The sequence below is a fragment of the Enterobacter cloacae complex sp. IR5402 genome (genome assembly GCF_049238125.1).
In the GTDB taxonomy this organism is placed as follows: Bacteria; Pseudomonadota; Gammaproteobacteria; order Enterobacterales; family Enterobacteriaceae; genus Enterobacter; species Enterobacter hormaechei_C.
This window is the reverse complement of sequence record NZ_JBMKHO010000004.1, coordinates 56,381-171,723: the sequence shown is the minus strand read 5'-3', so window position 1 is coordinate 171,723 and position 115,343 is coordinate 56,381. Positions and strand designations below refer to the sequence as shown.

General features: G+C 55.8%; 104 protein-coding genes, 3 tRNA genes, 4 pseudogenes and 1 other annotated feature (1 of these 112 cut by a window edge). Of the genes and pseudogenes, 55 read left to right on the top strand and 56 right to left on the bottom strand.

Features of this window, described 5'->3' with window-relative positions; translation table 11 throughout:
- Nucleotides 1–204: 204 nt before the first annotated feature.
- Together ACOTXL_RS09645 and araC are read right to left on the bottom strand one after the other, a co-directional pair.
- Nucleotides 205–972, bottom strand: a complete 768-nt coding sequence (locus tag ACOTXL_RS09645; protein WP_017383796.1) for a DedA family protein — start codon at nucleotides 970–972, stop codon at nucleotides 205–207.
- A 118-nt stretch (nucleotides 973–1,090) separates the two neighbouring features.
- Nucleotides 1,091–1,936 carry an arabinose operon transcriptional regulator AraC gene (gene araC / locus ACOTXL_RS09640; RefSeq protein ID WP_003856402.1) on the bottom strand — a complete coding sequence of 282 codons (846 nt, stop codon included), beginning with the start codon at nucleotides 1,934–1,936 and terminating at the stop codon, nucleotides 1,091–1,093.
- A 337-nt stretch (nucleotides 1,937–2,273) separates the two neighbouring features.
- Between araC and araB the strand changes: the two genes are divergently transcribed.
- From araB to rluA, 6 genes are all read left to right on the top strand, one after another.
- Nucleotides 2,274–3,983, top strand: coding sequence for a ribulokinase (araB, locus tag ACOTXL_RS09635; RefSeq protein ID WP_045350419.1), 1,710 nt, complete (start codon nucleotides 2,274–2,276; stop codon nucleotides 3,981–3,983).
- Nucleotides 3,984–3,993: 10 nt separating this feature from the next.
- Nucleotides 3,994–5,496, top strand: coding sequence for an L-arabinose isomerase (gene araA / locus ACOTXL_RS09630; protein WP_003856405.1), 1,503 nt, complete (start codon nucleotides 3,994–3,996; stop codon nucleotides 5,494–5,496).
- 86 nt (nucleotides 5,497–5,582) lie between these two features.
- The gene (gene araD / locus ACOTXL_RS09625; RefSeq protein WP_023324144.1) at nucleotides 5,583–6,278 is read left to right on the top strand and encodes an L-ribulose-5-phosphate 4-epimerase; all 696 of its coding nucleotides are present in this window, start codon (nucleotides 5,583–5,585) and stop codon (nucleotides 6,276–6,278) included.
- 156 nt (nucleotides 6,279–6,434) lie between these two features.
- Nucleotides 6,435–8,792 carry a DNA polymerase II gene (gene polB / locus ACOTXL_RS09620; protein WP_045350420.1) on the top strand — a complete coding sequence of 786 codons (2,358 nt, stop codon included), beginning with the start codon at nucleotides 6,435–6,437 and terminating at the stop codon, nucleotides 8,790–8,792.
- Between the two features lie 127 nt (nucleotides 8,793–8,919).
- On the top strand, nucleotides 8,920–11,826 hold the full coding sequence (gene rapA, locus ACOTXL_RS09615; protein WP_045335539.1) for an RNA polymerase-associated protein RapA: 2,907 nt from the start codon (nucleotides 8,920–8,922) through the stop codon (nucleotides 11,824–11,826).
- Nucleotides 11,827–11,838: 12 nt separating this feature from the next.
- On the top strand, nucleotides 11,839–12,498 hold the full coding sequence (rluA, locus tag ACOTXL_RS09610) for a bifunctional tRNA pseudouridine(32) synthase/23S rRNA pseudouridine(746) synthase RluA (protein WP_003856412.1): 660 nt from the start codon (nucleotides 11,839–11,841) through the stop codon (nucleotides 12,496–12,498).
- 30 nt (nucleotides 12,499–12,528) lie between these two features.
- Here rluA and djlA read toward each other — a convergent pair whose 3' ends face one another.
- Nucleotides 12,529–13,344 carry a co-chaperone DjlA gene (gene djlA, locus ACOTXL_RS09605; RefSeq protein WP_023315375.1) on the bottom strand — a complete coding sequence of 272 codons (816 nt, stop codon included), beginning with the start codon at nucleotides 13,342–13,344 and terminating at the stop codon, nucleotides 12,529–12,531.
- 239 nt (nucleotides 13,345–13,583) lie between these two features.
- On the opposite strand from djlA, the gene lptD reads away from it, so the two are divergent.
- From lptD to apaH, 6 genes are read left to right on the top strand one after another with little or no spacing between them, the layout of a single operon-like run.
- Nucleotides 13,584–15,935 (top strand): LPS assembly protein LptD, encoded by a 2,352-nt coding sequence (lptD, locus tag ACOTXL_RS09600; RefSeq protein WP_006810140.1) that lies wholly within the window; start codon nucleotides 13,584–13,586, stop codon nucleotides 15,933–15,935.
- A 53-nt stretch (nucleotides 15,936–15,988) separates the two neighbouring features.
- The gene (surA, locus tag ACOTXL_RS09595; protein ID WP_003856417.1) at nucleotides 15,989–17,275 is read left to right on the top strand and encodes a peptidylprolyl isomerase SurA; all 1,287 of its coding nucleotides are present in this window, start codon (nucleotides 15,989–15,991) and stop codon (nucleotides 17,273–17,275) included.
- Nucleotides 17,275–18,261 (top strand): 4-hydroxythreonine-4-phosphate dehydrogenase PdxA, encoded by a 987-nt coding sequence (gene pdxA, locus ACOTXL_RS09590; RefSeq protein WP_003856419.1) that lies wholly within the window; start codon nucleotides 17,275–17,277, stop codon nucleotides 18,259–18,261. Before surA ends, pdxA begins: the two co-directional genes overlap by 1 nt.
- Nucleotides 18,258–19,079: a 16S rRNA (adenine(1518)-N(6)/adenine(1519)-N(6))-dimethyltransferase RsmA gene (gene rsmA / locus ACOTXL_RS09585; RefSeq protein WP_003856423.1), complete on the top strand. Its 822-nt coding sequence runs from the start codon at nucleotides 18,258–18,260 to the stop codon at nucleotides 19,077–19,079. The genes pdxA and rsmA overlap by 4 nt, the downstream gene beginning before the upstream one ends.
- Before the next feature lie 3 nt (nucleotides 19,080–19,082).
- Nucleotides 19,083–19,460, top strand: coding sequence for a Co2+/Mg2+ efflux protein ApaG (gene apaG / locus ACOTXL_RS09580; RefSeq protein ID WP_003856425.1), 378 nt, complete (start codon nucleotides 19,083–19,085; stop codon nucleotides 19,458–19,460).
- Nucleotides 19,461–19,464: 4 nt separating this feature from the next.
- Entirely contained in the window at nucleotides 19,465–20,313 is an 849-nt protein-coding gene (apaH, locus tag ACOTXL_RS09575; protein ID WP_410031823.1) for a bis(5'-nucleosyl)-tetraphosphatase (symmetrical) ApaH, read from the top strand.
- A gap of 39 nt (nucleotides 20,314–20,352) precedes the next feature.
- Here the strand turns inward: apaH and folA are convergent, their stop codons facing one another.
- From folA to kefF, 3 genes are all read right to left on the bottom strand, one after another.
- A complete protein-coding gene (folA, locus tag ACOTXL_RS09570) occupies nucleotides 20,353–20,832 on the bottom strand; it encodes a type 3 dihydrofolate reductase (protein ID WP_003856431.1) in 480 nt (159 codons plus the stop codon).
- Between the two features lie 114 nt (nucleotides 20,833–20,946).
- Nucleotides 20,947–22,812 (bottom strand): glutathione-regulated potassium-efflux system protein KefC, encoded by a 1,866-nt coding sequence (gene kefC, locus ACOTXL_RS09565; RefSeq protein ID WP_003856433.1) that lies wholly within the window; start codon nucleotides 22,810–22,812, stop codon nucleotides 20,947–20,949.
- Nucleotides 22,805–23,335 carry a glutathione-regulated potassium-efflux system oxidoreductase KefF gene (gene kefF, locus ACOTXL_RS09560; RefSeq protein ID WP_003856435.1) on the bottom strand — a complete coding sequence of 177 codons (531 nt, stop codon included), beginning with the start codon at nucleotides 23,333–23,335 and terminating at the stop codon, nucleotides 22,805–22,807. The genes kefC and kefF overlap by 8 nt, the downstream gene beginning before the upstream one ends.
- 374 nt (nucleotides 23,336–23,709) lie before the next feature.
- On the opposite strand from kefF, the gene ACOTXL_RS09555 reads away from it, so the two are divergent.
- Complete coding sequence (locus ACOTXL_RS09555) at nucleotides 23,710–26,631, top strand: autotransporter outer membrane beta-barrel domain-containing protein (RefSeq protein ID WP_080338184.1); 2,922 nt, start codon at nucleotides 23,710–23,712, stop codon at nucleotides 26,629–26,631.
- Nucleotides 26,632–26,679: 48 nt separating this feature from the next.
- Here ACOTXL_RS09555 and ACOTXL_RS09550 read toward each other — a convergent pair whose 3' ends face one another.
- From ACOTXL_RS09550 to ACOTXL_RS09505, 10 genes and pseudogenes are all read right to left on the bottom strand, one after another.
- Entirely contained in the window at nucleotides 26,680–26,913 is a 234-nt protein-coding gene (locus tag ACOTXL_RS09550; protein ID WP_003856439.1) for a YgdI/YgdR family lipoprotein, read from the bottom strand.
- A 140-nt stretch (nucleotides 26,914–27,053) separates the two neighbouring features.
- Nucleotides 27,054–30,278 carry a carbamoyl-phosphate synthase large subunit gene (carB, locus tag ACOTXL_RS09545; protein ID WP_023315370.1) on the bottom strand — a complete coding sequence of 1,075 codons (3,225 nt, stop codon included), beginning with the start codon at nucleotides 30,276–30,278 and terminating at the stop codon, nucleotides 27,054–27,056.
- Between the two features lie 18 nt (nucleotides 30,279–30,296).
- Nucleotides 30,297–31,445, bottom strand: a complete 1,149-nt coding sequence (carA, locus tag ACOTXL_RS09540; protein ID WP_045350422.1) for a glutamine-hydrolyzing carbamoyl-phosphate synthase small subunit — start codon at nucleotides 31,443–31,445, stop codon at nucleotides 30,297–30,299.
- A 454-nt stretch (nucleotides 31,446–31,899) separates the two neighbouring features.
- Complete coding sequence (gene dapB, locus ACOTXL_RS09535) at nucleotides 31,900–32,721, bottom strand: 4-hydroxy-tetrahydrodipicolinate reductase (RefSeq protein WP_032608474.1); 822 nt, start codon at nucleotides 32,719–32,721, stop codon at nucleotides 31,900–31,902.
- Between the two features lie 205 nt (nucleotides 32,722–32,926).
- Complete coding sequence (ispH, locus tag ACOTXL_RS09530) at nucleotides 32,927–33,877, bottom strand: 4-hydroxy-3-methylbut-2-enyl diphosphate reductase (RefSeq protein WP_003856448.1); 951 nt, start codon at nucleotides 33,875–33,877, stop codon at nucleotides 32,927–32,929.
- 1 nt (nucleotide 33,878) lies between these two features.
- Nucleotides 33,879–34,328, bottom strand: coding sequence for an FKBP-type peptidyl-prolyl cis-trans isomerase (fkpB, locus tag ACOTXL_RS09525; RefSeq protein ID WP_003856450.1), 450 nt, complete (start codon nucleotides 34,326–34,328; stop codon nucleotides 33,879–33,881).
- 116 nt (nucleotides 34,329–34,444) lie between these two features.
- Nucleotides 34,445–34,945: a signal peptidase II gene (gene lspA / locus ACOTXL_RS09520; RefSeq protein ID WP_003856452.1), complete on the bottom strand. Its 501-nt coding sequence runs from the start codon at nucleotides 34,943–34,945 to the stop codon at nucleotides 34,445–34,447.
- Entirely contained in the window at nucleotides 34,945–37,761 is a 2,817-nt protein-coding gene (gene ileS / locus ACOTXL_RS09515) for an isoleucine--tRNA ligase (protein ID WP_045350423.1), read from the bottom strand. The genes lspA and ileS overlap by 1 nt, the downstream gene beginning before the upstream one ends.
- 45 nt (nucleotides 37,762–37,806) lie before the next feature.
- Entirely contained in the window at nucleotides 37,807–38,733 is a 927-nt protein-coding gene (ribF, locus tag ACOTXL_RS09510) for a bifunctional riboflavin kinase/FAD synthetase (protein ID WP_003856456.1), read from the bottom strand.
- A gap of 7 nt (nucleotides 38,734–38,740) precedes the next feature.
- A pseudogene (locus ACOTXL_RS09505) lies at nucleotides 38,741–38,946 on the bottom strand (DUF2575 domain-containing protein); the annotation flags it as partial.
- Nucleotides 38,947–39,061: 115 nt separating this feature from the next.
- Here ACOTXL_RS09505 and rpsT point away from each other — a divergent pair.
- Nucleotides 39,062–39,325 carry a 30S ribosomal protein S20 gene (gene rpsT, locus ACOTXL_RS09500; RefSeq protein ID WP_003856458.1) on the top strand — a complete coding sequence of 88 codons (264 nt, stop codon included), beginning with the start codon at nucleotides 39,062–39,064 and terminating at the stop codon, nucleotides 39,323–39,325.
- 58 nt (nucleotides 39,326–39,383) lie between these two features.
- On the opposite strand, the gene nhaR is transcribed toward rpsT, so the two are convergent.
- From nhaR to dnaK, 4 genes are all read right to left on the bottom strand, one after another.
- Nucleotides 39,384–40,283, bottom strand: a complete 900-nt coding sequence (gene nhaR, locus ACOTXL_RS09495) for a transcriptional activator NhaR (RefSeq protein ID WP_003856462.1) — start codon at nucleotides 40,281–40,283, stop codon at nucleotides 39,384–39,386.
- A 58-nt stretch (nucleotides 40,284–40,341) separates the two neighbouring features.
- Nucleotides 40,342–41,517: a Na+/H+ antiporter NhaA gene (gene nhaA / locus ACOTXL_RS09490; RefSeq protein WP_022650383.1), complete on the bottom strand. Its 1,176-nt coding sequence runs from the start codon at nucleotides 41,515–41,517 to the stop codon at nucleotides 40,342–40,344.
- A 173-nt stretch (nucleotides 41,518–41,690) separates the two neighbouring features.
- On the bottom strand, nucleotides 41,691–42,836 hold the full coding sequence (dnaJ, locus tag ACOTXL_RS09485) for a molecular chaperone DnaJ (RefSeq protein ID WP_008502040.1): 1,146 nt from the start codon (nucleotides 42,834–42,836) through the stop codon (nucleotides 41,691–41,693).
- Nucleotides 42,837–42,923: 87 nt separating this feature from the next.
- Nucleotides 42,924–44,837, bottom strand: coding sequence for a molecular chaperone DnaK (dnaK, locus tag ACOTXL_RS09480; protein ID WP_003856470.1), 1,914 nt, complete (start codon nucleotides 44,835–44,837; stop codon nucleotides 42,924–42,926).
- A 295-nt stretch (nucleotides 44,838–45,132) separates the two neighbouring features.
- Between dnaK and satP the strand changes: the two genes are divergently transcribed.
- Nucleotides 45,133–45,699, top strand: coding sequence for an acetate uptake transporter (satP, locus tag ACOTXL_RS09475; protein WP_003856474.1), 567 nt, complete (start codon nucleotides 45,133–45,135; stop codon nucleotides 45,697–45,699).
- Here satP and ACOTXL_RS09470 read toward each other — a convergent pair.
- The 3 genes from ACOTXL_RS09470 to tal all read right to left on the bottom strand — a co-directional run bounded on the left by ACOTXL_RS09470 (nucleotide 45,676) and on the right by tal (nucleotide 48,772).
- Complete coding sequence (locus ACOTXL_RS09470; RefSeq protein WP_032608470.1) at nucleotides 45,676–46,998, bottom strand: MFS transporter; 1,323 nt, start codon at nucleotides 46,996–46,998, stop codon at nucleotides 45,676–45,678. The two genes, satP and ACOTXL_RS09470, sit on opposite strands and share 24 nt — an antisense overlap.
- 122 nt (nucleotides 46,999–47,120) lie before the next feature.
- A complete protein-coding gene (mog, locus tag ACOTXL_RS09465; RefSeq protein ID WP_003856479.1) occupies nucleotides 47,121–47,708 on the bottom strand; it encodes a molybdopterin adenylyltransferase in 588 nt (195 codons plus the stop codon).
- Between the two features lie 110 nt (nucleotides 47,709–47,818).
- Nucleotides 47,819–48,772 (bottom strand): transaldolase, encoded by a 954-nt coding sequence (tal, locus tag ACOTXL_RS09460; RefSeq protein ID WP_003856481.1) that lies wholly within the window; start codon nucleotides 48,770–48,772, stop codon nucleotides 47,819–47,821.
- Between the two features lie 262 nt (nucleotides 48,773–49,034).
- On the opposite strand from tal, the gene ACOTXL_RS09455 reads away from it, so the two are divergent.
- Together ACOTXL_RS09455 and yaaA are read left to right on the top strand one after the other, a co-directional pair.
- Nucleotides 49,035–50,468 (top strand): alanine/glycine:cation symporter family protein, encoded by a 1,434-nt coding sequence (locus ACOTXL_RS09455; RefSeq protein WP_022650382.1) that lies wholly within the window; start codon nucleotides 49,035–49,037, stop codon nucleotides 50,466–50,468.
- A gap of 66 nt (nucleotides 50,469–50,534) precedes the next feature.
- Entirely contained in the window at nucleotides 50,535–51,308 is a 774-nt protein-coding gene (gene yaaA, locus ACOTXL_RS09450) for a peroxide stress protein YaaA (RefSeq protein ID WP_022650381.1), read from the top strand.
- Between the two features lie 31 nt (nucleotides 51,309–51,339).
- On the opposite strand, the gene ACOTXL_RS09445 is transcribed toward yaaA, so the two are convergent.
- From ACOTXL_RS09445 to yjjY, 7 genes are all read right to left on the bottom strand, one after another.
- A complete protein-coding gene (locus tag ACOTXL_RS09445; RefSeq protein ID WP_032608469.1) occupies nucleotides 51,340–51,621 on the bottom strand; it encodes a DUF2502 domain-containing protein in 282 nt (93 codons plus the stop codon).
- A gap of 246 nt (nucleotides 51,622–51,867) precedes the next feature.
- Nucleotides 51,868–53,154, bottom strand: a complete 1,287-nt coding sequence (gene thrC, locus ACOTXL_RS09440) for a threonine synthase (protein WP_003856490.1) — start codon at nucleotides 53,152–53,154, stop codon at nucleotides 51,868–51,870.
- A gap of 3 nt (nucleotides 53,155–53,157) precedes the next feature.
- Nucleotides 53,158–54,087 carry a homoserine kinase gene (gene thrB, locus ACOTXL_RS09435; protein ID WP_003856492.1) on the bottom strand — a complete coding sequence of 310 codons (930 nt, stop codon included), beginning with the start codon at nucleotides 54,085–54,087 and terminating at the stop codon, nucleotides 53,158–53,160.
- Nucleotide 54,088: 1 nt separating this feature from the next.
- The gene (thrA, locus tag ACOTXL_RS09430) at nucleotides 54,089–56,551 is read right to left on the bottom strand and encodes a bifunctional aspartate kinase/homoserine dehydrogenase I (protein ID WP_045350424.1); all 2,463 of its coding nucleotides are present in this window, start codon (nucleotides 56,549–56,551) and stop codon (nucleotides 54,089–54,091) included.
- 24 nt (nucleotides 56,552–56,575) lie between these two features.
- Nucleotides 56,576–56,693 (bottom strand) — a sequence feature (Thr leader region).
- The gene (thrL, locus tag ACOTXL_RS09425; RefSeq protein WP_015572623.1) at nucleotides 56,632–56,700 is read right to left on the bottom strand and encodes a thr operon leader peptide; all 69 of its coding nucleotides are present in this window, start codon (nucleotides 56,698–56,700) and stop codon (nucleotides 56,632–56,634) included. It overlaps the preceding feature by 62 nt.
- A gap of 211 nt (nucleotides 56,701–56,911) precedes the next feature.
- Nucleotides 56,912–57,598, bottom strand: coding sequence for a tRNA/rRNA methyltransferase (locus tag ACOTXL_RS09420; protein WP_003856496.1), 687 nt, complete (start codon nucleotides 57,596–57,598; stop codon nucleotides 56,912–56,914).
- A gap of 399 nt (nucleotides 57,599–57,997) precedes the next feature.
- Complete coding sequence (gene yjjY / locus ACOTXL_RS09415; RefSeq protein WP_001541509.1) at nucleotides 57,998–58,138, bottom strand: protein YjjY; 141 nt, start codon at nucleotides 58,136–58,138, stop codon at nucleotides 57,998–58,000.
- A gap of 95 nt (nucleotides 58,139–58,233) precedes the next feature.
- On the opposite strand from yjjY, the gene arcA reads away from it, so the two are divergent.
- Nucleotides 58,234–58,950, top strand: coding sequence for a two-component system response regulator ArcA (arcA, locus tag ACOTXL_RS09410; RefSeq protein WP_003856501.1), 717 nt, complete (start codon nucleotides 58,234–58,236; stop codon nucleotides 58,948–58,950).
- A 48-nt stretch (nucleotides 58,951–58,998) separates the two neighbouring features.
- On the opposite strand, the gene creA is transcribed toward arcA, so the two are convergent.
- A complete protein-coding gene (gene creA, locus ACOTXL_RS09405) occupies nucleotides 58,999–59,469 on the bottom strand; it encodes a protein CreA (protein ID WP_003856503.1) in 471 nt (156 codons plus the stop codon).
- A gap of 215 nt (nucleotides 59,470–59,684) precedes the next feature.
- Between creA and robA the strand changes: the two genes are divergently transcribed.
- Nucleotides 59,685–60,554: an MDR efflux pump AcrAB transcriptional activator RobA gene (robA, locus tag ACOTXL_RS09400; protein WP_003856504.1), complete on the top strand. Its 870-nt coding sequence runs from the start codon at nucleotides 59,685–59,687 to the stop codon at nucleotides 60,552–60,554.
- Here the strand turns inward: robA and gpmB are convergent.
- The gene (gpmB, locus tag ACOTXL_RS09395) at nucleotides 60,551–61,198 is read right to left on the bottom strand and encodes a 2,3-diphosphoglycerate-dependent phosphoglycerate mutase GpmB (protein WP_006810187.1); all 648 of its coding nucleotides are present in this window, start codon (nucleotides 61,196–61,198) and stop codon (nucleotides 60,551–60,553) included. The two genes, robA and gpmB, sit on opposite strands and share 4 nt — an antisense overlap.
- Nucleotides 61,199–61,246: 48 nt before the next feature.
- On the opposite strand from gpmB, the gene yjjX reads away from it, so the two are divergent.
- Nucleotides 61,247–61,762, top strand: a complete 516-nt coding sequence (gene yjjX, locus ACOTXL_RS09390; protein WP_045350425.1) for an inosine/xanthosine triphosphatase — start codon at nucleotides 61,247–61,249, stop codon at nucleotides 61,760–61,762.
- Here yjjX and trpR read toward each other — a convergent pair.
- Nucleotides 61,759–62,085, bottom strand: a complete 327-nt coding sequence (gene trpR / locus ACOTXL_RS09385) for a trp operon repressor (protein WP_021240574.1) — start codon at nucleotides 62,083–62,085, stop codon at nucleotides 61,759–61,761. The genes yjjX and trpR overlap by 4 nt on opposite strands.
- A 55-nt stretch (nucleotides 62,086–62,140) precedes the next feature.
- A complete protein-coding gene (gene sltY / locus ACOTXL_RS09380; RefSeq protein ID WP_045350426.1) occupies nucleotides 62,141–64,078 on the bottom strand; it encodes a murein transglycosylase in 1,938 nt (645 codons plus the stop codon).
- Nucleotides 64,079–64,304: 226 nt separating this feature from the next.
- Between sltY and ettA the strand changes: the two genes are divergently transcribed.
- Nucleotides 64,305–65,972: an energy-dependent translational throttle protein EttA gene (gene ettA, locus ACOTXL_RS09375; RefSeq protein ID WP_045350427.1), complete on the top strand. Its 1,668-nt coding sequence runs from the start codon at nucleotides 64,305–64,307 to the stop codon at nucleotides 65,970–65,972.
- Nucleotides 65,973–66,063: 91 nt separating this feature from the next.
- On the opposite strand, the gene ACOTXL_RS09370 is transcribed toward ettA, so the two are convergent.
- Complete coding sequence (locus ACOTXL_RS09370) at nucleotides 66,064–66,963, bottom strand: LysR family transcriptional regulator (protein ID WP_022650376.1); 900 nt, start codon at nucleotides 66,961–66,963, stop codon at nucleotides 66,064–66,066.
- A 108-nt stretch (nucleotides 66,964–67,071) separates the two neighbouring features.
- Here ACOTXL_RS09370 and ACOTXL_RS09365 point away from each other — a divergent pair, with 108 nt between their 5' ends.
- Complete coding sequence (locus ACOTXL_RS09365; protein ID WP_022650375.1) at nucleotides 67,072–68,073, top strand: zinc-binding alcohol dehydrogenase family protein; 1,002 nt, start codon at nucleotides 67,072–67,074, stop codon at nucleotides 68,071–68,073.
- A gap of 97 nt (nucleotides 68,074–68,170) precedes the next feature.
- Here the strand turns inward: ACOTXL_RS09365 and nadR are convergent, their stop codons facing one another.
- Genes nadR through serB form a run of 3 tightly spaced genes read right to left on the bottom strand, consistent with a single transcriptional unit; the run spans nucleotide 68,171 to nucleotide 71,804 of the window.
- Nucleotides 68,171–69,403 carry a multifunctional transcriptional regulator/nicotinamide-nucleotide adenylyltransferase/ribosylnicotinamide kinase NadR gene (nadR, locus tag ACOTXL_RS09360; RefSeq protein ID WP_003856522.1) on the bottom strand — a complete coding sequence of 411 codons (1,233 nt, stop codon included), beginning with the start codon at nucleotides 69,401–69,403 and terminating at the stop codon, nucleotides 68,171–68,173.
- Between the two features lie 35 nt (nucleotides 69,404–69,438).
- The gene (gene radA / locus ACOTXL_RS09355) at nucleotides 69,439–70,824 is read right to left on the bottom strand and encodes a DNA repair protein RadA (protein WP_003856523.1); all 1,386 of its coding nucleotides are present in this window, start codon (nucleotides 70,822–70,824) and stop codon (nucleotides 69,439–69,441) included.
- An 11-nt stretch (nucleotides 70,825–70,835) separates the two neighbouring features.
- The gene (gene serB, locus ACOTXL_RS09350; RefSeq protein WP_045350428.1) at nucleotides 70,836–71,804 is read right to left on the bottom strand and encodes a phosphoserine phosphatase; all 969 of its coding nucleotides are present in this window, start codon (nucleotides 71,802–71,804) and stop codon (nucleotides 70,836–70,838) included.
- A gap of 117 nt (nucleotides 71,805–71,921) precedes the next feature.
- On the opposite strand from serB, the gene ACOTXL_RS09345 reads away from it, so the two are divergent.
- The 7 genes and pseudogenes from ACOTXL_RS09345 to ACOTXL_RS09315 all read left to right on the top strand — a co-directional run.
- The gene (locus tag ACOTXL_RS09345; protein ID WP_022650374.1) at nucleotides 71,922–72,566 is read left to right on the top strand and encodes a YtjB family periplasmic protein; all 645 of its coding nucleotides are present in this window, start codon (nucleotides 71,922–71,924) and stop codon (nucleotides 72,564–72,566) included.
- A gap of 39 nt (nucleotides 72,567–72,605) precedes the next feature.
- Entirely contained in the window at nucleotides 72,606–73,622 is a 1,017-nt protein-coding gene (gene lplA / locus ACOTXL_RS09340; RefSeq protein ID WP_023324128.1) for a lipoate--protein ligase LplA, read from the top strand.
- A 237-nt stretch (nucleotides 73,623–73,859) separates the two neighbouring features.
- Entirely contained in the window at nucleotides 73,860–74,546 is a 687-nt protein-coding gene (locus ACOTXL_RS09335; protein WP_003856530.1) for a DUF1120 domain-containing protein, read from the top strand.
- Nucleotides 74,547–74,603: 57 nt separating this feature from the next.
- A complete protein-coding gene (locus tag ACOTXL_RS09330) occupies nucleotides 74,604–75,293 on the top strand; it encodes a DUF1120 domain-containing protein (RefSeq protein WP_045350429.1) in 690 nt (229 codons plus the stop codon).
- Nucleotides 75,294–75,370: 77 nt separating this feature from the next.
- Nucleotides 75,371–75,604, top strand: a complete 234-nt coding sequence (locus ACOTXL_RS09325; protein ID WP_003856533.1) for a hypothetical protein — start codon at nucleotides 75,371–75,373, stop codon at nucleotides 75,602–75,604.
- A 59-nt stretch (nucleotides 75,605–75,663) separates the two neighbouring features.
- Nucleotides 75,664–76,002, top strand: a pseudogene (locus tag ACOTXL_RS09320) (FimD/PapC C-terminal domain-containing protein); the annotation flags it as partial.
- A gap of 86 nt (nucleotides 76,003–76,088) precedes the next feature.
- Nucleotides 76,089–76,187: pseudogene (locus tag ACOTXL_RS09315) on the top strand (hypothetical protein); the annotation flags it as partial.
- Nucleotides 76,188–76,228: 41 nt separating this feature from the next.
- On the opposite strand, the gene deoD reads toward ACOTXL_RS09315, so the two are convergent.
- The 4 genes from deoD to deoC all read right to left on the bottom strand — a co-directional run bounded on the left by deoD (nucleotide 76,229) and on the right by deoC (nucleotide 80,552).
- Nucleotides 76,229–76,948, bottom strand: coding sequence for a purine-nucleoside phosphorylase (gene deoD, locus ACOTXL_RS09310; protein ID WP_022650368.1), 720 nt, complete (start codon nucleotides 76,946–76,948; stop codon nucleotides 76,229–76,231).
- 125 nt (nucleotides 76,949–77,073) lie between these two features.
- Complete coding sequence (deoB, locus tag ACOTXL_RS09305) at nucleotides 77,074–78,297, bottom strand: phosphopentomutase (RefSeq protein WP_003856540.1); 1,224 nt, start codon at nucleotides 78,295–78,297, stop codon at nucleotides 77,074–77,076.
- 53 nt (nucleotides 78,298–78,350) lie between these two features.
- Nucleotides 78,351–79,673 carry a thymidine phosphorylase gene (gene deoA, locus ACOTXL_RS09300; protein WP_045345982.1) on the bottom strand — a complete coding sequence of 441 codons (1,323 nt, stop codon included), beginning with the start codon at nucleotides 79,671–79,673 and terminating at the stop codon, nucleotides 78,351–78,353.
- Between the two features lie 99 nt (nucleotides 79,674–79,772).
- Nucleotides 79,773–80,552 (bottom strand): deoxyribose-phosphate aldolase, encoded by a 780-nt coding sequence (gene deoC / locus ACOTXL_RS09295; RefSeq protein ID WP_003856543.1) that lies wholly within the window; start codon nucleotides 80,550–80,552, stop codon nucleotides 79,773–79,775.
- Between the two features lie 262 nt (nucleotides 80,553–80,814).
- On the opposite strand from deoC, the gene ACOTXL_RS09290 reads away from it, so the two are divergent.
- Nucleotides 80,815–82,350, top strand: a complete 1,536-nt coding sequence (locus ACOTXL_RS09290) for a YjjI family glycine radical enzyme (protein WP_045350430.1) — start codon at nucleotides 80,815–80,817, stop codon at nucleotides 82,348–82,350.
- A complete protein-coding gene (locus ACOTXL_RS09285; protein WP_045342576.1) occupies nucleotides 82,325–83,185 on the top strand; it encodes a YjjW family glycine radical enzyme activase in 861 nt (286 codons plus the stop codon). Before ACOTXL_RS09290 ends, ACOTXL_RS09285 begins: the two co-directional genes overlap by 26 nt.
- Here ACOTXL_RS09285 and ACOTXL_RS09280 read toward each other — a convergent pair.
- The 8 genes from ACOTXL_RS09280 to ACOTXL_RS09245 form a co-directional block, all read right to left on the bottom strand.
- Nucleotides 83,180–83,962, bottom strand: a complete 783-nt coding sequence (locus ACOTXL_RS09280) for a TatD family hydrolase (protein WP_045342575.1) — start codon at nucleotides 83,960–83,962, stop codon at nucleotides 83,180–83,182. The genes ACOTXL_RS09285 and ACOTXL_RS09280 overlap by 6 nt on opposite strands.
- A complete protein-coding gene (locus tag ACOTXL_RS09275; RefSeq protein WP_003856550.1) occupies nucleotides 83,959–85,011 on the bottom strand; it encodes a patatin-like phospholipase family protein in 1,053 nt (350 codons plus the stop codon). Before ACOTXL_RS09275 ends, ACOTXL_RS09280 begins: the two co-directional genes overlap by 4 nt.
- Before the next feature lie 122 nt (nucleotides 85,012–85,133).
- On the bottom strand, nucleotides 85,134–85,295 hold the full coding sequence (locus ACOTXL_RS09270; RefSeq protein ID WP_003856556.1) for a DUF1328 domain-containing protein: 162 nt from the start codon (nucleotides 85,293–85,295) through the stop codon (nucleotides 85,134–85,136).
- Nucleotides 85,296–85,420: 125 nt separating this feature from the next.
- Nucleotides 85,421–86,038, bottom strand: coding sequence for a molecular chaperone OsmY (gene osmY, locus ACOTXL_RS09265; RefSeq protein WP_045350431.1), 618 nt, complete (start codon nucleotides 86,036–86,038; stop codon nucleotides 85,421–85,423).
- A 304-nt stretch (nucleotides 86,039–86,342) separates the two neighbouring features.
- On the bottom strand, nucleotides 86,343–87,932 hold the full coding sequence (prfC, locus tag ACOTXL_RS09260) for a peptide chain release factor 3 (RefSeq protein WP_003856562.1): 1,590 nt from the start codon (nucleotides 87,930–87,932) through the stop codon (nucleotides 86,343–86,345).
- 92 nt (nucleotides 87,933–88,024) lie between these two features.
- Nucleotides 88,025–88,702 (bottom strand): pyrimidine 5'-nucleotidase, encoded by a 678-nt coding sequence (gene yjjG / locus ACOTXL_RS09255; protein ID WP_045350432.1) that lies wholly within the window; start codon nucleotides 88,700–88,702, stop codon nucleotides 88,025–88,027.
- 19 nt (nucleotides 88,703–88,721) lie between these two features.
- Nucleotides 88,722–89,165, bottom strand: a complete 444-nt coding sequence (rimI, locus tag ACOTXL_RS09250) for a ribosomal protein S18-alanine N-acetyltransferase (RefSeq protein ID WP_003856565.1) — start codon at nucleotides 89,163–89,165, stop codon at nucleotides 88,722–88,724.
- Nucleotides 89,134–89,547: a DNA polymerase III subunit psi gene (locus ACOTXL_RS09245; protein ID WP_003856566.1), complete on the bottom strand. Its 414-nt coding sequence runs from the start codon at nucleotides 89,545–89,547 to the stop codon at nucleotides 89,134–89,136. The genes rimI and ACOTXL_RS09245 overlap by 32 nt, the downstream gene beginning before the upstream one ends.
- A 102-nt stretch (nucleotides 89,548–89,649) precedes the next feature.
- On the opposite strand from ACOTXL_RS09245, the gene rsmC reads away from it, so the two are divergent.
- The 4 genes from rsmC (at nucleotide 89,650) to ACOTXL_RS09225 (ending at nucleotide 91,142) form a co-directional block, all read left to right on the top strand.
- Nucleotides 89,650–90,678, top strand: coding sequence for a 16S rRNA (guanine(1207)-N(2))-methyltransferase RsmC (gene rsmC / locus ACOTXL_RS09240; protein ID WP_023324121.1), 1,029 nt, complete (start codon nucleotides 89,650–89,652; stop codon nucleotides 90,676–90,678).
- A gap of 144 nt (nucleotides 90,679–90,822) precedes the next feature.
- Nucleotides 90,823–90,909, top strand: a tRNA-Leu gene (locus ACOTXL_RS09235).
- Nucleotides 90,910–90,937: 28 nt separating this feature from the next.
- Nucleotides 90,938–91,023 (top strand) — tRNA-Leu (locus ACOTXL_RS09230).
- Between the two features lie 32 nt (nucleotides 91,024–91,055).
- Nucleotides 91,056–91,142, top strand: a tRNA-Leu gene (locus ACOTXL_RS09225).
- A 42-nt stretch (nucleotides 91,143–91,184) separates the two neighbouring features.
- On the opposite strand, the gene ACOTXL_RS09220 is transcribed toward ACOTXL_RS09225, so the two are convergent.
- A complete protein-coding gene (locus ACOTXL_RS09220) occupies nucleotides 91,185–91,454 on the bottom strand; it encodes a DUF1435 domain-containing protein (protein ID WP_032628028.1) in 270 nt (89 codons plus the stop codon).
- Between the two features lie 216 nt (nucleotides 91,455–91,670).
- Between ACOTXL_RS09220 and ACOTXL_RS09215 the strand changes: the two genes are divergently transcribed.
- Both ACOTXL_RS09215 and fhuF read left to right on the top strand, forming a co-directional pair.
- Nucleotides 91,671–92,735: a GGDEF domain-containing protein gene (locus ACOTXL_RS09215; RefSeq protein ID WP_045345979.1), complete on the top strand. Its 1,065-nt coding sequence runs from the start codon at nucleotides 91,671–91,673 to the stop codon at nucleotides 92,733–92,735.
- Nucleotides 92,736–92,830: 95 nt separating this feature from the next.
- On the top strand, nucleotides 92,831–93,619 hold the full coding sequence (gene fhuF, locus ACOTXL_RS09210) for a siderophore-iron reductase FhuF (protein ID WP_003856570.1): 789 nt from the start codon (nucleotides 92,831–92,833) through the stop codon (nucleotides 93,617–93,619).
- 77 nt (nucleotides 93,620–93,696) lie between these two features.
- Here fhuF and ACOTXL_RS09205 read toward each other — a convergent pair whose 3' ends face one another.
- On the bottom strand, nucleotides 93,697–95,043 hold the full coding sequence (locus ACOTXL_RS09205) for a PTS cellobiose transporter subunit IIC (protein ID WP_003856571.1): 1,347 nt from the start codon (nucleotides 95,041–95,043) through the stop codon (nucleotides 93,697–93,699).
- Nucleotides 95,044–95,371: 328 nt separating this feature from the next.
- Here ACOTXL_RS09205 and ACOTXL_RS09200 point away from each other — a divergent pair, with 328 nt between their 5' ends.
- Nucleotides 95,372–95,830, top strand: coding sequence for a YbaK/EbsC family protein (locus ACOTXL_RS09200; protein ID WP_003856572.1), 459 nt, complete (start codon nucleotides 95,372–95,374; stop codon nucleotides 95,828–95,830).
- A 37-nt stretch (nucleotides 95,831–95,867) separates the two neighbouring features.
- Here ACOTXL_RS09200 and bglJ read toward each other — a convergent pair whose 3' ends face one another.
- Nucleotides 95,868–96,500, bottom strand: coding sequence for a DNA-binding transcriptional activator BglJ (gene bglJ, locus ACOTXL_RS09195; RefSeq protein ID WP_003856573.1), 633 nt, complete (start codon nucleotides 96,498–96,500; stop codon nucleotides 95,868–95,870).
- Nucleotides 96,497–97,234 carry a helix-turn-helix transcriptional regulator gene (locus tag ACOTXL_RS09190; protein WP_003856574.1) on the bottom strand — a complete coding sequence of 246 codons (738 nt, stop codon included), beginning with the start codon at nucleotides 97,232–97,234 and terminating at the stop codon, nucleotides 96,497–96,499. Before ACOTXL_RS09190 ends, bglJ begins: the two co-directional genes overlap by 4 nt.
- 390 nt (nucleotides 97,235–97,624) lie before the next feature.
- Between ACOTXL_RS09190 and ACOTXL_RS09185 the strand changes: the two genes are divergently transcribed.
- The 9 genes from ACOTXL_RS09185 (at nucleotide 97,625) to ACOTXL_RS09145 (ending at nucleotide 104,918) form a co-directional block, all read left to right on the top strand.
- Nucleotides 97,625–98,401 carry a threonine/serine ThrE exporter family protein gene (locus ACOTXL_RS09185; protein WP_003856575.1) on the top strand — a complete coding sequence of 259 codons (777 nt, stop codon included), beginning with the start codon at nucleotides 97,625–97,627 and terminating at the stop codon, nucleotides 98,399–98,401.
- Complete coding sequence (locus tag ACOTXL_RS09180; RefSeq protein WP_003856576.1) at nucleotides 98,392–98,865, top strand: threonine/serine exporter; 474 nt, start codon at nucleotides 98,392–98,394, stop codon at nucleotides 98,863–98,865. The genes ACOTXL_RS09185 and ACOTXL_RS09180 overlap by 10 nt, the downstream gene beginning before the upstream one ends.
- 44 nt (nucleotides 98,866–98,909) lie before the next feature.
- The gene (locus ACOTXL_RS09175; RefSeq protein ID WP_032608457.1) at nucleotides 98,910–99,362 is read left to right on the top strand and encodes a MarR family winged helix-turn-helix transcriptional regulator; all 453 of its coding nucleotides are present in this window, start codon (nucleotides 98,910–98,912) and stop codon (nucleotides 99,360–99,362) included.
- 84 nt (nucleotides 99,363–99,446) lie between these two features.
- Complete coding sequence (locus ACOTXL_RS09170; RefSeq protein WP_003856578.1) at nucleotides 99,447–99,875, top strand: organic hydroperoxide resistance protein; 429 nt, start codon at nucleotides 99,447–99,449, stop codon at nucleotides 99,873–99,875.
- Between the two features lie 124 nt (nucleotides 99,876–99,999).
- A complete protein-coding gene (dnaT, locus tag ACOTXL_RS09165) occupies nucleotides 100,000–100,545 on the top strand; it encodes a primosomal protein DnaT (protein ID WP_003856579.1) in 546 nt (181 codons plus the stop codon).
- A complete protein-coding gene (gene dnaC / locus ACOTXL_RS09160; protein ID WP_003856580.1) occupies nucleotides 100,542–101,279 on the top strand; it encodes a DNA replication protein DnaC in 738 nt (245 codons plus the stop codon). Before dnaT ends, dnaC begins: the two co-directional genes overlap by 4 nt.
- A gap of 84 nt (nucleotides 101,280–101,363) precedes the next feature.
- A complete protein-coding gene (locus tag ACOTXL_RS09155; RefSeq protein WP_015572603.1) occupies nucleotides 101,364–101,846 on the top strand; it encodes a DUF2501 domain-containing protein in 483 nt (160 codons plus the stop codon).
- A gap of 283 nt (nucleotides 101,847–102,129) precedes the next feature.
- Nucleotides 102,130–104,409, top strand: coding sequence for a phosphatidylglycerol--membrane-oligosaccharide glycerophosphotransferase (gene opgB / locus ACOTXL_RS09150; protein ID WP_045350433.1), 2,280 nt, complete (start codon nucleotides 102,130–102,132; stop codon nucleotides 104,407–104,409).
- Complete coding sequence (locus tag ACOTXL_RS09145; RefSeq protein ID WP_032608453.1) at nucleotides 104,409–104,918, top strand: GNAT family N-acetyltransferase; 510 nt, start codon at nucleotides 104,409–104,411, stop codon at nucleotides 104,916–104,918. Before opgB ends, ACOTXL_RS09145 begins: the two co-directional genes overlap by 1 nt.
- Nucleotides 104,919–105,010: 92 nt before the next feature.
- Here ACOTXL_RS09145 and tsr read toward each other — a convergent pair whose 3' ends face one another.
- Nucleotides 105,011–106,675, bottom strand: a complete 1,665-nt coding sequence (tsr, locus tag ACOTXL_RS09140; RefSeq protein WP_003856589.1) for a methyl-accepting chemotaxis protein — start codon at nucleotides 106,673–106,675, stop codon at nucleotides 105,011–105,013.
- An 83-nt stretch (nucleotides 106,676–106,758) separates the two neighbouring features.
- Nucleotides 106,759–107,199 (bottom strand): homoprotocatechuate degradation operon regulator HpaR, encoded by a 441-nt coding sequence (hpaR, locus tag ACOTXL_RS09135; protein WP_003856591.1) that lies wholly within the window; start codon nucleotides 107,197–107,199, stop codon nucleotides 106,759–106,761.
- A gap of 268 nt (nucleotides 107,200–107,467) precedes the next feature.
- Here hpaR and hpaG point away from each other — a divergent pair, with 268 nt between their 5' ends.
- The 8 genes and pseudogenes from hpaG to hpaA form a co-directional block, all read left to right on the top strand.
- Nucleotides 107,468–108,745: a 4-hydroxyphenylacetate degradation bifunctional isomerase/decarboxylase gene (gene hpaG, locus ACOTXL_RS09130; RefSeq protein WP_045350434.1), complete on the top strand. Its 1,278-nt coding sequence runs from the start codon at nucleotides 107,468–107,470 to the stop codon at nucleotides 108,743–108,745.
- On the top strand, nucleotides 108,742–110,208 hold the full coding sequence (hpaE, locus tag ACOTXL_RS09125) for a 5-carboxymethyl-2-hydroxymuconate semialdehyde dehydrogenase (RefSeq protein WP_003856594.1): 1,467 nt from the start codon (nucleotides 108,742–108,744) through the stop codon (nucleotides 110,206–110,208). Before hpaG ends, hpaE begins: the two co-directional genes overlap by 4 nt.
- 2 nt (nucleotides 110,209–110,210) lie before the next feature.
- Complete coding sequence (gene hpaD / locus ACOTXL_RS09120; protein WP_045350435.1) at nucleotides 110,211–111,062, top strand: 3,4-dihydroxyphenylacetate 2,3-dioxygenase; 852 nt, start codon at nucleotides 110,211–110,213, stop codon at nucleotides 111,060–111,062.
- A 9-nt stretch (nucleotides 111,063–111,071) separates the two neighbouring features.
- Nucleotides 111,072–111,452, top strand: a complete 381-nt coding sequence (locus ACOTXL_RS09115) for a 5-carboxymethyl-2-hydroxymuconate Delta-isomerase (RefSeq protein WP_003856599.1) — start codon at nucleotides 111,072–111,074, stop codon at nucleotides 111,450–111,452.
- Nucleotides 111,453–111,517: 65 nt separating this feature from the next.
- Nucleotides 111,518–112,321: a 2-oxo-hept-4-ene-1,7-dioate hydratase gene (gene hpaH / locus ACOTXL_RS09110; protein ID WP_015572593.1), complete on the top strand. Its 804-nt coding sequence runs from the start codon at nucleotides 111,518–111,520 to the stop codon at nucleotides 112,319–112,321.
- Nucleotides 112,322–112,331: 10 nt separating this feature from the next.
- The gene (hpaI, locus tag ACOTXL_RS09105; protein WP_022650349.1) at nucleotides 112,332–113,126 is read left to right on the top strand and encodes a 4-hydroxy-2-oxoheptanedioate aldolase; all 795 of its coding nucleotides are present in this window, start codon (nucleotides 112,332–112,334) and stop codon (nucleotides 113,124–113,126) included.
- A 21-nt stretch (nucleotides 113,127–113,147) separates the two neighbouring features.
- The gene (gene hpaX / locus ACOTXL_RS09100) at nucleotides 113,148–114,491 is read left to right on the top strand and encodes a 4-hydroxyphenylacetate permease (protein ID WP_045350436.1); all 1,344 of its coding nucleotides are present in this window, start codon (nucleotides 113,148–113,150) and stop codon (nucleotides 114,489–114,491) included.
- 9 nt (nucleotides 114,492–114,500) lie between these two features.
- Nucleotides 114,501–115,343, top strand: a pseudogene (gene hpaA, locus ACOTXL_RS09095) (4-hydroxyphenylacetate catabolism regulatory protein HpaA) (its annotated part continues 45 nt past the right edge of the window); the annotation flags it as partial.

The following is a 115,343-nucleotide window of genomic DNA, read 5'->3' as shown; positions in this document are numbered from 1 at the left end:
GGGAGCCCGGGTCGCCAGGGTGGTGGCGACTGAGCCACCCTGGCACGTTCACCGGCCATGTCGTGACAGAGTAGCAAGGAACATATAGTGAACGGAATGACCACCAGAGCCGTATGTTCCCCCTCTCCCTCAAGGGAGAGGGGGCCGTCTGTGCAGGCATTATTTTGTGGGGAACCCTCAGCCCACAGGGAGAGGGAAAACACCTTAACGGCTCACCACCTTTAACAGGATCTCACCGTACACCGGCATCAGCGGGTGACGAATCAGCGCGACCAGCGCGACCACTGCCACGCCGAGCGTCAGCGGGGCCAGCCAGAGCAGGCGAGTGCGCGGAAGATAGCGCGTCAGACGATCAACACTGGCTTTCGCGCTGCGCCACAGGCGCCAGCAGAGCCAGACCGCCAGCCACAGCAGCACCGCCGTGCCCAGCAGCAGCCATTTAAACTCACCGCTTTGCATACCGTCAGGAATATCAATCGCCGCGCCCGCCAGGATACCCGGCAGGAAGTAGAACGGCGGCCAGAAGACGCAGCCGATGATATTCGGCACCACAAACTTCGCGACGGGCAGATCCAGCATCCCGGCCACCATCGGCACCAGCGGACGCGTTGGGCCAACGAAGCGCCCCACGAGGATGGTGAACATGCTGTGCTGGTGCAGCGCATGCTCGGTTTTATCCAGCAGCGCTTTGTTTTTTTTCATGAACGACCAGCGGTGCAGCGGCTTCTTAAAGCGCCAGCCCAGCCAGAAGGAGATCCAGTCCCCCAGCAAACAGCCGATAATACCGGCCATCCACGCCTGCCAGAAATTGACCTCGCCGCTGCCGATAAGCGCCCCAAGCCCCGCCATCATCACGGTGCCGGGCAGGATCAGCCCGACCAGCGCCAGCGACTCCAGAAACGCCACCAGCGCCACAGCGATGAGCGAATACATAACGGACTGGGTAATAAAATGTTCCAGCAATGCCTGCATAACTATTCCGGTCAGAAAACGAATCAGCGATTCTGCTTAGCGCCCTGCACCGCGTCAAGGCATCAATTGTCTGAATAGTTTACAAGATGCGCCTGAAGTTCACCTGAATGTTTACCGATTATTCACATCCCGCACGGAATTCGCTCGGGCTGGCACCGGTGCACTTCTTAAACACGCGAGAGAAATAGAGCTGATCTTCAAAGCCGACGTTACGCCCGACGGTGGCGATAGGCATTCGGGTGGTGCTGAGCAGCAGTTTCGCCTGGCTGATGCGCTGATCCTCGCGCCAGCTGAGTACGCTCACGCCAAGCTGCTGGCGGAACAGATGCGACAGCCGTGACGGCGACAGGCACACATGCTGGGCGACGCTGGCAATATCAAACTGGCTGTCGGCAAGGTGGTCGCTGATGTACTGGCAGGCGTCGCGGACGCGGTTGTCCAGCGGCGGATTAAGCGACTCGTTGATGGCCTCCATGCGGCGCAGCAGCACCTGTTCAAGCAGGTTGATGGCCAGCAGTTCGGCGTAGCGCCCGCCCGCCTGCCCTGCCTCAATAATCTGTGCGAACAGCTCACGGAACTGCGCCAGATGCGCCTCATCCGGGCGATATAAACCGGTATGGGCGAAAATGGCCGGCCACGAGAGCCACTCCTGCCAGTAGGCGCGCGGACGGAAATAGACCCACTGGTGATACCACTCTTTGGCATCCGGGTGGCGCCCGTAGTGATGGATCTCCCCCGGCGGGAACAGCAGCATATCACCGGGGCGGCAGATAAACTGTTGATCCCCATTTTTGACGACGCCTTCTCCGCGTACGGTCAGGTTCAGGATATATCCCTTCATGCCAAGAGGGCGATCGACGTAAAAATCGAGATATCCCTCGGCCTCAATTGGCGTCAGTCCCGCCACCAGATGGGCGTTAAATGAGTAGCCCGGCAGTAAGGGATCGTTTTGCGGTTCGGCCATAGATTCAGTTCTCCCAAGGGTCCTGAAGGAAACCAATTGTCCATATCGATAAAAGCAGTATAAAAATGGCCCGCGAAAAGATCCAAAAAGCATCACGCCTCTTTTACGTCCGCCATGTTTCAGCCTTTCCCCCTGATTTCTCCGCCAGCACGGGCGGATAAGCAGTAACAAAAGTGTCTATAAGTGCGGCAGAAATGTCCACATAGAATATTTGCACGGCGTCACACTTTGCGTGGCTACAGCAATTTAGTCCATAAGATTAGCGGATCCTGCCTGACGATTTTTGTCCCTAGTCTCTAATGTTCTTCCATACCTGTTTTTTGGATGGAGCAACATCATGGCAATTGCAATTGGCCTCGATTTTGGCAGCGACTCAGTTCGCGCGCTGGCAGTGGACTGTACGACTGGCCAGGAGATAGCAACCAGCGTTGAGTGGTATCCGCGCTGGCAAGAGGGGCGCTACTGCGATGCGCCAAACAACCAGTTCCGTCACCACCCGCGGGACTACATCGAGTCGATGGAAGCGGCGATCAAAACCGTTCTGGCGGAGTTGACCGACGCCCAGCGGGCCGATGTCGTGGGGATTGGCGTCGACAGCACCGGCTCAACGCCTGCCCCTGTCGATGCCGAAGGCCGCGTACTGGCGCTGCGACCGGAGTTTGCCGACAACCCGAACGCCATGTTTGTGCTGTGGAAAGACCATACCGCCGTGGAAGAGGCGGAAGCCATCACCCGCTTATGCCATCAGCCGGGCAAAAATGACTACTCCCGCTACATCGGCGGGATTTACTCCAGCGAGTGGTTCTGGGCCAAGATCCTGCACGTTACCCGCGCGGACGCGTCGGTCGCACAGGCAGCGGCGTCATGGATTGAGCTGTGCGACTGGGTTCCCGCCCTGCTCTCCGGCACCACGCGTCCGCAGGATATTCGCCGCGGCCGTTGCAGCGCCGGGCATAAATCGCTGTGGCATGAAAGCTGGGGTGGTCTGCCTCCGGCAGCGTTCTTCGATGAACTCGACCCGATCATCAACAAAAACCTGACATACCCGCTGTTCACCGACACCTTCACCGCCGATATTCCGGTCGGCACGCTCTGCGAAGAGTGGGCGAAACGCCTAGGTCTGCCGCAAAACGTGACCATTTCCGGCGGCGCGTTCGACTGCCATATGGGGGCCGTGGGCGCGGGTGCGCAGCCCAACACGCTGGTGAAAGTTATCGGCACCTCCACCTGTGACATTCTGACGGCAGATAAAGCCAGCGTCGGCGACCGCGCGGTGAAAGGCATCTGCGGCCAGGTTGACGGCAGCGTGGTGCCTGATTTTATCGGCCTTGAAGCGGGCCAGTCCGCCTTCGGTGATATCTATGCCTGGTTTGGCCGCGTGCTCGGCTGGCCGCTGGATCAGCTGGCTGCCGCGCATCCTGAACTGAAAACGCAGATTACGGCGAGCAAAAAACAGCTCCTGCCGCAGCTCACCGACGCCTGGGCAAAAAATCCGTCTCTCGACCACCTGCCGGTGGTGCTGGACTGGTTCAACGGCCGTCGTACGCCGTTTGCCAACCAGCGTCTGAAAGGAGTGATTACCGATCTCAACCTCGCGACCGACGCGCCCGCGCTGTTTGGCGGCCTGATCGCCGCCACCGCGTTCGGCGCGCGCGCCATCATGGAGTGCTTCATCGACCAGGGCATTGACGTGAACAACGTGATGGCGCTGGGCGGGATCGCCCGTAAAAATCCGGTGATTATGCAGGCCTGCTGCGACGTGCTGAACCGGCCGCTGCAAATTGTGGCCTCCGATCAGTGCTGTGCGCTGGGTGCCGCGATTTTCGCTGCCGTGGCCGCAGGCGTCCATGCGGATATCCCGACCGCGCAACAGCATATGGCGAGCGCCGTCGAAAATACGCTCCATCCGCAGACTCAGCAGGCACAACGCTTTGAACAGCTTTATCAGCGCTACCAGCAATGGGCAAAAAGCGCCGAACTTCACTATCTCCCTGTCGCCGCCCCGGCCAAAAGCACCGCGGACACTACGGCAACCCTGACACATTAAGGACACGATAATGACCATTTTTAATAATTATGAAGTGTGGTTTGTGATTGGCAGCCAGCATTTGTACGGACCGGAAGCGTTGCAGCAGGTGACGAAACACGCGGAGCACGTTGTGAATGCGCTGAACGCGGAAGCCAAACTGCCGTGCAAACTGGTGCTGAAGCCGCTGGGGACTACCCCGGACGAAATCACCAACATTTGCCGCGATGCCAATTACGATGACAAATGCGCTGGCCTGGTGGTGTGGCTGCACACCTTCTCACCAGCCAAAATGTGGATCAACGGCCTGGCTATCCTCAACAAACCGCTGTTGCAATTCCACACGCAGTTCAACGCCTCCCTGCCGTGGGACAGCATCGACATGGACTTCATGAACCTGAACCAGACCGCGCACGGCGGCCGCGAGTTCGGCTTCATCGGCGCGCGCATGCGTCAACAGCATGCCGTGGTGACCGGCCACTGGCAGGATGGCCAGGCACAAAAACGCATTGGCTCCTGGATGCGTCAGGCGGTATCTAAGCAGGATACCCGTCACCTGAAAGTGGTGCGTTTCGGCGACAACATGCGCGAAGTGGCGGTCACCGACGGTGATAAAGTGGCCGCGCAGATTAAATTTGGCTTTTCCGTCAACACCTGGGCGGTGGGCGACCTGGTGCAGGTGGTGAATGACATCAGCGATGGCGACGTTAACGCGCTGGTGGACGAGTACGAAAGCAGCTACCGTCTGACGCCTGCGGCACAAATCAACGGCGACAAGCGCCAGAATGTGCTGGACGCGGCGCGCATTGAGCTGGGCATGAAGCGCTTCCTGGAACAGGGCGGCTTCCACGCTTTTACCACCACCTTTGAAGATCTCCACGGCCTGAAACAGCTCCCGGGTCTGGCGGTACAACGTCTGATGCAGCAGGGCTACGGCTTTGCGGGCGAAGGCGACTGGAAAACTGCCGCTCTGCTTCGCATCATGAAGGTGATGTCAACCGGTCTACAGGGCGGCACCTCTTTTATGGAGGACTACACCTACCACTTCGAGAACGGCAACGATCTGGTGCTCGGCTCGCACATGCTGGAAGTGTGTCCATCCATCGCGGTTGAAGAGAAACCGATCCTCGACGTGCAGTACCTCGGCATTGGCGGCAAAGCGGATCCGGCCCGTCTGATCTTCAACACCCGTACCGGCCCGGCCATTAACGCCAGCCTGATCGACCTCGGCGACCGTTTCCGCCTGCTGGTGAACTGCGTCGATGCGGTGGAAACTCCGCATTCTCTGCCGAAACTGCCGGTCGCCAACGCCTTGTGGAAAGCGCAGCCTGACCTGCCAACCGCGTCGGAAGCCTGGATCCTGGCCGGCGGCGCGCACCACACCGTATTCAGCCACGCGCTTGACCTGAACGATATGCGTCAGTTTGCCGAGCTGCACGACATCGAACTGACCGTGATTGATAACGATACCCGTCTGCCAGCCTTTAAAGACGCGCTGCGCTGGAACGAAGTCTATTACGGTTCAAAACGCTAAGCCCTGAATGCCCGGTGGCACTTCGTTTACCGGGCCTACGGTTCTGTAGGCCGGATAAGCGAAGCGCCATCCGGCAGGAGACGACAATGTTAGAAGATCTCAAACGTCAGGTACTCGAAGCCAACCTGGCGCTGCCAAAACATAACCTGGTGACCCTGACCTGGGGCAACGTCAGCGCCGTTGACCGGGAAAAAGGGGTGTTCGTGATCAAGCCTTCCGGCGTGGATTACACGGTAATGACCGCAGAAGACATGGTGGTGGTCAGCATCGAAACGGGTGAAGTGGTTGAAGGCAAAAAAAAGCCCTCCTCCGATACGCCGACTCACCGCCTGCTGTATCAGGCCTTCCCGACCATCGGTGGGATTGTGCATACCCATTCGCGTCACGCGACCATCTGGGCGCAGGCGGGCCAGCCTATTCCGGCGACCGGCACCACCCACGCGGACTACTTTTACGGCACCATTCCCTGCACGCGTCTGATGACCGATGCGGAGATCAACGGTGAGTACGAATGGGAAACCGGGAACGTGATCGTCGAAACCTTCGAAAAACAGGGAATCGACGCGGCGCAAATGCCCGGCGTGCTGGTGCACTCCCACGGCCCGTTTGCCTGGGGTAAAAACGCGGAGGACGCGGTGCACAACGCGATCGTGCTGGAGGAAGTCGCCTATATGGGGATCTTCTGCCGCCAGCTGGCACCGCAGCTGCCGGATATGCAGCAAACCCTGCTGGATAAGCATTACCTGCGTAAGCACGGTGCGAAAGCCTACTACGGGCAGTAAACCTTTGCCCGGTGTCGCTGCGCTTACCGTGACTGCGGAACCTGTAGGCCGGATAAGCGCAGCGCCATCCGACTGAACAGGCACTGTATAAAACCCCAGCAAACACCCCTCAACCAGGCTATAATCAGGCCTGGTTTTGTTTTATGGGATAACGCCGTGACGCAGGCGCAAGAAGGCTTTTTACTGACCAGACACTGGCGGGATACCCCTCAGGGTACTGAGGTTGAATTCTGGCTGGCAACGGACAACGGCCCGCTAAACGTTACGCTCCCGCCGCAGGAGTCCGTGGCCTTTATTCCTGAAGCTCACGTCGAAAAAGTGAAACAGCTGCTGCGCGGAGAAAACGGCTGGCGCATAACCCCGCTTGAACTGAAAGATTTCCACCGCCAGCCGGTTTACGGCCTCTATTGCCGCGCCCATCGCCAGTTAATGCGCTATGAAAAACTGCTCCGTGAAGCGGGCGTGACGCTATACGAGGCCGACATTCGCCCGCCTGAACGCTTTCTGATGGAGCGGTTTATCACCGCCCCCGTCTGGGTAGATGGCACCGCGCAAAATGGCAGGATCGTTAACGCGCGCCTCAAGCCTAGCCCGAATTATCGCCCCCCGCTCAAGTGGGTCTCGCTGGATATCGAAACCACCCGCCACGGCGAACTGTACTGCATTGGTCTGGAAGGCTGTGGGCAGCGGGTTGTCTATATGCTCGGGCCGCCAAACGGCGATGCGTCCGCGCTGGATTTTAATCTGGAGTACGTCAACAGCCGCCCGCAACTGCTGGAGAAGCTTAACCAGTGGTTTGCCGAGCACGATCCGGATGTTCTGATCGGCTGGAACGTCGTGCAGTTTGACCTGCGCGTGCTGCAAAAACATGCCGAGCGTTACCGTATCCCGCTGATTCTGGGGCGCGGCAACAGCGAGCTGGAGTGGCGTGAGCATGGTTTTAAGAACGGTGTTTTCTTCGCGCAGGCTAACGGTCGCCTGATTATCGACGGCATCGAGGCGCTGAAATCCGCCTTCTGGAACTTCTCTTCCTTCTCGCTGGAAGCGGTCGCCCAGGAACTGCTCGGCGAAGGTAAATCCATCGACAATCCCTGGGACCGAATGGACGAGATCGACCGGCGCTTTAATGAAGATAAACCCGCGCTCGCCACCTATAACCTGAAAGATTGCGAGCTGGTGACGCAGATCTTCCACAAAACCGAGATCATGCCCTTCCTGCTGGAGCGGGCGACGGTGAACGGCCTTGCGGTCGACAGGCACGGCGGCTCGGTAGCGGCCTTCAGCCACCTCTATTTCCCGCGGATGCACCGGGCGGGCTATGTCGCCCCTAACCTCGGCGACGTGCCGCCGCAGGCCAGCCCCGGCGGTTACGTGATGGATTCACGGCCCGGGCTGTATGACTCGGTGCTGGTGCTGGATTATAAAAGCCTGTATCCATCCATTATCCGCACGTTTCTGATTGATCCGGTGGGGCTGGTGGAGGGGATGGCGCAGCCAGACGATGCGCACAGCACCGAAGGTTTTCTTGGAGCACGCTTCTCGCGGGAAAAACACTGCCTGCCCGAAATTGTGGGAAACATCTGGCACGGCCGCGATGAGGCCAAGCGCCACGGCAACAAGCCGCTCTCACAGGCGCTGAAAATCATTATGAACGCCTTTTACGGCGTGCTGGGTACCAGTGCCTGCCGCTTCTTTGATCCCCGTCTGGCGTCGTCCATCACCATGCGCGGGCACGAGATTATGCGCCAGACCAAAGCGCTGATTGAATCCCGGGGCTATGATGTGATTTATGGCGATACAGACTCCACCTTTGTCTGGCTGAAAGCCGCCCATTCGGAAGACGACGCCGCACAAATCGGCAAAGATCTGGTCGCCTTTGTGAACGACTGGTGGCGCGAAAGTTTGCAAAAAGAGCGGTTAACCAGCGCGTTAGAGCTGGAGTTTGAAACCCATTTTGCCCGCTTTTTAATGCCGACCATTCGCGGAACCGACCAGGGCAGCAAGAAGCGCTACGCCGGGCTGATTCAGGAAGGTGACACGCAGCGGATGGTGTTTAAAGGGCTGGAGACAGTGCGCACCGACTGGACGCCGCTGGCACAGCAGTTCCAGCAGACGCTCTACCTGCGGGTGTTCCGCAATGAGCCTTATCAGGATTATGTGCGCGACACCATCGCCAGCCTGATGGCGGGTGAACTGGATGACCAGCTGGTGTATCGCAAGCGCCTGCGCCGCCCGCTGGCCGAATATCAACGTAACGTTCCTCCCCACGTACGCGCCGCGCGGCTGGCGGATGAAGAGAACGTTCGCCGGGGCCGTGCGCCGCAGTATCAGAACCGGGGAACGATCAAATACGTCTGGACCACTAACGGCCCGGAACCCGTTGATTACCAGCAGTCTCCGCTTGATTACGATCACTACCTGACCCGCCAGCTTCAGCCGGTTGCGGAGGGAATTTTACCGTTCATCAATGACGACTTTGCTACACTAGTGACAGGACAACTTGGGCTATTTTGACGCGTGACGAAACCGTTGCCATCCAGTACCATAGCGCCCTTTCCATTCCCGGACCCATTTTTCGATGACCGTCTTTTTTGACGGGGTCGAACTATTGCCTGCAATTAAAGATTAGAGCCGAACAACTATGCCTTTTACACTTGGTCAACGCTGGATCAGCGATACAGAAAGCGAACTTGGATTAGGAACCGTCGTTGCCGTCGATGCGCGCATGGTTACCCTCCTTTTCCCTGCTACCGGTGAAAACCGCCTGTACGCTCGCAATGACTCCCCTGTTACCCGCGTAATGTTCAATCCGGGCGACACCGTGACCAGCCACGAAGGCTGGCAGCTGAAGGTTGAAGACGTAAAAGAAGAGAATGGACTGCTCGCCTACATCGGTACGCGTCTTGATACCGACGAGACGAATGTTATCCTGCGTGAAGTGCTGCTCGACAGCAAACTGGTTTTCAGCAAGCCGCAGGACCGTCTGTTTGCCGGGCAAATCGACCGAATGGATCGCTTCTCTCTGCGCTACCGCGCGCGTAAGTTCCAGAGTGAACAGTACCGCATGCCGTGGAGCGGCCTGCGCGGCCAGCGTACCAGCCTTATTCCCCATCAGCTGAATATCGCCCATGACGTGGGCCGTCGCCATGCGCCTCGCGTGCTGCTGGCTGACGAAGTGGGCCTGGGTAAAACCATCGAAGCAGGCATGATCCTGCACCAGCAGCTGCTCTCTGGCGCTGCCGAGCGCGTGCTGATTGTGGTGCCGGAAACGCTGCAACACCAGTGGCTGGTCGAGATGCTGCGCCGCTTTAACCTGCGCTTCTCCCTGTTCGACGACGAGCGCTATGCCGAAGCCCAGCACGACGCGGACAACCCGTTTGAAACCGAACAGTTGGTCATTTGTTCCCTGGACTTCGTGCGCCGCAGCAAGCAACGCCTGGAGCATCTGTGCGACGCTGAATGGGATCTGATGGTCGTCGACGAAGCACACCACCTCGTCTGGAGCGAGGACGCGCCAAGCCGCGAATACATGGCGATTGAGCAGCTTGCCGAGCGCGTACCAGGCGTTCTGCTTCTGACCGCCACCCCGGAGCAGCTGGGTCTTGAGAGCCACTTCGCCCGTCTGCGCCTGCTCGATCCGAACCGTTTCCACGATTTTGAGCAGTTTGTTGAAGAGCAGAAAAACTATCGTCCGGTGGCGGACGCCGTCGCGCTGCTGCTGGCCGGTAATCGTCTCTCTAATGATGAACTTAACATCCTCAGCGATCTTATCGGCGAGCAGGATATTGAGCCGCTGCTTCAGGCCGCGAACAGCGACAGCGATAATGCGGGATCTGCGCGTAAAGAGCTGATCGACATGCTGATGGACCGCCACGGCACCAGCCGCGTGCTGTTCCGTAACACCCGTAACGGTGTAAAAGGCTTCCCGAAACGCGAACTGCACACCATCAAATTGCCGCTGCCGACCCAGTACCAGACGGCGATCAAAGTCTCCGGCATTATGGGCACCCGTAAATCTGCGGAAGATCGCGCGCGCGACATGCTCTATCCGGAGCAGATTTATCAGGAATTTGAAGGCGACACTGGCACCTGGTGGAACTTCGATCCGCGCGTGGAGTGGTTGATGGGTTATCTGACCGCGCACCGTTCCCGGAAGGTGCTGGTGATCTGCGCCAAGGCAGCCACCGCCCTGCAACTTGAACAAGTGCTGCGCGAGCGCGAAGGTATTCGCGCCGCCGTGTTCCATGAAGGCATGTCTATTATCGAGCGCGACCGCGCTGCGGCGTGGTTTAGTGAAGAGGACAGCGGCGCGCAGGTTCTGCTGTGCTCCGAAATCGGTTCTGAAGGCCGTAACTTCCAGTTCGCCAGCAATCTGGTGATGTTCGATCTGCCGTTTAATCCGGATCTGCTTGAGCAGCGTATCGGCCGTCTGGATCGTATCGGTCAGGCGCACGATATTCAGATCCACGTTCCGTATCTGGAGAAAACCGCCCAGTCCGTTCTGGTTCGCTGGTACCACGAAGGCCTGGATGCGTTTGAACATACCTGCCCGACCGGCCGCACCATTTACGATCAGGTGCATGCAGACCTGATCGGTTACCTTGCGGCGCCGGAAAACACCGAGGGCTTTGATGAGCTGATCAAATCCTGTCGAGAGAAGCACGACGCGCTGAAAGCCCAGCTGGAGCAGGGGCGCGATCGCCTGCTGGAGATCCACTCCAACGGCGGTGAAAAAGCGCAGCAGCTGGCCGAAAGTATTGAAGAACAGGACGATGACACCAGCCTGATTAGCTTCTCCATGAACCTGTTCGACATCGTCGGCATTAACCAGGACGATCGCGGCGAGAACATGATCGTGCTGACCCCGTCCGATCATATGCTGGTGCCGGATTTCCCGGGCCTGCCGGAAGACGGCTGCACCATCACCTTTGAGCGTGATGTGGCGCTGTCCCGCGAAGATGCACAGTTCATCACCTGGGAGCACCCGCTCATCCGCAATGGCCTGGATCTGATCCTCTCAGGCGATACCGGCAGCAGCACCATCTCCCTGTTGAAGAACAAAGCCTTACCTGTGGGCACGTTGCTGGTGGAGCTGATCTACGTTGTGGAAGCGCAGGCGCCGAAACAGCTTCAGCTTAACCGCTTCCTGCCGCCAACCCCGGTGCGTCTGCTGCTGGATAAAAACGGTACGAACCTGGCCGGTCAGGTGGAGTTTGAAAGCTTCAACCGTCAGCTGAGCGCGGTGAACCGCCATACCGGCAGCAAGCTGGTGAATGCGGTGCAGCAGGACGTGCATGCCATTCTGCAACTGGGTGAAGCCCAGGCCGAAAAAGCGGCCAGAGAACTGATCGATGCGGCGCGTAGCGAAGCCGATGAGAAGCTTTCTGCCGAGCTGTCGCGCCTGGAAGCGTTGAAAGCGGTGAACCCGAACATTCGTGACGATGAGCTGGCCGCTATTGAGAGCAATCGCCAGCAGGTGCTGGAAAGCCTGAATCAGGCGGGGTGGCGTCTCGACGCCCTGCGTCTTATCGTTGTGACGCATCAGTAAGCGGAGCGCAAGATGGTAATGGAGCCCTACAATCCCCCGATGGATCCGTGGCTGGTCATTCTGTATCAGGATGAGCACATTATGGTGGTTAACAAGCCGAGCGGCTTGTTATCCGTGCCGGGGCGTCTGGAAGAGCATAAAGACAGCGTGATGACGCGTATCCAGCGTGATTATCCCCAGGCCGAGTCTGTCCATCGTCTGGATATGGCGACCAGCGGCGTGATTGTGGTGGCTCTGAATAAAGCGGCAGAACGCGAGCTGAAGCGTCAGTTCCGCGAGCGCGAGCCGAAGAAGCAGTATGTCGCGCGCGTCTGGGGTCATCCGGCGCAGGCGGAAGGGCTGGTGGATTTACCGCTGATTTGCGACTGGCCGAACCGGCCAAAGCAGAAGGTGTGTTATGAAACCGGCAAGGCCGCGCAAACCGAGTATGAAGTGCTGGAGTACGCGCCGGATAACACCGCGCGCGTCCTGCTAAAGCCGATTACCGGGCGCTCCCACCAGCTGCGTGTGCATATGCTTGCGATGGGTCACCCGATTCTGGGGGACAGATTCTATGCGCCGCCAGAAGCGCTGGCCTTAGCCCCGCGCCTGCAACTGCATGCGCAGACGCTCACCATTACCCACCCTGCTTTCGGCAACGCCATGACGTTCAAAGCCCCGGTGGACTTCTGAAAAAATGGCCCGACAGTGTCGGGCCATTTTTTATTTAAAACCTTTCTGCTCTTTAATCAGCTCGTAGGCTTTCTGAATTTCCTGCGCTTTTTGCTTCGCCATCTCCATCATCTCTGGCGGCAGGCCTTTCGCCACCAGCTTATCCGGATGGTGCTCGCTCATCAGCTTACGATAGGCGCGTTTGATGGTCGTGACATCGTCAGACGGCTTCACGCCGAGGACGTTGCAGGCATCTTCAAGCGTAGGGCCACGCTGCGCCTGCTGCCAGCCGCCGGAGGAGTGCTGTTGCTGATAACCACCGCCAAACTGCGCGCCGCCCTGCATCATACGCAGGAACTGGTCGAACTGCATGCGGGAAATGCCCAGCTCTTCGGCAATCACATATAAAACGTCCCGTTCATTCGGATGCAGAGAACCATCCGCGAAGGCGGCCTGGATTTGAATTTCCAGAAACATCCGAATTAAATCAAAACGCCCGAAACAGATGCTACGGAACTGCCGCATTTTTTCACGCAGCGGGTAGTTATCTGATTTACCAATCCGGAACGCATTCTGCGCCGCGATACGGGATTCGCCGTGCAGATTCATGCGATCCATAAAGACGCTGGCCACCTGAATATCGGCTTCCGTTACGCGCCCTTTTGATTTGGTTAAGTGCCCCATCACCTCGAAGGTGGTGGAGAAGAAGAGTGACTGGCGCTCGCGCTGGTTGGCAAACCAGGCCATTTTGCGGCTGCGTGCTTTATCAAACATATGGCCGATAATGAGGCCAAGAACGACACCCCAGAATCCGGCACCCATAATAATTGCGAACGCAACGCCGATTATTTTACCCCAATACTGCATATACTCCCCGAATGGTCATGTTCCTGGCCGACGCAACGCCATCATTACAGTGGTCGCGCCACGGTCAATTGAGGGACATCGCCTATAATTTGCATTATCATACTCGTCATTCGATAGCGAGCCTAACACTCTGGCGCGCAAACGGGCAGGATTAACGCTGGTACTGCGCTGATGAGTAAGATAGTCTCTGAGCGTTTGTAAGCCGTAGCCACTGATGACGGAACAATAAAATACAACGTATGAAAAAACGTATCCCCACCCTTCTGGCCACAATGATTGGCACCGCCCTGTATAGCCAACAGGGGCTCGCAGCCGATCTCGCCTCGCAGTGTATGCTTGGCGTCCCAAGTTACAATCGCCCACTGGTGAAAGGCGATACGAATGACTTACCCGTCACCATTAATGCCGACAGCGCAAAAGGTAATTATCCTGACAATGCAACCTTTACGGGCAATGTCGATATTAACCAGGGCAACAGTCGCCTGCTTGCTGACGAAGTGCAATTGCACCAGAAGCAACCGGAAGGTGCTCAGGCGCCTGTCCGTACGGTGGATGCGCTGGGTAATGTGCACTATGACGACAATCAGGTCATCCTGAAAGGTCCGAAAGCCTGGTCGAATCTGAATACCAAAGACACCAACGTCTGGGAAGGTGATTACCAGATGGTCGGTCGTCAGGGGCGCGGTACCGCGGACCTGATGAAGCAGCGCGGCGAAAACCGCTACACCATTCTCGAAAACGGCACGTTTACCTCCTGTTTGCCAGGGTCAAATACCTGGAGCGTTGTGGGCAGTGAAGTGATCCACGACCGTGAAGAACAGGTTGCAGAGATCTGGAACGCTCGTTTTAAACTCGGCCCGGTGCCCATTTTCTATAGTCCTTACCTGCAACTGCCCGTGGGTGACAAACGTCGTTCAGGTTTCCTGATCCCGAACGCCAAGTACAGCACATCGAACTACTTTGAGTTCTACCTGCCGTACTACTGGAACATTGCGCCTAACATGGACGCCACGATCACGCCGCACTATATCCATAAGCGCGGCAACATCATGTGGGAGAACGAATTCCGCTATCTGACCAAGGCGGGCGCGGGTCTGATGGAATTTGATTATCTGCCATCAGATAAGGTCTTCCAGGACGAGCATCCGAGCGAAGGTGATAAGCACCGCTGGATGTACTACTGGAAGCACGCCGGGGTATTGGATCAGGTGTGGCGCTTCAACATCGACTACACCAAAGTCAGCGATCCGTATTACTTCAACGACTTTGATTCTAAATACGGCTCCAGTACCGACGGTTACGCCACGCAGAAATTCAGCGTGGGCTACGCCATTGAGAACTTTGACGCGACGGTGTCGACCAAACAGTTCCAGGTGTTTGATACGCAATCGCGTAGTACCTATGGTGCCGAGCCGCAGCTGGACGTGAACTGGTATCAGAACGATGTTGGTCCTTTCGACACGCGCGTTTACGCTCAGGCGGTCCATTTCGTCAACACCAACTCGGATATGCCGGAATCAACGCGTCTGCATATCGAGCCGACGATCAACCTGCCGTGGTCAAACGACTGGGCGAGTCTGAATACCGAAGCCAAAGTGATGGCCACCCACTACCAACAGAAGAATCTGGACTGGTATAACAAACGTTATGGCACCGATCTTGAAGAATCGGTAAACCGTACGCTTCCGCAATTCAAAATGGACGGGAAGCTGATTTTCGAACGTGATATGGCTCTTCTCGCGGATGGATACACCCAGACGCTTGAGCCACGTATGCAGTATCTTTATGTGCCTTATCGCGATCAGAGCAAAATTCAAAACTATGACTCGTCCTTCCTGCAATCAGACTACAGCGGCCTGTTCCGTGACCGTACCTACGGCGGCCTTGACCGTATTGCGTCTGCTAACCAGTTAACGACCGGCGTCACAACGCGCGTATATGATGATGCTGCCGTTGAACGTTTTAACGTTTCTGTTGGTCAAATCTACTATTTCACCGAGTCTCGCACCGGTGATGACGACATTAACTGGGAGAAAGACAACAAAACGGGCTCACTGGTATGGGCAGGCGACACCTACTGGCGCATGACGGATCGTTGGGGTCTGCGCGGTGGTGTTCAATACGATACACGACTGGACAATATCGCGACGGGCAGCGCTGCCATCGAATATCGTCGTGATGAAGACCGCATGTTGCAGTTAACGTACCGTTACGCCAGCCCGGAGTATATCCAGGCGACACTGCCAAACTATGCGAATACAGACCAATACAAAGACGGTATTTCACAGGTGGGTACCGCCGCGAGCTGGCCGATTGCCGATCGTTGGTCAGTCGTCGGGGCCTACTACTATGACACGAATGCCCAAAAACCTGCTGACCAGATGCTGGGTCTGCAATATAACTCCTGCTGTTACGCAATACGTGTCGGTTACGAACGCAAACTTAACGGTTGGGATACGCAAAACAGTCAGGGTAAATACGATAACGTGATTGGCTTTAATATCGAGTTGCGCGGCCTGAGTTCTAACTACGGTCTGGGCACGCAGCAGATGCTGCGCTCGAACATTCTGCCGTATCGTAGTTCATTGTAATATGCTTGATTTACAACGTAATCCGCTTTGCGGTTAATTGAAATGGAAAAAGTATGAAGAACTGGAAAACGCTGCTACTCGGTGTCGCTATGGTTGCGAATACCAGCTTCGCGGCCCCACAGGTTGTCGATAAAGTCGCGGCTGTGGTTAACAACGGCGTCGTGCTTGAAAGTGACGTTGACGGTTTGATGAAATCTGTAAAGCTCAACTCGGGCCAGGCAGGTCAACAACTTCCGGATGACGCTACGCTGCGCCACCAGATCCTGGAACGTCTGATCATGGATCAGATTGTCCTGCAAATGGGCCAGAAAATGGGTGTGAAGATCTCTGACGAGCAGCTCGATCAGGCGATCGCCAACATTGCAAAGCAGAACAACATTACCCCGGACCAGATGCGTAGCCGCCTCGCCTATGACGGCATCAGCTACGCCACCTACCGCAATCAGATCCGTAAAGAGATGCTGATTTCAGAAGTGCGTAATAATGAAGTCCGTCGCCGCGTCACCATCCTGCCGCAGGAAGTGGATGCCCTGGCCAAACAGGTGGGGAATCAGAATGATGCCAGCACAGAGCTTAACCTGAGCCACATCCTGATCCCACTGCCGGAAAACCCAACCTCCGATCAGGCGGCAGAGGCGGAAAGCCAGGCGCGCGCTATCGTTGAGCAGGCGCGTAATGGCGATGACTTCGGCAAGCTGGCGATCACCTATTCCGCTGACCAGCAGGCGCTGAAAGGCGGCCAGATGGGCTGGGGGCGTATTCAGGAGCTGCCATCCCTGTTTGCCCAGGCGCTGAGCACCGCGAAGAAAGGCGATATCGTCGGTCCAATCCGTTCCGGTGTGGGCTTCCACATTCTGAAAGTGAACGACCTGCGCGGCCAGAGCCAGAACATTTCGGTTACTGAAGTTCACGCGCGTCATATCCTGCTTAAGCCGTCTCCGATCATGACTGACGATCAGGCCCGTGCGAAGCTGGAACAGATCGCCGCAGACATCAAGAGCGGTAAAACCACCTTCGATAAAGCAGCAAAAGAGTTCTCTCAGGATCCTGGCTCTGCAAACCAGGGCGGTGACCTGGGTTGGGCGGCCGCTGATATTTACGATCCGGCTTTCCGCGATGCGTTAATGAAGCTGAATAAAGGCCAGATGAGCGCGCCGGTACACTCCTCCTTCGGCTGGCATCTGATCCAGCTGATGGACACGCGCAACGTGGATAAAACCGACGCGGCGCAGAAAGACCGCGCGTATCGCATGCTGTTTAACCGTAAGTTCTCTGAAGAAGCCGCAACCTGGATGCAGGAACAACGCGCCAGCGCTTACGTGAAAGTGTTGAGCAACTGATGAAACCGCATCGTGTTGTGATCACCCCCGGCGAACCCGCCGGGATTGGGCCTGACCTGGTGGTTCAGCTCGCCCAGCGCAGCTGGCCGGTAGAGTTGGTTGTCTGTGCAGATGCAACACTGTTACAAGACCGGGCAGCTTTGCTCGGTCTGCCTTTAACGCTCCTCCCTTACGTTGAAGGCCAACAGCCCGCACCGCAGCAGTCTGGTACTCTCACCCTGCTTTCTGTTCCGCTCCGTGCGCCTGTTGTCCCCGGCGAGTTACACACCGAAAACGGCCACTACGTTGTCGAGACGCTGGCGCGCGCCTGTGACGGTTGCCTTCAGGGCGAATTTGCCGCCCTGATCACCGGTCCGGTGCATAAAGGCGTGATCAATGACGCGGGCATTCCGTTTACCGGGCATACCGAATTTTTCGAAGAGCGTTCGCACAGCCCGAAAGTGGTGATGATGCTGGCAACCGAAGCAATGCGCGTTGCGCTGGTAACAACGCACCTGCCGATCAAAGCCATTCCGGATGCCATTACGCCTGAACTCCTGCGTGAGATCATTGGCATTTTGCATCACGATCTGCAAACCAAATTCGGCATTCCGCAGCCGCATGTGCTGGTTTGCGGCCTGAATCCGCACGCGGGTGAAGGCGGACATATGGGCACCGAAGAGATAGACACCATCATTCCGGTGCTTGAGGAGATGCGGGCGAAGGGGATGAACCTCAGCGGGCCTCTGCCTGCCGACACCCTTTTCCAGCCCAAATACCTGGATAATGCCGACGCCGTACTCGCGATGTACCACGATCAGGGTCTGCCCGTGCTAAAATACCAGGGCTTTGGCCGCGGGGTGAATATCACCCTCGGTTTACCCTTTATTCGAACGTCCGTTGACCACGGTACTGCGCTGGATCTGGCAGGCCAGGGAAAAGCGGATGTCGGCAGTTTTATTACGGCGCTTAATCTCGCCATCAAAATGATTGTTAATACTCAATGACTAATCGAGTCCATCAGGGCCACTTAGCCCGTAAACGCTTCGGGCAAAACTTCCTCAACGATCAGTTTGTGATCGACAGTATCGTTTCTGCCATTAATCCGCAGAAAGGTCAGGCCATGGTCGAAATCGGCCCGGGACTTGCCGCGCTGACCGAGCCGGTAGGCGAACGCCTCGACGAACTGACCGTTATCGAACTCGACCGCGATCTGGCCGCGCGTCTGCAAACGCACCCGTTCCTCGGGCCGAAGCTGACGATTTATCAGCAGGATGCGATGACCATGAACTTTGGCGAACTGTCAGAAAAAATGGGACAGCCGCTGCGCGTGTTCGGTAACCTGCCGTACAACATCTCCACCCCGCTGATGTTCCATCTGTTTAGCTATACTGATGCCATTGCCGACATGCACTTCATGTTGCAAAAAGAGGTCGTTAACCGTCTGGTTGCAGGGCCGAACAGTAAAGCGTATGGTCGTTTAAGCGTGATGGCGCAATATTACTGCAACGTGATCCCGGTATTAGAAGTACCGCCTTCCGCATTCACGCCACCGCCAAAGGTAGATTCTGCGGTTGTGCGCCTGGTGCCACATAAAACGATGCCGTACCCGGTCAAAGACCTGCGCGTGCTGAGCCGTATCACGACAGAAGCCTTTAACCAGCGCCGTAAAACGATTCGTAACAGCCTTGGCAATCTGTTTACCGTTGACGTATTAGCTGAGTTGGGCATCGACCCGGCAATGCGTGCGGAAAATATTTCCGTAGAGCAGTACTGCAAGCTGGCTAATTACATCAGCGACAATGCGCCGCCGAAGGAGAGCTAAGCCATGATTGATTCGCCCCGCGTCTGTGTTCAGGTTCAAAGCGTCTACATTGAGTCCCAATCCACACCGGATGAAGAACGTTTTGTCTTTGCTTATACCGTAACCATTCGCAATCTGGGGCGGATGCCTGTGCAACTGCTCGGGCGCTACTGGCTTATCACCAACGGCAATGGCCGTGAAATTGAAGTCCAGGGCGAAGGTGTGGTCGGTGAACAACCCCATATCGCCCCTGGCGAAGAGTATCAGTACACCAGCGGCGCGGTAATTGAAACGCCGCTGGGTACCATGCAGGGCCATTACGAAATGGTCGATGCCGACGGTAATGCTTTCCGCATTGCTATTCCCGTATTCCGTCTCGCCGTACCTACACTTATTCATTAATCTAATGTCTACATATCTGATTGGCGACGTTCACGGTTGCTACGATGAACTGACCGCATTATTAAAACAGGTCGACTTCACCCCCGGGCAGGATACGCTCTGGCTGACGGGCGACTTAGTGGCGCGCGGTCCCGGTTCCCTGGACGTTCTCCGCTATGTCAAATCGCTGGGCGACAGCGTGCGCATGGTGCTGGGCAACCACGATCTGCATCTGCTGGCCGTATACGCCGGGATCAGCCGTAATAAGCCGAAAGATCGCATTACCCCCCTGCTGGAAGCGCCGGATGCCGATGAGTTGCTCAACTGGCTGCGTCGCCAGCCGCTGCTACAGATTGACGAAGAGAAAAAACTGGTGATGGCGCATGCCGGCATCACGCCTCAGTGGGATCTTGAGACGGCAAAAACCTGCGCGCGCGACACCGAAGCGGTGCTGGCGAGCGACTCCTACCCGTTCTTCCTCGATGCGATGTACGGCGACATGCCAAATAACTGGAGTGATGATCTCAGCGGCCTGGCGCGACTGCGTTTTATCACCAATGCCTTTACGCGCATGCGCTACTGCTTCCCGAACGGACAGCTGGATATGTATTGCAAAGATACGCCGGAAAATGCGCCTGCGCCGCTTAAGCCGTGGTTTGCCATTCCGGGCCCCGTGACAAACGAATATAGCGTGGTATTTGGGCACTGGGCATCGCTGGAAGGAAAAGGCACCCCGGAAAATATCTACGCGCTGGATACCGGATGCTGCTGGGGCGGGGATTTAACCTGCTTACGCTGGGAAGATAAGACCTACTTTGTGCAGCCATCCAACCGACAGCTGGACTTAGGCGAAGGTGAGGCGGTCGCCTCCTGAAGATGTTTATCCTCTCCCTTCGAGGAGAGGATAAAACCGTTAACGACGTTCCAGAATTTCGAAGCAGTAGCTGTGCGAGTTTTGCGCATCCGCATCGTGAAACTCACTGAATACAGACTCCCACTCGTCCGGATCGTAATCCGGGAAATGGGTATCCCCTTCCACTTCCGCATCAATGTGCGTCAGATACAGTTTCTGCGCTTTTGGCAGGAACTGCTCATACACACGCCCGCCGCCGATCACCATGATCTCTTCGGCATCGCCGCAGGCGGCAATGGCTTCATCAACGGACTTAACCCACTGCACGCGATCGTCAGTGCCCGGCTGGCTACTGATCACAATATTCTTACGACCCGGCAATGGACGACCAATCGACTCCCAGGTCAGGCGGCCCATCACTACCGGCTTGTTTAACGTAGTACGTTTAAACCATGCGAGATCGGCAGGCAGGTTCCACGGCATGGCGTTTTCCATGCCGATAACGCGGTCTACCGCCAGCGCTGCAATCAGACTGATCATTGAAAATTTCCCGGATGCAAAAAATTGCCGCCACTATACGGAAAGCTTAATCTTTCGTCGACTGGCGGCAGGGTAAAGAATTAGAAATTTTTTAATATTGCTGGCAACTCCACTTCACGCAGAGGGTTTACTCTCCGGTTCATCCTCAGGATCACCGGTATGCTTGCCCTCTTCCGTTCCTTGCCAGCCGTGGCGCTGAACCAGCGACAGGTGATTACGATCCTCGTTGATGATCTCCGTCAGCATGGTGCTGGTGCGTTTAAACACCGCAGCGCGTTCGGTTGCCGTACTGCTCGCCATCGCCACCATCTCTTCCACCATCTCATGGTTAAAACGGCGGAATAAATCGGCACGCTCACGCGCTTCATACGCGCCAAGTCCCAGGCTTTCCAGCGCCATGCGGCCAGATTTGAGCGCCCCTTCGAAGGTTTCACGTTCAGGGGCTGCCACACCCGCCTGACGGAGCTGGATGTAATGATCCACATCGCGCGCACGAGAGATAATGGTCAGATGCGGAAAATGCTCTTTGACCAGCTCAACCATCTGCATACTGGTCTCTGGATCGTCGATGGCGTTAATCAGCACCTCGGCCTTCGCCGCGCCGGCGGATTCCAGAAGATCAACCCGGGTCGCATCACCGTAAAATACTTTCATATCGAATTTACGCAGCGTATCCACATGGTCAGGATCGTGATCGAGGATAACCATTTTGACTCCGCTGGAGAGCAGTAAACGGCCGGTAATCTGCCCGAAGCGGCCAAATCCGGCGATGATCACCCGCGGCTGCTCCTCGTCGATCTCATCGGCTTCTCGTTCCTGTTCGCTTCCCGTTTTTTCCAGACGCGTCAGCAACACCAGCAGGATCGGCGTTGCGGCCATCGACAGCGCAACCGCCAGCGTCAGCGCTTTTGCCCATTCCGGATCGAGTACATTTGCCATCTGCGCTGCGCCAAAGACCACGAAAGCAAACTCACTCCCCTGCCCCAGCAGCACGGCAAACCAGCGGCGCTGCGGTTTTGGCACGTTTAACGGGCGGGCGATCAGCCACAGCATCGCCATTTTAATGACCAGGAAACCTACCAGCAGAATGATGATGCGCAGCGGATGGGTCACCAGCGTCCCGAAGTCGATAGACATCCCGACGCCGATGAAAAACAGCCCCAGCAGCAATCCTTTAAACGGCTCGATATCGCTTTCCAGCGCGTGACGGTATTCGGAGCTAGCCAGTAAGACCCCCGCGAGGAAGGCGCCCATTGCCATCGACAGCCCGGCCTCTTCAAGCAGCAATCCAAAACCAAACACCAGGAATAACGCAACGGCGCTGAAGACTTCGCGCAGGCCAGAGCGAGCAACAAAGCGCAGCAGCGGACGCGTTACGTAGCGACCAAGCAGAACAACCAGCGCCAGCGCACCAACAACCTTCAGCGCTGATAAGGCAAATGCCCCCAGCGTCGTTGATGCGCCGCTGGTTGCCAGCAGCGGGATCATCGCCACCAGCGGGATGGCAGCAATATCCTGGAACAACAGTACGGAGAAGGTGCTGCGCCCCATTTGCGACACCGTCAGGTTACGCTCGTTCATAGCCTGCATGGCAATAGCCGTCGAGGAGAGCGCCAGCGTCATGCCGATCAACTCCGCGACTTTCCACTCCATCCCGAGCAGAATGCAGAACCCGCCCAACAGCAGACCGCAGGCCAGCATTTGCAGAGCGCCTCCGCCAAACACCGAGGCGCGCAGTTTCCACAGCCGCTGCGGATCCAGCTCCAGGCCAATCACGAACAGCATAAGCACCACGCCGATCTCCGCAAAATGCAGGATCGACTCGGCATCCGTCACCAGCCGAAAACCCCAGGGGCCAATTACACACCCGGCAATCAGATAGCCGAGCACCGAGCCCAGCCCCAGACGAACCGCCACGGGCACAATTAATGCCGCCGCGCCAAGATAAATCAGCGCCTGTATCAGCGTATGGCTATCCATTGTGCGTCTCCTGCCACTCAAGTAAGCGTTGTTTGTAGTGACGAGCCTGCGCCTGCAAGGTTTCATCGTCGCAGACAAAGGTACAGTGCATCGCAAAAGGCGGAAGCCAGTTCAGACCGCAGTAAAGGGCAGTAGCCTGGAGCGGCTGCGCCAGCACGTCAAATCCGGGGAAGGCGCCAATCTCAAAATGGCTTTCCCCCCCGCCGGTGGTAACAGCCCACATCAGGCTTTTGCCATGAAGCGCGTTGCCGTTGTGTCCGTATGCCCAACCGTGGGAGAAAACTTTGTCGATCCACAATTTCAGCAGCGGAGGGGTGCTGTACCACTGCATCGGATGCTGCCAGACGATCAAATCGGCACGAGAGAGCGCCTCCTGTTCGGCGGCGACATCGATATTAAAATCAGGATAGAGTTGATAGAGGGAACGTATCTCTACGTTTTCGAGCGTCCTTGCCTGCTCAAGCATCCGCTTATTCGCATGCGAATGCTGCGGATAGGGGTGCGCATAAATTATCAGAACCATGAATATGCCTGTCTTCTGCTTTTCTTGTAGCAATGAGTGTAGACAGTTCCCCCCCCAACTGAAAGAGGCTAACGACCGCTTCAAAGCAAATCGCAAGGATTGGCAACCTTTGTCGCCATACAAACGCGACTGACGCGAAAGAAGGAGCACCACGCTAGCGACGAATTAACCCTGCAAAATGATTATGCAGACTCATATTTTTAACGAATATTTTTAGATTATCTTAAGTCATATTTTAATAAATCAACCTGTACATAACTCATTGAAAAAATAATAATTTTATGCTTTTTTGTTTTGAGCTCAACCTTAAAGATAGTCAATATACGTTTTACACACGTTATCTGATGTTCCTTCTCACTCAAATGGATGTGTACATGAGCAAAAAATTCTTCAAATTAAATAATACAACCAAAACTCTAGGGAAGATATTTCCTGCTTTGTTGATATGCACCCCCGCGGTTGCATTTTCTGCAATCATTGATCAATCAACCTCAGTCCCTCAAGATTTTTCAGCCGATGCTGAATATGTTATTAATAAAGACGTGACGATATCCTCCGCGGGTAGTGAAGCGGCGGTGTCTGTCACTGGGTTTACTACCACTACTACCACTAATTATGGCAATATTTCTGGCACGGGAAATGGCCTGGATATTAATACTGGTGAACAGCGCATTTTAATTAATAACGACATCGGTGCAACCATTTCCTCCACCACCGCGAATGCTGTTAATATTCAGTCAATGCTCGGTGATTTTAATAACAGTGGAAATATTATCGGTGCGGAAAATGGCATGTTTGTCGGCGAAAACTCTTCCGCAGTAAACATTATCAATACCAGCACCGGAATGATAAAAGGAAAAACGGGTCTAAGTACTCGGTATGGTATTGGCATTAATAACAGTGGCGCAATTATCGGTACAAATGGTGATGCTATTACGGCAACTAATGGCAACACCAAGCTTACTAACAGTGCCCTTGTGCAGGGAACCGAGAACGGTATCAATGTAAAAGATACTGCAAAATTGGATATCAAGAATAGCGGAACGATTAGTGGTAATACAGCCGCTATTATTTTTGCCAGCAATAAAAATAACACGCTGGTGCTTGATACGGGTTCCGTCCTTGTCGGTGACGTTATTTCCACCAATTCCACGGGAAACACCCTCACTCTGATCGGCACCGGTACAGAAGACAGCAATTTTGTGGGTCTGAATGAAGGGGACGGTTTTGCCAGCGTCACAATGAACGGCGAAAACTGGGCGCTGTCGGGCGATATTGACATTATTGGCTCTGGCGACTCCTTGATGATAGACAAGGGCGCGTTAACCCTGGCGGGCGAAGTATCCAACACCGGTAATACGCGGGTGGCCAAAGACGCCTCGCTGCAACTGGGCGATGGCGAAAAAACTGCGACGCTCAGCGGTGGGATCACCAACAACGGTACCGTCATTTTCAATCAGGGTAGCGATTTCACTTTCGCCACCGACATGACCGGTAGCGGTAACGTCGAAAAAGTAGACTCCAACACCCTGACCCTGACGGGCAAAAATAGCTACACAGGGGATACGGTTCTGCACGGCGGCACCACGCTGGTCTCCACCGGCGCAACGCTCGGCGTCAAGGACAGTAACGCCACTGTTACCGTTGAAAATGGCGCGACCTTTGCCACCGCAGGCGAAGTGAACAACAACATCGCGGTTCTTAGCGGCGGTACGCTGGCGGCATGGAATGCCGTCCAGGGTAACTCCACGCTCAGCGCTTCCGGCGTCGATACCATCAACGGCAACGTGACTAATGGTGGTACGCTGTTACTCAGTGCGGCTGATAATAGCGTTGGCAATAATTTTACGATTAATGGCGACTACACCGGCTCTGACGGTAGCCAGATTGTGATGAACAGCACCCTGGGTGAAGATAATTCACCAACTGACCACCTCACTATTACGGGCAGCAGCTTCGGTCAGTCCGGCGTCAGCATTACCAACATTGGCGGCGCAGGCGCGCAAACCATTAACGGTATGGAAATTGTCAGCATCGGCGGCAGTTCCGAAGCCCAACTGACGCTGGCAAAACCGGTCGTCGCAGGCGCCTGGGAATATAACCTCTACCAGCACAGTGACGGCAACTGGTATCTGGAATCAAAGGCGACGCCTTCTGATGATCCTTCTGACGACACCGATGACGGTGGAAATACCGATGATGGCGGCAACACCGATAACGGCGGCAACACCGATAACGGCGGTAACACCGATAACGGCGGTAACACCGACAACGGCGGTAACACCGACAACGGCGGTAACACTGACAACGGCGGCAACACCGACAACGGCGGTAGCACTGACAACGGCGGTAACAATGCGCCGGAAGTCATGGCGCCTGAAGTGGGTGCTTACTTAGGCAACTACCTTGCCGCACAGGGCATGTTCCTGCATAAACGTGACGATCGCGACCAGATCACCTTCCGCAATGAAGACGACCTGAACACCTGGATGTACGTTAAGGGTCGCTATCACGAGAACGATGCGGGTGGCGATAAAGTCAGCTATGACACCACCACGACCGTACTGCAAGTCGGCAGCGATTTCATGAGCAAGCCAATGGATAACGGTATCCTGCGTGCTGGCGGGATGTTCGGTGCAGGCCAGGCGAAGACCCACTCTGATGCGAAACACAACGTGCGTGACGCTCAGGGTAAGGTTGATGGTTTCAATGTTGGGCTTTACGCCACCTGGCAGGAAGATCAGAAATTACGTCTGGGCAGCTACGTTGATACCTGGGCCGCATACAGCTGGTATAACAACAAAGTCACCAGCAACCGCAACGACGAAGACTACGATAGCGAAGGTTTCGCCGCGTCTGTTGAAGTCGGCCACGCGTGGGTTATCCAGTCTGAAAATGAACGTACCTGGAAGATCGAGCCGCAGGCGCAGGTGATCTACAGCTATCTCGATCAGGAAAATCATACCGATCGCGACGGCGTACGCGTCACTACCCTGGACAACGACAGCGTCTTTGGTCGTCTCGGCGTTAAAGCAAGCTACTTCCAGCAGAAGGACGTCAAGGCCTGGCAGCCGTACGTCGCGGTTAACTGGTTGAAAGGTGCTGGTCAAAACGATCTGGCATTCAACGACGAGACCGTCAGCAACGATACGCCGGAAGATCGTGGTCAGTTAGAGCTGGGCGTAACCGGCAACCTGAACGAAACCACGACAATCTCCCTGCGAGCCAGCGGCGAATGGGGTGAAAACAGCTATGCCGCATACGGCGGTCATATTTTGTTAAACCATCGGTGGTAATCGATCATTCTGAAGCAAAAAAGCAGTGGCATGTGCCACTGCTTTTTTTTAGTTATCCAGCTCACCCATTGATTTAACCTGGTCACGGTTAATCTGTTCAGTTTGACCGGTTTCGGCGTTTTTGTACGATACGAGACCGGTATCGTCATCCACCTGCGGTTTCCCGTCAGTAACAATCGTTTTGCCATCGGTGGTTTTTACGGCCTGATTGGACGAACAGCCCGCCACGGTGAACATTGCGGTGGCAGCCAGAACGGAAGCGATCAGTAGTTTATTTTGCATGGTGTTTTCCCCTGCTCTCAGTTGAATTTTCGTTATCGACCTAACTATTTTAGGCTAACTGACTGAAAGCGGATGAAAAACCAGAAGGTTCTTAAGATGGGAAAATTGCCCGGTAACCGAACGGTACCGGGCAATGGGGGTTACTTGCTAATCTGCGCGTGCATTTCCTGCACCGAAATCACCTTCTCGGTGGCATCCGCATTCAGCGCCATCGCTGTTGCGAAACCGCCGTTCAGGGTGGTGTCGTAGTGCACTTTGTATTGCAGCGCGCTGCGGCGAATCAGCTTGGAGTCTTCAATCGCCTGGCGTCCTGCGGTGGTGTTGATGATGTAGGTATATTCGCCATTCTTGATACGATCCTGAATGTGCGGACGACCTTCATGCACTTTGTTCACCAGACGCGGGTTGATACCCGCTTCACCCAACACAATCGCCGTACCGTGAGTGGCGTCCAGCTCGAAGCCCTGTTTCAGCAGCTTGGCGGCCAGGTCAACCACGCGCTCTTTATCGCCTTCGCGAACGGAGAGCAGCGCACGGCCAGATTTTCTCATGGTGGAGCTACTGCCCAGCTGCGCTTTCGCAAACGCTTCTGCGAAGGTGCGGCCCACGCCCATTACTTCCCCGGTAGAGCGCATCTCTGGCCCTAACAGCGGGTCAACGCCCGGGAATTTGTTGAACGGCAGCACCACCTCTTTCACCGAGTAGTACGGCGGGATGATTTCTTTCGTGACGCCCTGCTGAGCCAGCGTCTGGCCAGCCATCACGCGCGCCGCCACTTTCGCCAGCGGAATACCGGTCGCTTTAGAGACAAACGGTACGGTACGCGCCGCACGCGGGTTGACTTCAATCAGATAGACTTCGTTGTCTTTTACCGCGAACTGAACGTTCATCAGGCCGCGAACCTGAAGCTCGAAGGCCAGCTTCTGCACCTGCTGGCGCATCACGTCCTGAATCTCCTGGCTCAGGGTATACGCTGGCAGAGAACAGGCGGAGTCACCCGAGTGCACGCCCGCCTGCTCGATGTGCTCCATGATGCCGCCAATCAGCACCATTTCGCCGTCGCAGATGGCATCCACGTCGACTTCAACCGCGTCGTCGAGGAAGCGGTCGAGCAGCACTGGCGCATCGTTGGAAACGCTCACCGCCGTCTGGAAGTAGCGACGCAGGTCCGCTTCGTCGTAGACGATTTCCATCGCGCGGCCGCCCAGTACGTAGGATGGACGCACCACCAGCGGGTAGCCGATCTCTTTCGCTTTCTCAACGGCCATTTCAATCGCGGTCACGGTGGCGTTCGCCGGCTGTTTCAGCTTGAGACGGTCAACCGCCTGCTGGAAACGCTCGCGGTCTTCCGCACGGTCAATCGCATCCGGGCTGGTGCCGATAACCGGTACACCTGCTGCTTCCAGCGCGCGCGCCAGCTTCAGCGGAGTCTGGCCGCCGTACTGCACGATCACGCCTTTTGGCTTCTCGATGCGCACGATTTCCAGCACGTCTTCCAGGGTAACCGGCTCGAAGTAGAGGCGGTCGGAGGTATCGTAGTCGGTCGAGACGGTTTCCGGGTTACAGTTGACCATGATGGTCTCGTAACCGTCTTCGCGCAGCGCCAGAGAGGCGTGTACGCAGCAGTAGTCAAACTCGATGCCCTGGCCGATACGGTTTGGGCCGCCGCCCAGCACCATAATCTTGTCGCGGTCGACGGACGGGTTCGCTTCGCACTCGTCTTCATAGGTGGAGTACATGTACGCGGTATCGGTCGAGAACTCTGCCGCACAGGTGTCCACGCGCTTGTAAACCGGATGCAGGTCATACTGGTCGCGCAGCTTGCGGATCTCCGCTTCGCGCACGCCCGCCAGTTTAGCCAGACGCGCATCGGCGAAGCCTTTACGCTTCAGCATACGCAGGAAGTCAGCGTCCAGGCCGTTGATGCCCAGCTCCGCCACTTTCTCTTCCAGACGCACCAGCTCTTCAATCTGCACCAGGAACCAGCGGTCAATGTTAGTCAGGTTAAATACACCGTCGACGGACAGGCCCGCGCGGAAGGCATCGGCGATGTACCAGATACGCTCTGCGCCCGCGTCTTTCAGCTCACGGCGGATTTTGGTCAGCGCTTCCGGGTCGTCCAGGCTGACTTTCGGGTCAAAGCCGGTCGCGCCCACTTCCAGGCCACGCAGCGCTTTTTGCAGGGATTCCTGCTGCGTGCGGCCAATCGCCATGACTTCACCAACAGATTTCATCTGGGTGGTCAGACGGTCGTTGGCGCCGGCGAATTTCTCGAAGTTAAAGCGAGGAATTTTAGTCACAACGTAGTCGATGGACGGTTCGAAGGACGCAGGGGTGCGGCCACCGGTGATGTCGTTCATCAGCTCGTCAAGGGTGTAACCCACCGCCAGTTTCGCCGCCACCTTCGCAATCGGGAAGCCGGTGGCTTTGGAGGCCAGCGCGGAGGAACGGGACACGCGCGGGTTCATTTCGATAACAATCAGACGGCCGGTTTTCGGGTTCACCGAGAACTGCACGTTAGAGCCGCCGGTTTCCACGCCGATTTCACGCAGTACCGCCATCGAGGCGTTACGCATGATTTGGTACTCTTTGTCGGTCAGCGTCTGAGCTGGCGCAACGGTGATAGAGTCGCCGGTGTGGATCCCCATCGCGTCAAAGTTTTCGATGGAGCAGACGATGATGCAGTTGTCGTTTTTATCACGCACCACTTCCATCTCGTACTCTTTCCAGCCAATCAGCGATTCATCAATCAGCAGCTCTTTGGTTGGGGAGAGATCCAGGCCGCGCTCACAAATCTCTTCAAACTCTTCGCGGTTGTAGGCAATGCCGCCGCCGGTGCCGCCCATGGTGAACGATGGACGGATGATGCACGGATAGCCCACTTCAGCCGCAACGGCCAGCGCTTCTTCCATATTGTGCGCGATACCGGAACGCGCGGTATCAAGGCCAATTTTTTTCATTGCCACGTCGAAGCGGCGACGGTCTTCTGCTTTATCAATCGCGTCGGCGGTCGCACCGATCATGGTCACGCCGAACTCTTCCAGCACGCCCTGACGCTCCAGCTCCAGCGCACAGTTCAGCGCCGTCTGGCCGCCCATGGTCGGCAGCACCGCGTCCGGACGCTCTTTCTCGATAATTTTGCGTACCACTTCCCAGTGAATTGGCTCGATGTAGGTCGCATCCGCCATTTCCGGGTCGGTCATGATGGTGGCCGGGTTAGAGTTCACCAGAATGACGCGGTAACCCTCTTCACGCAGGGCTTTACACGCCTGCGCGCCAGAGTAGTCAAATTCACAGGCCTGGCCGATGACAATCGGGCCAGCGCCAAGGATCAGGATGCTTTTTATGTCTGTACGTTTTGGCATGGTCTTCTCAGCTCCTGATTATTTAGCGATCTTACGGTATTGCTCAATAAGTTCGATGAAGTGATCGAACAGCGGTGCGGCATCGTGTGGGCCCGGGCTGGCTTCAGGGTGGCCCTGGAAGCTGAACGCAGGCTTATCGGTACGATGGATACCCTGCAAGGTACCATCGAACAGTGATTTGTGCGTCACGCGCAGGTTAGCCGGCATCGTCGCTTCATCCACAGCGAAGCCGTGGTTCTGCGCGGTGATCATCACCGTGTTGTTGTCGATATCTTTCACCGGGTGGTTACCACCGTGGTGGCCGAACTTCATCTTGACGGTGTTCGCTCCGCTCGCCAGCGCCAGCAGCTGATGGCCGAGACAGATGCCGAATACCGGGATATCGGTTTCAAGGAAGGACTTGATGGCGTCGATAGCGTAGTCGCACGGCGCCGGGTCGCCAGGACCGTTAGAGAGGAAGATGCCGTCCGGGTTCATCTTCAGAACATCTTCCGCAGACGTTTGTGCCGGGACGACCGTCAGGCGGCAGCCACGGTCAACCAGCATACGCAGGATGTTGCGCTTGGCGCCAAAATCGTAGGCCACCACGTGGAACGGCAGCTCGCTTTCCGGTTTCGCTTCCGGCAGGTCGCCTTCCAGCGTCCAGCTACCCTGCGTCCAGCTGTAGGCTTCCGCCGTGGTCACTTCTTTCGCCAGGTCCATACCGTTCAGACCCGGGAAGGCTTTCGCTTTTTCCAGCGCCAGCGTCGCATCGAGGTTATCCCCTGCGATGACACAACCGTTTTGTGCGCCCTTCTCGCGCAGCAGACGCGTCAGCTTACGGGTATCGATATCGGCAATCGCCACAATGTTATGGCGCTTCAGGTAAGAAGAGAGGTCTTCGGTGTTGCGGAAGTTGCTGGCAATCAACGGCAGGTCGCGAATGACCAGGCCTTGCGCATGTACCTGAGAGGATTCTTCGTCAGCCGCATTGGTGCCGACATTGCCGATATGAGGATAAGTAAGAGTAACGATTTGGCGAGAATAGGAAGGATCAGTGAGGATTTCTTGATAACCGGTCATTGAAGTATTGAAAACGACTTCCCCAACCGCCGAACCCGTTGCCCCTATGGCCCGACCGATAAACTGGGTTCCGTCTTCCAGAACCAATAGCGCTGACTTAATCAAAACACCCTCCAGAGAATATTCACTCACTTTATTTGCATATTAATTCATAACCATGTCATGGATCAATGCAAATGTGTTGCCAGCGGATTTTTGGCAAACGGCGGCATTCTGGGGATTTGCCATGTAAAAGTCAACTTAAAACGGGAGTTTTGTTTATTCTTTTGCAAGTCTGGCATCTGGAATGGGATTTAATGGGCAAAAAGATCAGGTAAATCATTCCGGAAAACGCTTGCGCGACAGGTTTGTTAGAATTTTAAGGAGGTGGATGACAAAAAGTGGACCAGATGGTCAAAATTTACATATATTTCACAGAAAAATGGCATATCAATAAGATTTATACCGCCTAAGCGTTATTTTTAATCTAAAACGGATAAAATAAGAGGGCAATAAATTATTGCCCCATGCAATCAAGTAATTACGACTGCAATAACCACATCACGATGGGTAATATCGCTTACAAATTATTGAGATCAAGCACATCTCGCATATCAAAAAGACCCTTTTCCTTCGCGTTAAGCCACAAAGCGGCGCGAACTGCACCATTCGCAAACGTCATGCGGCTTGACGCTTTGTGGGTAATCTCAACACGTTCGCCAATATCGGCGAACATCGCCGTATGTTCACCGACGATATCGCCTGCACGAACGGTTGCGAAACCAATTGTCCCGGGCACGCGTTCGCCGGTATGTCCTTCACGGGTATAGACCGCGCACTCTTTTAAATCTTTATCAAGTGCATGAGCAATCGCTTCGCCCATCGCCAGCGCCGTGCCTGATGGAGCATCAACTTTATAGCGGTGGTGTGCTTCAACAATCTCAATGTCGGTATAATTTCCCATCACCTTCGCTGCCTTTTCCAGCAGTTTCAGCATGACGTTAACGCCGACGCTAAAGTTCGCAGCGAAGACAATCGCAATGTCGGTGGCTGCGTCCTGAATGGCCTGTTTACCGGCATCATCGAAACCAGTGGTACCAATCACCATCCCTTTACCGTGCTGACGGCAAAACGCCAGATGAGCCAGCGTGCCTTCCGGACGGGTAAAGTCGATGAACACATCAAAGTCTTCTTTCACTGCCTCAAGGCTGCTCTGTACGGTTACGCCTGTCTTGCCCGCGCCCGCCAGTTCGCCTGCATCGGCTCCCAGCAGGGATGAACCCTCACGCTCCAGCGCCGCGCCGAGTGCCACGCCATCCATCTGTAGTGCCGCCTGAATCAGCTGGCGACCCATACGTCCACCCGCGCCCGCAATAGCAACGCGGATCTGTGCATCATGCATAGTTATTCTCTTACGTTAAAATGATGTAAACCGTTTTCAGATTAACCAGCCTTGGCAAAGCCTGCCAACTGAAAACACCGATAATTAGAATTTAACGTGAAACCGACTTAAATATCAGTAAAAGACATGATTTTGTCGTCACGATAAAGTTTGGGGCAAAAAAAAGGCCAGCACAGGAGGTGCTGGCCTTTCATCAGATAAAGAACTATTCCACTTCTCGCGCGTCAATACGCAACTCTTTCGGCACTTCAAAAACAATGTTCTCTTCGCGGCCTTCCAGCGGCACCGCTTCGCCACCGCCCAGCTCTTGCAGGCGGGCAATGACGTTCTGCACCAGAATATCCGGCGCTGAAGCGCCTGCGGTAACACCGACGCAGACCGCGTTTTTCACCCACGCTTCCTGAATGTCCGTTGCGTCGTCGATTAAAAACGCCGCTTTCCCCATACGCTGCGCCAGTTCGGCCAGACGGTTAGAGTTAGAGGAGTTTTTCGAGCCGACCACTAGCACCACGTCCGCCTGTTCAGCCAGCGCGCGCACGGCTTCCTGACGGTTGGTGGTTGCGTAGCAGATATCATCTTTGCGCGGCCCGACGATTTTCGGGAAGCGCTGGCGCAGGGCGTCAATCACGTCTGAGGTGTCGTCCACGGAAAGCGTCGTCTGGGTCATAAACGACAGTCGGGCTTCGTTTTTCACATTCAGCGTAAAGACGTCTTCCGGTGACTCAACCAGATACATGCCCCCTTCCGGGTTGCTGTACTGGCCCATGGTGCCTTCCACTTCCGGGTGACCGGCGTGACCAATCAGAATTGACTCTTCACCGCGACGGCTGGCGCGCGCCACTTCCATATGCACTTTGGTCACCAGCGGACAGGTGGCATCGAAAACGGTCAGATCGCGGTTTTTCGCCTCGTTGCGTACCGCCTGCGAGACGCCGTGCGCGGAGAAGATGAGAATTGCGCCGTCCGGTACTTCGCTGATCTGCTCGATAAAAATCGCACCGCGCTCGCGCAGGCTGTCGACCACGTAGCGGTTGTGCACCACTTCGTGACGCACGTAAATCGGCGCGCCGTAAATCTCCAGCGCGTTTTCAACAATGCTGATAGCGCGGTCTACACCGGCGCAAAAACCGCGCGGGTTAGCCAACAGGATCTGCATTTCAGGCCTCCAGTGCCGGATCGATCTCCAGCACTTCTACATCAAAATGGACAGTGCGCCCGGCAAGCGGATGGTTGAAGTCAACGGTAATCGAGTCGCCGTTGATTTCGCGGATCACGCCAGGCATTTCGCTGCCGTCCATAGCGGTAAAGAGCATAATTGCCCCGATCTCCGGTTCACCCGCGTCCATAAACTCACGACGGGAGAAGTACTGGATCAGATCCGGGCTTGGCACGCCAAACGCGGCATCCGGCTCCAGCGAAAAGGCTTTTTTCTCACCCTCTTTCAGACCGAGAAGCTGCTGCTCAAGACCTTCAGACAGGGAGGTATCGCCAAGACGAAACAGGGCTGGTTTGCCGTTGTTGCGGGTGGATTCGGCCGTAGAGCCGTCATCCAGCTTCAGCGTAAAGTGAACGAGAACCGCGCTGTTGCTCTGTACGGATTTAGACATGCAAATTGCTCGCTTGTTTTGGGTCACCTGTTGCCCGGTGGCGCTACGCTTACCGGGCCTACGGGGGCCACAAATTCTGTAGGCCGGGATCGCTACGCGTCACCCGGCTGGTTTTGTTACGCCTGCTCTTTCGCTGCCGGTTTAGGCAAGAAGCCTTCCAGCACGATTAACGCCGCACCAACGCATATTGCGCTATCGGCGAGGTTAAAGGTCGCGAAGTGCCAGTCGCCGACGTAGAAGTCGATCATATCGACCACAAAGCCGTGCCACAGGCGGTCAAACAGGTTACCCAGCGCGCCGCCAATGATCAGCGCGTAGGCGATGTTATTCAGCTTTTGCGTGGCCTTCGAGCGGTACATCAGCACCGCCAGCACGACGCAGATACCGATAGCGATACCCGCGAAGAACCAGCGCTGCCAGCCACCGCTGTCGGCAAGGAAACTAAACGCCGCACCGTAGTTGCGGGCGTAGTGCAGGTTAAGCGACGGAAACAGCGGGACCGTATCCCCCAGAGCGAAATTCTGGAGGATCAGGAACTTGCTGCCCAAATCAATAATCAGCACCACCACCACCAGCCACAGCCAGCGCAGTCCTGTTGAACAGAGAGTTTTACTCATCAGGCAAACTTACGTTTTTCGCCGTCACCGGCGACGTTGCTTACACAGCGTCCGCAGATGTCTGCGTGTTCCGCCACCTGACCGACATCAGTGGTGTAATGCCAGCAACGCGGGCATTTTTCACCGTCGGCTTTGCTCAGCGCGACCTTCAGTCCTTTGAGCAGTTCGCTCTGCTGAGCATCAGCAGACGCCTCGGCATAATCCGCAACTTTCGCACCAGAGGTCAACAGGACAAATCGTAATTCATCGCCCAGCGCGGTCAGCTTCGCGGCCAGCTCAGGCTCTGCGTACACGGTCACCGTCGCTTCCAGAGAGCCACCGACTTTCTTGTCAGCGCGCGCCTGCTCGATAACCTTGTTCACTTCGCCACGCACTTTCAGCAGCTCGTCCCAATAGGCATCGTTCATCGCTTCGGTGCTGGAGAGATCGAACAGACCTTCATACCACTCGCCGGTGAAGACATACTTCTCACGGTCGCCCGGCAGGTAACCCCAGATTTCATCCGCGGTGAAGGACATGATCGGCGCCATCCAGCGCACCAGCGCTTCTGCGATGTGGTACAGCGCAGACTGACAGCTGCGGCGCGCCACGCTGTCCGCTTTCGCGGTGTACTGACGGTCTTTAATGATGTCGAGGTAGAACGAGCCCATCTCGACGGAGCAGAAGCGCATCAGGCGCTGCACCACTTCGTGGAAATCGTAAGACTCATACGCTTTCAGGATATCTTCCTGCGCCGCTTTCGCGCAGCCTACCGCCCAGCGATCGAGCACGACCATCTCTTCCGGCTTCACCATATCTTTTACCGGATCGAACCCGTTCAGGTTCGCCAGCAGGAAGCGCGCGGTGTTACGGATACGACGATAGCTGTCGGCAGCACGCTTCAGGATCTCGTCAGACACCGCCATTTCGCCGGTGTAGTCGGTAGAGGCTACCCACAGACGCAGGATGTCCGCGCCCAGCTTGTTCATTACGTCCTGCGGCGAAACGGTGTTACCGATGGACTTGGACATCTTACGGCCCTGACCATCCACGGTGAAGCCGTGAGTCAGTACCTGACGGTAAGGTGCTTTGCCCTTCATGGCGGTGGAGATCATCAGGGATGACATGAACCAGCCGCGGTGTTGGTCGGAGCCTTCGAGATACATGTCGGCAGCGTGACCGGCGAACTCAGGGCGCACGTCAACCACAGAGGCATGGGTTGAACCGGAGTCGAACCACACGTCCAGGGTATCCGGCACTTTCTCGTAGTTGTCCGCGTCCGCGCCCAGGATGTCGCGGGCGTCGAGATCCCACCACGCCTGAATGCCGTCAACTTCAACGCGTTTCGCCACTTCTTCCATCAGTTCCAGGGTGTTCGGATGCAGTTCCTGCGTCTCTTTGTGCACGAACAGCGACATCGGCACGCCCCAGGTGCGCTGACGGGAGATACACCAGTCAGGACGGTTAGCCACCATGGATTCGATACGCGCCTGGCCCCAGTCCGGGATCCACTGCACGCCTTTGATCTCTTTCAGAGACTGCTCGCGCAGGCCCTTCTGATCCATGCTGACGAACCACTGCGGGGTCGCACGGAAGATGATTGGCGTCTTGTGACGCCAGCAGCACGGATAGCTGTGCTGCATTTTTTCAACGTGCAGCAGCGCGCCGCTGGTGCGCAGCATGTCGACAATAATGTCGTTCGCTTTGAAGACGTTGATGCCGTCCAGCGCCGGGTAGGTGCCAGGCAGGTAAGAGCCGTCCGGCCCAACCGGGTTGGCGATTTCCAGACCGTACTTCAGGCTGATGTTGTAGTCGTCAGGGCCGTGGCCACCGGCGGTATGTACCGCACCGGTACCCGCGTCCAGCGTTACGTGGTCGCCCAGAATCGCCGGAACGTCGAAGTCCAGGAACGGGTGTTTGAAGCGCATCAGTTCCAGCGCGTCGCCTTTTACGGTGCCCAGCACGGTGTAATCGGTGATGTTCGCGCGTTTCAGTACGCTTTCGACCAGGTCTTTCGCCAGGATAACCGCACGGCCATCAATCTGCACCAGCGCATACTCAAACTCGCCAGAGAGGGAGATCGCGCGGTTAGCAGGCAGCGTCCACGGGGTGGTTGTCCAGATAACCAGCGAGACTGGACCGCTTACCCCAGGCAGACCAAATTTAGCTTTGATCGCATCCTGATCGACCGCTTCGAACGCCACGTCGATAGAAGGCGAGGTTTTGTCGTAATACTCTACTTCCGCTTCGGCCAGCGCAGAACGGCAGTCCACGCACCAGTGCACCGGCTTCGCGCCTTTGTGCAGGTGGCCGTTACCGATGATTTTGCCCAGCGCACGGATGATGTTGGCTTCGGTTTTGAAATCCATGGTCAGGTACGGATGCGACCAGTCGCCCAGCACGCCCAGACGGATAAAGTCAGCGCGCTGACCGTCAACCTGGGTGGCTGCGTATTCGCGGCACTTCGCGCGGAATTCTGCGGCGGTGAACTTCTCACCCGGCTTACCGTACTCTTGCTCTACTTTCAGCTCGATTGGCAGACCATGGCAGTCCCAGCCCGGAACGTAAGGCGAGTCATATCCCGCGAGTCCTTTGGACTTCACGATAATGTCTTTCAGAATCTTGTTTACAGAGTGACCAATATGAATGCTGCCATTCGCATATGGAGGGCCATCATGCAGAATGAAGGTTTTTTTGCCTTTTTTGGCTGCACGAATGATGCCGTACAGGTCATCATCGGTCCAACGCGCCAGCATTCCCGGTTCACGCTTGGCGAGATCGCCGCGCATCGGGAACCCTGTTTCCGGCAAATTCAGGGTTGATTTATAGTCACTCATCAGATTCTCGGTTCCGTATTTATCACGTAGGCAGTTAAGCCGGTTCTAAAGCCCAAAAAACTCGCGGGCCGTTAATTCATCTCGCGCGATTTGCGCCTTAAGTTCATCCAGCGAAGCGAATCGCTGTTCATTGCGTATTTTTTTACGCAGTATCACATCTATATGGCGACCATACAGGTCCATTACAACGTCCAGCAGGTGTACTTCTAACTGTTGACGCACACCGGCAACCGTTGGACGTGTGCCAATGTTGGCGACGCCGTAGAAAGGCTTCTCGCCCAGTCCTGCCACTTCCACCGCATAGACCCCTTTAACCGGGGAGACCTGACGACGCAGCGGTATATTCGCCGTCGGGAAACCTATCGTGCGGCCCAGCGCATCGCCATGGACCACGCGACCTGAAATCGTGAACGGGTGACCCAGCAGCGTTTCTGCCGTGTCCAGTTCATCGTTCGCCAGCGCCTGACGTACCGCCGTGCTGCTGACGCGCACGCCGCCCTCGCAGAAGGTCATTGTACTGGTGACGTCAAACCCGTACTCCAGGCCAGCCTTCTGTAATAACAAGAAATCGCCCTGACGACCAGCGCCAAAGCGGAAATCATCGCCCACGGCGAGAAACTGCACGCCAAGCTGCCTGACCAACAGGTCGCTGACAAAATTTTGTGCGGTCAGCGCGGCAAAACGACGGTCGAACCGTACACACAGGACGTAGTCCACCCCTGACTCCGCCAGGTAGCGTAACTTCTCACGCAGACGCGTCAGCCGCGCGGGGGATTTCTCGCCTGCAAACAGCTCCAGCGGCTGAGGCTCGAAAATCATCACCACGACGGGCAGGCCTCGCGCCTCGCCTTCTTTACGCAATCCCTGCAACAGCGCCTGATGCCCACGATGCACGCCGTCGAAATTACCAATGGTCAGCACGCACCCGTGCGGGGCTTGACTGAGATTATGTATGCCGCGTATCAGCTTCATGACTGGCTCAAAACAGTGAAAATCGCCAAAGTATACCTTGTACAGCGGTTAAGGTTAACCGGCGATTGTTCACGCTAAACAGAAAGCCGTATGATTTCATCACGCTGACCTTTCACAGCAAAAAAATCTGCCCGCGAACTGCGATTTTTACGCCGAAAAGCTGTATTCACGAACGACAAGCTGGTAGAATCCTGCGCCATCACTACGTAACGTAGCGTCGCCACATTAACGGCGCTTATTTGCACAAATCCATTGACAAAAGAAGGTGTAGAGGGCATATTCCTCGGCCTTTGAATTGTCCACATAGATCATATTTGGGAGTTGGACCTTGGCTAATATCAAATCAGCTAAGAAACGTGCCGTTCAGTCTGAAAAGGCTCGTAAGCACAATGCAAGCCGTCGCTCTATGATGCGTACTTTCATCAAGAAAGTATACGCAGCAATCGAAGCTGGCGACAAAGCTGCAGCGCAGAACGCATTTAACGAAATGCAACCAATCGTGGATCGTCAGGCTGCTAAAGGTCTGATCCACAAAAACAAAGCAGCGCGTCATAAAGCAAACCTGACCGCGCAGATCAACAAACTGGCTTAATCGCCACTTGTTGTTGCTTGTTTGAAAGAACCCGCTTAACGCGGGTTTTTTTATGCCTTCAGATTGCCGGCGGCGTAAACAGCGCCGAGTAGTCCCGGTTGCAGATTCGCTGCACCGCCGGATGCTGAATCATCCTTTCGGCGAATATGGCGTGATACTCTTCCATCACGTTATCCACCCTGCCAATCTCGGTAATCTTGTCGTCTGAATAGAGATCGTGCGCATACAGCGTCGGGGCAACGAAGATAGCGTTGTGCGCCTCGCCAAAGGCTTTCATCAGCGCCGCATCGTCGAACTCACCGAGAATTTCTACGTTTAGCCCCTGCGAGTTAAACCAGTTCAGCAGCTTACGTCCGAGCATGGACCGCCTCCCCGGAACCAGCAAGCGGCGCTCTTCCAGGCAAGCCGGAAACGGTTTTTCCGGCGGTGGATTGATGCACCAGAAACTGACACCGCATTCGCCAATTTTCACCGAGAACAAGCCTTCCTGCTGCGTGGAATCGATAGGACAATCCGAAATAATCATATCCAGCTTATGCTGGCTCAGCTGTTCCAGCAGCATCTCGTGAGTGGACTCAAAGCAGCGTAAATGTATCTGTTCATCTTCCACCACCGCCGCATCCAGCACACCGCTTACCAGCCGTTTGGACAACGCATCCGCCACGCCCACGTCAAAGAGCAGGTTCGACTCTTTGCGATAGTTAACGATATCCAGCATCTCCTGGCTCAGGGTGAACATCTTGTCCGCATAGCGGAATACCAGTTCACCCAGCTCGCTCGGCTCAATGCCACGCCCTTTCCGCTTAAAAAGCTTTCCCTGCAAGCGCTCTTCCAGGGCTTTGATTTGCCCGGTGATAGTCTGTGGCGTCAGGTAGAGCGCCTCTGCGGCACCCACGACCGAGCCCTGCTTGTAGACATGCCAGAAGTAATAGAGATGGTTATAGTTCAAATGAGACATCACGTTTTCACTCCCTGATAGTTTATCGGGAGAAGGCTTCCCTTCTCCCGGTTTCCTGTTATGCCTGGACAGCCTGTCCGGACAACTTCACCTTCAACAAGGTGTAACCCATAACCGCGGCCAGGAACGACCCGATAAGAATGCCGAGTTTCGCCCAGACGATAAGCTCAGGCGCGCTTGCGCCAAACGCCAGCGTCGAGATAAAGATCGACATGGTGAATCCAATACCGCACAGCACGCCAACGGCCATAATCTGGCTAAAGGTGGTTCCGTTTGGCAATGACGCCAGCTTCAGCTTCAGCGCCAGCCAGCAGAACAGGCTGATGCCCAGCGGCTTACCAATAAACAGACCGGCGATGATACCCAGCGGCAGCACAGAGGTGAGTCCGTCCAGGGTAACCCCGGCCAGGGAAACACCCGCGTTGGCAAACGCAAACAGCGGCAGGATCATAAAACCCACCCACGGATGAAGCACATGCTCCAGCTGTCTGGCAGGCGATTTGCCGTCCTGTTCCTTCAGCGGAATAAAGAAGCCAACGATGACGCCCGCCAGCGTGGCATGCACGCCAGACTTCAGCACCGCCGTCCACAGCACCATCCCCACCAGAATATAAATCCCCGTGCGTCGGACGTTGAAGACGTTCAGCAACGCCAGCACCGCAATAGCCACGGCCGCCACGCTCAGAGACAGAACGGACAGATCGCTGGTGTAGAACAGCGCGATAATCACGATAGCGCCCAGATCATCGATAATCGCCAGCGCCATCAGGAAAATTTTCAGTGCTACCGGGACGCGGCTACCGAGCAAGGCTAAGACCCCGAGCGCAAACGCGATATCCGTTGCGGCCGGGATCGCCCAGCCGTCACGAGCAACCGGATCCTGCCACGCAAATGCGAGAAAGAGCAACGCCGGAACGATCATCCCGCCAATCGCCGCGATCACCGGAAACGCCGCACGCTGACGGCTGGCAAGCGAACCGCTCACCAGCTCACGTTTAACCTCCAGGCCCACCAGCAGGAAGAACACCGCCATCAGCGCATCGTTGATCCACAGCAGCATGTTCTTATTAATTTCCAGCGCCCCGACCTTCAGCTCGACGGGCGTTTCCAGAAATGCGTGATAGAGATCGCGTGTCATGCCCATATTGGCGAGCAGCATGGCAGCCGCAGCAGCAATAATCAGGATGACGCCGCCGGATGCCTCACTGCTAAAGAAACGGTGTAGTAATTTCACGTTTAAACTCTCTTTTACAACAATACCTCGGTAAAACCATAATATCAGCGCAAACAGATCGGTAAAAACAGATTAATATTGGTTATAGATTCAGTTTAACCGAGGTATAACGCTATAAAGCAAAAAGCCCGGAATCGCTTCCGGGCTTTAAATGATAGTAACCAGCTGGCGGGTTAGCGGGTTAAATCGTCGAAGAATTTTTTGACGCCATCGAAGAAGCTTTTGGAGCGCGGGCTGTTTTTCTCACCTGTCGGGCCACCAAAGCTTTCCTGAAGCTCTTTCAGCAGCTGTTTCTGCTTATCGTTCAGGCCGACCGGCGTTTCCACGACCACGCGGCATAACAGGTCACCCTGCGCGCCACCGCGAACGGATTTAACGCCTTTGCCGCGCATGCGGAACAGTTTCCCGGTCTGGGTTTCGCCAGGGATTTTCAGGTTAACGCGACCGTCCAGCGTCGGCACTTCGATTTCGCCGCCCAGCGCCGCCATCGCAAAGTTGATCGGCACTTCACAGTACAGGTTGTTACCTTCACGCTCGAAGATGGCGTGCTGCTTCACCTGAACCTGAACGTACAGATCGCCTGCCGGTGCGCCGTGCTCGCCGGCTTCACCCTCACCTGCCAGACGGATGCGGTCGCCCGTATCGACGCCTGCCGGGATCTTAACGGACAGCGTTTTGGTTTTCTCCACGCGACCGTGACCATGACATTTGGTGCACGGATCTTTAATCAGCGTACCGCGACCATGACAGTGCGGACAGGCCTGCTGCACCGCGAAGAAGCCCTGGCGCATCTGCACCTGACCGGAACCGTGACAGGTTGGGCAGGTCTGTGGCTGAGTCCCCGCTTTCGCACCGCTGCCGTGGCAAACGTCACACTCTTCCAGCGTCGGAATACGGATCTCTTTGGTGACGCCGCGAACCGCTTCTTCCAGCGTCAGGTCCATGTTGTAGCGCAGGTCTGCGCCGCGCGCCGCGCGCTGACGGCCACGCCCGCCACCGAAGATATCGCCAAATACATCACCAAAGATATCGCTGAAATCAGCGCCGCCGCCGAAGCCGCCGCCGCCAAATCCACCGCCGCCCATGCCGCCCTGTTCAAAGGCCGCGTGTCCGTACTGATCATAGGCCGCACGTTTTTGTGCATCGGTCAGGACTTCGTAGGCTTCTTTAATCTCTTTAAATTTGGCTTCAGCCTCTTTGTCACCCTGATTACGGTCAGGGTGGAATTTCATGGCCAGGCGCTTATACGCCTTTTTGATTTCACGCTCTTCCGCAGTTTTCGGAACGCCTAAAATCTCGTAATAGTCTTGCTTTGCCATTGGTTTTTTTAAGCCCCTTAACATGCGAGCACGGGCGTGGAGAATTCTCCTACGCCCGTGCCGATTACTTACCCTGCATCAGGGCGATTATTTTTTGTCTTTCACTTCTTCGAACTCAGCGTCGACAACATCGTCGTCTTTCGCGTTGTTCGCCGAAGCATCAGCGCCCGCCTGCTGCTGTGCGTGCTGCTGCTGAGCGATTTCCATCAGCTTCTGAGAAACCTGTGCCAGCTCCTGCATCTTCGCTTCGATGTCCGCTTTGTCTTCGCCTTTCAGAGACGTTTCCAGCGCGCTCAGTGCAGTTTCGATTGCAGTTTTGTCTTCCGCTGGCAGTTTATCGCCCGCTTCTTCAACCTGCTTACGGGTGCTGTGCAGCAGATGGTCACCCTGGTTACGGGTCTGAACCAGCTCTTCAAACTTACGGTCGGATTCCGCGTTAGCTTCGGCATCACGAACCATTTTTTCGATTTCCGCTTCGTTCAGGCCAGAAGATGCCTTGATGGTAATCTTCTGCTCTTTACCGCTGTTTTTGTCTTTCGCAGACACGTGCAGGATACCGTCAGCATCGATGTCGAAGGTGACTTCGATCTGTGGCATGCCGCGTGGTGCCGGGTTAATACCGTCCAGGTTGAACTGACCCAGAGATTTGTTATCCGCCGCGCGCTTACGCTCACCCTGAATCACATGGATGGTTACCGCAGACTGGTTGTCTTCAGCGGTAGAGAACACCTGGCTGTGTTTCGTCGGGATAGTGGTGTTTTTGTTGATGAGCGGAGTCATCACGCCACCCATGGTTTCGATACCCAGAGACAGCGGGGTAACGTCCAGCAGCAGTACGTCTTTCACTTCACCGGTCAGTACACCACCCTGAACCGCAGCACCGATAGCAACCGCTTCGTCCGGGTTCACGTCTTTACGTGGCTCTTTACCAAAGAATTCAGCCACTTTCTTCTGAACCATTGGCATACGAGTCTGACCACCTACCAGGATAACGTCCTGAATGTCAGACACGGACAGGCCAGCGTCCTGCAATGCAACTTTCAGTGGCTCGATAGAACGGTTCACGAGGTCTTCTACCAGGCTTTCCAGTTTCGCACGGGTCACTTTGATGTTCATGTGTTTTGGACCGGTCGCGTCTGCGGTGATGTACGGCAGGTTCACGTCGGTCTGCTGAGCGGAAGACAGCTCGATCTTCGCTTTCTCAGCGGCTTCTTTCAGGCGCTGCATAGCCAGCGGGTCGTTACGCAGGTCAATGCCCTGATCTTTCTTGAACTCGTCAACGAGGTAGTTGATCAGACGGGTATCGAAGTCTTCACCACCCAGGTGGGTATCACCGTTGGTTGCCAGAACTTCGAAGGTTTTTTCGCCGTCAACATCGTCGATTTCGATAATAGAAATATCGAAGGTACCACCACCCAGGTCGTAAACCGCGATAGTACGGTTGCCAACTTCTTTATCCAGACCGTAAGCCAGTGCTGCTGCGGTTGGTTCGTTGATGATACGTTTTACTTCCAGGCCTGCGATACGGCCAGCATCTTTGGTTGCCTGACGCTGAGCATCGTTGAAGTAAGCAGGTACGGTGATAACAGCTTCAGTTACCGGTTCACCCAGGTAATCTTCCGCAGTTTTCTTCATTTTCTTCAGCACTTCAGCAGAGATCTGCGGAGGTGCAGTTTTGGTGCCTTTCACATCAAGCCATGCATCGCCGTTATCGGCTGCGATGATTTTGTAAGGCATGATGGAAACGTCACGCTGAACTTCTTCGTCCTGGAAGCGGCGGCCAATCAGGCGTTTGATCGCAAACAGGGTGTTTTGCGGGTTTGTCACTGCCTGACGTTTAGCCGGCTGACCAACCAGAGTTTCACCATCCTGGGTATAAGCAATGATAGAAGGCGTGGTGCGATCGCCCTCGGCGTTCTCCAGCACACGTGCAGTAGTGCCATCCATAATCGCTACACAAGAGTTGGTAGTACCCAGGTCGATACCAATAATTTTACCCATCTAAACGTCTCCACTAAAAATTCAGTCAACATGTGGTTGTGTACCTGTAATAAGGGCAGAACGTGCTTTTTCAACTGCCCAGATTTGATTTTTTTCAGGTCCACACACTGCGGTTGCTTACAAGATGGGGTCACAACGGCATCCATCAAGGGGGAAGGATAAAAAATTTTTTAATTTCACCCCGGTGAGATCATAGACGGCGTCGATGCCGCCCATTATGATGCCGCGCCCCGTCAGGGAGAACTGGCGCGGGTTTAACCATTTCACCATATTAATGATGATTTTTTGAGGACTTATGGGCAACACTAAGTTGGCTAATCCGGCTCCGCTGGGCCTGATGGGTTTTGGCATGACCACCATTCTGCTGAACCTGCACAATATCGGGATGTTCCCGATGGACGGCATTATCCTGGCGATGGGCATTTTTTACGGCGGTATCGCACAAATCTTTGCGGGCCTGCTGGAATATAAGAAAGGCAACACCTTCGGCTTAACCGCCTTTACCTCTTACGGTTCTTTCTGGCTGACTCTGGTCGCGATTCTGCTGATGCCTAAAATGGGCCTGGCGGAGGCGGCAAACGCCCATTTCCTGGGCGTGTACCTGGGACTGTGGGGCGTGTTCACCCTGTTCATGTTCTTTGGCACCCTCAAGGCGAACCGCGCGCTGCAATTCGTCTTCCTGAGCCTGACCGTCCTGTTCGCCCTGCTGGCCATCGGTCACCTGGCGGATAACGAAGGCATCGTTCACGTTGCCGGCTGGGTCGGTCTGGTTTGCGGCGCAAGCGCAATCTACCTGGCCATGGGTGAAGTGCTGAACGAGCAGTTCGACCGCACCATTCTACCGATTGGTGAAAAACACTGATCCCTCTGTCGTGCCCGCGTCGCGGGCACGACGTCCCTCTGACTGGCGAAGCCACACCCCCAATACCAGCCCCATCAGCGATAACGCCAGCACGTACCACGCAGGTGCAAAGGGCGACAGCCCCATCAACACCGTCACCACAATCGGGGTCAGCCCGCCGAAAATGGCATACGAGACGTTATAAGAGAAAGAGATTCCGGTGAAGCGTACCTCCGGCGGGAAGGCGCGGACCATCACGTACGGTACGGCGCCAACGACGCCCACACACAGCCCGACGACACCGTACAGCAGGAACAGCTGTTCAGGATGGGTGCCCGCAAGATGATAGAATGCCCAGCTCGACGCGGCCAGCAGCAGGCTGCCGACAATAAAGGTCACGCTGGCGCCGAAACGATCCGCCGCCAGCCCGGCGGCCAGACAGCCAAAGCAGAGCATAATTGTCGCGATACTGTTCGCCTGTAACGTCACGGCAGGCGCAAAACCGTACTGTTTTTGCAGCCAGACCGGCGACATCAAAATGACCACCACGATACCCGCAGACAGCAGCCAGGTCAGAAGCATCGACACGACTACCGCTTTTTTATGCCGCACTACTACGGTTTTCACCGGCAGTTCTTGCGCCAGCGCCTTCCGCTGCTGCATTTCCAGAAATATTGGCGTCTCCTGCAACCAGCGTCGCAGGTACATTGCCACCAGCCCAAACGCCCCGCCCAGCAGGAACGGTATACGCCAGCCCCAGTCGTGAAGGGCCTGTTGTGTCATGCTGGTATTGATGATGGTTGCAACTACGGAGCCAAGCAGGATCCCGATCGTCAGCCCCGCGGTCAGCGTTCCGCACGCAATGCCGATGCGGCGCACCGGGACGTGCTCAGCGACAAACACCCACGCGCCAGGCACTTCCCCGCCGATGGCCGCGCCCTGGAGAATACGCATCAGCAGCAGCAATAACGGGGCGATAATGCCCATCGACTCATAGGTAGGCAAAAGGCCAATCGCCAGCGTCGGCACGGCCATAAGCAGGATGCTGAGGGTAAACATCTTCTTGCGCCCAACCAGATCGCCAAAGTGCGCCATGACAATGCCGCCCAGCGGACGCGCCAGATAGCCGGCAGCGAAAATGCCGAAGGTTTGTACCTGACGCAGCCATTCAGGAATATCCGCCGGGAAAAACAGCGCCCCCACAACGGCGGCGAAGAAGACAAAGATGATGAAATCGTAAAACTCCAGCGCGCCGCCCAGGGCAGCGAGCGTGAGGGTTTTGTAGTCCTGTCGATTCAGAGGTCGGGGATTATGTGACATAGCGAACCATTGTGCATGTGTTGTGGATTATTTTTTACAGCAATCGTAAAGAAAAAATTACTATATCGTAAATCCATTTACACGCTACTGCGGCTGGCGCTTATGTCACATTTTAATCATTTTCAGGAGATTGTTTCGCGGCGAGCGCTTTTAGGGCGAAATGCTGCTACCACGTTGCCGTCAGTTTCCACGTACGGACCGTCAAGCAGTTGTATACAATACGGTACACTTGCAAAGATACCGTGGACGATAACGCTGCCGTCCTCGGCTTTTACCCCTTCCAGCGTCTCTTTTATCGACTTCGGCTGCCCCGGCAGGTTCAGGATCAGCGCCTGTTTGCGGATCACCCCGACCTGACGGGAAAGAATGGCCGTCGGGACAAAGTGTAGACTGATCTGGCGCATCTGTTCACCGAAGCCCGGCATTTCACGATCGGCGATAGCCAGCGTCGCGTCCGGCGTCACATCGCGGCGCGCGGGGCCGGTGCCGCCCGTCGTCAGCACAAGGTGGCAGCTCATCTCATCCACCAGCTCACACAGGGTTTGCTCAATGATCGGCTGCTCATCCGGGATCAGGCGAGTCTGGATCTCAAACGGGGTAGTGAGCGCGCTGCCCAGCCACGCTTCCAGAGCAGGGATGCCTTTATCCTGATAAACACCGCTGGAGGCGCGGTCAGAAATCGACACTAAGCCGATGCGTAAGGTATTCATATCCATTCCATTCAAAAAGTACTGATTAAAGGGAATGATACACGCAGAGAGAAAATTCAGACAGAGGCGGGGGAAAGACGCGTGACCGGGAGCCCGGTCACGCAGAATGATTACAGCAGGTCGCCGATCATTTTTTCCAGTTTTTCCTGGTCGATAGCAAACTTACGGATACCGTCCGCCAGTTTATCTACGGCCATTGGATCCTGGTTGTGCTGCCACAGGAACTCGGACTCGGTGATGCGCTCAGGGCGCGCTTTCACTTCGCCAGTGTAAGACAGTTTACGCTCGATAGCACCTTCGCTTTCTGCCAGCTCTTTCAGCAGCGCAGGGGCGATGGTCAGGCGGTCACAGCCAGCCAGCTCGATGATTTCGCCGACGTTACGGAAGCTTGCGCCCATAACAACGGTCTCATAGCCGTGCTGTTTGTAGTATTCGTAGATTTCAGTCACAGAAATCACGCCTGGATCTTCAGACGCCGCGTACTCTTTCTTGTCGGTGTTGGCTTTGTACCAGTCCAGAATACGGCCCACGAACGGAGAAATCAGGTATACGCCAGCTTCGGCACATGCACGCGCCTGTGCGAAGGAGAACAGCAGAGTCAGGTTACAGTTGATGCCTTCTTTTTCCAGCTGCTCAGCGGCGCGGATGCCCTGCCAGGTAGAGGCCAGTTTGATCAGGATACGGTCGTTGCTGATGCCCGCATCGTTGTACAGTTTGATCAGGCGTTTTGCTTTGGCGATAGAGGCTTCGGTGTCGTAGGACAGGCGAGCATCAACTTCGGTAGAGATACGGCCAGGAACGAGCTTCAGGATTTCCAGACCGATGTTCACTGCCAGTTTGTCAGTGGCATCCACAACCTGCTGCGCGCGGTCATTGCTCTGTGCTTTTGCCCAGGTCACCGCCTCGTCGATCAGTTTGCGATACTCAGGGATCTGCGCGGCGTTAAGGATCAGAGAAGGGTTGGTTGTGGCATCCTGCGGCTGGTACAGCTTCATTGCCGCGATATCTCCGGTGTCAGCGACGACAGTGGTGAACTGACGAAGGGAGGTCAATTTATCCGTCATGATAGTGTTTCTCTTTTAACGTGCCCTGGATAATTCACACTACCGACAGCTTGCCAGCAGCGGAAAAATGACAGGTTTACTTGTTAGGGGGATGTAACCGGTCTGCCCTGATGATAACACGAGTGAGAGGCAGCGCAACCGCAGACAGTGCGCTTAGGCAGAGTATGATAAACTCAGAATATTAACAGGCTGCTAAGTAACAGCATGCACAATCAGTGGTAGCGCTTACATATTCACTTTGGCATCAACAAGAGGGACGTTAGTGCCTGATTTCTTTTTCTTTATCAACGAAGTCCTCTGGGGTTCGATCATGATATACCTGCTTTCAGGAGCAGGTATCTGGTTTACGTGGCGCAGCGGTCTGATTCAGTTTCGCTATATCCGCAAATTTGGCAGAAGTCTGAAAAACAGCGTCACCCCACAGCCGGGCGGCCTGACCTCGTTTCAGGCGCTCTGTACTAGCCTTGCCGCGCGCGTCGGCAGCGGTAACCTGGCCGGTGTCGCGCTGGCGATCGGCGCGGGCGGTCCGGGCGCGGTATTCTGGATGTGGGTGACGGCGATTATCGGTATGGCCACCTCCTTTGCTGAATGCTCGCTTGCGCAACTCTACAAAGAAAAAGACGGCAAAGGTCAGTTTCGCGGCGGTCCCGCCTGGTATATGGCTCGCGGGTTGGGAATGCGCTGGATGGGCGTTCTGTTCTCGATCTTTTTGCTGATTGCCTATGGCCTTATTTTCAATACCGTTCAGGCAAATTCCGTCGCCCACGCGCTGCGCTTTGCCTTTAATTGTCCGGAGTGGCTGACGGGCGGCGCGCTTGCCCTTCTCACCCTGCTGACCATTGTGACCGGGCTCAAAGGGGTTGCCCGCCTGATGCAGTGGCTGGTTCCGCTGATGGCGCTGCTGTGGGTGTCCACCAGCGTGATGGTATGCGCGATACATATTGACGAGGTGCCGAACGTCATCGTCACCATTTTCCAAAGCGCGTTCGGCTGGCGCGAAGCGGCTTCAGGCGCGTTGGGTTACACCCTTAGCCAGGCTCTCACTGCGGGTTTTCAGCGGGGTATGTTCTCCAACGAAGCGGGAATGGGCTCCACGCCGAATGCCGCCGCAGCGGCCGCATCCTGGCCCCCGCATCCCGCCGCGCAGGGCATTGTACAGATGATTGGCGTCTTCACAGACACCATTGTTATCTGCTCCGCCAGCGCGATGATCATGCTGCTGGCCGGTGCCGCTGAGCAACCGTCCGGTAGTACGGCAGGCATTCATTGGGTACAACAGGCGCTGGTCTCCCTCGTCGGCGGCTGGGGCGCGGGCCTTGTCGCACTTGTCGTGGGACTTTTTGCCTTTAGTTCCATTGCGGTGAACTATATCTATGCCGAAAACAACCTTATCTTCCTGAAAGTCAATTCGCGTCTGACCCGCAACGTCCTTCGCGCGGGTGTGCTGGGAATGGTTTTCGTCGGCTCCCTGCTCAGCATGCCGTTGGTCTGGCAAATAGCGGACGTCATTATGGCACTGATGGCCATCACGAACCTGACGGCCATTTTGCTGCTTTCACCGGTTGTGGCGCTGATCGCGCGCGATTATCTGCGTCAGCGCAAGCTCGGCGTACAGCCCGTCTTTGACGCCTCACGCTATCCCGAAATCGAGTCACAAATTGCCCCTGGCACCTGGGATGATTTGCCGCGGCAATAACAGCTATCGATCAATTCAGGGCGATTTTTTGTTAAAGTCGCTCTAAATTTCCTGCAAGGACTGGATATGCTGATTCTGATTTCACCTGCCAAAACGCTCGACTACCAGAGCCCGCTCGCCACTGAGCGTTATACCCAGCCGGAATTGCTGGACTACTCGCAACAGCTGATCCACGAGGCGCGTAAGCTTTCGGCTCCGCAAATCGCTTCGCTGATGAGCATCAGCGATAAACTCGCCGACCTGAACGCCACCCGTTTTCATGAGTGGCAGCCTGACTTCACGCCCGCCAACGCCCGCCAGGCGCTGTTGGCCTTCAAAGGTGACGTCTACACTGGCCTGCAAGCAGAAACGTTTAGCGAAGCCGATTTCGATTTTGCCCAGCAGCATCTGCGCATGTTATCCGGCCTGTACGGGGTGCTGCGCCCGCTGGATCTGATGCAGCCGTATCGTCTGGAGATGGGTATCCGCCTGGAAAACGCTAAAGGTAAAGATCTGTACCAGTTCTGGGGCGATGTCATTACCGACAAGCTTAACGCGGCGCTGCAAGCCCAGGGGGACAACGTGGTGATCAACCTGGCCTCCGATGAGTACTTCAAATCGGTGAAACCGAAAAAGCTGGATGCGGACATTATCAAGCCGGTATTCCTCGACGAGAAAAACGGCAAATTTAAAGTAATCAGCTTCTACGCCAAAAAAGCGCGCGGTCTGATGAGCCGCTTCATCATTCAAAACCGCCTGACGAAGCCAGAGCAGCTCACCGGCTTTAACAGTGAAGGGTATTTCTTCGACGAGGCATCGTCAGGAAAAAACGAGCTGGTGTTTAAGCGTCACGAGCAATAAAAGACAACCCCGCCAGCTGGCGGGGTTTGTGTTAATGGTGCTTCCGGTCCGGGCGACGATCGTCATGACGGTGGTGATCGTCACGATCGCGATGTTCATCGTGAGGACGCCAGTGGTTATCGCGCCAGTCATAGTGCGCTTTCCACCAGTCATGGTCGCGCCAGCGGCCGCCATCCCAGTAGTGCCCGTTATTATCCCGATCGCCAATTTGCAGTTTTACCGCGGGCACGAGGGTGATTTCAGCTGCCTGCACCGCCATCGGAGCGACCAGCATCAGTGAAAGCGCGATAAGTGCAGGTTTCAGTGTAGACATAGGTGACTCCTTTTTCTTCTTGCCCAACGTGGGCCGATGTAAGGAGAGTACGTGATGGGAACGGGGGATGTTATTCTCTGCAATCCTAAACGCTAAGTGACCGCATTTATTGGGAATTTCTGCTTTTTTCCTGCTGTTTTTCTCCTTAATTTCTCCATAAAAAAGCCGGGTGGCGGCTTCGCCTTACCCGGCCTACGTTCTGAGCCGTTGTAGGTCGGGTAAGGCGTAGCCGCCACCCGACAAAAATCACGCTCGGGTCATCATCAGCTTACGCAGCGCGGCAAAGTCTGCGGGCAGCTCATGAGACAGCAGCGGCAGGTCGGCGCGCTCGGCCAGCTCTTTTGGCAGCGGCAGCGTTTCCCCCAGGATCGCTTCCACGCTCTCTTTGAACTTGGCCGGATGGGCGGTGCCGAGGAACAGGCCATACTCACCCGGTTGAAGCTGATCGCGCAGGGCACGATAGGCAATCGCCGCGTGCGGCTCAGAGGTATAGCCCACCGCTTTCAGCTCGCGCATGGTGGCTTTCGTGGTTTCGTCCGTCACCGCTGCGTAACCCAGATCGCCCAGACGCCAGACCTTACGGCGGAACAGCTCTTCCACACGCGGCCAGTTGTTAGGCTGTGACACATCCATCGCATTGGAGAGCGTGGCCTGAGTCGCGTTCGGCGCCCATTTTCCGTCCTTCAGGAAACGCGGCACGGTGTCGTTGGCGTTGGTGGCGGCGATAAAGCGCTTCACCGGCAGGCCGAGTGATTTCGCCAGCAGGCCTGCCGTCAGGTCGCCGAAGTTCCCGCTTGGCACGGAAACCACCAGCTGATTGCGCGCGTCCTGCGGCAACTGCGCCACCGCTTCGAAGTAGTAGCAGATCTGCGCCAGCAAACGGCTGATGTTGATGGAGTTGGCAGAGTTCAGCCCCAGCGCCGCCTTCAGCTCTTCGTCATCGAAGGCTTGCTTCACCAGCGCCTGACAGGCATCGAAATCGCCGTCGATCGCCACGGTTTCAATGTTGCCCCCAAGGGTGCAGAACAGTTTTTCCTGAAGCGGGCTGATTTTGCCTTTCGGATAGAGGATCACCACGCGGACGTTTTTCAGGCCGTAGAACGCATGGGCCACCGCCGCACCGGTATCGCCTGAAGTCGCGGTCAGAATGGTCACCGGTTTGTCGCCGCTGATGTGGGTCAGCATCTGCGCCATAAAACGACCGCCGAAATCTTTGAACGCCAGCGTCGGGCCGTGGAACAGCTCCAGACAGCCAACGTCAGGCTCCACCTGCTTCACCGGCGCCGGGAAAGCAAACGCCGCACGCACGCGCTCTTCCAGCAGCTCCTGTGGGATTTCGTCGCCGATAAACGCAGACAGAATTTTGGTGCTGCGGGTGACAAAGTCCTGCTTCAGCAGTTCATCGATTTCGGTCAGCTGAAATTCCGGCAGGTCGTGGGGGAAGAACAGCCCCTGATTTTTGCCCAGCCCCTGCGTTACCGCCTGCGCAAAGCTGACCTGCTCGTTATGATCTTTAAGGTTGTAGAGTTTCATTCGTTATCCCAGTACTCGTGCGCCAGCCGTGTCCAGACGGCAAATATGAACAAAGCCTTCCTGATTTTGCAGGTAGTGTTTAGAGAGCCAGTCCGCCACGCGCTGCGCGGTGTCTGGCTTGTCGCATAAGGCGAACAGCGTCGGGCCGGAGCCGGAGATGCCGCACGCCTGTGCGCCGATATCCATGGATGCCTGTCGCGCTTCGTTAAAGCCCGGCAGCAGCTTCGTGCGATACGGCTCGGCAATAATGTCTTTCATCAGTTTCGCCGCCAGCTGCGGCTGTCGGGTGTAGCAGGCATGAATAAAGCCCGCCAGATGACGCCCGTGGGCAATACAGTCCTGACGACGATACTGCGCCGGCAGGATCGCACGCGCTTCGGCGGTAGACACTTTAATGCCCGGATAGGCCAGCACCCACAGCCACTCATCAAACCCTGGCACCTGCTGGCTGATGATGCCATTTTCTTCAATCATCAGCTGCATGCCGCCAAGGAAGCACGGCGCCACGTTATCATAATGAATGCTGCCGGAGATGCGCCCTTCCAGCTCGCCCATCAGCGCCAGCAGACGGCTGTTGTTCAGCGGCTTGCCGCAGTGCTCATTCATCGCCACCAGCGCGGCGACCACCGAGCAGGCGCTCGAGCCCAGCCCCGAACCAATCGGCATGCTCTTTTCCAGCGTCATGGCGACCGGCACGTTTTTGCCAATCTCCTGACAGAAGCGTTCCCAGCACTGATAAACAATATTCTCGCGCGGTTCAGACGGCAGCTTACTGGCGAAACGGCCGATGTTATTCAGGCTGAAGCGCTCTGCCGCCTCAACCGTAACCGTATCGCCCAGCAGCGAACCGTCCACCGGCGTTACCGCCGCGCCCAGCACGTCAAATCCGACGCTCATATTGGCGCTGGAAGCCGGGGCATATACTTTAACCATCTTAAACTCCTAACTTCCATGACAGGGTACGCAGCAGATCGGCAAACACGCCTGCCGCCGTCACATCATTCCCTGCGCCATAGCCGCGAAGTACCAGCGGCAGTGGCTGATAATAATGGCTGTAGAACGCCAGAGCGTTCTCGCCGTTTTTCACCTTGTACAGCGGATCGTTGCCATCCACTTCGGCAATCTTCACCCGGCAGACGCCGTCTTCTTCAATGTTGCCAACATAGCGCAATACCTTACCTTCATCACGGGCTTTCGCAACGCGTGCGGCAAAGGCATCGTCAAGCTGAGGTAAATTCGCCATAAAGGCGCTGACGTCACCGCTGTCATCAAATTCTGCTGGCAGCACTGGCTCAATCACGATATCCGAAAGCTCCAGCTCGCGGCCGGTCTCGCGCACCAGGATCAGCAGCTTACGCGCCACGTCCATACCGGAGAGGTCGTCGCGCGGATCCGGCTCGGTGTAGCCCAGCTCGCGCGCGGCGCGGGTGGCTTCCGACAGGCTCATCCCTTCGTCCATCTTGCCGAAGATAAACGACAGGGAGCCGGAGAGGATGCCGGAGAAACGCTGTAGTTCGTCGCCCGCGTTCAGCAGGTTTTGCAGGTTCTCGATGACCGGCAGGCCCGCGCCCACGTTGGTGTCATACAGAAACTTGCGGCGCGACTTACTCGCCGCCAGACGCAGCTGGTGATAGTAATCCATTGACGAGGTGTTGGCCTTTTTGTTCGGCGTCACCACGTGGAAACCTTCGCGCAGGAAATCCGCGTACTGATCGGCCACCGCCTGGCTGGAGGTACAGTCAACGATCACCGGGTTAAGCAGGTGATATTCTTTCACCAGACGGATCAGGCGGCCCAGGTTAAACGGCTCTTTCGCCTCTTCCAGCTCCGCCTGCCAGTTTTCCAGGTTCAGACCGTGGACGTTAGTCAGCAACGCTTTCGAGTTCGCAATGCCGCAGACGCGCAGATCGATATGTTTCTTCTTAAGCCACTCCTGCTGACGCTTTACCTGCTCCAGCAGCGCGCCGCCGACGCCGCCGACGCCCACCAGGAACAGCTCAATCACCTGGTCGGTGTTGAACAGCATCTGATGCACCACGCGCACGCCGGTAGTGGCGTCATCGTTATCCACGACAACGGAAATGGAACGCTCGGATGAGCCCTGGGCAATCGCCACGATATTGATATTGGCCCGCGCCAGCGCGGCAAAGAATTTGGCGGAGATACCGCGCAGGGTGCGCATACCGTCGCCGACCACCGAGATAATCGCCAGACGCTCCTGAATGGAAAGCGGCTCCAGCAGCTCTTCTTTCAGCTCCAGATAGAACTCTTCTTCCAGCGCGCGACGGGCGCGCAGGCAATCGCCCTGCGGAACGCAGAAGCTGATGCTGTATTCGGAAGAAGACTGCGTGATCAGCACCACGGAGATCCCGTTGCGGGACATAGCGGCAAAGACGCGTGCCGCCATGCCGACCATGCCCTTCATCCCCGGGCCGGAGACGCTGAACATCGCCATGTTATTGAGGTTAGAAATGCCTTTCACCGGCAGGTCATCTTCATCCGCGCTGGCGCCAATCAGCGTACCCGGCGCCTGCGGATTACCGGTATTCTTAATCAGGCAAGGGATCTGGAACTGGGCAATCGGGGAGATGGTACGCGGGTGAAGAACTTTAGCGCCGAAGTAGGAAAGCTCCATCGCTTCCTGGTACGACATCGACTTCAGCAGCCTGGCATCCGGCACCTGGCGCGGATCGCAGGTATAAACGCCGTCGACATCAGTCCAGATCTCACAACAGTCTGCGCGTAAACAGGCCGCCAGCACCGCAGCGGAGTAGTCAGAGCCGTTACGCCCCAGCACCACCAGTTCGCCCTTCTCGTTACCGGCGGTAAAGCCTGCCATCAGGATCATATGGTCAGAGGGGATTTTGCTCGCGGCAATACGGCGGGTTGATTCGGCAATATCAACGGTAGATTCGAGGTAGTGGCCCGCTGCCAGCAATTTCTCAACCGGATTGATCACGGTAACGTTGTGGCCGCGCGCTTCCAGCACGCCCGCCATGATGGCGATGGAGAGTTTTTCACCCCGGCAAATCAGCGCCGCGTTGATGCTGTCCGGGCACTGGCCAAGCAGGCTGATACCGTGAAGAACGTGTTTAATCTGGGCAAATTCAAGTTCAACGGTGCTTTTCAGCTGCGCCAGCGGGAAACCAGGCTGGGCGTCGGCCAGCCCCTGAAGCAGATCGGCGAAGATACGCTCGGCGTCGCTGATGTTCGGCAGTGCATCCTGACCACCGATGGTTTTTTCAATCATCGCCACCAGGTGGTTCGTGATTTTGGCCGGGGCAGAGAGCACGGTGGCAACCTGCCCCTGCCTGGCGTTGCTTTCCAGGATATCGGCAACACGCAGAAAACGTTCTGCATTTGCCACTGACGTACCGCCGAACTTCAACACTCGCATGGTTCTACCTCATTTCCTTTAGCCGAAAAAAAAGCCCGCACTGTTCAGGTGCGGGCTTTTTTCTGTTTTTCCTGTACGCGTCAGCCCGCATCGTTACCTGTGGTAATGATGATGGTTGTAGTAATGGTGGTGATGCTGATGCGTTTCATGGATGTTGTGTACTCTGTCATTATTATCTGTCTGTGCTCTATTCTTTTAGGGTTAAAGGATCGAGCCCCTTAAGTCAATGAATTTTTAATTCGATCACAATTCGGGACATTCTCACGTCCCGCTGCGGGCAGATTTATTTTCATCGGAATACCCCAGTTGCAACCCCAGACATCAGCAGGATCGGCCATAATAAAAACCTATGGCACTATTTTACTCCGCTAATTTTTTTTCAATATCATGAAGCAATCGGTGCAGCATTGCCGTGTCACGCTGTTCAAGACGCCCCAGGCGCTGCTGTAACCAGTCCACCATTTTTTGATCGTCAGCGACGCCCAACTGCGCAAGAAGCTTATCTGCACGAACACGCAGTGCCGCCAGCTGGTTTTCATCCGAAACTGTCACCGGTGGCTGAGAAATTTGTATTAAGGATGCTAATTGATAGCAATAGACCATCACCGCCTGCCCCAGATTGAGTGACGGGTAATCCGCCACCATCGGCGCGCCCGTCAGCACGTCAGCCAGCGCCAGCTCTTCGTTAGTCAGCCCGGAATCTTCTCGCCCAAACACCAGCGCGGCTTTCTCCAGCCACTGGCTTTTCTCTTCCAGCATCGGCACCAGTTCAGCAGGCGTGGCGTAATAGTGAAACTTCGCCCGGCTGCGCGCGGTCGTCGCGACGGTAAATGAAATATCGTGGAGTGCGTCGGCGAGCGTAGCGTAAGTGGTTATATTATCGAGAATATCACCCGAACCGTGCGCCACCCAGCGCGCAGCAGGCTCCAGATGCGCCGTGCTGTCCACAATACGCAAATCGGTAAAACCCATAGTCTTCATGGCACGCGCCGCAGCGCCAATATTTTCAGCTCTTGCTGGTGCCACCAGCACAATCGACAGATGCATTTACGCTCTCTTTTTAATCAGTTAGCAGGTAAAAATGTGATTCAGTTCAACATATTACGCAGCACGAATTTACATTTTTGCAACACAAATCACCGAAATAGCGTTTCATAACAATTAAAAAAAGCTAAACTATTTTGTGGCTGAACAATCAGTTAGAATGTTAACAGAAGACCATTATCCTTATGTTTTGTAATGATAATGACCATATGAATACTCTTTTCTGATTGGATTCGTACCGTTTATCAATCAATGTCCGCAACTAGTTGGTTTATTGAAAAATTGTGACAAAGGCTAGCATTCAGCTACGATGATTTCATCAAACTGTTAACGTGCTACAATTGAACTTGATATATGTCAACGAAGCGTAGTTTTATTGGGTGTCCGGTGTCACTTAGCCTGTTATGTTGCTGTTAAAATGGTTAGGATGACAGCCGTTTTTGACACTGTCGGGTCCAAAGGGAAAGTACCCACGACCAAGCTAATGATGTTGTTGACGTTGATGGAAAGTGCATCAAGAACGCAATTACGTACTTTAGTCACGTTAAGCCGATCATGTTAATTTGCGACATGCATCAGGCAGGTCAGGGACTTTTGTACTTCCTGTTTCGATTTAGTTGGCAATTTAGGTAGCAAACATGCAGACCCCGCACATTCTTATCGTTGAAGACGAGTTGGTAACACGCAACACGTTAAAGAGCATTTTCGAAGCAGAAGGCTACGATGTCTTTGAAGCGACCGATGGCGCAGAGATGCATCAGATCCTTTCTGAAAATGATATCAACCTGGTGATTATGGATATCAACCTGCCGGGCAAAAACGGGCTTCTTCTGGCGCGCGAACTGCGTGAACAGGCGAACGTCGCGTTGATGTTCCTGACAGGCCGTGACAACGAGGTTGATAAAATTCTTGGTCTGGAAATCGGCGCGGATGACTACATCACCAAGCCGTTCAACCCTCGCGAGTTAACCATTCGTGCACGCAACCTGCTGTCCCGCACCATGAATCTGGGTACGGTCAGTGAAGAGCGTCGTAGCGTCGACAGCTACAAATTCAACGGCTGGGAACTTGATATCAACAGCCGTTCGCTGATTAGCCCGAACGGTGAGCAGTACAAACTGCCGCGCAGTGAATTCCGCGCGATGCTGCACTTCTGCGAGAACCCGGGCAAGATTCAGTCTCGTGCAGAACTGCTGAAGAAAATGACCGGTCGTGAGTTGAAGCCACACGATCGTACCGTTGACGTAACCATCCGTCGTATTCGTAAACATTTCGAATCTACGCCTGATACGCCGGAAATCATCGCCACGATCCATGGTGAAGGCTATCGTTTCTGCGGTGACCTCCAGGAGTAATCCTCACGTCACGCAGTAAAGAACGGCGCATTTGCGCCGTTTTTTTTATCAATGCCACGGCATAATCGGCACCGCGCTAATCGCGTTTTTCGGTGAGCCTTCCACGACTTTGTCCGAGTAGGCCAGATAAGCCAGGGTGTTACGCTTCGCGTCATAAAAACGGACCACCTGTAGCTTTTTGAACACCAACGAGGTCCGTTTCTGGAATACAACGTCGCCCTGCGCTTTGCCGTTTTTAATTTTGTCACTCAATTCCACCGGTCCAACCTGCTGGCAGGAGATGGCCGCGTCAGACGTGTCTTCAGCCAGCCCCAGGCCGCCTTTAATCCCGCCGGTCTTCGCCCGGCTGACATAGCAGGTGACGTTTTTAACGTCCGGATCGTCAAACGCCTCCACCACAATTTTGTGGTCCGGCCCAAACATTTTAAACACGGTATCCACGGAGCCAATTTGCTCCGCCTGCGCCACGCGCCCTGCCATCAGCGCCAGTGCTGCAAAGACTAAAACCTTGTATTTCATATTGTTACCATTCATAAAAAATTACGCTGAGCGATTATTCAACAGATTAGATAAAAATGTAGCAAGATCACAGGATTAGAATATATCCGCACATAAATCACCATAAAAAGCATTTATGCGCAAAAAAAACACTGAATGCTAAAACGTCAAAAAATGCTATTATCCGCTAACCTGTAAACAGGCACCTGCGGCAGTTTTAAGGATGAGGATAGTATATGGATCAGGCTGGAATTATTCGCGACCTGCTCACCTGGCTGGAAGGTCATCTCGACCAGCCATTGTCACTGGATAATGTGGCGGCAAAAGCAGGCTATTCCAAGTGGCATCTGCAAAGGATGTTCAAGGATGTCACCGGTCATGCTATCGGTGCCTATATTCGCGCACGTCGTTTATCAAAGTCTGCTGTTGCGTTGCGCCTGACCGCGCGACCAATCCTTGATATTGCCCTGCAATATCGTTTCGATTCACAGCAAACTTTCACCCGCGCCTTTAAAAAGCAGTTCTCGTTAACGCCAGCGCTTTATCGCCGCTCGCCGGACTGGAGCTCCTTTGGTATGCGTCCGCCGCTGCGTCTGGGCGAGTTTGCGATGCCAAAATATGAAATCATCACCCTGCCAGAAACGCACCTGGTCGGCACCACGCAGAGCTACTCCTGTTCCCTTGAGCAGATCTCCGAGTTCCGCCATCAGATGCGCGTTCAGTTCTGGCGCGAATTTTTAAGCCATGCTCCGGCGATCCCGCCGATTCTGTATGGTTTGAACGAAACGCATCCAAGCCAGGAAAAAGATGACGAGCAGGAGGTGTTCTATACCACGGCGCTGACGCCTGATATGGCGAACGGTTACATTCATGGCTCGAAGCCTGTCGTGCTGGAAGGCGGCGAGTATGTGATGTTCTCATACGAAGGTTTAGGAACGGGCGTTCAGGAGTTCATCCTGACCGTTTACGGGACCTGCATGCCGATGCTGAATCTGAATCGCCGTAAAGGTCAGGACATTGAGCGCTACTATCCGGCGCAAGATGCTAAACCGGAAGAAGGCCCTATCAATCTGCGTATGGAATTCCTGATTCCGGTACGTCGTTAACGCTGCAATTCGTCCAGTGCAGGGGCATCAAGATGCGAAATGTCCCCTGCCATCTCAACCACCCACCCCGATGCCAGCCAGGCACTTTCCTGATAGTCGATACGGGAAATGGAACAGTTGCGCAGACGCAAACGGCGTTCGGCGTAAGCGGGCAGTCCCAGAATGGTGCTCACCAGACAACCCAGCGCGATACCGTGGCTCACCAGCAGCGGTCGGCTACCTGCCGGGAGTTTCAGGCACTCGGCCAGCGCGGCATGCATACGTACGCTCAGCTCCTGCATGGATTCACCCTCAGGGATGCGACCATCTTCAGTGCCGTTCACCAGCGTGCGGCGCCAGCCTTCTTCGGTTTCCGTCAGCGTATCGATAGGACGTTTTTCCAGCACGCCCATATCCAGCTCGCGCAGACGCGGTTCGAGGGTCACGTCGCAGCCACAGGCATCGGCGATGATGCGTGCCGTCTGCTGTGTGCGGCCTAAATCACTGGAGATGACGTGAGTGATGCCCAGCGTTCTGGCGCGCTCCGCCACCTGCCACGCTTGCTGCACACCTTTGTCGGTGAGAGGACTGTCTGACTGGCCTTGAATACGTCGCTCGGCGTTCCACTGCGTTTCACCGTGGCGAACAAGGTATACCTGTAACATGCTTTTTTTCCGTTATACTGCGATGAATTTTTTAAATCGAGCTTAATTATGCACCATGTTGTCTCTGCTACCACCAATCCTGCCAAAATTCAGGCAATTCTAAGGGCATTTGAAGAGATCTTTGGCGAAGGATCCTGCCATATTGACGCCGTCGGCGTCGAGAGCGGTGTGCCGGAACAGCCGTTTGGCAGCGAGGAAACACGCGCTGGCGCACGAAATCGCGTGGCAAATGCCAGAGCTGCGGCCCCGGATGCGGACTTTTGGGTGGCGATTGAAGCCGGTATCGACGAAGGCGCAACCTTTAGCTGGGTGGTGATCGAAAGCCGCGAGCAGCGCGGCGAAGCGCGTTCTGCCACGCTGCCGCTGCCGGAGGTCATACTGGAGAAAGTCCGCGCGGGTGAAGCGCTTGGGCCGGTGATGTCGCAGTACACCGGCATTGATGAGATTGGCCGTAAAGAAGGGGCGATTGGCGTCTTTACCGCAGGCGCGCTGACGCGTTCAGGCGTTTATCATCAGGCAGTGATCCTGGCGTTAAGCCCGTTCCATAACGCGATCTATCGTTAGGCGTTTTTCAACAACACCGCTTCCAGCCACTGGCGCAGCTCAACGGGCGCCGACTTCAGGCTGTTCGATCCGCGGGTAATCGTCGCAATGCCCGCGCCGAGCTCATTTTTCAGCTCGCGCTGGCTCATCTCGCCGCGCAGCAGCTCTTCAATGATCCGCACGCGCGTGCCCAGCGCCTCACGCTCGTCTGGCGTGAGCATTAGCTGCATCAGGGGTAAATGCAAATCCTGCTCATAAGACTGGCGAAGCAGCTCCACAAAACGAAGCCACTCCTGATGACGTTGTTCGGCCATTGCCGAGGAATACGGGGAATGCTGGGTCATGTTATGCTGCCTCTTGTACTCTTTAGCGAGTACAGCATAACACAACCCACGCCGATCAGTAACGTATCTGCCACTCGGCATCGCTCATCAGGGTATCTTTCTGCCCCATGAAGTAGCGATAGTAGGCGTCATAGGCCAGCACGTTCTTCACATAGCCGCGGGTTTCCGAGAACGGAATGCTCTCGACAAACGCCACGGCGTCGATACGCCCTGCGCTGTTACCAAGCCATGTCCGCACGCGGCCTGGCCCGGCGTTGTACGCCGCTGACGCGAAGATACGGTTATTACCGAACTGCTGATAGACGTACTGCAAGTAGCTGGTACCGATGTTGATGTTGGTCTCCGGATCCAGCAGCTGGGACGGGCTGCTGTAGCCTGGAATATTAAACATCTTCACCGTGTGCGTCGCGGTGCCCGGCATAATCTGCATCAGGCCGCTGGCACCCACTGGTGAACGCACTTTCGGGTTCCAGGCGCTCTCCTGACGGGCAATGGCCATCGCGTAGCTTTGCGGAATATCTTTGCCGCTGGTGTAGCGATCGAACAGATCCTTATAAGCCAGCGGGAAACGCTCTTCGAGATGATCCCACAGTTTGCCGGCGATCGTCGCCTGCACGCTCAGATCCCACCAGCGATTATCAAACGCATAGCGGGCAAGCTGCGCTTTCTCTTCAGTGGTACGGCTGGTGACCAGATTCGCCCATTCGCTGCGCGCGGTATTATCCAGATTCCAGTACATCAGCTCGCGCACGCGCGCCATTTCCGGCCCCTGCGTCAGCGCCGGGTTCGCGTTGGCTGGCGCTTTGTCGATCTTCAGGGTGTACTCCTCGCCCAGACGCTGCGCCGCCGCCATCGGGTAGAATCCGCGCTGCTGCATCAGGGAGTGGAGGATCTCTTTGGCTTCATCGTCACGACCACGTTCCAGCAGCAGGTCTGCCTGCCAGTAACGCCATTCATCTTTCTCTTTGGCATCCATCGGCAGACGCGCCAGCCAGGTATTGAGGCCACGACGATCGCCCGTTCCCAGCGCCATGCGCACGCGACGCTCCACCAGCGAGACAGAGTTTGAACGCATCACCGCATCATCACGCCAGCGCGCCTGTTCGTCGGTGACATCTGTTCCCATCAGTCGCCATGCCACGATATCGCGCAGCTCCTGAGTTTGATCGTCATTAAGCTGCTGGGCCTGCACCAGCTGCGGGATCATCAGCCTGGCGTTTTCCACATCATCACGCGCCACGCTGGCAAAGGCCACCGCCGCCATCTGGCGGGTAAAATCGGTCGCGCCGGTGGTACGCGCAAACGTCAGGACGGTGTTCGGATCGTTTGCCAGGCCGATAACGGCAGACGCAATGGTCTGATAATCCGCCGGCATTTGCCCCGCCAGCACGGTGACCAGCCGCGTGTTCCCGGCCTTCATCGCCAGGCGAATACGTTCCAGGTAAGAGAGCGGATCCTGCTTGCCCGAGGCGCGCCAGGCGCTGAACAGCGGGTCACAGGCGTTTGGCTGGCTTTTGCCCGTCAACCACAGCTCTTTCGCACCGACCCAGGCTTCCTCCTGCTGACCGGTCGCCCATTTCGCATAATAGTAATTACACTGCGCTTCCGTCGCGCCCGGCTTGTCCGGGCTGAAGGCCAGCAGGCCGCGCCAGTCTTCGCGACGGGCAAGCTCGTTCACGAACCGGGACTTCAGGGTGCGCGCAGGCGGCAGGGTCGGGTTCGCCTGAATGAAGTTATTCACGGTGACGGTCGGCTGGTTCATCAGATCGTCCGTGATCTGGCGATACTCCAGATACGGATACAGCGGATAATCCTTGAGCGTCGGCATCAGCGCCTGCACGGTATCCATCTGCCTGTTGTCCCATGCCTGTTTAATCTGGGCATAGCGGCTACGTTGTTCATCCAGTGAATCGGCATGCACCGCCTGGCTTACCGCCATTACGCATACGCTGGCAGCCAGCAGACGCCAGACCACCCGTTTGGCTTTTTCCACAAGCTCTTCCTCATTGTTTTTCGTCAGTTGCAGCGTCTTGCCACGTCAAAGTTACATCAACTTATGCTAACCAGGCATCCCACAACGCGCCACGTCATGGACACTTTTTTACCTTTCTTGCGCGTTTTAACACTCCCGACGTTCCTGGCTGGGATTAGGGCGTGAAAAAGGCTACACTTCGAGGCTGAAATTCATTCTCATCACGATAAAAGAGGCGAAGTCCAACGTGGCTCAATTCGTTTATACCATGCATCGTGTCGGCAAAGTTGTCCCGCCGAAACGTCATATTCTTAAAAATATCTCGCTGAGCTTCTTCCCGGGCGCAAAAATCGGTGTTCTGGGTCTCAACGGTGCCGGTAAGTCCACCCTGCTGCGCATCATGGCCGGCATCGATACAGACATCGAAGGTGAAGCCCGTCCGCAGCCTGGCATTAAGATCGGCTACCTGCCGCAGGAACCTCAGCTGAACCCGGAGCACACCGTGCGTGAATCCGTTGAAGAAGCGGTATCCGAGGTGGTTAACGCCCTGAAAGGTCTGGATGAAGTGTATGCCAAATACGCCGAGCCGTATGCGGACTTCGACAAACTGGCCGCTCAGCAGGGCAAATATGAGGAAATTATCCAGGCGCACGATGGTCACAACCTGAACGTGCAGCTGGAGCGCGCGGCTGATGCCCTGCGTCTGCCAGACTGGGATGCGAAAATCGCTAACCTGTCCGGTGGTGAACGCCGCCGCGTGGCGCTGTGCCGCCTGCTGCTGGAAAAACCAGACATGCTGCTGCTCGACGAACCGACCAACCACCTGGATGCCGAATCCGTGGCGTGGCTGGAGCGCTTCCTGCATGACTTCGAAGGCACCGTGGTAGCGATTACCCACGACCGTTACTTCCTCGACAACGTTGCGGGCTGGATCCTGGAGCTGGACCGCGGCGAAGGTATTCCGTGGGAAGGCAACTACTCCTCCTGGCTGGAGCAGAAAGACCAGCGTCTGGCGCAGGAAGCGTCTCAGGAAGCCGCCCGCCGTAAGTCTATTGAGAAAGAGCTGGAGTGGGTGCGTCAGGGCGCGAAAGGCCGTCAGTCTAAGGGCAAAGCCCGTCTGGCACGCTTCGAAGAGCTGAACAACACCGAATACCAGAAACGTAACGAAACCAACGAACTGTTTATTCCACCTGGAGCTCGTCTGGGGGATAAAGTGGTTGAAGTGACTAACCTGCGTAAGTCCTACGGCGACCGCGTGCTGATCGACGATCTGACCTTCTCCGTTCCGAAAGGCGCTATCGTCGGCATCATCGGTCCGAACGGCGCGGGTAAATCCACCCTGTTCCGCATGATGTCTGGTCAGGAACAGCCTGACAGCGGCTCTATCACCCTGGGTGAGACCGTGAAGCTGGCCTCCGTTGACCAGTTCCGCGACGCGATGGACAACAGCAAAACCGTGTGGGAAGAAGTCTCCGGCGGTCTGGATATCATGCGTATCGGCAACACCGAGATGCCAAGCCGCGCCTATGTTGGCCGCTTTAACTTCAAGGGCACCGACCAGGGCAAACGCGTAGGCGAGCTGTCCGGCGGTGAGCGCGGTCGTCTGCACCTGGCAAAACTGCTCCAGGTTGGCGGCAACGTTCTGCTGCTCGATGAACCCACCAACGACCTGGACATCGAAACCCTGCGCGCGCTGGAAAACGCCCTGCTGGAGTTCCCGGGCTGCGCGATGGTTATCTCGCACGACCGCTGGTTCCTGGACCGTATCGCGACCCACATCCTGGACTACCAGGACGAAGGTAAGGTGGAGTTCTTCGAAGGTAACTTCACCGAATACGAAGAGTACAAGAAACGCACGCTGGGCGCAGACGCGCTTGAGCCGAAGCGTATTAAGTACAAGCGTATTGCGAAATAAAACCAAAACGGCAACTTCGGTTGCCGTTTTTTATGTTTGTTCCCTCTCCCCGTGGGAGAGGGCCAGGGTGAGGGCATCAGGCCGCACAAAATCACCCGCCCACGTAATACCGCTTCACCTCATCAAACTGCATCGCAAAGTCGATATAGCTCATCAGCGCAGGCGAATTGAGCTTACGGCTCGGGTAGGCCAGCCAGAGATCGTTTCCCTCAACGCTCCACGCCGACAGCACCTTCACCAGCGCGCCCTTTTCGATCTTATCTTCCAGCAGGAATGCGGGTAACAGCGTGATCCCCGCCCCGGCAATGGCGCATTCCCTGGCGTACACCAGATTATCCGTCATATGAGCGTTATCCGGCAGGTAGCGGTAATCCTCATTCTCGCTTCGCAGAAGCCACTCCGACCATGCCCGGTGCGTAATGCAGCGATGCTCCACCAGCTGTCGGGGATGAATTAACGGCTCCCGGCGTGCCAGGTAGTCGGGCGAGGCCAGCATGTAGCGCGGACAGTGCCCAATCATGCGGCCAATCAGGGAAGAATCCTGCGGTTTGCCGGTGCGCAGCGCCACGTCAAAGCCAGACTCGACCAGATCCACCACGTCGTCTGAGATCGACACATCCAGTGACACGTCCGGATAGCGAAGCTGGAACTCGGCATTCATATGCGCCAGCAGCGTCGCGCCAATTCCTGCCGGACAGGTGATCCGCAGCCGCCCGCTGGGGTTTTCTCGCAGCCGCTGAATGGCATACTCCGCGCGCTCGCTGGCCGCCAGCATCTCGCGACAGTGCACCAGATAGTGCTCGCCCGCAAACGTCAGGCTTATTCTGCGCGTCGTGCGATTCAACAGACGGATCCCCACCTGCTGCTCCAGCTGGCTAATGCGCTGGCTGACGCTGGATTTTGGCAGTTCCGCCTTCTGCGCCGCCGCGGTAAAGCTGCCCATCTCGGCCACCAGCGCAAACAGTGCCATATCCTGAAGCTGTTTAAACATGATTGTTCACTCTGTACGAACGCTGAGTTCTGGATTGTCCATCTTATCATGCGGCTGACCACTTAATAGACTAGCCTCAACAAAACGAATGCCATTGAGGAGCACACCATGTCAGTGAAAGCCATTGCCGTTAACCCAGAAAATCCCTCCACCTTCGTTGAAATCACCCCGCCGATGCCGCAGCCCGGCGAACACGATCTGCTGGTGGAGGTGAAAGCCGTCTCCGTAAACCCGGTGGACACCAAGGTACATGCAGGCATTGCTAAAAGCGGGCTGAAGGAGCCGCGCATTCTCGGGTGGGATGCCAGCGGGATCGTAAAAGCCGTTGGGGCTGGCGTCACCGGATTCAAACCGGGTGACGAAGTGTGGTACGCGGGGGATATCACCCGACCGGGCAGCAATACCACACATCAGCTGATCGATGCGCGCATTGTCGGGCACAAGCCTGCAAGCCTTGACTGGGCCGCCGCGGCTGCACTGCCGCTGACGGCGCTCACCGCGTGGGAAGGCCTGTTTGAACGGCTGAAGATTCAGGATGCCGACGCAGATAAAACGCTGCTGATTATTGGCGGCGCGGGCGGGGTGGGATCGCTGGCGATCCCGTTTGCGAAGCACAACAGCAAGGTAAAGGTGATCGCAACGGCGTCCCGTGAAGATTCCGCCCGGTGGTGCCGCGATCGCGGTGCAGATGTGGTGGTGAACTACCGCGATCTGAAAGGCGAACTGGCGAAGCACGGGCTGACCTTTGTGGATTACATTTTCATCCTCAACGACACCGACGGGCACTGGGATGCGGTCAGCGACCTGATTGCACCGCAGGGGCATATCTGTTCCATCGTTGAGAATGAACATCCGCTGAACCAGGACAAGCTGAAGTCCAAATCCGCCGCGCTGCACTGGGAATTTATGTACACCCGCAGCATGTATCAGACGGCGGATATGGCGCGTCAGGGAGAGATCCTGGACGAAGTCGCGAAGCTGGTGGATAACGGCGTAGTGGAAAGTTCGCTCAGCGAAACGCTGCACGGGCTAAGCGTGGAAAGCATTACCGAAGCGCACCGCAAGGTGCTGGAGGGGCATATGCGTGGGAAGGTGGTGGTTGAGTATTGATTGGACTGATTCCCTTACCCTGGCCCTCTCCTAAAGGGAGAGGGTGATTAAAGTCCCCTCTCCCTTTGGGAGAGGGTTAGGGTGAGGGGTAAATCTTTTACCCCTGCTCCCCCATCATCTCCTTCACCAGCTCGACGCAGCGCAGGAAACGGGTGTCGTAGTCCGACTCTTCCACATGGACAAACTCAACGTTGTTCTCGTTAAGCATCTCTACCAGCATGGTCTGGAACTCACGCCTGTCCACGGAGCTGCCCAGGCTGCGCATGCCGTCGGCTACCCATGGGGTGTTGTTTTCCAGCAGGATCACCAGGTCAAAGCGGTATTCGTCAATCAGCGCCTGCACAAACGGGTGCTCGCGCCCCTCGTACTTTTTGCAGAACGCCTGCGTGGTGACGAAATCGGTATCAATAAAGGCGACTTTATTGGCGTATTTCACCGCGAAATCAATGTACTGGGCATGACCGAGCGCGATTTTATCGTAGTCGGAATACTGCAACGCCATCTCGTCGCCGCCAAGGTGTGAAAAGACATAATCGCGGCCATACTCCCACGCGCTGGTGGTGTTGAAGATGTTCGCCAGCTTATTGACCAGCGTCGATTTCCCGCTCGACTCGCCGCCGAGGATCGCCACCGTACGCACGAAGAACGGCTTCACCTCGGTCGGGATGTAGTCCCAGTAACGGAACGGGTTCTCGCGAATCTGCGCCCCGCTGATGTTCATGAAGGTGCGTTTAGGATCGATCAGCACCGTCTCGATACCCAGATGCTCGCGGAACTGCGGCGCGTCGGACTCTTCAGAGGTGTAGATCCAGTTAGGCGCAATGCCCTTCTCTTCCATAAACGCTTTGATGCCGTTGCTCCACACGTCCCAGCCGTGCGGATACGGCTCCATGCCCTCTTCGTTAAAGGCATGAATACGAATATTTTTCTGATATTTAAAGGTCTGAAGCAGCCAGCGCAGGCGGTCCGGCACGGTGGGCTGCTGCGACATGGCGCTGTCTTCAAACAGCTGGCGATCGCGGGTTTCATCATAACCCATGATGATATGCAGCTCGTCGACCTGGCTACAGGCGCGCTGGATCAGATAGATATGCCCGGTATGCAGCGGGTAGAACTTACCGAACACCACGCCAATGTTCTTTTGCATCCGCGGAAATTCAAGCCCCAGAAAACGGTGCAGCGCTTCCAGCTTCTGCGCGCTGGGGCTTTTGATTTTGGCGTTCAGCAGTTGGCTCAGGTAGCCCTTGGTCATGCCGCTGGCGTCCGCCACCTGCTGCAACGTGCAGCCCTTCTGGCGGATAGCGGTCTTGATGTAGTCAAATGATGACATAAATTACGGTGCCTCCTGCAAAATCGAATACGTAATTATAAGTCGTCAAAGACATTTAACGCATCTGCGAGTTTTTTAACGCCGAAAACCTGCATCCCTTCCGGAATTTTTTTCGGCACGTTGGCGGCCGGAACAATCGCGCGGCGGAAGCCATGTTTTGCCGCTTCGGAGATACGCTCCTGACCGCTCGGCACCGGGCGGATCTCGCCGGCCAGCCCTACCTCACCAAATACCACCAGATCCTGCGGCAACGGTCTGTCGCGCAGGCTGGAGACCATTGCCAGCAGCAGCGCCAGGTCCGCGCTGGTTTCCGTAACCTTCACCCCACCAACCACGTTGACGAACACATCCTGATCCGCCATTTGCAGACCGCCGTGACGGTGCAGCACCGCCAGCAGGATCGCCAGGCGGTTCTGTTCCAGACCGACCGCCACGCGCCGCGGGTTGCCCATCATTGAGTGATCCACCAGCGCCTGAATTTCAACCAGCAGCGGACGCGTTCCTTCCCACAGCACCATCACCGAACTCCCGGACGTGATCTCGTCGCCACGGCTCAGGAAGATGGCCGACGGGTTGCTGACTTCGCGAAGCCCCTGCTCGGTCATGGCAAAGACGCCAAGTTCATTCACCGCGCCGAAGCGGTTTTTATGGCTGCGCAGGGTACGAAAACGGGAATCCGCATCGCCATCGAGCATTACCGAGCAGTCGATACAGTGTTCAAGCACTTTCGGTCCCGCCAGCGAGCCGTCTTTGGTCACATGACCAACCATCACAATCGCCACGCCGCGCGTTTTGGCAAAGCGCGTCAGGTAGGCCGCGGTTTCACGCACCTGCGCCACGCTTCCCGGTGACGACTGAATGTCAGCCATATGCATCACCTGAATGGAGTCGATCACCATCAGCTTCGGCTGCTCTTCTTCGGCGATCATGCAGATCTGCTCGATGCTGGTTTCCGACAGCATATTCAGATTGCCGGTCGGCAGGCCGAGGCGGTGCGCGCGCATCGCCACCTGCTGGAGTGATTCTTCCCCCGTGACGTACAGGGTTTTCATCTGTTCGGCGAGCTTGCAGAGCGTTTGCAGCAGCAGGGTCGATTTACCCGCGCCCGGGTTACCGCCGATGAGTATAGCGCTGCCCGGCACTACGCCACCGCCGAGCACGCGGTCAAATTCTTTGAATCCGGTTGAGAAGCGCGGCAGCGCCTCAAGGCTGATATCCGAAAGTTTTTGTACCTTCGACACGCCTGCATTGCCCGCATAGCCGCTCAGCCGTTCATTGCGGGCCACGCTCGGCGAAGCCGCCACACCACGCACTTCGGTGATGGTGTTCCAGGCATGACAGGCGCTGCATTGCCCCTGCCAGCGCGGATAATCCGCACCACATTCATTACAGACAAATGCGCGTTTTGGAGCTTTCGCCACGGTTTACCTCGTTATTTTTGATTAATGCTGCCGGAGAGAATACAGAACATCCCCATCAGATCAGCATGACGGATAGTGACTTCCGTCTTTTCATTCACTTTTGGTTTGGCATGGTAGGCAATACCCAGCCCGGCAACTTTGATCATCGGCAGATCGTTCGCGCCATCGCCGATGGCGACGGTCTGCTCGACCGGGATGGCATATTTCTCTGCCAGACGCGTCAGCGTATTGGCTTTGTACTGCGCATCCACGATGTCGCCGATGACCTGTCCGGTGAGTTTGCCGTCCATGATCTCCAGCTCGTTTGCCACCACGGTGGTCAGACGCAGCTTGTCACGCAGGTAGTCGGCAAAGAAGGTGAACCCGCCGGAGGCAATCGCCACTTTCCAGCCGAGCGTCTCCAGCTTGAGTACCAGCTGCGTAAGCCCAGGCATCAGGGGCAGTTCATCGCGCACCTGACGCAAAATGTTAGCATCGGCCCCCTTCAGGGTCGCCACGCGCTGTCTCAGGCTGGCGGTGAAATCCAGCTCGCCGCGCATCGCGCGCTCGGTGACTTCCGCCACCAGCTCTCCGCTGCCCGCCAGTTTAGCAATCTCGTCAATACACTCGATCTGAATGGCGGTGGAGTCCATGTCCATTACCAGCAGGCCGGGCGTTTTCAGGTGCGGAATTTTGCCGAGGGGAGCAACGTCCAGCCCGGCGTCGTGCGCCAGACGCGTGGCGCGCTGCGTCAGGGAACCCGCCAGGCGAATGACCTGATAATCTTCCACACACCAGGCCGCAACGATGACCATCGCTGCGCCCAGTTTGGTTTGATACTGGGTGAGGCGTTGCTTATCCAGGCCGCGTCCGTACAGCAGCCAGCCGCTACGGCCAGCGTGGTAATCGAGAGGCATCACCTCATCGCCACTTAAAGAGAGCGGCAATCCTGGCCATAAAGAGACATCCGTTGGCAGGTCGCACCAGGTAATGTTCGGCATTGAAGCTCCTGTAATTTCGTTCGCGCCGGAAGGTTCCAGAGGGAAAATAACGCATGAGGCTACCCTGTAACCATCACTTCTGGCAACATTAAGCCGTAAATTTTAAGCAGGTGGAATATGGCTCGCGCAAAACTGAAATTCCGGCTTCATCGCGCCGTGATTGTCCTGATCTGTCTCGCACTATTAGTGGCGCTGATGCAGGGGGCATCCTGGTTTAGCCAGAATCACCAACGACAGCGTAACCCGCAGTTTGAGGAGCTGGCCCGGACGCTGGCGCACCAGGTGACGCTCAACGTTGCGCCGTCTATGCGCACCGAAACGCCGGATGATAAGCGAATAGCCCAGGTATTGCGCCAGCTTACGGAAAACAGCCGCATTCTGGATGCGGGCGTGTACGATGAACAGGGCGACCTGATTGCCCGCGCGGGTGAGCATGTCGACGTGCGCGACAGGCTGGCGCTGGACGGCAAAAAAGCCGGTGGTTATTTCAACCAACAAATCGTCGAACCCATTCAGGGCAAGAATGGTCCGCTCGGCTATTTACGTCTGACACTCGACACCCACACCCTGCCAACCGAAGCCAAACAGGTGGATAACACCACCAATATTTTGCGCCTGATGCTGCTGCTCTCACTGGCGATTGGCGTGGTACTGGCACGTACGTTGCTCCAGGGCAAGCGCACCCGCTGGCAGCAGTCACCGTTCCTGTTAACCGCCAGCAAGTCGGTTCCCGAAGAGGAAGAGAGCGAGAAGAAAGAATAGTGATAAAGTAGGCGGATGATTCGGAAAAGGAACTCTGCCATGTCGACGTTACGCCTGCTAATCTCTGACTCTTACGATCCCTGGTTTAACCTGGCGGTAGAAGAGTGCATCTTCCGCCAGATGCCTGCCACCCAGCGCGTCCTGTTTCTCTGGCGCAACGCTGATACGGTCGTTATTGGCCGCGCGCAAAATCCGTGGAAAGAGTGTAACACCCGCCGTATGGAAGAGGACAACGTCCGCCTGGCGCGCCGCAGCAGCGGCGGCGGTGCGGTATTCCACGATCTGGGCAATACCTGCTTTACCTTTATGGCGGGCAAGCCGGAATACGACAAAACCATCTCGACCTCCATTGTGCTTAATGCGCTCAATTCGCTCGGCGTGACGGCTGAAGCCTCGGGACGTAACGATCTGGTGGTCAAAACGCCCGATGGCGACCGCAAGGTATCCGGCTCTGCCTATCGCGAAACGATGGATCGGGGATTCCACCACGGCACATTATTGCTGAATGCCGATCTGAGCCGTCTGGCTAACTACCTTAATCCAGATAAGAAAAAGCTACAGGCTAAGGGTATTACCTCCGTGCGCGGGCGCGTGGCGAATCTGGTGGAACTGCTGCCCGGGATTACTCATGAGCAGATTTGCGATGCGATCCGTGAAGCCTTCTTCGAACATTACGGTGAGCGGGTAGAAGCTGAAGTGATCTCCCCTGACAAAACACCGGACCTGCCCAACTTCGCGGAAACCTTTGCGCGCCAGAGCAGCTGGGAGTGGAACTTCGGCCAGGCACCGGCCTTTTCACACCTGCTGGACGAACGGTTTACCTGGGGAGGAGTGGAGCTGCACTTTGACGTGGAGAAGGGCCATATTACCCGCACGCAGGTCTTTACGGATAGTCTCAATCCTGCACCGCTGGAGGCGCTGGCCGCACGTTTACAGGGCTGTCTGTACCATGCAGACAGTCTGCAACAGGCGTGCGAAGCGCTGTGGGTGGATTTCCCGGACCACGAGCGCGAGCTACGGGATCTCTCCCAATGGATCGCTGGCGCGGTGCGTTAATAAAAACACATAAGGGAAGTGAATACGCTTCCCTTATTCCTGAAAATTAACACACGTATATAAATAAACAGGGAACATACACAAAATATATATTTATAGCTTATATATTAAGGGGAATTACATTCAAAAATTAACACTCCTTAATGTAAAGTTAACTTTTCCTCTAGAATAATAGACAGCAAGAAATAGTTTTCTATTTCCTCTCCACACGTCTGTTTCGAACGTTAAGGATTAACGATGAAAAAAATCATTATTGCAACCGCTGTTGCAATGACCCTCTCTGCGACTGCACATGCCGACTCTACTGCGGTATTAAAATTAAAAGGCGTATTAACCAACAACGCCTGTACCCCAACGCTGAGCGATGGCGCTGTCGTTGATTTCGGCACTAAATATATCAACTCGCTCTCCGCAACGGCAGATAACCAGCTGGGTTATAAAGATATTTCTCTGACTATCAACTGCTCTGCCGCAACGAAAGTAGCGTGGTCCATTACCGATGATCACGCAGATTCAATGAAGAAAATGACCATCGATAACGCCACTTTCGCGGGCGATCAGGCATGGAGTTCAACTAACCAGTACGGCGTAGGTAAAACGGCTGGCGGCGTCAATATCGGCGCTTACTCCGTGGGTATGAATTCGAATGTAACCGTAGATGGAAACGTCAAAGCATTAGGTTATTCCGCGATAGCAGATGATCCAATGTGGTTACTTGCGAATACGGGTTCGCAGCTCGTCACTCATAGTGACGGTTCTATCCAGTATAGCGCACTAAATAGCAGTGATCGGACGTTGGTTCCCTTTATGAATGCCGTATTTCCGCTGCGCGTTGCGCTGGCGGTGCAGAAAACTGACACCCTGGCGATTACCGACGATACCCCGATCGACGGCCAGGCCACCATCACTTTGCATTATCTGTAATTGGCTCATTTCGCTTGTGAACTGAGCGTGATGGCCTGCATTTGTTAAGGAACAACAATGAAAAAGATTTTAGTTGCCACTGCCGTTGCGCTGGCCCTCTCCGCGACTGCCGCTAACGCCGCCTCTACCGCCGTACTGAAAGTGACCGGTTTACTCTCCGTTGCCGCCTGCACCCCGCAGTTAAGCGGCGGCGGCGAGGTGGATTATGGTCTTATCCACCTGGCGGATCTCTCCGCGACCAGCGTTAACCAGTTGGGTCAGAAAGATATCTCCCTGACCATCACCTGCCCGGTAGCCACTAAAGCTGGCTGGACCATCAGCGATGACCGCGCAGACACCCATCCGGGTGCTTCTGTGATCACCATTAACACCGCAGACGCGGCGGGCGGCAACGTTTCCGACACCACCCAGTCCTACGGCGTGGGCAAAACCGCGGGCGGCGTGAAAATTGGCGCTTACTCCATCTTCGCTGATGTGGCGAACGTCACCGCCGACGGCGTGAAATCAGACGTTATCTCCGGTACCGTGGACAGCCCGTCCTGGCAGAAAACCGCTACCGGTATCATCAAAAACGCCAACATGGAAATGATGACCGTGGCCGCTTCCGGCACCACTGCGCCGCTGCCTTTCACGACCGCAGTATTTCCGCTGAAAACCTCTCTGGCGATTCAGAATACCGCGGCCCTCGCGATTACCGATGATACCAACCTGAATGGTCAGGCCACGATTACCGTTAAATATCTCTGATTATCAACCCGATAAAGTGTGAACTATACCTCCTCTTAACAGAGGAGGTGTTTTGTCAGGTTAAAGGATTAATCTTGATGTCAGTTAAAACCACGATCGCTCAGTGCGCCATTGCCGCACCGTTATTATTCTCTGCTCTCTTTGCTCAGGCGTATGCCGCCGGAATGGTGCCAGAAACCACGCTGCTGGTTATTGAAGAGTCGACCCACAGCGGCACCATGAACGTCAAAAATACCGACACCTTCCCGGCCCTGATCTATATCACCATTGTCGATTTTCCTGACGATACAGGCGTGACGTTAAACGCGTGACCCTTGAGGGTATCCCGTCGAAAAACACCGATAAACATATGTGGATCGGCTTTAACCTGAGTCAGGATCTGCCCAACGGCATCAAGAACATTTCTGTCGCCCATACAGCCTTCAGGGAGCTGGATTTCAAAGTACTGAATACCCGTCGCGTAATGCTCGAAGTGAAACGTGCAGACGGCTCGTGACTGTCAAAAGGGACCAGTATCGTGGATGAGAAAAACAACTACCTGGTCAGCGCGGTGGACAGCGGGCGTGTTTTTGTCACTGATATGTCCAATAGCCCGGCACTTTATGCCGTTGACGATAATATGCAGCGCATCTGCCGCATCGATTAATCCCTGAGTGAGACTCAGGACAAAGAATCGTTTTATGAAACTGCTAAAGGAGTCTGTAAATGAAACACCTGGGTAAACATTTACTGATGACTTTTTCGCTAATGGCTACGCTTTTTACGCCTGCCTCGTGGTCCGCCGATGAGTGCCAGCTCACCCTCACCCCGGTGCTGAATGACCGCCAGTTTAATCACATAGGTGATACGGTGACGCTGGAAAGCAATTTGATGTGGGAAGTGTTGACGAAGTAAGCACCATAGGGGGCAAACCTGCCCCCCTGAAGAAAACGAAATTACTCTTGATCGCCCAGCAGAACGGATTCCAGCGCGATTTTGATCATGTCGTTGAAGGTGGTCTGACGCTCGGCAGCGGTGGTCTGCTCGTGAGTACGGATATGGTCAGACACGGTGCAAATGGTCAGCGCTTTCGCACCGAATTCAGCCGCCACGCCGTAGATACCGGCCGCTTCCATTTCCACACCCAGAATGCCGTATTTTTCCATCACGTCGAACATGTCGCCTTCTGGCGAGTAGAACAGATCGGCAGAGAACAGGTTGCCCACGCGCGCGTCTACGCCCAGCGCTTTTGCCGCGTCAACCGCGTTACGCACCATGTCAAAGTCAGCAATGGCCGCAAAGTCATGATCTTTAAAGCGAATGCGGTTGACTTTAGAGTCGGTGCACGCGCCCATGCCGATCACCACGTCACGCAGCTTAACGTCCATGCGAACCGCGCCGCAGGAGCCGACACGGATGATTTTCTTCACGCCGAAATCGGTGATCAGCTCTTTGGTGTAGATGGAGCAGGATGGGATACCCATGCCGTGACCCATCACGGAGATTTTGCGGCCTTTATAGGTACCGGTGAAGCCCAGCATGCCGCGCACGTTGTTCACTTCACGCACGTCTTCGAGGAAGGTTTCTGCAATGTGCTTCGCGCGCAGCGGGTCGCCCGGCATCAATACGACGTCAGCGAAATCACCCATTTCTGCATTAATGTGAGGAGTTGCCATCTTCAGTTCCTTTTACATTGTTGTTTTTTCCGGGTGGCGGCTGCGCCTTACCCGGCCTACATTCTGTTTTCCCTCTCCCTGTGGGAGAGGGTCGGGGTGAGGGCATCAGGCCTCACCCAATCCGTTTAGAACATAGCCTTGCCATATTCCATGTCAGACGTACCAAAGTATTTCGCAATCGTCTGGCCGATGTCCGCGAAGGTTTCACGGTGACCCAGCGAGCCCGGTTTGACTTTCGGGCCGTACACCAGCACCGGAATGTGCTCACGGGTGTGGTCGGTACCGGTCCAGGTCGGGTCACAGCCATGGTCAGCGGTCAGGATCAGAATGTCATCTTCTCCCACCAGCTCCATCAGCTCTGGCAGACGGCGGTCAAACAGCTCCAGACCCGCAGCATAACCGGCGACGTCGCGACGGTGGCCCCAGGAGGAGTCGAAGTCCACGAAGTTGGTGAAGACAATGGTCTTATCGCCCGCTTCTTTCATCTCTTTGATGGTGGCGTCGAACAGCGCATCCAGACCGGTCGCTTTGACCTTTTTGGTAATGCCGCAGTTGGCGTAAATGTCCGCGATTTTACCCACGGAAACCACGTGACCGTCTTTCTCGTCGACGAGTTTTTGCAGCACGGTCGGCGCCGGTGGCTCCACGGCCAGATCGTGACGGTTGCCGGTACGCTGGAAGTTACCCGCTTTGTCGCCGATAAACGGACGCGCGATAACGCGGCCAATGTTGTAGCCGCCTTCGGTCAGCTCTTCACGGGCGATTTCGCACAACTCGTACAGTTTATCCAGGCCAAACGTCTCTTCATGGCAGGCGATCTGGAAAACGGAGTCAGCAGAGGTATAGAAAATCGGCTTGCCGGTTTTCATGTGCTCTTCGCCGAGCTGGTCCAGAATCACGGTACCGGAAGAGTGGCAGTTACCGAGGTAGCCCGGCAGGTTGGCGCGCTTCACCAGCTTATCAAGCAGCTCTTGCGGGAAGCTGTTCTCGTGATCGGAGAAGTAACCCCAGTCGAACAGCACCGGCACGCCGGCGATTTCCCAGTGGCCGGACGGAGTATCTTTACCGGAAGAGAGCTCGTGCGCCCACGCGTAGGCGCCCACCACTTCCGCGTTACCGTCCATACCGGCTGCGATCTTACCGGTAGAGCCTTCATGCGCTTTTACCAGCCCCAGACGGGTCAGGTTTGGCAGGTTCAGAGGGCCTTTACGACCGTTGTCCGCTTCGCCTTTTGCACAGGCTTCCGCGATGTGACCCAGGGTATCGGAACCCACGTCACCAAATCGTTCTGCATCTTCGGTTGCGCCGATGCCGAATGAGTCCAGCACCATAATAAATGCACGTTTCATAATTGTTCTCCGTACTTAGTGCTTCATAAAAATGCGATCAGATCAGTATACCGCTATTCAGTGATACGACGATAGACCGTCGGTGTGGTTTCCGGTGCTTTATCGTCAAGAGATATTGCCGCCTTCACCGCTTTCGCCGCGTCCTGCCAGCTGGCTTCATCTTTCGCGTGGATCACCGCCAGCGGACATTGGCCGTCAACGCAGTCACCCAGACGGGCCATATCGGTAAAGCCGACGCTGTAATCAATGGTGTCCGATGCCTGACGACGACCGCCGCCCATAGACACGACAGCCATGCCGAGCGCGCGGGTATCCATAGCCGAGACAAAGCCTTCGCTGTCCGCATAGACCGCTTTGCTGAGCATCGCGGTGGGCAGGTATTTCGCGTAGTTTTCCACGAAGTCGGTCGGGCCTTTCTGCGCCGCCACCATCCGACCAAAGATCTCCGCCGCTTTGCCGTTGTCCAGCACCGCCTGAAGCTTCGCGCGCGCGTCAGCGTCGTCTTTGGCCAGCTTGCCGGAGATTAACATCTCAACGCACAGCGCCATGGTGACATCGAACAGGCGCGGGTTACGGTATTCGCCTGTGAGGAACTGCACAGCCTCGCGGACTTCAACCGCGTTACCGGCGCTGGAGGCCAGCACCTGGTTCATGTCCGTCAGCAGTGCGGTGGTGCGCACGCCCGCGCCGTTGGAAACGCCAACGATCGCTTCGGCCAGCGCCTCAGAGAGTTCATAGGTCGGCATAAACGCGCCGCTGCCCACTTTCACATCCATCACCAGCGCATCCAGACCTTCCGCCAGTTTTTTGGCAAGGATAGAGGCGGTGATCAGCGGGATGGAGTCTACGGTCGCGGTAATGTCACGCGTCGCGTAGAAACGCTTATCTGCCGGAGCAAGAGAGCTGGTCTGGCCGATAATCGCCACGCCAACGTCTTTAATAATGTCGCGGAAGCGGTTGTCATCCGGGAAGATATCGAAGCCCGGAATGGCTTCCAGTTTGTCGAGTGTACCGCCGGTGTGGCCCAGGCCGCGCCCGGAAATCATCGGGATGTAACCCCCGCAGGCTGCCACCATCGGGCCAAGCATCAGGGAGGTCACGTCGCCCACGCCGCCGGTGGAGTGTTTGTCCACAATCGGGCCGTTGAGGTTGAGGCTTTTCCAGTCCAGAACGGTTCCTGAATCTCGCATCGCCATGGTCAGCGACACGCGCTCAGGCATCGACATATCGTGGAAGAAAATGGTCATCGCCAGAGCCGCAATCTGCCCTTCAGAGATGGTATTATCACGAATGCCGTTGATAAAAAAGCGGATTTCTTCGTCGCTTAATGCATGACCATCACGTTTTTTACGAATAATTTCTTGTGCGAGAAACACGGTAACCTCTATGCGGAATCGGGTGAATGGCGGCGGGTATGTTGACCCGCCCCACGATCCTGTAGGCCGGGTTAGCGTAGCGCCACCCGGCAATTCAACTTAGTAGCTGCTTGCGCTCTTACCGTCGCCGTGACCCAGCGCTTTCAGCAGGCTGGCCAGCAGGCTGGACGCGCCGAAGCGGTAGTGGCGGGAGTCCGCCCAGTCGGCGCCGAACAGCTCGTCGGCAATCGCCAGGAACTGCTGAGCGTCTTCTGCGGTACGCACGCCGCCTGCCGGTTTGAAGCCAACGGTTTTGGACACGCCCATATCACGGATGACTTCCATCATGATGCGTGCGCTTTCCGGGGTAGCGTTGACCGGCACTTTACCGGTAGAGGTTTTAATGAAATCCGCGCCCGCTTTGATGGAGATTTCAGACGCCTTACGAATCAGCGCCTCTTCTTTCAGCTCGCCGGTTTCAATGATCACTTTAAGCAGCACGTTTGCTGCCGCACATGCGTCTTTACAGGCTTTCACCAGGTCAAAACCGACCTGCTCGTTGCCGGCGATCAGCGCGCGGTACGGGAATACCACGTCAACTTCGTCTGCGCCGTACGCAATCGCTGCGCGGGTTTCTGCCAGCGCGATCTCGATATCGTCATTGCCGTGCGGGAAGTTAGTTACGGTGGCAATGCGCACATCCGGCGTGCCCTGCTCTTTCAGAGTTTTGCGGGCAATCGGGATGAAGCGCGGATAGATACAGACGGCGGCGGTGTTACCCACTGGCGTTTTCGCCTGATGGCACAGGGCGATGACTTTTTCATTGGTGTCGTCATCGTTCAGGGTGGTCAGGTCCATCAGTTTCAACGCGCGCAGGCTGCTTGCAGTTAAATCGGTCATAACATTCTCCAACGGCAGTGCCGTATAAATTTTACCTTGCGGGTCTGTGAGTATTCTAACATTCACCCGCATCCACACTTCGACATTCATCACAGTTAATGAAAACTGTGTGCAAATTTGCATTACTGTAATGAGATCTGCTTCAAATTTTAGTGCGTTAATTGCTGACTAAATCGGCGATATCCCCTTTCTGATCAAAAGCGCCACCAGGCTGGCTTCCTACAATTCGTTCACTATCCGCAGAACAACCAAGGAAGTGAACATGCCCGACGCCCTGCAACAACGTTGCCAGCACATTGTGACCAGCCCGGTGTTAACCCCAGAACAAAAACGTCATTTTCTGGCGCTGGAAGCGGAGAACAATCTGCCCTATCCCGCTCTGCCAGAGGCGGCCCGCGCCGCACTGGACGAGGGATTCATCTGCGACATGTTCGAAGGCCATGCGCCTTACAAACCGCGCTACGTGCTGCCGGACTACGCTAAATTTCTGGCTAACGGCTCAGAATGGCTGGAGCTGGAAGGGGCGAAAGATCTGGATGATGCCCTCTCGCTGCTCACTATCCTTTATCACCATGTTCCGTCCGTCACATCGATGCCGGTCTATCTGGGCCAGCTCGATGAAATACTCAGCCCCTATGTTAAAATTCTAACACAGGATGAAATCGATAGCCGAATAAAACGTTTCTGGCGTTACCTGGACAGAACGCTGCCCGATGCGTTTATGCATGCCAATATCGGCCCGGCGGATACGCCTGTCACCCGAGCCATCCTTCGCGCGGATGCAGAACTGAAGCAGGTTGCGCCGAACCTGACCTTTATCTACGACCCGGATGTAACCCCCAGCGATCTGCTGCTGAGCGTGGCGAAAAACATTTGTGAATGTAGTAAGCCGCATATTTCTAATGGCCCGGTGAATGATAAAATTTTCACAAAAGGTCGCTATGGCGTGGTGAGCTGTTACAACTCCCTGCCGCTGGCGGGCGGCGGCAGCACGCTGGTGCGCCTAAACCTGAAAGCGATTGCGGAACACAGCCGCTCACCGGAAGACTTTTTCACCCGTACCCTTCCCCACTACTGCCAGCAACAAATCGCGATCATCAATGCGCGCTGCGATTTCCTGTATCAACAATCCGGCTTCTTTGAGAATAGCTTCCTGGTGAAAGAGGGGCTGATTGATGCCGATCGTTTTGTGCCGATGTTTGGCATGTACGGTCTGGCCGAAGCGGTGAACGTGCTGTGCCAGAAAGCAGGCATTACGGGACGTTACGGTAAGAACGAACAGGCCAATGCGCTGGGCTACCGCATCAGTGAACAGCTTGCGGCGTTTGTCGAAAACACGCCGGTGAAACACGGCTGGAAGCAGCGCGCGATGCTTCATGCGCAGTCGGGGATCAGCTCTGACTCGGGCACCACGCCGGGCGCGCGCCTGCCCTACGGCGACGAGCCGGATCCCATCAGCCACCTGCTGGCCGTTGCGCCGCACCACAAGCACTACGCTTCCGGGATCAGCGACATTCTGACGCTGGATGAAACGGTAAAACGTAACCCGCAGGCAGTGGTCCAGCTCTGTCTCGGCGCGTTCAGGGCGGGGATGCGCGAGTTTACCGCCAACGTTGCGGGTAACGATCTCGTGCGCGTTACCGGCTATATGGTGCGGCTCTCCGATCTGGAGAAATACCGGGAGGCCGGCTCGCGCACCAACACCACCTGGCTCGGCGAGGAGGCCGCGCGCAATACCCGTATTCTGGAACGTCAGCCGCGCGTGATAAGTCATGAACAGCAGATGCGCTTTAGTTAGTCAGGTCATACCCTTCTCCTGCGTGGACGGGCCGGGCAGCCGCCTGGCGTTGTTCCTCCAGGGCTGTAACCTGCGCTGCAAAACCTGCCACAACCCGTGGACGATAGGGCGCTGCAACGACTGCGGCGACTGTGTACCCCACTGTCCGCATGATGCGCTGACGATTCAGGCCGGGCGCATCTGGTGGCAGGAGAGTCACTGTCAGCAGTGCGACACCTGCCTGCACCTGTGTCAGAAGCAGGCGACGCCGATGGCGCAGCGCTATAGCGTCGAGGAGATCCTCTCCCGGGTTCTCACGTGCGCGCCGTTTATTGAGGGCGTGACCGTCAGCGGGGGTGAGGCCACCACGCAGCTGCCGTTTTTGGTTGCGCTTTTCACCGCAATCAAAGCCGATCCGTCCCTGCGCCATCTGACGTGCCTGGTGGACAGCAACGGCCTGTTAAGCGAAACCGGCTGGCAAAAGCTGTTTCCGGTGTTTGACGGCGCGATGGTGGATCTGAAAGCCTGGGGCAATGAACATCACCGTTTTCTGACCGGGCGCGAAAACACGCTGATCAAGCAGAGCATCCGCTGGCTGGCCGATCGTCATCGCCTGACGGAGCTGCGCCTGCTGGTGATCCCCGATCGGTGTGATTATCTGCAACATCTGCCATCGCTGACCGCTTTTATCCACACGTTGGGGAACGTTCCGGTGCGGATCAACGCGTTTCATGCCCATGGGGTTTACGGGGAGGCGGCGAGATGGCGGAGCGCCACGCCGGAGGACATCGAGCCGCTGGCGCAGGCCCTGGAACGGCAGCAGATCACGGTGATCCGCCCGGCCCTTTATCTATAGCGTGATGCCGAAGACCGCTCGGGTATTTTCCAGCAGCGCGCTGGCAATCACATCTTCAGGCTCCTGACGCAACTCACACAGCACATCAAAAACGCGCGCCGCCTGCTCCGGGCGGTTAGGCTGGCCCTGAAAACCATTCAGCGGCATGTCAGGCGCATCCGTTTCCAGCAGGAGCGAGGTCAGCGGGAGCTGTGCCATCACATCACGGGTTTTGCTGGCACGCGGATAGGTAATGGTGCCACCGACGCCAATTTTATAGCCCAGCTCGATAAAACGCTGCGCCTGCTGAAGGCTTCCAGCGAAACCATGGACCACGCCCCTGCGCGGCACGTCGATGCGCTTCAGGTGCATCGCCAGTTTGTCATGGGTACGTCTGGAGTGGAGGATCACCGGTAGATCGTGGCGCTTTGCCAACCGGAGCTGCGCGTCCAGAATCGTCTGCTGGCGTTCAAACTGCGGATCTTCACGATAGAGATCGAGGCCGATCTCACCGATGGCAACCAGCTTCGTATCCGCGTTTTGCAGCGTGGCATCCAGCCTGTCGAGATGGTCATCAAGATGGTGCTCAATAACGATCGGATGCAGACCCAACGCGGCATACAGCGCATCGTGCCCCCGGGCAAGCGCCAGAACTTTCTCGAATCTCGCCGCTTCAATAGCGGGCACAATAATGGCTCTCACACCGGCCTCAGCCGCACGCGCAAGACTGGATGTTTCCTCCCCGCTAAACGGCGGGAAATCAAAGTGGCAATGGGTATCGATAAAGCAGTGCGTCACGCCAGATCCTCGTTATCGAGTAAGCCATCGTTGGCCTGCGGCGCGTCCACCAGCGGCATCGCCACCGCGTCATTGGCCACAACGGCAGGCGGCAAAATGATGCTTTTATGCCGATGAAGAGGCGGTTGCTCGGCCAGCATTTTCCCGACGGTCGCCAGGAAGTAACGCCCGCACAGCCGCCCCGTTTTGTAATCCATACGCAACGCAGGCAACCGACTGCCCAGCGCCATGCTCAACAGCGGCTTCGGCGGATAAATTTCAAAGATGCGCAGCTTGCCCGGTGGTTTTTCAATAAAACGCTGCATCGCGCCGTAGGTGGTTTCATGCTGCTTCGCAATATTCACCAGCGGTTGCAGGCTGCTGTCGCCCAGCCAGCGTTCCATCCGCTTAAACCACTGTGGGGTGTAATACATCTGCGAAGGCACCGTACGGATCACCACAATGGTTTTTGCCCCGCGCCGCGCCGCCTCCTGTACCGGCACCGCGTCGCTGATACCACCGTCAAGATAGCTTATCCCCTCCAGCAACGCGCCGGTGCGGTAGAATCCCGGGATCGCGCTGGACGCGCGGATGATATCCAGCCAGTTCTCTTTCTGCGGCGAAAAGTAACCCGGCGAATAGTCATCGCCACGGCTGGCGCACATCCAGAACTCTTTGCCGGTATCGAACAGTCGTGACGCGGTATCCATGGCCAGCGGCATCTGGCTGGAGGTGGCATCCAGTAACCAGTCGAGATCGATCAGGTTCCCGCCGCGCACGAAGCGTACCGGATTGAAGAATTCTTTCGAGGTGGTATAGCGCATAATCACTTTGCGCGCATAGCCGGGCTGGTTGCAGACATAGGCGGAGAGGTTCTGCGCCCCGGCAGAGGTACCGAAATAGAGATCGAACGGGTTGAATTGCGCGCGCATAAATTCGTCGAGCACGCCGGCGGTAAAAATACCGCGCTGCCCGCCCCCTTCACAGACCAGCGCAAGCTGGCCTGCATGAAACGGTTTTAACGTCAGCGGCGCAATATTGCCGAGCGTAACGGGAATTCGTTGCCCCACCTCTGCCTTCCTGTTTTCATTATTGTGATGAGACACAGTAACGCACTTCCCCGGTGGTTCTCAAACGAGAAAAAGCCAGTCACGAGGACTGGCTTGAGTTTGTTTAGTAAATATTGCGTTTGCTACGGGCGACGTCGACCCGTAAACAGGCTGACCAGGAACAGAATAATACCGACGACGAAGACAATTTTCGCTGCCCATGCCGCGGTACCCGCCAGTCCACCAAAGCCCAATGCGGCGGCAATTAACGCGATAACCAGAAATATAATGCCCCAACGAAACATAAGCCTCTCCTTTACCATAGTTAATGTCGGCCGCTAAACGTGAGCGCTCAGGTCACTCACCGGCTTTTCCAGAATCGTTTTTATTTCGCCCGCGGTTTTAAGCCTTACGGGCGAATGGTACTGCTTTACTTCGTTTTCAGATCGTTTTTGACGCTTTTCACACCATCAATAGCTTTCGCAATTGACTCGGCACGATCGCTTTGTGCCTGATTCTCAACCGTACCGGACAGCTGGACCACACCATCGGTGGTTTCAACTTTCACCATACGGGATGGCACGATGTCGTCAGCTAACAGTTTAGCTTTGATTTCGCTGGTAGTTGCTGCATCTCCGGCATAGCCCTTCACGGACGATTCTTTGCTGTCACGTACGTGCAGTTTGTCGCTGACGGAGCTTACGCCCTCAACGCCTTTCGCCACTTTAACGGCTTCTTCAGCCTGGGTCTGGCTTTCAACGAAACCGCTCAGGGTGACAACCTTGTTGTCGGTTTTAACAGAAATATCGGTGCTCTTAATGGAGTCTTGATCCACCAGTGCGGCTTTCACTTTTGCTGTGATTGAGCTGTCATCCATGAAATTACCGACTTTATTCATAGAGCTATCGATTTTTTCCCCTGCGGTATTGGCGGAACTTTGCGCTTTATCCATGGTGCTGGATTCCGCCAGAGCAGAACCGCTTACCAGGACACTACCCAACGTTACAGCCAGCAGAGTTTTAGAAATCTTCAGTCTTGTCATATTCATCGATTTATTCCTGTGTTTTGCCCGTTATTTGGGCGACATACTTCCCTAAATCTTGGTTTTATATATTGCGAATTAACACCGGGGCAAAATGGAGAACCAATGGACATGCATTGAACAGTTAATTCATCCACGCCCGGTGCTAAACACTGAGTTAAATATAGATCACAATCAGAGGGGTGCATTCAGAATTGGGGAAAAAACGAACGAATAGCGAAAAAATGCGGTGAATTAAGAACATTCCGCAAGGGATTAATAACACAGGAATTAAAGAAGAGCACGGCGGCTGCCGTGCTCTGAGAGGGAATTAATGCTCGCGCGTTTTGCGGAACTGAACATCAGGATAACGTTCCTGCGTCAGGTTCAGGTTAACCATGGTCGGGGCGATATAGGTCAGGTTATCGCCACCGTCCAGCGCCAGCTGAACTTCGTTCTTACGTTTAAATTCTTCGAATTTCTTCACGTCTGAACATTCAACCCAGCGGGCGGTCGCCACGTTCACCGATTCGTAAATCGCTTCCACGTTGTACTCGCTCTTAAGACGGGCAACCACCACGTCAAACTGGAGCACACCCACCGCGCCCACGATCAGATCGTTGTTAGCAATAGGGCGGAACACCTGTACAGCCCCCTCTTCGGAAAGCTGGACCAGGCCTTTCAGCAGTTGCTTCTGCTTCAGCGGATCGCGCAGGCGAATGCGGCGGAACAGTTCTGGCGCGAAGTTCGGGATACCGGTGAACTTCATCATCTCGCCCTGCGTGAAGGTATCGCCAATCTGAATGGTACCGTGGTTGTGTAAACCAATGATGTCACCTGGATAGGCTTCTTCTACATGCGAACGGTCGCCTGCCATGAAGGTCAGCGCGTCGGAGATCACCACGTCTTTACCGATACGGACCTGACGCAGCTTCATGCCCTTCTCGTACTTACCGGAGACCACGCGCATAAAGGCAACGCGGTCGCGGTGTTTCGGGTCCATGTTGGCCTGAATTTTAAAGACGAAGCCGGAGAACTTCTCTTCCTTTGCTTCTACTTCGCGGGTGTCGGTTTTACGCGGCATTGGCTGCGGGGCCCACTCCACCAGACCGTCGAGCATATGGTCAACGCCGAAGTTGCCGAGGGCGGTACCGAAGAAGACCGGGGTAATTTCACCGCTCAGGAACAGCTCTCGGTCGAACTCGTGCGACGCGCCTTTAACCAGCTCCAGCTCATCGCGCAGCTGCGCGGCCAGCTCTTCACCGACCGCTGCGTCCAGATCCGGGTTGTCCAGACCTTTCACGATGCGCACTTCCTGAATGGTGTGACCCTTACCGGTCTGGTACAGGTAGGTTTCGTCTTTATAGAGGTGGTAAACCCCTTTGAACAGCTTGCCGCAGCCAATCGGCCAGGTGATTGGCGCGCAGGCAATCTTCAGCTCGTTTTCCACTTCATCCATCAGCTCCATCGGATCACGGATGTCACGGTCGAGTTTGTTCATAAAGGTGAGGATCGGCGTATCGCGCAGACGGGTGACTTCCATCAGCTTGCGGGTACGATCTTCAACACCTTTCGCGGCGTCGATCACCATCAGGCAGCAGTCCACCGCCGTCAGGGTACGGTAGGTATCTTCGGAGAAGTCTTCGTGCCCCGGGGTGTCCAGCAGGTTCACCAGACAGTCGTGATACGGGAACTGCATCACGGAGGTGGTAATCGAAATACCACGCTGCTTTTCCATCTCCATCCAGTCGGATTTAGCATGCTGGCTGGAGCCACGGCCTTTAACGGTACCCGCGGTCTGGATCGCCTGTCCGAACAGCAACACCTTCTCGGTGATGGTCGTTTTACCGGCATCCGGGTGCGAGATAATGGCAAAAGTGCGGCGTTTGGCCACCTCTTGCAGATAAGGAGACAACGTCATAATCAATTCTTCTTAGGTAAGCGCGGCAGCAGGCCGCGCATCATGGAATACGAAAAATGCGGCTATTTTACCCATCAACAGGGGGCAGGCAATCATTGTTTACACAGGAGCTGCTCCAGTTCGTTCAATGACGTAACGGTCCAGGTCGGCTCGATGCCTTCCGGCAGCATGCGGCCATGCGCATTCAGCCAGACGGTCGACAGGCCCGATCTCATACCTCCCAGAATATCAGATTCTGCCGTATCCCCCACCATCAGCACGCGATCGCGGTCAGGATTGCCCGCTTGCGCCAACGCATAATCGAAAATACGCGGATCCGGCTTCGGTACGCCCACCTCTTCGGAGATCACCAGCGCGTCGAAATGATCGCGCAGGCCGGTGCGTTCAAGGCGAATCTGCTGAAGCGCGGTAAAGCCGTTGGTAATGATCCCAAGCTTCACCTTCCCTTTCAGCGAATCCAGCAAAGAAACGGCGCCGGGCAGCGGCGCGCAGATATCCGCCATCGCATTCAGGAAGGCCTCATTCAGCACCCTAGGACTCACGTTTAACCGTTCAGCCCACACGTCAAAACGCTGATGCTGAAGCTGTAACGCGGTGATGGCTCCGTTCTGGTAATCCACCCACAGCGGTTTGTTCACCGCCTGATAGTCCTGAAAATCTTCCGCGGTGAACGTCACGCTATAGTCGAGAAACATCCGCTGTAGGCCGCCGAACGAGTCAAACGTAAACAGCGTTTCGTCGGCATCAAAGAAAATCCAGTCCCATTTCATCGTTACAACCTTATTTTCGTTATCCAATCGGCAGAGCCATGATAATGGCGTCTTCACGTCCCTCTGCGGTGGGGTAGTAGTTACGGCGGATAGTCGCCTCGTTGAAGCCTAAGCTTTCATAGAGCGCGATGGCGGCGACATTGGACGCGCGCACCTCCAGCCACAGGGTGAAAACGTCACGGGTTTCCAGCTCACGAATGAGGTGCTCAAGCAGTTCCCTGCCCAGCCCGCGGCGCTGGTATGCGGGATCGACCGCGATATTAAACAGCGTCGCCTCGTCCAGAACGACCTGCGTGATGGCGAACGCAGCCATCGCACCGTCAACGTCCAGGCGGAGATTTAAATAGCGTTCGCCCTGATTGCTGGCAAACGTCTTTTCGCTCCACGGAAAGGCATGGGCGCGGGTTTCAATCGCGAACGCGGTGGTCAGGTCAGCCGTCGTGAGGGAAGAAATCGTGTTCATATTCGCAAATTTGTTGCCATAGCGCGCTACGCGCTTTTGGGTTGGCTTTCAGTTCGTCCAGCGCTGGCGAGCTGATCTGGCTTCCTTCAAGGGGTAGCTCATCCACCGCCCCGATTCGCCAGCTGTTACAGCGGCTGTCAGAGGGAAGCATCGCGACGCTTTCGGGCGCCAGCTGTAATACCTGATCGTGGGTCACCTTCAGGCTGCGAAGGACATCCTCAATCAGGGGCTCGTTCAGGGCAGGCGGCGCTTCTGCCACCATCACCAGGCGGACATGCGCAGGGATGGAGATGGCTATTTCGCCCCGCAACGCCGTCGGGCGACGCAAAGCCCACTGGGTGATACCCAGTTGCTGCAACTGCCAGTCTCGTCGGGATGTCATAGCGAAAACTCCTGTCTCTCAGGCGCGCAAATATAGCAAATGTGTCGAAACTGCGCCATCTACCTACTATAATCCCCGCCTGAGTTTATTGAGGAACAATTCATGTCTGCATTTACCCCGGCAAGTGAAGTCTTGCTGCGTCACAGTGATGATTTCGAAGAAAGCCGTATTCTGTTTGCCGGAGATATGCAGGATGACCTGCCCGCACGTTTCGACTGTGCTGAAAGCCGTGCCCACACCCAGTACTATCACCACTGGCAAGTGCTGAGCCGTCAGATGGGCGAGCGCGCGCGCTTTAGCCTGGCGGCGGAGCAGAGCGATATTGCTGACTGCGATACGCTCATTTACTACTGGCCGAAAAACAAGCCGGAAGCCCAGTTCCAGCTGATGAACCTGCTTTCTCTGCTGCCGGTCGGCTGCGATATTTTTGTTGTCGGTGAAAACCGCAGCGGGGTGCGTAGCGCAGAGCAGATGCTCGAAGCCTGGGCGCCGCTGACGAAAATCGACAGCGCCCGTCGCTGCGGCCTGTACCATGGTCGTCTGGAAAAACAGACCACCTTCGATGCCGACGCCTTCTGGGACGAGTACCAGCTTGAAGGCCTGACCATTAAAACCCTGCCGGGCGTGTTCAGCCGTGATGCGCTCGATACGGGCAGTAAGCTGCTGCTGTCCACCCTGACGCCTCATACCAAGGGCAAAGTGCTGGACGTCGGCTGTGGCGCGGGCGTGCTGTCAACGGTTCTCGCCAGTCACTCACCAAAAGTGCGTTTAACCCTGTGTGACGTGAGCGCTCCGGCGGTAGAAGCCAGCCGCGCCACGCTTGCTGCGAATGGCATTGAAGGCGACGTGATTGCCAGCAACGTCTTCTCCGACGTGACCGGTCGCTTTGACATGATCATCTCTAACCCGCCGTTCCACGACGGAATGGAGACCAGCCTTGAAGCGGCGCAAACGCTGATCCGTGGCGCAACCCGTCACCTCAACAGCGGCGGTGAGCTGCGTATCGTAGCGAACGCCTTCCTCGCGTACCCGAAAGTGCTGGATGAAACCTTTGGCTTCCACGAAGTGATCGCCCAGACGGGCCGCTTTAAGGTCTATCGCACCGTGATGACGCGCCAGGCGAAAAAGTAACCCCCCGGTCCGGCGATGGCTGACGCTGCCATCGCCCAATTTTGCAGCAATCAAAACAACGTGCGCAATTTTCTGTTGACGTAAAGCTGAAAACATCTAGAATGCGCCTCCGTGGTTACGATACTTTTACAGTGTCGATGGTATGCGAAGGTGGCGGAATTGGTAGACGCGCTAGCTTCAGGTGTTAGTGTCCTTACGGACGTGGGGGTTCAAGTCCCCCCCCTCGCACCATAAATCACGTTGATATTGCTCGCACTGGGCGAAGGTGGCGGAATTGGTAGACGCGCTAGCTTCAGGTGTTAGTGTCCTTAGGATGTGGGGGTTCGAGTCCCCCCCCTCGCACCAACGAGGCGATATCAAACCAGTAAGATGACTGTGCGAAGGTGGCGGAATTGGTAGACGCGCTAGCTTCAGGTGTTAGTGTCCTTACGGACGTGGGGGTTCAAGTCCCCCCCCTCGCACCAATTATCTTACATCCTCTCAGCAGTGCCTCTTCTTTTTCCCTTTTATTTCAAACTCATCAGAATCACCAGCAGTCCACTGATTAGCGCCACGCATGAAGGCAGCAGGACATAATGCCGTAACTGTTTGTGCCAGATCATCGCGGATGTCACCAGCAAGCCTGAAACAATCATTGCTTTCCAGACATCAATGGGGAGATCGGTAAACATCAGCCCACCGATAATGGAACCAGGCAGTAATATTCCCCACCCACTTCCCAGCGCTTTGCTCAACATGGTTTCACCTCTCGCACTGATAATGATAACCAGTATCATATGATAGTAATTATCACTTGTCAGTAGGCGACGTAAGAAATTGCGCCAGCAATTGCTTTCCCATAATGACAGAGAATGTGTAAGGTGATAAATTGCCCACCTGTTAACTTCCGATAAAGTTTTTCTGATAATAAAAATTCAATTTTGTAGCGACCAATATTACACGACAACACCTTGCTCATTGTTTTAATTGAGTTTTAATAAAAACGCACGCATATGACATCACAATCCTGGCTGTATTTAGTCAACAAGAAATATCAGCTATCTTTACGTTTGTTTTTATTTCTGAACGCCGCATCAGCATTGTTCTCGGTAACAAATCCTCTCTATTCCGTGCGTGTGTTATCAGTCCCGCTCTTTGCCGTACTGACTATCAGCACAGGCTTACTTATCTGGCACTGGAAAAACAGCACGCGAAAAATAAATATCCCTGTTGTTTCAGCTATTTTTGGTCTTTTATGGGCCTGGCAGATCGTCTCTAAATTTCTGTTAATCACGCACGATCACGCGACCTATTTAATGATGGCGCTATTAACAGTGCTTTTTATAGGGTCTCTGGCGTTCGCGAGTAATATTAAAGCCTTTACGTTACATTCATTTCCCGCCTTTATATCCTGCCTGTGGCTTAGCCCGTCCGAAAACTGGCTGAGAATGGCCTATTTTTTCGCGCTGCCGGTGGTCGCCATTGGTATCCATCATGTTCTTCAGCGGCGCAATGACCGTTTCGCCCAGGAGCTGCTTTCCGAACTGCTGGAGGAGCGCGAAACCCTGACCGATCTTAGCATGATGGACCCGCTCACCGGCCTGTATAACCGTCGCGGGCTGCAAAGCCGGCTGGAGAACCTTCCCAGGCCTGACGCTGGCGAGCACTTCGTGCTGCTGATGGATATCGACCACTTCAAAGCCTACAACGACCATTACGGCCATATGATGGGCGATCAGGCCTTGATCAGGGTCTCGGCTGCGATACGGGACGCCGTGCGCTCACGCGATGTTGTCGCCCGGTTTGGCGGGGAAGAATTTATGGTGCTGTTGAGTAACATCCCGCTGGAGCAAGCGCGCCAGACGGCTGAACGCATACGTCAGAAGGTTTACGATCTTAAAATCCCCCATATGTTTAACGAAAGCGTCGCCACTAACGTGACCATCAGCATCGGCATCGCCATGTTCGAAGGTGAAGACGTTGAGGGCGCGCTGGCGAAAGCGGATAAAGCCCTCTATGAAGCCAAGCATATGGGACGTAACAGCATTCTGCTGAGCGAAGAGCTTCATACTGCCTGAAACCGCCTTAACAGCGCCAGGATAAAACGCTTGCGCTTGGTTTTATCTATAGTTAGGATTGGCAATCATTATCATTTAGATTTGTAATCCACACTATGGCGACTCGTACCGCACACATCGTTGAGCCCCTGCTCTGGCGAGCTCCACTCTCCGCCGGGGAAACGACGCTTGCGGATGCCATTCGGGAAAAAATTGCCGTAACGCGCGCCCATCTGCTGGACTTCATCAAACTGGATGAAGCACCGCCGCATCATGCGCTGACGCTGACTGAGTGGCAACGTCCTGCCGAGCTGCGGTCGCTGCTGGCAACCTATTCCGACCATATTTATCGTAACCAACCTACCCTGACGCGGGAAAATAAACCGCTGTTATCCCTCTGGGCACAGTGGTATATCGGGCTGATGGTGCCGCCTGTCATGCTAGCCCTGCTGACCCAGGAAACGATGCTCGATCTCTCGTCGGAACATTTTCATGTTGAATTTCATGAAACCGGGCGCGCTGCCTGTTTCTGGATTGATGTACATGAAGATCCGAGCGCGAGACACCTGTCAGCGCAGGCGCGTATGGAACGGCTGATTACAAGAGCGCTGGTTCCGGTCATTGATGCGCTGGAAGCGACGGGAGAGATTAACGGCAAACTGATCTGGAGTAATACCGGGTATCTTATCCACTGGTATTTAACGGAAATGAAGCCGCTGCTCGGCGACGAGAAAGTGGATGCACTGCGTCAGAGCTGTTTCTTTGCCAGACAGCTGTCGGATGGACGGGATAACCCTCTTTACCGCACCGTGGTTCCGCGTGAGGGACTTCTGGTACGTCGTACCTGCTGTCAGCGCTACCGTCTGCCGGACGTCCAGCAGTGCGGCGATTGCACGCTTAAGTAGTCTGGCCCGGCCTGATACCCGCAGAGAGAGGGAACAAACACTAAAAACGGCAACCTGCGTTGCCGTTTTGCTTTTACCTAAGCGACCTGCTGATTTTCCTCTTCTCCATTACGCTGTGCTTCTTCCGCTTCCTGCTGAAGCAACTGTTTCTCGTACACCTTGAAGAACGGGAAATAGATAATCGCGGAAACGCAGGCCAAAACCAGCACCAGAATGGCTGCACGGAAATCCCAGCCCAGCGCCCAGGCGGCACCAACCGGAGCCGGTGCCGTCCACGGCACGACGGAAATCACGCGGCCAATCAGATCAAACTTCATCGCTGCCCATGCCAGCACAGCATTAACCATCGGCGCCAGCAGGAAAGGAATAAAGAACACCGGGTTCATCACAATCGGCGTACCGAAAATCACCGGCTCATTAATATTGAAAATGCTGGGCACCACGCTCAGACGTCCAATAGAGCGCAGGTGCGCGGAGCGGCTACGCAGATAGCAGAACACCAGACCCATCGTCGCCCCCGATCCGCCGATAACGATAAAGAACGTCCAGAAGGCTTCCATAAAGATGTGTGGCAAAGGCTGGCTTGCCGCCAGCGCGGTCTGGTTCGCCCCCAGGTTCGTCAGCCAGAACATTTGCAGCATCCCGGAGACAATCGCCGCGCCGTGGATCCCGGCAAACCACAGCAGGTGGCCAATCAGCACCGCCAGCAGGATCGCAGGCAGCGAGTCAGCCGCAGAGACCAGCGGTTTGAATATCGACATGATGGCCTGTGGGATCAGCATACCGAACTGCGACTGGATCAGCAGACTCAGCGGATAGAGCGTCAGCACCACCACCAGCACCGGGATCAGCAGATCAAACGAGTTTTTGATCATCGGCGGAACCTGGTCCGGCAGGCGGATCCCGATATTGTGTGCTTTCAGGAAACGCATCATCTCAACGCAATAGATCGCCACCAGAATCGCGGTGAAAATACCGGTCCCTCCCAGGCTATCGACCGGCAAAGCGCCTTTGGTTTTAGGGGCGGCGACCAGCAGGAACGCCATCAGCGACAGCATCGCGCACATGAACGGATCCAGCTGATGGGTTTTAACGTAATGTTTGCCCAGGTTGTAGGCAATAGCCGCACAGATATAAAGGGACATCACCCCCATTGTCATATCAAACGGCGTCAGAATTTGGCCTTCAAACTGCTTCGCCATATCCAGCCAGGCGCGAGCAAAACCCCAGGTGGTATCAGGCGAAAAAGGTGGGTAAGCGAACACTAACAGAAACGAGCCCACAATCATAAACGGCATCGCTGAGATAAACCCGTCACGAATAGCCATAACGTGACGCTGGGAAGAGATGCGCCCGGCAATAGGGCTAACATAATTTTCAACGAAGCGGAAAATCAGATTAAATGCAGCATGGTTGGCAGACATAGCAGATCTCCTGTCATACGTTCGTTTCGGACGTTCTCACGTCACACGTTGTTCCATACATCAGCGTCACAACCTTGCCGGATCGTGTACCTGCGGTACTGCTCAAACGGAATGGTTTCATAATTAGCTCTTATTATTAGATACAGGGGAAGTTACACACTCAGTATTAATCTCTGCATCACGCTCTGCAACCGGTTACTGTAACCGGTTTCTGTGAATGTGAAGGCGATCCAGAAATCGCCCCAGACGGATATTTGTTACTTAAGGGATATTTACAGCGACTAAATTCTTATGACAGATTACGCAGGATATTTGTCAGGAGGAATCAATGAGTTTGCAGTCTGTACAACAGTTTTTTGCCGAACACGCTCCGGATATAGAGATCATTGAGCTTAACCAAAGCACAGCGACTGTTGCCCTTGCTGCTGCCGCGCACAACGTTGAACCCGGCCAAATTGCCAAAACGCTGTCACTAAAAATTAAAAATGACGTGATTCTGGTGGTTGCAAAAGGCGATGCGCGTCTGGATAACAAAAAGCTTAAAGAGACATTCGGCGCAAAAGCCCGCATGCTCAGCAGCGATGAGGTAGTCACCCTGACAGGTCATCCTGTTGGCGGCGTCTGCCCTTTCGGACTGGAAAACCCGCTTTCTGTTTACTGTGACATCACATTAAAACAATACGCGGAAGTGTTACCCGCAGCGGGCGCCATCCACAGTGCGGTGCGTATATCGCCCGACAGAATGGCGGAACTGACCGCAGCAAAATGGGTGGATGTGTGCATTTGAACGATGCGCCAGAAGAACTCTGGCGCATCATTTAACGCTAAGAGAATGAAGGAACGGTGAGAGCGGAACGACGAACTTCCCGGGCAGGGAGATGCGCCAGGATATCCGCCGCATCCAGTAATCCCACGTCAGAATTGACGCCCAGCTTTACCATGGCGTTAAACTTATGCGCCCGGATAGTTTTAATATTGCGTTCAAGCTGTGCTGCAATTTCAGGGATCGAAAAACCCGATGACATATAACGCAGAATCGCCCTCTCGGTTGGGCTTAACATACGATTGCTAACACACCAGTGATTGTACATGTTGTCGTTCACCTGATGCGTTTCGCTGAGTAATGTCTTCAGGCCCTCCATTAGCTGCTTTAGCGGAACCGATTTACTGATGATTCCATGCAAGCGAGAAGGCGAAAGATGGCTGACCAGCCTCGCCTCCATTTCGTCAGAGGCCAGCACAATACGCTGGACGTCGCTGTGGGTGAAGGTGAGATCCCGTAAACAGGCAAGACAGTTTCTCCGCTCCTCACGCTCATCAGACAGTGAATAGATAACCGCATAGAATGAGATATCCGAGAGCGCCGCTTTAAAGCTGGCGAATCTGCTAAACAGGTGCACCTGGTAATGGCTCAGGCTGGGCATCGCAAAGAGATGCTTCAGCCCCACAGCGCTCATTGAGCAGCTTTCGATGACGGCGATATGTCTTGTTGCAGTGGTCTTTTCCATTCCTCAAACTCTCCATAAGCCGACATTAAACTGAGTTCTCGCATTCCCTGGGTACTGCTTATCCACGCGTACATATCGGCATTACTGCGAAGTGATAAGCGACGCATTGCACTGTTTTTCTGTGCGCTGATCGTTTTATTACTTTTATTCAGTAGTGTGGCAATTTGGTTGATTCCCCAACCTTTACCGAGTAAACGCAACACCTTGCGTTCAGAGTGAGTGAGTGCAATCATTTGCTCACTCTCCTCTTCAATATCGGGCGTTTCCGGTATTAATAACGTCTGGCTTATTCGCTCGGCACGTTCACTGCCCGCGCGAATAGCGTTAATGACGCCTTCAATAGGCTCCATATCTGAAAGCAGCGTGCTTTCCGGACGCATAAGAAGCTCTACTGCAAGCGGATAAAGAGGACGCGAGACAAGGAATATCCAGTGAATATCCCGATACTGATTCATTAATCCATAATACTGCTCAAGCGTGCCGCGAGGATTACGATACTCACCCGAAATATCGGCAATAACGACCCCGGCGCGACGCAACTGAAGTAGCGTCAACTCCTGCATCGAACGGCAGTACGTTATCTCAAAATCGGGAAAATGACGCGACATGACGCCACCTAACCCATTTTGCATAACCGGCACTCTGCTAATCACAACTCCGTGTTTACCATTCAATGGCAACATAGACCCTCCATGTCATGAATTCATTATTTAAGAACGAACTAACCCTACGAGGTTAAACACGTTTGTATTCCTTAGTACAAAACGGCTTAATATTCGTAAACCAGAAGAAATGTCACATGGGTTATGAAACGCCCAATACAGTCTTAATATCGCATAAAGACTACAAGAATTTAATTCTGGTTGTGTGAAAAGATCGAAAATATGAAATTAGAAATACTTAATATATTTTTTTTATTAATTCTCGTCACATATTCATTAAATAAATAAAGATACGACCTCTTCGCCATGCTGGACACGCAACTGATCGCACAAATGTTGATCTGGCCCAGCGCAAAGGGCCCTGCCCTTTGTGTTAAAAGTAAGCAATCTCTCTTCTCTTCAGGGCGTTTCATGCAGGCAGATCGGTCTACGCAACGTGCTACCACGCGGCTATGTATTCAGTGCGGACTTTTTCTCTTACAACACGGGGCAGAAAGCGCCCTCGTCGAAGAACTTTCCACACGCCTTGGTCTGGCGCTGGGGATGGACAGCGTTGAGAGCTCCATCTCGTCAAATGCCATTGTACTGACCACCATTAAAGACGGACAGTGCCTCACCTCCACTCGTAAAAATCATGACCGCGGCATTAACATGCACGTCGTGACGGAAGTGCAGCACATTGTGATCCTTGCTGAACACAGGCTGCTCGATCTGCGGGAAATAGAGAAACGCTTCAACCAGATCAAACCTCTCCGGTATCCACGCTGGCTGGTTGTGCTGATGGTGGGACTCTCCTGCGCCTGCTTCTGCAAGCTCAACGCGGGCGGATGGGACGGCGCTGTCGTGACCTTCTTTGCCAGCAGCATCGCGATGTATGTCCGCCAGTTGTTGACGCACAGGCAACTGCATCCGCAAATTAACTTCTGCATCACGGCATTTGTGGCGACAACCGTATCCGGCCTGCTTTTGCGCCAGCCTTACTTCGCCAGCACGCCTACTGTTGCGATGGCCGCCAGCGTATTGCTGCTGGTGCCGGGTTTTCCCTTAATCAATGCCGTCGCTGATATGTTCAAAGGCCACATCAACACCGGTCTGGCGCGCTGGGCGATAGCCAGCCTGCTGACGCTGGCGACCTGTATCGGGGTGGTAATGGCCATGACACTCTGGGGGTTACGCGGATGGGCGTGATCGATTTTCTGCTCGCACTGGCGCAGGACATGCTCCTGGCAGCCCTTCCCGCCGTTGGCTTTGCGATGGTGTTTAACGTCCCGCAACGTGCATTACCCTGGTGTGCGCTGCTGGGTGCCATTGGCCACGGGTCACGTATGATCATGATGACCGCGGGCTTTAATATCGAATGGTCGACGTTTATCGCCTCCATGCTGGTCGGCAGCATCGGTATTCAGTGGTCCCGCTGGTATCTGGCGCATCCGAAGGTGTTCACCGTGGCGGCAGTCATTCCTATGTTCCCGGGTATTTCAGCCTATACGGCGATGATTTCCGCCGTCAAAATCAGCCACTTTGGCTACAGCGAACCGCAGATGATCCTGCTTCTGAGCAACTTCCTTAAAGCCTCGTCGATTGTGGGCGCGCTCTCCATCGGCCTGTCGATCCCAGGCTTATGGCTTTACCGCAAACGTCCACGCGTATAATAAAATAGCTTGCAATTGTATCGCGCACTATTTATATTCATTTCATGGATGCAAAAATGAACGACACCACTAACGCGCTTCTGCTGGATAACCAGCTCTGTTTTGCCCTCTATTCGGCAAATCTGGCGCTTAACAAGCTCTACCGGCAACTGCTGGCGCCGCTTAACCTGACCTACCCTCAATACCTGGTGATGCTGGTGCTGTGGGAGCAGGATGATATTACGGTATCAGACATTGGCGAGCGGCTGTTCCTGGATTCCGCCACGCTGACGCCCCTGCTGAAACGCCTGGAAAGTGCAGGATTAATCTTCCGCCAGCGTTCCCGTCAGGATGAGCGTCAGGTCGCCGTCACCCTGAGCGACGCGGGTCGGGCGCTGCAACAGCAGGCCGTGACGATACCCCACGCCGTGGGCTGTGCAGCGCAGTGTGATACCGACACCATGCTGGCGCTCAAGCACCAGCTCGAACTTTTGCGCCAACAGCTTCATCGCGCGTAAGGCTATACTTTACGCGCCTGATTTTAACTTAATACATCGCGCGCTATTTAATAGTGCATATAAACGTAAGATGAGGAACCTGCCATGTCTTTAGAAAAAGTTGTTTACACTGCCAAAGCCAAAGCAACCGGAGGCCGTGATGGCCGCGCAACGTCTTCCGATGGCGTTCTGGATGTCAAACTGGGTGTCCCCAAAGAGATGGGTGGCATGGGGGGTGAAGTAACCAACCCTGAACAGCTGTTCGCTGCGGGCTACTCCGCCTGCTTCCTGGGCGCAATGAAGTTCGTTGCGGCACGCGACAAATTCGCTCTGCCAAAAGATGCCTTTATTGAAGGCGAAGTGGGGATTGGCCCGCTGCCAACCGGTTTTGGTATCGAAGCGAAGCTGAACATCCACGTTGAAGGGATGGACGCAGCGGAAGCCAAAAAACTGGTGGATGCGGCGCATATCGTCTGTCCGTACTCTAACGCGACGCGCGGCAATATCGACGTGACGCTGAACATCATCGCGTAATCAGCTCCTGTGATTTTAGCCCCGGTAAGCGTAACGCCGCCGGGGAAATCCTCTCCTTTCCTCTCCTCTCTCTGTGCTACCATAACCCTCAATCACGCCCGTAGTAATCAGTTGAGAAAGTGTTATGTCCTCCAGAATCCTGACCACCAGCATTGCTGGCATTGATGCCTTTATGCGCGATCCTCGCGGTGTGTTGACGCACGCCGAAGGCGGCACGCTCGCGGTATTTGCCGACAACGCCCCGGCGTTTTATGCGGTCACGCCGGAACGTCTGGCGCAGCTTCTGGAAATTGAAGCGAAGCTGTCGCGCCCGGCGAGCGATGTCATGCTGGATAATCAGTTTTTTGACGAACCCGCCAGCGCTCCGGTGGCCGTTCCAATGGGCAAATTTCCCATGTACGCCGGTTGGCAGCCGGACGCCGATTTTCAGCGGCAGGCGGCCTTATGGGGAATAGCCCTCGCGCAGCCCGCGACGCCAGAAGAGCTGGCGGCCTTTACCGCTTACTGGCAGGCTGAAGGAAAAGTCTTCCACCATGTTCAGTGGCAGCAAAAGTTCGCGCGCAGTCTGCAAATCAACCGCGCCAGCAACAATGGCCAGCCAAAACGTGATATCAATGCCTTTTCAGAACCGGACAAAAAAATCCCTGATGGATTCCGAGGTGCGAAATGAAAAACGTCGGCGACCTGATGAAACGTTTGCAGAAGATGATGCCCGCCAACGTGAAGCCCGCCTTCACCACGGGTGAAGAGCTGCTGGCGTGGCAAAAAGAGCAGGGTAAAATTCGCGCGGCTGCCCTCGCCCGCGAAAACCGCGCGATGAAAATGCAGCGCACCTTTAACCGCTCTGGCATTCGCCCTCTGCACCAGAACTGCTCCTTCGAGAATTATAAGGTCGAGTCGCAGGGGCAGATGAACGCCCTCAACCAGGCGCGCCAGTATGTGGATGAATTTGACGGCAACATTGCCAGCTTCATCTTTAGCGGAAAACCCGGCACGGGGAAAAATCACCTTGCGGCCGCTATCTGCAACGAGCTGCTGCTGCGCGGGAAGTCAGTGCTGATTATCACCGTGGCCGATATTATGTCCGCCATGAAGGACACCTTCAGCAACCGCGAAACCAGCGAAGAACAGCTGCTGAATGATTTAAGTAACGTGGATTTGCTGGTCATCGACGAGATCGGCGTCCAGACGGAGTCCCGCTACGAAAAAGTGATCATCAACCAGATTGTCGATCGCCGTTCGTCGTCAAAACGCCCAACAGGTATGCTGACGAACCACAATATCGACGAGATGACCCGACTTCTTGGCGAGCGGGTAATGGATCGCATGAAGCTGGGTAACAGCCTGTACGTCATCTTCGACTGGGACAGCTACCGCAGCCGCGTCACCGGCAAAGAGTATTAAGATATTTCCAGGGAGCGCCGGAAGAGCAGAGGTATATACTGAACCCACTTCTGGCCCAAAACGGACCTTGTTGAGTAAATCATTATGAAAAAACAGTTTCTTATCAGCATCCTTACTGGCGCCCTGCTGGTGACTGGCGCAGCGCAGGCCGCATCATGGCAGGAGTCGCTCTCCAGCGCAGCAAGTGAGTTAACCAAAGAGAGCGGCACTTCCCAGGGCGGGCTGTCAGCCTCGTCCCTCACCGGCCTGCTGAGTAACAGCTCCCAAAGCCTGAGCGCCGGCACGATGAACAATGCGGCGGGCATTCTGGAATACTGCGCGAAGCAGAAACTGGCTTCCGTCACCGATACCGAAAACATTAAAAACCAGGTGCTGGGTAAACTGGGTCTGGACACCCAGGAGCAGAAAGCGGACACCAACTATATGGACGGTATTCAGGGCCTGCTGAACGCGCAAAATGGCCAGCAGCTGAACCTCAGCACCCTTGGAAATTCATCTCTGGCGAAACAGGTGAAAACGAAAGCCTGCGATCTGGTGCTGAAACAAGGCGTTAATTTCCTCTCCTGATCGTCTCCCATTTTCTGCCACAACACGCCGGGTTTATTACGTTAGTCTTACACCGCGGCGTGAAGTGCGTTTTTTTATCCCCTGCCACCACCTCAGCCTCCGTATACCACGATGCGACTGTATTCAAAAATCCGATTTTATAAACCAAATCCTAACAACAGCACACTTTCGTGACACTAAAATTGCAGCTAAGCGACATCGCAATTACATTGTATTACCCAAAAAATAAGCAATTAGCCGGCTAAGCGTCCGGCATGATGAGGATCTGCTGTTTTCAGAGTTAATGTCCCTTGTCCTTTTCCTGGCTTCCATCGGCGTTTATGCCTGGAAAGCTGGTCGTCACACCTGGTGGTTTGTGGCCACCCTGGTGGTGCTCGGCATTTTTATTGTTTTAAACATTACGTTATATGCCAGCGATTATTTTACCGGCGACGGTATTAACGACGCGGTGCTCTACACGTTGACCAACAGCCTGACCGGCGCTGGTGTAGGTAAGTATATCCTTCCGGGTCTGGGGCTGGTGGTCGCCCTGGTGGGCATCTTCGCCGCGCTGGCCTGGGTTCTGCGCCGTCGCCGTCACCGTCCGCATCATCATGGCTACAGCCTGCTGGCGCTGTGCCTGGCGCTGGCCTCCGTGGATGCCAGCCCCGCATTCCATCAAATTACCGAGCTGGTAAAATCCCAGTCGCGCGATGGCGACCCGGACTTTGCGGCCTATTACAAAGAACCCTCGAAGAAGATCGACAATCCCAGACTCAACCTGGTCTATATCTACGGCGAAAGTCTGGAGCGCACCTATTTTGATAACGATGCTTTCCCGAACCTGACGCCAGAGCTTGGCGCGCTGAAAAACCAGGGCCTCGACTTCAGCCACACCATGCAGCTCCCTGGCACGGATTACACCATCGCCGGGATGGTGGCCTCCCAGTGCGGCATTCCGCTGTTCGCTCCGTTTGAAGGCAACGCCTCCGCCTCGATGTCGAGCTTCTTCCCGCAGAACATTTGCCTCGGCGATATCCTGAAAAACTCGGGCTATGAAAACTACTTTATGCAGGGCGCTAACCTGCGCTTTGCCGGGAAAGATGTGTTCCTGAAATCCCACGGTTTCGATCACTTGTATGGTTCCGAAGAGCTGAAAACCACGGTGGCCGATCCGGCCTACCGCAACGACTGGGGCTTTTACGACGATACCGTTCTGGATGAAACCTGGAAGAAATTCGAGGAGCTTTCCCGCGCCGGTAAACGCTTCTCGCTGTTTGCGTTGACCGTCGACACGCATCATCCGGATGGTTTTGTCTCACGCACCTGTAAACGTCAGGGCTACGACATTGACGGTAAAAACAACAAGTCGTTCAGCGCCGTGACCTGTAGCCAGGAGCATATCGCGGCGTTAATCGAGAAAATCAAAGCGTCGCCGTATTTCAAAAATACGGTCATCGTCGTCTCATCTGACCATCTGGCGATGAAAAACAGCGCCTGGGATGAGCTGAATAAGCTGGATCGCAGCAACCTGTTCTTTGTGCTGCGCGGCGATAAACCGCAGCAGGAGATCATTGCCGCTAAACGTAACTCGATGGATAACGGCGCTACCGTGCTGGATATTCTGGGTGGCGATAACTTCATTGGACTGGGCCGCAGTACGCTGTCGGGCCAGTCCCTGTCGGAAATCTTCCTCAACATGAAGGAAAAAATCCTCGCCTGGAAGCCGGATATCATTCGTCTGTGGAACTTCCCGAAAGAGATAAAAGACTTCACCATCGATCAGGATAAAAAAATGATCGCGTTCTCCGGCAGCCATTTCCGCCTGCCACTGCTGCTGCGCGTGTCGGATAACCGCGTCGAGCCGCTGCCGGAAAGCGAATACTCCGCGCCACTGCGCTTCCAGCTGGCGGAATTCGCCCCGCGCGATAATTTCGTCTGGGTCGACAAATGCTACAAAATGGGCCAGCTCTGGTCGCAACAGCTGTCGCTGTCCACCGACTGGTGCGTCTCTCAGGGGCAACTCGGCGGCGAGCAGACCGTGCAACACGTTGACAAACCGCAGTGGCAGGGAAGAACCGCGTTTAAAGATACGGTTATTGATACCGCACGCTATCAGCGCAACGTTGACCTGCTGAAAATCGTCGACAACGACATTCGTTATAAAGCAGACAGCTTCATCTTTAATGTTGCCGGCGCGCCGGAAGAGGTGAAGCAGTTCAGCGGTATTTCGCGGCCGGAATCATGGGGGCGCTGGTCTAACGCCCAGTTAGGCGATGAGGTGAAAATTGAATATACCCATCCGCTGCCGGAGAAATTCGATCTGGTGATCACCGCCAGGGCATTTGGTCCCAACGCAAACCGTCCTATACCGGTGCGCGTCGGCGATAAAGAACAGACGCTGACGCTGAGCAATGATGTCACCACCAGCACGCTGCACTTCGATAACCCAACGCGCAGCAATACGCTGGTCATTGTGCCGCCCGATCCGCAGTCCACTAACGAAGGGAATATTCTCGGTCACGCTCCGCGCAAGCTGGGGATCGGCATGGTGGAGATTAAAATTGTGAGCAGCGCTGGCTGATGACGGCGTTCACCCTTCGCCCGACGCGCATCGACGACGTCGCTGCCCTGCCCGCCATCGAACGTGCGGCGGGGCAGCGGTTTCGCGACGTTCCTGAGCTGGCCTGGCTGGCAGACAATGAGGTTATTTGTGTTGAAGATCACCTCGGTTACGCCGGACGCGGATTAAGCTGGCTGGCGCTGGCTGACGACAGGCCTGTGGGCTTTATTCTCGCCGAAGCTCATCCATCGTCGCTGTTTATTGTGGAACTGTCGGTTCACCTGGACTGGCAGGGACGAGGTCTCGGACGCCAGTTAATCGCCCGTGCCGCCGCGCATGCCCGCAGTCTGGGGCTGAACTCGCTGACGTTAACGACGTTTCGTGATGTCCCGTGGAATGCGCCCTTCTACAGGCGATTAGGGTTTGAAATGATGACGACGCTGACGCCGGAACTGCGCCAGAAACGCGAGGAAGAGACGGCGCACGGTTTAGCGTATGGTTCCCGCTGCGCCATGCGCCTGCCTCTGTAAGATCGCCCGGTGGCGTTGCGCTTACCGGGCTTACAAAACCCAATTCCGCAGGCCGGGTAAGGCGCAGCCGCCACCCGGCAAAACGCACAGCGTCAGAACGTTTCCCAGTTATCGCCCGCATCTGCGGTCGCCGGTTTACGCGCCACTACCGGAGCGGCAACGCTTTTCGCGGAGGCGAACTCGCGCGCCTTCATCTGTTCCTGCTGAATACGGAACACCGCAACAGCCTGCGTCAGACGGCTCGCCTGCTCTTCCAGTGCCGCGGCCGCCGCCGCAGACTCTTCCACCAGCGAGGCGTTCTGCTGGGTCACGCGATCCATCTCAGCCACCGCCAGCCCAACCTGGTCGATACCGCGGCTCTGCTCGTCAGACGCAGACGCGATTTCGCCCATGATGTCCGTCACGCGCGTTACCGCATTCACGATCTCACCCATGGTTTCACCCGCGCTTTCCACCAGCGTTGAACCAATTTCCACGCGCCCCACGGAGTCTTCAATCAGACTCTTGATCTCACGGGCCGCCTGGGCGCTGCGCTGCGCCAGGTTTCGGACTTCACCTGCAACCACCGCAAAGCCGCGGCCCTGCTCGCCCGCACGCGCCGCTTCTACCGCCGCGTTCAGCGCCAGAATATTGGTCTGGAAGGCAATCCCGTCGATCACGCTGATGATATCGGCGATTTTCTGCGAACTGCCGGCGATATCGCGCATGGTCTGCACCACGTTATCCACCACCTTGCCGCCTTTCTGCGCGGTTTCAGACGCGCTCAGGGCCAGGTTGCTCGCCTGACGGGCGTTCTCGGCGTTCTGCTTCACGGTGGCAGTCAGCTGTTCCATGCTGGCGGCGGTCTCTTCCAGAGAGGCAGCCTGCTGTTCGGTACGGGATGAGAGATCGTTATTACCCATCGAGATTTCGCTCGCACCGCTGTAAATGGCGTTTGCGCCGTTACGCACGTCACCCACGGTACGCACCAGCTCGCCCTGCATGTGGCGCAGGGAGTCAGCCAGTTCCCCCATCTCGTTGGAGCCTTCCACGTCGATGCGCTTCACCAGGTCGCCGCTGGCGATATGACGAATGCTGTCAATCAGACGGTTCAGCGGCGAAATCAGCGCCTGACGAATACCCAGCCAGACGGCAACAATCACCACCAGCACCGCAGCCAGCACGCTAATCAGCACCCAGATAGCCTGGCGGTAAGAACTGTTGCTGTCTTCAACCGCGGTCTGATACAGCGCGTCGTTCTGTTGCAGATAGGTGACGTACTGCTTCTCAAAGCCATCCTGATAGCTCTGGGTCGGCTGGTCGAAGAACTCATTGATCTTGCCCGCCCCCAGCAGCTGGATCAGCTCGGCCAGCGCGCCGTGGTAGATATCGTAATTACGTTTGATTTCCAGTGCCGCAGCGTCGCTCTGACGCGGGTCGCGCGGCAGCGCTTCGTAATCCGCCCAGTTTTTTTCCGCCTGTTTCAGAGACGCAGAGGCAATCTGCATCAGCTCGGCGACGGTTGAGCCGCTACCGATATTGTTCTGATCCATCATATAGCGGATACCCGCGCGGTTCAGAGTGTTACGGGTTTGCAGCAGCGCCACCCAGCTACCGTTCAGGGTGGATTGTTGCTGGCGAATGGTTTGCAGGATGGTGAAATTCTCTTTGTCATGCTTCAGGGCATTGAAGAAAAGACCACCGGATGTGAGTTGTAAAAGGCCAAATATCGCTAAAACCAGCAGTAAGCTGGTGACAATCTTGATACGATTTAACATGTTTTCTCTTTCCTCAGACAGATACAGAATTTTCGGCCTGGAAAGGGAAAACTTTACGAAAATCATCCTGGAATTTAGGGTTTTTACTCTTCGTCCCGCGCGGCAATATGTCGGTTTCCAAGTTCAATAAATTCTTCCAGCAGCGCCGTGAGCTGCGTCATCTTCTCCGGGGTATATTCCGCCTCAATCTGCTGGTACGCCTCTTCCACCTGAGCCTGAGCACGCTGGTACAGCGCGTTGCCTTCTTTCGTCAGCGATACGTACAGCTTGCGCTGGTCATTCACCGGCTTTAAGCGCAGCACCAGGCCGTCGCGCTCCATCCGCGTCAGAATGCCGGTCAGGCTTGGGCGCAAAATGCAGGTGCGGAACGCCAGATCGTGAAAATCCATGGAGGGATGCTCGGCCAGCACGCGGACGATACGCCACTGCTGCTCGGTCAGATTATGCCGCTTCACTATCGGGCGGAAGTAGCCCATCGCCGCTTCACGCGCCTGCAACAGCGCGATGGTTAATGAGTCATGCATAACCTTCCCCTTACATCATTAACAAGTAAACAATTTAAAACAGATGCTTTTATAGACAACACGTTGTAACCCAAAAAGTCTAACAGAAACAACGCCATTTTTTTAATCCATTGAATTAAAAGATAATTAACTCATTTATGTAAATTTATTGTTATTCATATCACAAATTATTCACTTCTGATTGCGAAACGAACAGCAAAAGCATAAAACCAGATCATTAACATATTAATGAAATCAAAACCGGACAGCCGGTTTGAGGAGTATGGGAATGAAAGGTACTGTTTTTGCCGTAGCGCTAAACCACCAAAGCCAGCGTGCAGCCTGGGCTGAGACGTTTGAAAAAGCCCCCTATAACGCGCCGCCAAAAACGGCGGTGTGGTTTATCAAGCCACATAACACCGTTATTCGCGCAGGCGAGCCGATTCCCTTTCCACAGGGAGAAACCGTGTTAAGCGGCGCAACGGTGGCGCTGGTGGTGGGCAAAACCGCCAGCAAAGTCCGCGTTGAAGAGGCGGCGGCGTACATCGCTGGCTACGCGCTGGCCAACGAAATCAGCCTGCCGGAAGAGAGCTTCTACCGTCCGGCGATCAAGGCCAAATGTCGGGATGGATTTTGCCCGCTCGGCGAACCTGTCGCCGTTGATAACGTGGACAACCTGACCATCATCACCGAGATCAACGGTCGCGAAGCGGACCACTGGAACACGGCCGATCTGCACCGCAACGCCGCCGAACTGCTGAGCGCGCTGAGCGAATTTGCCACCCTGAACCCCGGCGATGCGATATTGCTCGGTACCCCACAAAGCCGTGTCGAAATTCGCCCGGGCGATCGGGTACGCATTCTGGCAGAGGGATTTCCGCCGCTGGAAAACCCGGTGGTAGTGGAACGCGACGTTACCATTGCTTCGCGCACGCCGCCGCACGCCACGCTGTTCGCACTCGGCCTGAACTACGCCGATCACGCCAGCGAGCTGGACTTCAAACCGCCTACCGAGCCGCTGGTGTTTATCAAAGCGCCGAACACCTTTAATGGCGATAACCAGACCTCGGTGCGCCCAAACAACATTGAATACATGCATTACGAAGCCGAGCTGGTGGTGGTCATAGGTAAAACCGCGCGTAAGGTCAGCGAAGCCGAGGCGATGGACTATGTTGCGGGCTACACGGTGTGCAACGACTACGCCATCCGCGATTATCTCGAAAACTACTATCGCCCAAACCTGCGGGTGAAAAGCCGCGACGGGCTGACCCCCATCAGCCCGAACGTGGTGCCAAAAGAAGCCATCCCTGACCCGCACAACCTTCGTCTTCGCACCTACGTTAACGGTGAACTGCGTCAGGAAGGCACCACCGCCGATCTCATTTTCAGCATCCCATTCCTGATTGCGTATCTGAGCGATTTCATGACCCTGCAACCGGGCGACATGATTGCCACCGGCACGCCGAAGGGGCTGTCCGACGTGGTACCGGGCGATGAAGTGGTGGTGGAAGTGGAGGGCGTAGGCCGTCTGGTAAACCGAATTGTCAGTGAGGAGACTGCAAAATGAAAAAGATTAACCACTGGATCAACGGGAAAAACGTCGCCGGAAGTGAGTACTTCCAAACCACTAACCCGGCCTCCGGCGAGGTGCTGGCTGAAGTAGCCTCCGGGGGCGAAGCCGAAATCCATCAGGCCGTTGCCGCCGCCAAAGAGGCGTTCCCGAAATGGGCCAACCTGCCGATGAAGGAGCGTGCGCGCCTGATGCGTCGCCTGGGGGATCTGATTGACCAGAACGTGCCGGACATTGCCGCGATGGAGACCGCCGACACCGGCCTGCCGATCCACCAGACCAAAAACGTGCTCATTCCGCGCGCCTCGCACAACTTCGAGTTCTTCGCCGAGGTGTGCCAGCAGATGAACGGCAAAACCTACCCGGTCGACGACAAGATGCTCAACTACACCCTGGTGCAGCCGGTGGGTGTCTGCGCGCTGGTGTCGCCGTGGAACGTGCCGTTTATGACCGCCACCTGGAAGGTCGCGCCCTGTCTCGCGCTGGGTAACACCGCGGTGCTGAAGATGTCTGAACTCTCCCCGCTGACCGCCGACCGTCTGGGCGAGCTGGCCCTCGAAGCGGGCATTCCGGCGGGCGTGCTCAACGTGGTGCAGGGCTATGGCGCCACGGCTGGCGACGCGCTGGTGCGTCATCATGACGTGCGCGCCGTCTCCTTCACCGGCGGCACCGCCACCGGGCGTAACATCATGAAAAACGCCGGGCTGAAGAAGTATTCTATGGAACTGGGCGGCAAATCTCCGGTGCTGATTTTTGAAGACGCGGACATCGAGCGCGCGCTGGACGCCGCCCTGTTCACCATCTTCTCCATCAACGGCGAACGCTGCACCGCCGGCTCGCGCATCTTCATCCAGCAGAGCATCTACCCGGAGTTCGTCAAACGCTTTGCCGAGCGCGCCAACCGCCTGCGCGTGGGCGACCCGACCGATCCGAACACCCAGATTGGCGCGCTCATCAGCCAGCAGCACTGGGAAAAAGTCTCCGGCTATATCCGCCTCGGCATTGAAGAGGGGGCAACCCTGCTGGCGGGCGGCCCGGACAAACCGACCGATCTGCCTGCGCACCTGAAAGGCGGCAACTTCCTGCGCCCGACCGTGCTGGCGGATGTCGATAACCGCATGCGCGTGGCGCAGGAAGAGATCTTCGGGCCGGTGGCCTGCCTGCTGCCGTTTAAGGACGAAGCGGAAGGCCTGCGCCTGGCGAACGACGTGGAGTATGGCCTGGCGTCGTACATCTGGACCCAGGACGTCAGCAAGGTGCTGCGTCTGGCGCGCAACATCGAAGCGGGCATGGTGTTCGTCAACACCCAGAACGTGCGCGACCTGCGCCAGCCGTTTGGCGGCGTGAAGGCCTCCGGCACCGGCCGCGAGGGGGGCGAGTACAGCTTCGAGGTCTTCGCGGAGATGAAGAACGTCTGCATCTCCATGGGCGACCATCCGATTCCAAAGTGGGGGATCTGAAAATGGGCAAATTAGCGTTAGCGGCAAAAATCACCCACGTGCCGTCGATGTATCTCTCCGAACTGCCGGGCAAAAACCACGGCTGCCGCCAGGGCGCCATCGATGGGCATAAAGAAATTAGCAAGCGCTGCCGCGAGCTGGGCGTGGATACCATTATCGTCTTCGACACCCACTGGCTGGTGAACAGCGCGTATCACATCAACTGCGCGGACCATTTCTCAGGCGTCTACACCAGCAACGAGCTGCCGCATTTTATTCGCGACATGACCTACGACTACGACGGCAACCCGGAACTCGGCCAGCTGATTGCCGACGAAGCGGTGAAGCTTGGCGTTCGCGCCAAGGCGCACAACATCCCGAGCCTCAAGCTGGAGTACGGCACGCTGGTGCCGATGCGCTACATGAACGCGGATAAGCACTTCAAAGTGGTCTCCATCTCGGCGTTCTGCACGGTTCACGACTTCGCCGACAGCCGCAGGCTGGGCGAGGCCATCATCAGCGCCATCGAACAATACGACGGCACCGTGGCGGTGCTCGCCAGCGGCTCGCTGTCGCACCGCTTTATCGACGACCAGCGCGCGGAGGAAGGGATGAACAGCTACACCCGCGAGTTTGATCGCCAGATGGACGAGCGCGTGGTGAAGCTGTGGCGCGAGGGGCAGTTCAAGGAGTTTTGCAGCATGCTGCCGGAGTACGCCGACTACTGCTACGGCGAGGGCAACATGCACGACACGGTGATGCTGCTGGGGATGCTCGGCTGGGACAAATACGACGGTAAGGTGGAGTTTCTCACCGAGCTGTTCGCCAGCTCCGGCACCGGCCAGGTCAACGCCGTTTTCCCGCTGCCCGCCTAAGGAGTCGTTATGCCGCACTTTATTGCTGAATGTACCAACAACATCCGCGAGCAGGCCGACCTGCCGGGTCTGTTCGCCAAAGTGAACGAGGCGCTCGCCGCCACGGGGATCTTCCCGCTCGGCGGTATCCGCAGCCGCGCCCACTGGCTGGATACCTGGCAGATGGCCGACGGTAAGCACGATTACGCCTTTGTGCATATGACGCTGAAGATCGGCGCGGGGCGCAGCCTGGAAAGCCGGGAAGAGGTCGGTGAAATGCTGTTTGCGCTGATCAAAACGCACTTCGCAGAGCTAATGGCGGGCCGATATCTGGCGCTCTCGTTCGAGCTGGACGAGCTGCACCCGACGCTTAATTACAAGCAAAACAACGTGCACGCGTTGTTTAAATAACACCGCACGGTCTGTCCCCTCTCCCACAGGGAGAGGGAGAAAACAAATAAAAACAGGATATCGCCATGCTCGACAAACACACCCATACCCTGATCGCCCACCGTCTGCATCAGGCGGAACAATCCCGGGAGCAGATCCGCGCGATCTCGCTGGAGTACCCGGAGATCACCATTGAAGACGCCTACGCCGTCCAGCGCGAATGGGTGAGCCTGAAAATTGCCGAAGGCCGCGTGCTGAAAGGCCACAAGATCGGCCTTACCTCCAAAGCGATGCAGGCCAGCTCGCAGATCAGCGAGCCGGACTACGGTGCGCTGCTGGACGATATGTTCTTCCACGACGGCAGCGACATCCCCGTGGATCGCTTTATCGTCCCGCGCATCGAAGTGGAGCTGGCCTTCGTGCTGGCAAAACCGCTGCGCGGCCCGAACTGCACGATCTTCGACGTCTACAACGCCACGGATTACGTCATCCCCGCCCTGGAGCTGATCGACGCCCGCTGCCATAACGTTGACCCGGAAACCCAGCGCCCGCGCAAGGTGTTCGACACCATCTCCGATAACGCCGCCAACGCGGGCGTGATCCTCGGCGGCCGCCCGATTAAACCCGACGAGCTGGATCTGCGCTGGATCTCCGCCCTGCTTTACCGCAACGGCGTGATCGAAGAGACCGGGGTCGCCGCAGGCGTGCTTAACCACCCGGCGAACGGCGTGGCGTGGCTGGCGAACAAACTCGCGCCATACGACGTGCAGCTTGAGCCAGGACAAATCATCCTCGGCGGCTCGTTTACCCGCCCGGTTGCCGCCAGCAGAGGCGACACCTTCCACGTCGACTACGGCAACATGGGCTCCATCAGCTGCCGCTTTGTGTAAGGAGATGACCATGCAAAACGCATTCAAAGCGGCGCTGAAGGCGGGCCGTCCGCAAATCGGGTTATGGCTGGGGCTGACCAGCAGCTACAGCGCTGAGCTACTGGCCGGGGCCGGTTTTGACTGGCTGCTGATCGACGGAGAGCACGCGCCGAACAGCGTGCAAACCATCCTGACTCAGCTCCAGGCCATCGCCCCTTATCCCAGCCAGCCGGTGGTGCGCCCGTCGTGGAACGATCCGGTGCAGATCAAGCAGCTGCTGGACGTGGGGGCGCAAACCCTGCTGGTGCCGATGGTGCAAAACGCCGACGAAGCCCGTCTGGCTGTCAGCGCCACCCGCTACCCGCCTGCCGGCATTCGCGGCGTCGGCAGCGCGCTGGCGCGGGCGTCGCGCTGGAACCGCATCCCGGAGTATCTGCATCAGGCTAACGACGCCATGTGCGTGCTGGTGCAAATCGAAACTCGCGAGGCGCTGAAAAACCTGCCGCAGATCCTGGACGTGGAAGGGGTGGACGGCGTGTTTATCGGCCCTGCGGATCTGAGCGCCGACATGGGCTTCGCCGGTAATCCGCAGCACCCGGAGGTGCAGGCCGCCATAGAGCAGGCGATCGCCCAAATCCTCAGCGCGGGCAAAGCGCCCGGCATCCTGATGGCGAACGAGCAACTGGCAAAACGTTATCTTGAACTCGGCGCGCTGTTTGTCGCGGTCGGCGTGGATACCACCCTGCTCGCCCGCAGCGCCGAAGCGCTGGCGGCCCGCTTTACCGATGTCACCACAGCAGTTGATAACAATAAATCCGTCTACTAAACGTACGATGTGGAGCGCAACATGACGACCTCAACCCTGCACAATAAAGCTGTTGAACATCGCGTTATTAATAAGCTGTTCCGTCGTTTGATCGTGTTTCTTTTTATCCTGTTTGTCTTCTCGTTTCTCGATCGCATCAACATCGGCTTTGCCGGGCTGACGATGGGCAAAGATCTGGGCCTCACGTCGACCATGTTTGGCCTGGCCGCGACGCTGTTTTACGTGACCTACGTGCTGTGCGGGATCCCCAGCAACATCATGCTGGCGAAGATCGGCGCCCGCCGCTGGATCGCCGGGATCATGGTGGTGTGGGGCATCGCCTCTACCTGCACCATGTTCGCCACCAGCCCCGAAACGCTTTACGTCCTGCGCATGCTGGTGGGCATTGCCGAAGCCGGTTTCCTGCCGGGCATTCTGGTCTATCTCACCTGGTGGTTCCCGGCGTATCACCGCGCCCGCGCCAACGCGCTGTTTATGATCGCCATGCCGGTGACCATGATGCTCGGTTCGATCCTCTCCGGGTACATTCTGGCGATGGACGGACTGTGGAACCTTAAGGGCTGGCAGTGGCTGTTCCTGCTGGAGGGGCTGCCGTCGGTGGTGCTCGGCGTGGTGACCTGGTTCTACCTTAACGACACCCCGGATCAGGCCACCTGGCTGGATGATGACGAAAAGCAGGCACTCAAAACGATGATCGCCCGCGAGCAGGAGCTGGCCATTGCGGATGCCGCCACGCCGCGATCGACGCTGCGCGAGGTGCTGACGCCCGCCGTGCTGCTCTACACGCTGGCCTACTTCTGCCTGACGAATACGCTGAGCGCGATCAACATCTGGACGCCGCAGATCCTGCAAAGCTTCAACACCGGCAGCAGCAATATCGTGATTGGCCTGCTGGCGGCGATCCCGCAGTTTTGCACCATCCTCGGGATGATCTGGTGGAGCCGCCGCTCCGACAGGCTGAAAGAGCGAAAAAAGCACACCATCCTGCCGTATCTGTTTGCAGCGGCGGGATGGATGCTGGCCTCGGCGACCGATCACAGCCTGATCCAGCTGCTTGGCATCATCATGGCCTCAACCGGATCGTTTACCGCCATGGCGATATTCTGGACCACGCCGGATCAGGTTATTAGCCTGCAATCCCGCGCGGTGGCGCTGGCGGTGATCAACGCCATCGGCAACGTCGGGTCTGCCGTCAGCCCATTGCTGATAGGTATTTTGCGCGACGCGACCGGCAGCTTCAGCTCGGGACTGTGGTTCGTGGCAGGTCTGCTGGTGGTGGGCGCGCTGGTGCTGACGCGCATTCCGATGACGCGCCGGGAAAGCCTTGAGCGTGAGCCGGACATCGCGGCGCAAAAGATCCACTGAGGAGCCGCTATGTGTCAGAGCCCCATCACAAACATCGATATCAGCAAGGAGTACGACGAAAGTCTGGGCACCGACGATGTGCACTACCAGTCGTTCGCCCGCATGGCGGCCTTTTTTGGCCGCGACATGCAGGCGCACCGCCACGACCAGTATTTTCAGATGCATTTTCTCGACACCGGGCAGATTGAGCTCCAGCTCGACGACCACCGTTACTCGGTGCAGGCACCGCTGTTCGTGCTGACGCCGCCGTCGGTGCCGCATGCGTTTATCACCGAATCCGACAGCGACGGCCACGTGCTGACGGTGCGCGAGGATCTCATCTGGCCGCTGTTAGAAGTGCTCTACCCGGGCACGCGGGAAGCGTTCGGCCTGCCGGGGATCTGCCTGTCGCTTGCCGACAAGCCTGATGAGCTGACGGCGCTGAAGCACTACTGGCAGCTGATTGCCCGGGAATCCACGGAACAGCTGCCCGGTCGCGAGCATACGCTGGTCCTGCTGGCGCAGGCCGTTTTTACCCTGCTGCTGCGCAACGCGAAGCTCGACGACCACGCGTCAGGCGGCATGCGCGGTGAGCTGAAGCTGTTTCAGCGCTTTAACCAGCTGACAGATGCTCATTACCACGAGCACTGGACGGTGCCGGAATACGCCAGCGAACTGCATCTCACCGAATCCCGCCTGACCGATATCTGTCGCCGCTTCGCCAACCGCTCGCCGAAACGGCTGATCTTCGACCGCCAGCTGCGGGAAGCCAGACGCCTGCTGCTGTTTTCCGACAGCACAGTGAGCGAAATTGCCTGGCAGCTGGGTTTTAAAGATCCGGCCTATTTCGCCCGTTTTTTTAACCGACTGACG

Coding starts and splice junctions, on each gene's coding strand:
- ACOTXL_RS09645 (WP_017383796.1), bottom strand. CDS start 972: ATGCAGGCATTGCTGGAACATTTTATTACCCAGTCCGTTATGTATTCG.
- araC (WP_003856402.1), bottom strand. CDS start 1,936: ATGGCCGAACCGCAAAACGATCCCTTACTGCCGGGCTACTCATTTAAC.
- araB (WP_045350419.1), top strand. CDS start 2,274: ATGGCAATTGCAATTGGCCTCGATTTTGGCAGCGACTCAGTTCGCGCG.
- araA (WP_003856405.1), top strand. CDS start 3,994: ATGACCATTTTTAATAATTATGAAGTGTGGTTTGTGATTGGCAGCCAG.
- araD (WP_023324144.1), top strand. CDS start 5,583: ATGTTAGAAGATCTCAAACGTCAGGTACTCGAAGCCAACCTGGCGCTG.
- rapA (WP_045335539.1), top strand. CDS start 8,920: ATGCCTTTTACACTTGGTCAACGCTGGATCAGCGATACAGAAAGCGAA.
- rluA (WP_003856412.1), top strand. CDS start 11,839: ATGGTAATGGAGCCCTACAATCCCCCGATGGATCCGTGGCTGGTCATT.
- djlA (WP_023315375.1), bottom strand. CDS start 13,344: ATGCAGTATTGGGGTAAAATAATCGGCGTTGCGTTCGCAATTATTATG.
- lptD (WP_006810140.1), top strand. CDS start 13,584: ATGAAAAAACGTATCCCCACCCTTCTGGCCACAATGATTGGCACCGCC.
- surA (WP_003856417.1), top strand. CDS start 15,989: ATGAAGAACTGGAAAACGCTGCTACTCGGTGTCGCTATGGTTGCGAAT.
- pdxA (WP_003856419.1), top strand. CDS start 17,275: ATGAAACCGCATCGTGTTGTGATCACCCCCGGCGAACCCGCCGGGATT.
- rsmA (WP_003856423.1), top strand. CDS start 18,258: ATGACTAATCGAGTCCATCAGGGCCACTTAGCCCGTAAACGCTTCGGG.
- apaG (WP_003856425.1), top strand. CDS start 19,083: ATGATTGATTCGCCCCGCGTCTGTGTTCAGGTTCAAAGCGTCTACATT.
- apaH (WP_410031823.1), top strand. CDS start 19,465: ATGTCTACATATCTGATTGGCGACGTTCACGGTTGCTACGATGAACTG.
- folA (WP_003856431.1), bottom strand. CDS start 20,832: ATGATCAGTCTGATTGCAGCGCTGGCGGTAGACCGCGTTATCGGCATG.
- kefC (WP_003856433.1), bottom strand. CDS start 22,812: ATGGATAGCCATACGCTGATACAGGCGCTGATTTATCTTGGCGCGGCG.
- kefF (WP_003856435.1), bottom strand. CDS start 23,335: ATGGTTCTGATAATTTATGCGCACCCCTATCCGCAGCATTCGCATGCG.
- ACOTXL_RS09555 (WP_080338184.1), top strand. CDS start 23,710: ATGAGCAAAAAATTCTTCAAATTAAATAATACAACCAAAACTCTAGGG.
- ACOTXL_RS09550 (WP_003856439.1), bottom strand. CDS start 26,913: ATGCAAAATAAACTACTGATCGCTTCCGTTCTGGCTGCCACCGCAATG.
- carB (WP_023315370.1), bottom strand. CDS start 30,278: ATGCCAAAACGTACAGACATAAAAAGCATCCTGATCCTTGGCGCTGGC.
- dapB (WP_032608474.1), bottom strand. CDS start 32,721: ATGCATGATGCACAGATCCGCGTTGCTATTGCGGGCGCGGGTGGACGT.
- ispH (WP_003856448.1), bottom strand. CDS start 33,877: ATGCAGATCCTGTTGGCTAACCCGCGCGGTTTTTGCGCCGGTGTAGAC.
- fkpB (WP_003856450.1), bottom strand. CDS start 34,328: ATGTCTAAATCCGTACAGAGCAACAGCGCGGTTCTCGTTCACTTTACG.
- lspA (WP_003856452.1), bottom strand. CDS start 34,945: ATGAGTAAAACTCTCTGTTCAACAGGACTGCGCTGGCTGTGGCTGGTG.
- ileS (WP_045350423.1), bottom strand. CDS start 37,761: ATGAGTGACTATAAATCAACCCTGAATTTGCCGGAAACAGGGTTCCCG.
- ribF (WP_003856456.1), bottom strand. CDS start 38,733: ATGAAGCTGATACGCGGCATACATAATCTCAGTCAAGCCCCGCACGGG.
- nhaR (WP_003856462.1), bottom strand. CDS start 40,283: ATGTCTCATTTGAACTATAACCATCTCTATTACTTCTGGCATGTCTAC.
- dnaJ (WP_008502040.1), bottom strand. CDS start 42,836: ATGGCAAAGCAAGACTATTACGAGATTTTAGGCGTTCCGAAAACTGCG.
- dnaK (WP_003856470.1), bottom strand. CDS start 44,837: ATGGGTAAAATTATTGGTATCGACCTGGGTACTACCAACTCTTGTGTA.
- satP (WP_003856474.1), top strand. CDS start 45,133: ATGGGCAACACTAAGTTGGCTAATCCGGCTCCGCTGGGCCTGATGGGT.
- ACOTXL_RS09470 (WP_032608470.1), bottom strand. CDS start 46,998: ATGTCACATAATCCCCGACCTCTGAATCGACAGGACTACAAAACCCTC.
- mog (WP_003856479.1), bottom strand. CDS start 47,708: ATGAATACCTTACGCATCGGCTTAGTGTCGATTTCTGACCGCGCCTCC.
- tal (WP_003856481.1), bottom strand. CDS start 48,772: ATGACGGATAAATTGACCTCCCTTCGTCAGTTCACCACTGTCGTCGCT.
- yaaA (WP_022650381.1), top strand. CDS start 50,535: ATGCTGATTCTGATTTCACCTGCCAAAACGCTCGACTACCAGAGCCCG.
- ACOTXL_RS09445 (WP_032608469.1), bottom strand. CDS start 51,621: ATGTCTACACTGAAACCTGCACTTATCGCGCTTTCACTGATGCTGGTC.
- thrC (WP_003856490.1), bottom strand. CDS start 53,154: ATGAAACTCTACAACCTTAAAGATCATAACGAGCAGGTCAGCTTTGCG.
- thrB (WP_003856492.1), bottom strand. CDS start 54,087: ATGGTTAAAGTATATGCCCCGGCTTCCAGCGCCAATATGAGCGTCGGA.
- thrA (WP_045350424.1), bottom strand. CDS start 56,551: ATGCGAGTGTTGAAGTTCGGCGGTACGTCAGTGGCAAATGCAGAACGT.
- ACOTXL_RS09420 (WP_003856496.1), bottom strand. CDS start 57,598: ATGCATCTGTCGATTGTGCTGGTGGCACCAGCAAGAGCTGAAAATATT.
- arcA (WP_003856501.1), top strand. CDS start 58,234: ATGCAGACCCCGCACATTCTTATCGTTGAAGACGAGTTGGTAACACGC.
- creA (WP_003856503.1), bottom strand. CDS start 59,469: ATGAAATACAAGGTTTTAGTCTTTGCAGCACTGGCGCTGATGGCAGGG.
- robA (WP_003856504.1), top strand. CDS start 59,685: ATGGATCAGGCTGGAATTATTCGCGACCTGCTCACCTGGCTGGAAGGT.
- gpmB (WP_006810187.1), bottom strand. CDS start 61,198: ATGTTACAGGTATACCTTGTTCGCCACGGTGAAACGCAGTGGAACGCC.
- yjjX (WP_045350425.1), top strand. CDS start 61,247: ATGCACCATGTTGTCTCTGCTACCACCAATCCTGCCAAAATTCAGGCA.
- trpR (WP_021240574.1), bottom strand. CDS start 62,085: ATGACCCAGCATTCCCCGTATTCCTCGGCAATGGCCGAACAACGTCAT.
- ACOTXL_RS09370 (WP_022650376.1), bottom strand. CDS start 66,963: ATGTTTAAACAGCTTCAGGATATGGCACTGTTTGCGCTGGTGGCCGAG.
- ACOTXL_RS09365 (WP_022650375.1), top strand. CDS start 67,072: ATGTCAGTGAAAGCCATTGCCGTTAACCCAGAAAATCCCTCCACCTTC.
- nadR (WP_003856522.1), bottom strand. CDS start 69,403: ATGTCATCATTTGACTACATCAAGACCGCTATCCGCCAGAAGGGCTGC.
- serB (WP_045350428.1), bottom strand. CDS start 71,804: ATGCCGAACATTACCTGGTGCGACCTGCCAACGGATGTCTCTTTATGG.
- ACOTXL_RS09345 (WP_022650374.1), top strand. CDS start 71,922: ATGGCTCGCGCAAAACTGAAATTCCGGCTTCATCGCGCCGTGATTGTC.
- lplA (WP_023324128.1), top strand. CDS start 72,606: ATGTCGACGTTACGCCTGCTAATCTCTGACTCTTACGATCCCTGGTTT.
- ACOTXL_RS09335 (WP_003856530.1), top strand. CDS start 73,860: ATGAAAAAAATCATTATTGCAACCGCTGTTGCAATGACCCTCTCTGCG.
- ACOTXL_RS09330 (WP_045350429.1), top strand. CDS start 74,604: ATGAAAAAGATTTTAGTTGCCACTGCCGTTGCGCTGGCCCTCTCCGCG.
- ACOTXL_RS09325 (WP_003856533.1), top strand. CDS start 75,371: ATGTCAGTTAAAACCACGATCGCTCAGTGCGCCATTGCCGCACCGTTA.
- deoD (WP_022650368.1), bottom strand. CDS start 76,948: ATGGCAACTCCTCACATTAATGCAGAAATGGGTGATTTCGCTGACGTC.
- deoB (WP_003856540.1), bottom strand. CDS start 78,297: ATGAAACGTGCATTTATTATGGTGCTGGACTCATTCGGCATCGGCGCA.
- deoC (WP_003856543.1), bottom strand. CDS start 80,552: ATGACCGATTTAACTGCAAGCAGCCTGCGCGCGTTGAAACTGATGGAC.
- ACOTXL_RS09290 (WP_045350430.1), top strand. CDS start 80,815: ATGCCCGACGCCCTGCAACAACGTTGCCAGCACATTGTGACCAGCCCG.
- ACOTXL_RS09285 (WP_045342576.1), top strand. CDS start 82,325: ATGAACAGCAGATGCGCTTTAGTTAGTCAGGTCATACCCTTCTCCTGC.
- ACOTXL_RS09270 (WP_003856556.1), bottom strand. CDS start 85,295: ATGTTTCGTTGGGGCATTATATTTCTGGTTATCGCGTTAATTGCCGCC.
- osmY (WP_045350431.1), bottom strand. CDS start 86,038: ATGAATATGACAAGACTGAAGATTTCTAAAACTCTGCTGGCTGTAACG.
- prfC (WP_003856562.1), bottom strand. CDS start 87,932: ATGACGTTGTCTCCTTATCTGCAAGAGGTGGCCAAACGCCGCACTTTT.
- yjjG (WP_045350432.1), bottom strand. CDS start 88,702: ATGAAATGGGACTGGATTTTCTTTGATGCCGACGAAACGCTGTTTACG.
- rimI (WP_003856565.1), bottom strand. CDS start 89,165: ATGAACACGATTTCTTCCCTCACGACGGCTGACCTGACCACCGCGTTC.
- ACOTXL_RS09245 (WP_003856566.1), bottom strand. CDS start 89,547: ATGACATCCCGACGAGACTGGCAGTTGCAGCAACTGGGTATCACCCAG.
- rsmC (WP_023324121.1), top strand. CDS start 89,650: ATGTCTGCATTTACCCCGGCAAGTGAAGTCTTGCTGCGTCACAGTGAT.
- ACOTXL_RS09220 (WP_032628028.1), bottom strand. CDS start 91,454: ATGATACTGGTTATCATTATCAGTGCGAGAGGTGAAACCATGTTGAGC.
- ACOTXL_RS09215 (WP_045345979.1), top strand. CDS start 91,671: ATGACATCACAATCCTGGCTGTATTTAGTCAACAAGAAATATCAGCTA.
- fhuF (WP_003856570.1), top strand. CDS start 92,831: ATGGCGACTCGTACCGCACACATCGTTGAGCCCCTGCTCTGGCGAGCT.
- ACOTXL_RS09205 (WP_003856571.1), bottom strand. CDS start 95,043: ATGTCTGCCAACCATGCTGCATTTAATCTGATTTTCCGCTTCGTTGAA.
- ACOTXL_RS09200 (WP_003856572.1), top strand. CDS start 95,372: ATGAGTTTGCAGTCTGTACAACAGTTTTTTGCCGAACACGCTCCGGAT.
- bglJ (WP_003856573.1), bottom strand. CDS start 96,500: ATGAGCGCTGTGGGGCTGAAGCATCTCTTTGCGATGCCCAGCCTGAGC.
- ACOTXL_RS09190 (WP_003856574.1), bottom strand. CDS start 97,234: ATGTTGCCATTGAATGGTAAACACGGAGTTGTGATTAGCAGAGTGCCG.
- ACOTXL_RS09185 (WP_003856575.1), top strand. CDS start 97,625: ATGCAGGCAGATCGGTCTACGCAACGTGCTACCACGCGGCTATGTATT.
- ACOTXL_RS09180 (WP_003856576.1), top strand. CDS start 98,392: ATGGGCGTGATCGATTTTCTGCTCGCACTGGCGCAGGACATGCTCCTG.
- ACOTXL_RS09175 (WP_032608457.1), top strand. CDS start 98,910: ATGGATGCAAAAATGAACGACACCACTAACGCGCTTCTGCTGGATAAC.
- ACOTXL_RS09170 (WP_003856578.1), top strand. CDS start 99,447: ATGTCTTTAGAAAAAGTTGTTTACACTGCCAAAGCCAAAGCAACCGGA.
- dnaT (WP_003856579.1), top strand. CDS start 100,000: ATGTCCTCCAGAATCCTGACCACCAGCATTGCTGGCATTGATGCCTTT.
- dnaC (WP_003856580.1), top strand. CDS start 100,542: ATGAAAAACGTCGGCGACCTGATGAAACGTTTGCAGAAGATGATGCCC.
- ACOTXL_RS09155 (WP_015572603.1), top strand. CDS start 101,364: ATGAAAAAACAGTTTCTTATCAGCATCCTTACTGGCGCCCTGCTGGTG.
- opgB (WP_045350433.1), top strand. CDS start 102,130: ATGTCCCTTGTCCTTTTCCTGGCTTCCATCGGCGTTTATGCCTGGAAA.
- ACOTXL_RS09145 (WP_032608453.1), top strand. CDS start 104,409: ATGACGGCGTTCACCCTTCGCCCGACGCGCATCGACGACGTCGCTGCC.
- tsr (WP_003856589.1), bottom strand. CDS start 106,675: ATGTTAAATCGTATCAAGATTGTCACCAGCTTACTGCTGGTTTTAGCG.
- hpaR (WP_003856591.1), bottom strand. CDS start 107,199: ATGCATGACTCATTAACCATCGCGCTGTTGCAGGCGCGTGAAGCGGCG.
- hpaG (WP_045350434.1), top strand. CDS start 107,468: ATGAAAGGTACTGTTTTTGCCGTAGCGCTAAACCACCAAAGCCAGCGT.
- hpaE (WP_003856594.1), top strand. CDS start 108,742: ATGAAAAAGATTAACCACTGGATCAACGGGAAAAACGTCGCCGGAAGT.
- hpaD (WP_045350435.1), top strand. CDS start 110,211: ATGGGCAAATTAGCGTTAGCGGCAAAAATCACCCACGTGCCGTCGATG.
- ACOTXL_RS09115 (WP_003856599.1), top strand. CDS start 111,072: ATGCCGCACTTTATTGCTGAATGTACCAACAACATCCGCGAGCAGGCC.
- hpaH (WP_015572593.1), top strand. CDS start 111,518: ATGCTCGACAAACACACCCATACCCTGATCGCCCACCGTCTGCATCAG.
- hpaI (WP_022650349.1), top strand. CDS start 112,332: ATGCAAAACGCATTCAAAGCGGCGCTGAAGGCGGGCCGTCCGCAAATC.
- hpaX (WP_045350436.1), top strand. CDS start 113,148: ATGACGACCTCAACCCTGCACAATAAAGCTGTTGAACATCGCGTTATT.